We start from the raw sequence: 94,544 nt of genomic DNA on the forward strand, positions 1-94,544 counted from the left end.
GTCACAAGCTTGGATGCTCATCTCCTCAATCAGGCGAATGACGAGGCGTATCGCAAAAATGAAATTTTGAGTCGGGCTCTAAGGAAAATAAACCCTGTACAACATATTCATGCAATCTGTTTTACGGTTCTTCTATCAGCGTTGCGTAACAGACCGTCGCAACGCAGTCCCTTGTCATCAAATCGTGTTACCGGTGCGGAAACTTCGCCAGACCGAGCCATCCGAATAGGCCATTTCTGCGCCGGACGACGAATCAGTGATGAAGATGATTGCCCCTGCGCCATGGCTTGAAGCCGAAGGTTTGGTCGCAACCGTATAGCTGGCCGGCCTGATCGGTCCGTTGACATGCAGGCAGGTCTGCGGCCAGATTCCGCCGATCGCCACATTGCCAGTTGCGTGGTCAATCTTGATTGCCTCGCGCCATGTGCCAGAATTGTCGCTCACCTTGATGCTGAAATCATTGCTGCCATTGAGCCCCATTTCCGCAAAACCGACCCAGTTGGTCTGGTAGAGAAAACTGGTGGTGGCGCTTGCTGTCTGTTTGTTGACCTTGATCTGATGGCCACTGCCTGCATGATTGAACAGGCTGGCAGCCGCAGACAGGGCAAAGCGGTTGACCGAATCTGGCGTGGTGTTGACACCCAGCATGTCGGGCGTCAGCGTGCTAGGCAAGGTATAGGCAGTGTCATTCCAGTTCGTGCCATCGAACAGGCGCAGCTTGGCTTCATCTTCGACATAGGCAAGCCATCCACTGGCCGGCGTGATGAACAGCCAGCCGCCATCGATGAAGCAGGCGATGTCGCCAGAATGTCCAACCCAGTCACCCGTAGCCGCGGCAGCAACAATATAGCGGCTGCCTTCGTCCGGCGTGGCAGGCGGTTCTTCCAGCGTGCGCGACAGCACGCGCAACTGGATGACCGCATCCAGAATGCGCAAGGCCTCATTATGCGTGACATGCTTTTGCGCCTGACTTGGCAGGATGAAAGGAAGATTGAGGTTTGGGGTCTGATCCATGCTTGGCTCCTTGCAAATGATGCAAGAAGCCTAACTGCGGCGGCAAGGGCGGGGATAAGTCAGCTGCCGCGATAGGTCGAATAGGACCAGGGACTGACCAAAAGCGGCACATGGTAATTGGCCGCAGCGTCAGCAATCGCAAAACGGATCGGGATCAGATCCAGAAAAGGCGGATCAGCCTGTTCCGCATCGCGCCCGACAAAATATTCCGCAACATGGAAATGCAGCTCATAGGTACCGACCACCATGGCAGCCCCCTCCAGCAATGGCGCATCGGTTCGCCCGTCGAGATTGGTGACGGCGCGTTGCAGCAGATCCAGCGTACCATCAGGCATGACCCGATAAAGCTCAAGCCGCATTGCGGCTGCCGGACAGCCATGCGCGGTATCGAGGACATGTGTTGAAAGCTTGCCCATGTTCAACTCCGGAAATGATCAGGCCTAGTGTGGCAGAGACAAGATACGATAGGTTCGATCGGCGAAAAAATACTCTTCCAGATTATCTTCCCTGCCTGCCCGGTCAACCACCAGAAAATCGGCCGTCTCCTGCAGTGCCAGCAGCGGATGATGCCAGACCTTGTGATGATAATTCACACCCTGATTGCCTTGCGCCAGAAATGCACGCGGTCGTGCCGGCCGGCCCGCCTCATCCTCTGCCACAACCACCAGAAACGGCCGGCCATTCAACGGAACAAAGGCCTGGGAGCCAAAGGGATGGCGTTCCATCATCCTGATGTCGATCGGCAGATGAAATCCCTGTCCGCGGAAAATATTGATGAGCACACGCGCATCCGTGCCCAGAACCTCGACCCATGCCAGATCATGGAAACGCTCGGTCGTGCCATTGTTGATCAGGCGGCGTTCTGCCCCTTCCGTTTCAATGACATCGCCAAAAGAGGCGAAGGCTGTTCTGGTCAAGGGTTCAACCGTCAGGGGTTCGATATGCAATGGCACCTCCCTTCGCATCATGACATAGCCTTGCATGGTCGAGGAAGCAGCGCGGCCAGTCATTTGTCAATCGTGAAGCAGTTTCAAAAATGTCATGACAGTGCCTCTTAACCTTTGCCTGCAATCCCTATATGAGCTGTGCCTGTGACCATTTTACTGCTGGATTGTGCAATGAGCCTTGTTTTCGACAAGACCTTCGTTCCCGAATATGGCCGGCCGGTAAGGCTTGCCAAAGGCGTCGACCGTCTGACGGTCAACAATCCAAGTGCATTCACCTTCCATGGCACCAATTCCTATATTGTCGGCACGGATACGCTGGCGATCATCGATCCCGGCCCCGACGATGATGATCACTTCCATGCGCTGATCCAGGCCATTGCCGGCCGGCCCGTCAGCCATATCTTCATTAGTCACACCCATCGCGATCATTCGCCGCTGGCCAGACGGTTGCAAGAAGCGACGGGTGCCAAAACCGTGGCGGAAGGCCCGCATCGCCCGGCGCGCCCCTATTATGCCGGCGAGATCAATACGCTTGAGGCCAGTTCCGATGTCGATTTCGTCCCCGATATCGCGCTGGCCGATGGTGCAGCGATCGAGGGCGACGGCTGGACGCTGGAAGGCATCCACACCCCCGGCCATGCCGCCAATCACATGGTCTTTGCCCTGAAGGATACCGGCATCCTGTTTTCAGCCGATCATGTCATGGCCTGGGCGACATCGATTGTCGCCCCACCGGATGGCTCGATGAACGATTTCATGACCTCGCTGGACAAGCTGTTGCAGCGCGATGACATTGCCTATCTGCCGGGACATGGCGGTACGATTGCCAAACCGCAGACCTTTGTGCGGGGCTTGCGCGCGCATCGCAAGATGCGCGAACGCGCGATCTTCGAACGCATCCTGTCGGGTGACCGCACCATCCCGGACATTGTCCAGGCCATCTATCGTGACACAGATCCGCGTCTGCATGGAGCCGCTGCCTTGTCCGTCCTGGCACATCTGGAAGATCTGGTCGGCCGCGGCGAAGTCATCACCGAAGGCCATCCCGCACTCGACAATATCTATTATCCGGCCTGATCAATCGGCATTGGCCGGCGCCTTGTTGACCTCGCCCTCAAGGCTTGCCAGAAACCGGGTGATGAAGGCGGCATTCTCGCCCATATCGCGCTTGCCATAGCGCGACAACGAGCGCACATCGACAAAGGTGCTGTCGCCTTCATCTCGCAGCCTGATGACAATGTCGCTTTCCAGCCCCAGATAGAAACTGCGCGCCGAAGCGACATAAATCGTGGCATCGGGCTCGTCTGTCGGCGCGTCGGTGACCTGCGCTGTCCAGCCAAAGCCCTTCAGCACCGCAACAACCCCATTGCCCACCCGATCAGGCGATGCGGCATAGCGTCTGCCCACCACATCCGGATAGGCCGCCAACTGCTGCAACGGATCGCCTTCCGGTCGTGCTGTGACAGGATTCATGCGCGGCGAACGCGCCGGCATGGCAGCGGGAAATTGCGGCGGCGATTGCAGATCGGTCGAGACATCATGAAGCGGCGGCGAACCGAGCCAGAAGGCGCCAACCGTGCAAAGCGGTGCAAGAACAGCAATGGCGGCAAGGCTGCCCCAGAATGATCTGGCGCCGCCCTTGTCACCATTGACCCAAAGCGCACGCAAGCCAAGGCCCGCCAGTATCAGCGCCAGCACGGCAAGGATGCCGCTTGCGACTGCAACCAGAACAAAATCCGGCCATTCCAGTTTCCAGAACCGATAGGGCAAAAAGCCAAGCACCAGCAGCAGAAATGAAAACAGGCCAATGCGCATCGCCCAGATTGCGGAGCGTGACTGTCGGCGATGATAGCGTTGCTTGCGCATCGAGGATCCCAAAATCGAAACAGCAGAGGCCACAATATCGGCAGACAGGACGGAATTGAAGCCCGCAGGCCCATATTCGGCATGCGCGTGCACGTTGCAACACCAGAACAATCCAGATTTTCACGAAAACGCCGAGTGCTCAAACATGTCGTTTTCCGCAGTTCCGGACCGAAAACCGGTATCCACTTTTCCTGGAACTGCTTTATCCCCATACGCAGTTCCGGACGGAAAACCGGTGCCCACTTTTCCTGGAACTGCTTGGGGCCCGAAAGCCCCGGATTTTCAGGCAGAATAGGGCATAAATGGTCACTATTTCAGCGAAAGATAATATTCCACATACATCCCGGCCGCCGCAATTTTTAAAAAAATCAAGCAATAACAATCAATTAATATTGCACTGAAGATTCATACAGTACATACTGCCAAATGGATGGGGGATGATTCAGGTTCGTCGAATCTGAAATTAAAGATCATAAGACGGAACTGTACCATGCCATCTAAGAGTGAACACGCAGCAGAAATGACTCTTGAGGCCGTTGAGTTGGAGCTTGCACTGGGTACGATTGATGTGCTCAATGAAGGCTTCGATACGGTGCTTTCCAAGGCAGCTGAGCGCGTGGGCGGAGAGGTTCTGTTCAACATGCCTGCCCTTGACCGGAACGAGGCGCAGCGTATCGGCGCAATCACAATCAGTGATTATCCCGAAGATCAGGTGATCTTTGTCACGCTGTGCAAGGATGGCACGCGGCTGTCGCTTGCGCCGCTGACCGGGGCCAATGTCCTGTTTGAAAGCCTTGGGCGCAATTATGCCATTGTGGTGAAAAGCCTGTTTCAGAAGAACAGGACGGCAGGCCCCATGCAGCTGGTGCGTTCTGCCTGATCAATGCCGTGGCGGTTCGCCCGGTGCCTGTTTCTCAGGATGGACTGATCTGTCTGCACTGCCAGCGACCTGATCAAGCGTCAGCGATGTTTCGACATCCTGAAGGCGGACAAATTTCATGCCCTTTTTCTTCAGTGCTTCGATGCCTTTCACTACTCCCGCACCAGCCGGTCGACCCGGCTGATTGATATGGGCGATGATGACGTCGCCGTCCCCGGCCGCGGCAATCCGCCGTGCGACAGCCTCTGCTGGCAACGATGCACCCATATCGCCATTGAGCGAATAGCCTGCAATCCTGTAGCCCATGTTTTCTGCCAGCCTGACCGCATCGGTGGAATAACGCGCTGTGGCATCACGATACCAGACCGGTCTTGCCGCCCCCGTGGCGACAATGGCCGCAGCCCCGCCTTCGATTTCCGCACGCACCCTGTCAAGCGAGCCTGCGGTCGGAATACCATACATGCTGGCAAGACTGGTGATGGCTGGCACATGCATGGCGCCGTGATTTTCGATCTCGAACAGATCGGGATTGGCCTTCAGGATCGCCACCGCATCCGGATTCTGTTTCAGCCAGCGCGCTGTGACAAAAAGCGTGGCCGGAATGCGGTTTTGCACCAGAGCATCAAGAATGCGCCGGTCGGTCTTGCCCATGCAGGCATCCAGTGTCAAAGCCACCTGCGGCGCCCCTGCCCCACCTTTGGCAATATGCAATTGCGGCTCAACGAGACGGATTTTTTCCGGCACGACCGCTTGCCCTGCCTGCGGTTCTACCGGAGCCGCTTGGGCCTGAATCATAAAAAGGCAGGCTGCTCCAGCCAGCAATGAAAAACGAAACATGGTCTTACTTCTGAAACAAATGTGCTGCCGATGTATAACATCGGCAGCATTGGAATTTAATACGGGTGCAGGCTATGCTCAGCCCTTGCGAATGGCAGCCTGTGCTGCTGCCAGACGCGCAATCGGCACACGGAATGGTGAGCAGGAAACATAATCAAGGCCGGTCTTTTCGCAGAAGGCGATCGAGGCCGGATCGCCACCATGCTCGCCGCAAATGCCAAGCTTGAGTGCAGCGCGTGTCTTGCGGCCGCGTTCAGCCGCAATCTGCACCAGTTCGCCAACGCCATCGACATCAAGCGAAACAAACGGATCCTGTTCCAAAATGCCCCGGCTTTGATAGGCGCCAAGGAAGCCCGCCGCATCGTCACGCGAAATGCCGAAGGTCGTCTGCGTCAGATCATTGGTGCCGAAGGAGAAGAATTCTGCCGATTCTGCGATTTCACCCGCACGCAGGGCAGCACGCGGCAGTTCGATCATCGTGCCAACCATATAATCGATGGCAAGACCTGCTTCCCTCATGACTTCAGCTGCAACCGCATCAATGCGCGCCTTGACGAAATCCAGTTCCGCCTTGAGGCCGACCAGCGGCACCATGATTTCCGGCACGACAGGTTCGCCGGTCTTCTTGCCTGCTTCAACGGCAGCTTCAAAGATAGCGCGCGCCTGCATTTCAGCAATTTCAGGATAGGAAATCGCCAGACGGCAGCCGCGATGGCCAAGCATCGGGTTGAATTCATGCAAGGCGTCAGCGCGCTCACGCAGCTTGGCCGCATCGACCCCCATGGCTTCGGCCACTTCCGCCACTTCCTGGTCGGTATGCGGCAGGAATTCATGCAGCGGCGGGTCAAGCAGGCGGATGGTGACCGGCAGTCCCTTCATGATGTCGAACAGTTCGACAAAGTCGGAACGCTGCATCGGCAGAAGCTTGGCGAGTGCTGCACGACGACCTTCCTCCGTGTCCGACAGGATCATTTCGCGCATGGCAATGATGCGCTCTCCGTCAAAGAACATGTGTTCGGTGCGGCAAAGACCAATGCCTTCCGCGCCAAATGCACGCGCGGTGCGGGCATCAGCCGGGGTTTCGGCATTGGCGCGCACCTTCATGCGGCGGGCGCGGTCGGCCCATTCCATCAGCCTGCCGAAATCGCCGGAAAGCTCTGGCTGCAACATGGCAACGACACCTTTCAGCACCTGTCCGGTTGCGCCATCAATGGTGATGATGTCACCCTTCCTGAACACTTCACCGGCAGCCAGCATGGTTTCGTTGCGATAATCGACACGCAGCGCCCCCGCCCCGGACACGCAAGGCTTGCCCATGCCGCGGGCAACCACCGCCGCATGGCTGGTCATGCCGCCGCGCGTGGTCAGAATGCCTTCCGCCGCATGCATGCCGTGAATGTCTTCAGGGCTGGTTTCAATGCGCACCAGAATGACCTTGCGGCCTTCGCTCTTGGCCTGTTCTGCCTCTTCCGAGGAAAAGACGATCTCACCCGTGGCCGCCCCCGGCGAGGCAGGCAGACCCACGCCGATCACATGGCGTTCGGCACGCGGATCGATGGTTGGATGCAGCAACTGGTCCAGCGAAGCCGGCTCCACGCGCAGCACAGCTTCTTCTTCAGAAATTAGACCTTCGGCGGCCATTTCGACTGCCATTTTCAAGGCTGCCCTGGCCGTGCGCTTGCCCGAACGGGTCTGCAACATCCATAGCTTGCCGCGTTCGATGGTGAATTCCAGATCCTGCATGTCGCGATAATGCTGTTCCAGCCGTTCCGCGACCTTCATGAATTCGGCAAAAGCTTCCGGCATCAGCTTTTCCAGTGACGGCTTGTCGGAGCCGGCAGCAATCCTTGCTTCTTCGGTAATGTTCTGCGGCGTGCGGATACCGGCAACCACGTCTTCGCCCTGCGCATTGACGAGGAATTCGCCATAGAGCTTCTTTTCACCCGTCGATGGGTTGCGCGTGAAGGCAACACCTGTTGCCGAGGTTTCACCCATATTGCCAAACACCATGGCCTGAACATTGACCGCCGTGCCCCATGAGGCCGGAATATTGTGCAGGCGGCGATAGGTGATGGCACGCGCATTCATCCAGCTTGAAAAGACCGCGCCTATCGCACCCCAAAGCTGCTCGGTTGGATCCTGCGGGAAAGGCTGGCCCAGCTCTTCCTCAACCTTGGCCTTGTACAGGACGATGACATCCTTCCAGTCATCGGCGGTCAGCGCCGTATCAACATCAACACCAAGTTCCGATTTCTTGTCTTCCAGAATTTCTTCAAAAAAGCCGTGATCAACGCCAAGCACGACATCCGAATACATCTGGATGAAGCGGCGATAGCTATCATAGGCAAAACGCTCGTCATTGGCCTCACGCGCAATGGCCTGCACGGTCTCATCATTCAGGCCAAGGTTCAGGACGGTGTCCATCATGCCCGGCATGGAAGCGCGCGCACCAGAGCGCACGGATACCAGCAACGGATTGTTGGCATCGCCAAAGGAACGGCCGGTCAGTTTTGCCATTTCCGCCAAAGCGGCCTGAACCTGAGCCTCCAGTTCGGCCGGATAGGTGCGATCATGATCATAATAATAGGTGCACACTTCGGTGGTGATTGTAAAACCTGGCGGCACAGGCAGGCCGAGACTGCACATTTCAGCCAGATTTGCCCCCTTGCCACCGAGCAGATTACGATCGCTTGCCGCGCCCTCTGCCTTGCCATCGCCGAACGTGTATACCCACTTTGTCATTATGGCCTCCCTGCAGCCTGACCACCTTGCATAAAGTCCGCGCAACCCGTGTCCGGACTCAGTCAAGGGATGAAAAGTGCTTATGCGATCAGCTTCTCCCTGCCAAATAAAAAAGTCGGCCAAAACCAATAGAATCGATTAGAGCAGCCAGAATTTCCCCGCGCTTTTAGTCGCATCATCATGCGTGCCAGAAAAACCTGTTTCCACCATGACTGTCTTCCGTATTGCGGGACCAAACACGATTTCCAGAACCAGAAAACACGCCGGAAGCCGGCCTGCCGACAGGCATTCAACACCATCTTTGATCAAAAATGAGACAAGCGCCCCGACCAGCGGGCACAGCACAGCCACACTCTGTTTTACGGCCATTATTTCTATCAGCTTGAATATATTATTCAAGTGATCAATGATTTTTGATACGAAATACAAATAAACGCACAAATGATAGAACTTATTGAATATTTTATTCTTTTTTCATTGAAATTTAAACCGATACGGGAACGAATAAAATGGAAAATAATTTGCAAATACCAAAACTTTGGAACGCCGATGGCATTTCTGGTGATATTTATATAGATATTGATAGCGGATATTATTTCAAACTACTTGTTTCTGGCAATCCGTCCAAGAACAACTGGACATTTCCTCCGGGACCGCAGACCACTTTATACTGGCAATATATCTCCAATTATGCAGATAGCAGCGAAGGAACCCTCAAGGATCCAAAGGTCTGGACCGATGACGGACAGACAGGTGACATTTATATTTGTACGGAATCCGGATTATATTTTCAGTTACAGGAAAGTGGCAATCCAAGCGAGAATGGATGGCAGTTTCCAGCCTCCGCTCAAGACAACGACAAATGGAAATTTGTCTATGATATAAGTGTAAAACCACGCGGATCCTATCTGAATCCAAGATCCTGGAATGAATACGGGGATGCTGGCGACATATATTATTACCCATCATATTATTATTATTTCAAACTTAAGATATCCGGCAATCCTGCCATCTATAACAGATATTTCCCGATCAAGCCGGAAAACAATGACTACTGGACCTTTTATGGCGGTCTGGGCACGGGCGTCACCGACTGGATGGCCGCCATTCCGGATAATATGCCCTTAAGCCATCTTTCGATCCCAGGCACGCACGACAGCAGCACCTATACATATGATGACGCCTTGCTGAAGGGATGGGTCAGGACACAAAACTGGAGCATTGCCGAGCAATTAAACAATGGAATCCGTTTTCTGGATCTCCGCTTTGGCAAATATTCCAACAATCGTCTGGGAATGTTTCATGGCTCAATAAATCTGAACCTGCCGTTCAGTGACGTCCTGTCAACATGTATTGATTTCCTGGACAACCATCCGCGCGAAACCATAATCATGAGAGTAAAAAGAGAAAACTCGAATATCAGCGATTCAGAACTCATCCAGTTTTTCAATAATGAAATCAGCGGCAAGGAGAAATATATCTGGCAGGGAATCGATACACCAAAACTTGGCGAGGTCAGAAATAAAATAGTTATATTTTCACAGGTTGCAGGAATGAGGGGGATACCATGGGAATATCTGGATATTGAGGACGATTATGAAGGCGGTTTGGGAGAAAACTATATCTCCAAAAAGAAAGCACTTATAAATGACCATCTGGTCAAATCGACAACCACACACAAAATAAATAAGAAAACTATTTTTGTTACATTTATAAGCATGAATCCAGAGACAGATATCACCGAAACAAATTACAAAATATCTACAACACTTAATTCTTACACTTGCGATCTTGTTCGGAGGGGAATCGAACTCAATTCAACCCTTACCAGCAATGACATGCCATATCTGGGCATAATCTCGATGGACTTTCCCGACAATTGCATTGACGTGATCCATGCCATAATAAAATACAATACGAATAACGTCGTCAACAAATCAAACCTTGTAAGAATTGCCTGCAAGCATAATGGAAGCAGTATTTTCACTTCACCAAAATTAAAAGACAATGACACCAGAATGATTTATTCATGGTACAAAAACAGCACAACAAATCAAAATGAATGGAAACTAGTACACGCTTACGAAAATTGTAACTATCTGTTCAACACTTACTATAAGGAATTTTTGTATTCTGTCGAAACAATAAACGAAGAATCAAACCCAGTATACACATGCATATCTGGATTACTGGCAGATATTGATGATTCATTTCTCTGGTATTTCAATGAAAATGGAGGTTTTTATACGATAAAAAACAAACTCGTTAATGCATATTTATATGTCACATCGGAATATGGCAGCTGTAATGGATTAATTGTCGATTGCAGATACGCTGAATCAGATGACAGCAACGTACTTTTTGCCGTAAATTATTAGGGCAATCCAGAGTTTCACGAAAACGCCGATTACTCCAACCTATTGTCTTGACACGTTCCGGACGGAAACCGGGCTCCACATTTGAGCCGCATGGCAGGACATCTGCACTGTATATCAGCTAGCCTCGCGCATGCGCTCTGCCGTCTGCAGATCAACGGAGACAAGCTGGCTTACGCCCTGCTCTGCCATGGTCACGCCAAACAGGCGATCCATGCGCGCCATGGTGATCGGATTGTGTGTGATGACGATAAAACGCGTTTCCGTTGAAGCGGCCATTTCGTCCATCAGATTGCAATAGCGCTCGACATTGTGGTCATCGAGCGGCGCGTCCACTTCATCCAGCACGCAGATCGGCGCCGGATTGGTAAGGAACACGGCAAAGATCAGTGCCATGGCGGTCAGGGCCTGTTCGCCGCCTGAAAGCAGCGTCATGGTCTGCGGCTTCTTGCCCGGAGGACGCGCCAGAATTTCCAGCCCTGCATCTAGCGGATCATCGCTTTCGATCAGTTGCAGTTCAGCCGTGCCACCGCCAAACAGATGGGTGAACAGGCGCTGGAACTGCGCATTGACCACATCAAAGGCCGCCAGCAGACGCTCGCGCCCCTCGCGATTGAGGCTCTGGATGGCCTGGCGCAGCTTCTTGATCGCTTCGATCACATCCTCACGCTCGCCAAGCAGTGCCTCAAGACGAGCGCTCAGCTCCTGGCTTTCTTCCTCGGCGCGCAGATTGACCGCCCCCAGACGTTCGCGCTCAATGCGCAAACGGTCAAGCTGGCGTTCAAGCTGGTCTGCTTCCGGCATCGGCTCATCCGGTTTCAGCCCGGCATGGCGCATGGCCTCATGCGGCGCGCAATTGAGTGTTTCAGCAATGCGGGCCTCGGCATCCTTGCGCCGTTCTTCCGCAGCGGTCAGGCGCTCTTCGGCGCGAGCGCGCTGTTCACGACTTGCTGCAAGCTGCTGGATGGCCAGCGTTGCGATCTTGTCCAGCTCCGCCTGTTCGGCTTCCGCTTCGGCCAGGATGTCAGCTGCCTGTTTGCGGCGTTCTTCCGCCTCGGCCAATTCCTTCAAAAGCGCGCGACGGCGTTCCGCGATTTCATCGGGCGCCTCGGCAAGGGCTTCCGCCTCTTCCAGCGTCTCGGCGCGGCGATCATTGAGGGCGGCAATCTGACGCTCGGCATTTTCCGCCCGCGACTGCCAGTTGCGTCGCTCGAGCGCGATCATTGCCAGACGGCGCTGGCGCGAATCCGCCTCGCGGCGCTGGCCTTCATAGGTCGCGCGGATTTCGGCCAAACTGGCGCGCTCGCGCAACACATCATTGTTAAGTGCCACCATCCTGGCAGAAATCGCTTCAATATCCGGCAGATCTTTGAGACGGTCTTCTGCTTCGGCCGCACTGATCTGCGCTTCCTCAAGGCTTTCCTCAAAGCGTGCCTTTGCCTCTTCGAGCGCGGAACGGCGGGTGGCGAGTTCACCGGCAGCACGTTCCGCCACAAGCAATGCCTCGCGCGCCTCATCAAGCCTGCGCTGGCATGAGCGCCAATGGTCGCGCGCGGCACGTTCGCGCTCAACCGCCTCGCGCGCATCGCTTTCTGCCTTCTGTACCACCTGCTCGGCTTTCGCGACCACGGCGCGGGCGGCAATTGCCTCCTGCTCCAGCTCATTCAGACGGTTTTTCTGCGCCAGACGCTGGGCTGCCGGGGTTGGCGCATCAGCCCGTGCCGTATAGCCATCCCAGCGCCAGAGCGCGCCGCTCTGGCTGACCAGCCTCTGGCCGGGCTGCAACCGAGCCTGCAGACGATCTCCATCTTCTTCCGCAACAAGCCCAACCTGCGCCAGCCTGCGGCGCAACTGGCTCGGCGCCTCGACAAAACGGTCAAGCGCAATGGCGCCTTCTGGCAAGGCCGGATCGCTGCCGATCGGCGCATTGTCACGCCAGAAGACCGGCGCATTCTCATCGCTTGCCGCATCAAGATCATCGCCAAGGGCAGCACCAAGGGCGATTTCATAGCCCTTTTCGACCCGCAACGCCTCAACGATCGGTGCATAAAGCCCGGCTTCGTCCGTATTGAGAATGCGCGCAAGCGTCTGCGCTTCCGTCTCAATGCGGCTTAATTCTGCCTTGGCTTCCTGCAGCGGGATACGGCTTTCGGCCTCGGCCTCACGCATTGCAGCGACAAGCTCTTCCGCGGCCACGACAGCCTCTTCTGCTTCAGCCAAAGCCTCTGCCTGCGCCTCGACTGCAGCGCGTTTTTCTGCCGGGTCAAACAGCCCGCCGATTTCATCTGAAACGGCGACAATATCACGCTCGACCTTTTCCAATTGCGTCAAAAGCCGGTCGCGGCGATCCTGCGTCTCTTTCAACTGGCGTTCGACCTGCACCCGTTCGGCCGCAGCTTCCGCCCGTTCTGCCGTCACCCGTGCCAGCGCATCCTCGCAGTCCTTCAGGCGGATTTCTGCCTCCTGCAACAGGCTGCGCAGTTCCTCATCGCGCTCACCTGAGGCTTCGCTTGCCGCGATCAGCTCTTCTTCTTCCTCTGCCAGACGCGCCAGAATATCAGCATTCTCACTGACCATCTGCTCTTCGCGGGCAATATCGGCCGTCAGCTGCTCCAGCCGCTTCATCAGTTCGGCATGGCGCTTGCGAATGCGTTCGCCTTCCTCATCAAGCTGGGAGGCGGCTATCGTCAGGCGCTGCAAGGCGGCAGCAGCCTTTGCCTCAGCCTCGCGCAGTTCGGGCAGTCTTTGCGCGCCGACCGCCTGATTGCGCGCCGCATTCATCTGCGCCTGCGCCATATCGCCGACGACTGAAGTCGCCTCGGCCAAGGCGCTTTGTGCTTCGGCTTCCTGCGATTTGGCCTGCGCCCAGCGCAGATGCAGAAGTGCTGCCTCGATGCGGCGAATATCGGCGGAAAGCGATTTGAAACGATTGGCCTGACGCGCCTGACGTTTCAGGCTTTCAATCTGGCTGCCCAGTTCACCGACCACATCTTCCAGTCGTTCCAGATTGGTTTCCGCGGCACGCAGACGCAGTTCCGCCTCATGACGGCGGGTATGCAGGCCGGAAATGCCGGCCGCCTCTTCCAGAAGCGCACGGCGCGCCTGTGGCTTTGCCTGAATGAGTTCGCCAATGCGCCCCTGCCCGACCATGGAGGGCGAGCGAGCGCCAGTTGACTGGTCGGCAAACAGAAGCTGCACGTCCTTGGCACGGACTTCCTTGCCATTGATGCGATAGACAGATCCCTGCTCACGCTCAATGCGACGCGAGACCTGCAATTCATCCGTATCATTATAGGCGGCAGGCGCCGAGCGGTCGGAATTGTCGAGGAACAGGGTTACTTCCGCGCTGTTACGCGCTGGCCTTGTTGCCGAGCCGGAAAAGATCACGTCATCCATGCCGGAGGCACGCATGTTCTTGTAGGAGTTTTCCCCCATCACCCAGCGCAGCGCTTCGACAAGATTGGATTTGCCGCAGCCATTGGGCCCGACAACCCCGGTCAGTCCGCTTTCAATCACGAACTCCATGGGTTCAACGAAGGACTTGAAGCCAACAAGGCGCAGCTTGGTAAAGCGCATCAGCACAGCCCCCCTGTGCCGGTCTTAAAAACACAAAAAGCGGGCGCGTTTTCGCACCCGCCTTTCGTCAGGAAATACGGATCAAAGCAGCTTGTCGATGATTGCCGAAAGTTCGTCAATCGAAAGTGCTCCTGCGTATTTTTTACCATTGATGAAGAAGGTTGGCGTTGCGTTGACGCCAAATTCCTTCGAGCCGCGTTCCACTGTTTCCTTCACATCATCGAGAAGCTGCTGGTTCGTCAAGCAAGCCTCGAATGACTCCTGTGTAAAACCGGCAAGTTTGGCAATTTGCAACAGTGCTTCCTTGCCGTCCTCGGCCAGGGCCCAATCGCGTTGCTGTTTGAAGAACACGTCAATCATCGGGAAATAGCGTTCTTCCGGAGCACAGCGTGCCAGCATGAAAGCCGCCATGGCGCGCGGATCAAACGGAAATTCACGGAAGATCAGACGAACCTTGCCGGTATCAATATATTTCTCTTTCAGCTTTGGGAAAGTATTCAGCGTAAAATCAGCGCAATGTGGGCAGGTCAGCGATGCATATTCAACAATGGTCACCGGCGCATTTGCCTCGCCATAGACCATGTCTTTCAGCTTGCCTGGCTCTGCGAGCTTGACCGGATCAACGGAACCACTCGGAGCCGGTTCCGCAGCATGGGCCAGATTCGCAAATGCCGTGCCTGCAACCGCAGCCCCGGCCAGTGAAATTACGTGTCTGCGGTTCAATTCTACAGCCATCCGAATCATCCAATTCTGTTTCAAACGATCATTCCGATATAAAATTATTCACGCAATGCGCCAATTGCCAGCGGGCAATTCTGGCGTAAACGTCAAATGCCATTCACACTGCGCATGACTTGATCAAATTTATGGCGAGATAGCAGAATTGCTGAAGAAATAGAAATCAATCGTTTTTCTTCACATTCTTCATGGCTTGCTGCTTGCGCGCCAAGATGCTCTTGCCAAGGCGGGCAAGGGCTGCGCGCAATGCGTCATCCTCGATTGTTTCGGTGGCTTTTTCAATCCGGCGCTCATCCGCCGCCCCCAGCGCAACCGGACGCTGTCTGTCCCGCCTTGGCGACAGCACCGGGGGCTTTTGCTCTATGCGGATGCGGTCAATCGCGGCAAAGCCCAGAAAACCGTTGACACGGCTGATGATCTCGCTGGTCTCGTGCTGGATCTTCAATGCCGCAAAACCTTCACAGGCAATGACAAGGGTTGCCGGCCTGAACGGATCATCTTCATGGGCGCGGCGTGGCCAGACAATCCGTAATGGCCGTGAAGCCGTACCGATTACCGGCCCGACAATATCTTCCCAGGATTGCAGCAGGGAAAGGCTGATACCGGCGCGCTTCTGCAGCACCGGATCGATCAGACCAGATGCGCTGTCAGCCAGCGGACGAAAACCGCTTCTGGAATCCGGTTCGCTCATCGCGCTCCATTATAGCCGCGAAACCATTCGACAAACAAAGGAATCCCCGTGTCCAGCGTCGTTTTCGGATCAAAGCCGAGATCGCGGGCGGCAAGCCTGATATCCGCATAGGTGCGCGGAACATCGGCGGCCGGCATTGGCTCATTCTTCCGAATGGCCGTCCTGCCGGTCGCCCGCTCGATCGCGGCAATGAAATCATTGAGCATGACCGGTCTGTTATTGCCAAGATTATAGATCGGCTCAATGTCATTTGGCGTTGCAAGAATGCGGTTTGCCGCAGCAACCACCCCGCTGACAATATCGCCAACAAAGGTGAAATCGCGCTGCATTGCGCCATTGTTGAAGACGCGAATAGGCTCGCCCTTCAGAATTGCATCGGTAAACAGCCATGGCGCCATGTCGGGGCGGCCATAGGGACCATAGACGGTGAAAAAGCGCAGCCCCGTCGAGGCAAGCCCATGCACATGCCGGTATGAATAGGCCAGCAATTCGCCCGCCCTCTTGGTGGCCGCATAGATGGACACCGGCTGATTGACCGGGTCGCTTTCCGAAAAGGGGATCTTTTCATTCGCGCCATAGACCGAGGAGGAGCTGGCATAAACTATGGGCGGACGTTTCTTGAGCTGCAGGGCGGTCTCAAAGACGCTGACCTGCCCCATGACATTGGACGACACATAGGCTGCCGGATTTTCAATGGAATAGCGCACCCCGGCCTGGGCTGCGAGATGGATGACGATATCGGCATCGTCATCCGCACCAATGGCCGCGCGCAAGGCCGATTGATCGGCTATGTCCACCTTTGCAAAACGAAACCCTTCACGCGCCAGCAATTGTGCAAGACGCGCTTCCTTCAGGGCAGCCGAATAATAGGCACTGAGATTATCAATGCCTACCACCTGCCATCCGGCATCAAGCAGGCGCCGGGCCGTATGGTAACCGATAAAGCCAGCAGCGCCTGTCAGTATAGCTTTCATTTCATTTACTCTCTGACGAATTCAGACATCACCATCCGACGCCTTGCCATGATGTGACGCGAGGCCGTTGCATACATGACCGCCAGATAGAACATGACCGCAGCAATCGTCCCCTCATGTAGCAGCGGTGTATGCAACATGCCATAGCTGAAACAGACCAAGGTGAAATAGATCAATGCCCGCCGCAGCGACCAGTCGCTGAAATTCCGCCACAGGAAAACCACCAGTGCAACAAAGGCGCCAACCTGCAGGATGAGGCCAATCATGCCATCATTGAGCAATTCGTCCAGCACGGAATTATGCACATGCCGGAAACCATCTATAAGGTTGCCCTGTTCACCTGCGGCCGCACGCACCACGCTCATCTTGGAATAGCCACCGACGCCCGTCAGGGGATGTTCGGCAATGACCCTGGCTGCACTCGTCCACATGACTGCGCGTATATCGGCAGACTGTTTGTCAACCCATTGCCTGCTGTCGCCGCTGCTGTAATAATCGATCATGCCGGCAAAGCGCCTGTCCAATATGTCGCTGACCGGGCCGATCATGACCATACCGGTGATGATGGTGGCCAGTGCCATGTAACAGGCCACCTGCTGTCGAATATTGAAACGCTTGAAAAAACAGTAAAACTCGACCGCCAGAAAGAACGGAAACACGATAATGACCGCGCGTGTTCCGCTCAACAGCACGCCGGCCATCCCCATGAGCAGCCATTGCGGCCCGTTTGGCAGATAGGCCGGGGCATTGTGAATGCGGATGCCTGCGCCAATGGCGGAAATGCCAACCATCAGGGCAAACACGGCCTCATTGCCGCCAATGCCGAAGCGCTCCGTATCGAAGAGAGAAAAGGCGGCCGAAATCAATGCGGCAAACATCACCCCTATACGGGAGCCAAGCACATACCAGCGCAAGGGATTCTGAACCAGAACCATGCCAATACCGGCAAAGGCAAAGACGGCAATCAATGCCGTGTAGCCAATCTGCCGGTTGTTTAGAAGCGGCTCGTCGCGAAACAGGACAAGCCCCAGCGACCAGGCTGCATAAAGCAGGATCAGCACAAAAAAGCTACGCGCAAAGCCACGCACCGTTCCATGCCGTCCACAGAACAGGTAAATGCCGATACAGGAATAAAGAAACAGAAGAACAGGACCAATGCCGATGCGAAAAGGCATGGCGGTGGCTGCAATCCCCAGGACACGATTGTCGATCCGGCGACGTAAGAGGAAGGATTTATGCAAAAAGCTCAATCGCCAACCTCGCGCAATTGTCCTGGTTTCATCGCATAGGCAAAGCGCCTGACATAATCGATCGCCCGGAAACACAGAGTTGACAGACGCTTATACCAGACGAGCCGCATTCTAGCATAGGCGCTGCGTCCATGGGCGATTGTAGAAACCATATCCTTTGAAAAAGTTACTGCCGGCCTGTCGGTTGTAAAAATTTCATAAGCGCCGGCCCAGCCGCGCTCCAGCGCCACATCATAAGGCAGTTCCATCACCCGGATGGCAGACAACAGGCGTTGTGCCCCTTCGCGCGTCACGACATAGGCTGCGGCACTGCCGAGCGGTCCATGAATGCAGCGGCCGATTGCAAAATGCTCATTGACCCGGCGAAAGGTGCGAAAACCGCTCCAGCGATGATTGACCAGTTTCACCACATCCCAGCCACGCAATCTGGTCAGCGCTTCCAGCAACGGTTTGAATTCTGGTGTAAAGACAACATCGTCCTCAACAATGACCGCATGGGGCTCCGGCGCGGCAATGATAGCCTCCAATGCCCTGACATGGCTGAAATAGCAGCCGATCTCGCTTGGCAAGGCAATCTTGCCATGGTTGCGCCGAAAGGCAGCATCATCAAACTGCTTCAATTCGTCATCTGAAAGCTTGCTGCCTTCCACGGCATTGATCCGCCGCAGATCAATGGCAAATTGCCGGGCGCTTGCCTGCGCCTTTTCCCAGCGATCGAGCGAACGCTCAAGATTGATGATATAGACAGGAATCCGACTGTTCACCTGGTTACTTTCAACACTGACTTGTTGGTTTCCTCATGAGGCTTGCGGGCCGCCTTGCATCAGATGCGCGATCGCACGAGCCTGATCGATAGGCATGAACCGGTAATGATTGCATTCGGGCTCATGCGTCTGTAGCAAATGAATTATGCATCACCTCATAGCGAATGAAATCAGCTCCAGACTGCTTGACTGGTATGGCGTCCACCACAGGATCCTACCGTGGCGCCTATCACCCAGTGACCAGCTTGCGGGTAAAAAACCCGACCCATATGCTGTCTGGTTATCGGAGATAATGCTGCAACAGACAACCGTTGAAGCGGTAAAATCCTATTACTACACATTTATTCAACGCTGGCCAAATATCCGAGCCATGGCTGCGGCAAGCGAGGATGAGATCTTGCGGGCCTGGGCGGGGCTTGGCTATTATTCGCGCGCAAGGAATCTCAAGAAAGCGGCGGATGCCATCATGGCAAAACATGGGGGCCGGTTCCCTGAAACGGCAGCCGCGCTGAAAACCCTGCCGGGCATTGGTGATTATACCTCAGCCGCCATTGCCGCCATTGCCTTTGGCGAACCGATTGCCGTGGTGGATGGCAATATTGAGCGCGTCATTGCGCGGCTTTATGCCATTGCGACGCCGCTTCCAGCCGCAAAGGCCGAGATCCGCCAGCGCATGGGCGCATTGACGCCAGAACAACGTCCAGGCGATTTTGCGCAGGCCATGATGGATCTTGGCGCCATGATCTGCACGCCGCGCCGTCCAGCCTGCAGCCTGTGCCCGCTCAACCGCGACTGCGCCGCGCTTGCCGGACATGACCCTGAACTTTTCCCCGTCAAGGCGCCCAAGGCCGAGCGGCCCGTGCGGACGGGGGCTGCCTTTGTCGCCATTGCCGATGATGGCGCAATCCTTTTGCAAAAGCGCCAGGACAAGGGGCTGCTTGCCAATATGAGCGAAGTGCCGGGCAGCCGGTGGAGCGCACGTCTTGATGGAGACACATCGGTTGCGGCCGCGCCCTTTCCAGCGCAATGGGAACATGTCGGAGTGATTTCACACATATTCACCCATTTTGAACTGCGTCTGAGTGTCTATCGCGCCAGAAATGTTGCAAGATCCACCCCAGCGCATGGCTGGTGGGTCAAGCAGGCGCAACTTGGAGAAGAAGCGCTGCCAACCGTCATGAAAAAGGCGATTGCAGCAGCCTTACCAGAGGCTTTCAAACAAGGGAAAAGACAGCATTGACCATCAAACACATCGTCTTTGATATCGGCAAGGTTCTGATCCATTATGATCCGGAGCTTGGCTATCATGACATCATTCCCGATCCGGCAGAACGGCGCTGGTTTCTGGACAATGTCTGCACCCACGCATGGAATATGGAACAGGATCGCGGACGAAGCTGGAGCGATGCCGAAGCAGTCCTGATCGCACAGCATCCGACGCGTGAGCGCGAAATTCGCGCCTTCCGCCAGAACTGGCACCGGATGGTGTCACATGCCTATGAGGACAGCGTGCAGATCCTGCGCGCACTCATTGCCTCGGGCATCGATGTGACCATGCTTACCAATTTTGCCTCCGACACGTTCCGCGAGGCACAGAAACGTTACCCATTCCTGTGCGAAAGCCGTGGCGTGACGGTTTCAGGCGATGTCTGCATGATCAAGCCGGATGTGGACATCTATCATCATCATGCGGCGCGCTTTGCGCTGGAGCCGGCAGCAACGCTTTTCATCGATGATACGACGGCCAATGTGGAAGGCGCGCGCGCTGCCGGATGGCAGGCGGTGCAATTCATCGACGCACCAAGGCTTGTTTCTGACCTGCGCCAGCACGGCATTGTGTTTTAACATGCCCGGATGCGACAAGGCACCTGAAACGGGCGTTTCAGGTGCCTTGTCATCAGAGTCATAAGACAGTCTGAAGCTCGGTCCATTATCCCGCCGCGGCCATCTGGTCGCGGATGATCCGGCGCAATTCATCAATCGGCTTCAAGACGCCGTCATCCTCATAATGCCAGAAGGTCCAGCCATTGCAGGCATCAAAGCCCTGCACTTTCGCGCCGATGCGATGGATGGAACCGGCCTCGCCATTGGCCGCCAGGGTGCCGTCTGCCCGCACGATGGCGGCAAAGCGGCGGCGTGCATCGCACAGAACCGTACCCGGACGCAGCAGGCCGGCCTCGATCACGCTGGTGAAGGCAACGCGCGGCTCGGCGCGCTTGCCGGTCATCACCGCGAGTTCCGCCTTGCCCAGCGGCTCGACAGCGGCAATGCGGGCGGTTGCGGCATCAATATAGGCCTGTTCGCGTTCAATGCCGACGAAATGACGGCCAAGGCGGCGGGCAACTGCACCCGTCGTGCCCGAACCAAAGAATGGATCGAGAATGATATCGCCGGGCTTGGACGAGGCCATCAGAATGCGGGCAAGCAGGGCTTCCGGCTTCTGGGTCGGATGAACCTTGTTACCATTTCCGTCTTTCAGGCGTTCCGAACCGGTGCAGATGGGAAACAGCCAGTCCGAGCGCATCTGCACATCGTCATTGGCCGCCTTCATCGCTTCATAATTGAAGGTGTAGGACTTGCTCTTCTGATCGCGCGAAGCCCAGATCAGCGTCTCATGCGCATTCTGGAAGCGGCGACCGCGGAAATTCGGCATCGGATTGGTCTTGCGCCAGATGATGTCATTGAGCAGCCAGAAACCAAGATCCTGCATCTGCGTGCCGACGCGGAAAATATTGTGATAAGAGCCGATGACCCAGATCGTGCCATTGGGCTTCAGCACACGGCGGCATGCCAGAAGCCAGGCCCGGGTGAAGGCATCATATGCCTGAAAACTTTCAAACTGATCCCAATGATCGTCAACGGCATCAACCTTGCTCTGATCAGGACGATGCAAGGTGCCTTCAAGCTGGAGATTATAAGGGGGATCCGCAAAAATGACGTCCACCGAATGGTCCGGCAGGCGCTCCAATGCGGAAACACAATCACCTTTGATGATGGAATCGATCCAGGCCGTACGTGGGGCCTCTAATGGCAGATCATGCGCAAGACGGACTAGTGACATAGGATACTCGATTACCTTGGGACGCGAAAACCTGTCCTTATGGTTACCGAGCAGGGTAAATATGCGGTTAACGACAACTCATTGAATTTGTAAACTTTTTCTTAACCATGAAGTCATTGCCGGAGGGATGGCATCAGAAGCTGGAACTATCACTCCCCTCACCACTCCTTCCGTCAGCGCATCCCGTGTCGCGCCCGAACCACGCGCCAGCCCGTCCCGCCCACATTTCAGGCAAATTTGACTGGCATGATTTTAGCGTGTAGCTAACCTGCAACGATGGGTCAGGGCCGCGCTTTGGCCATGGAATTCCTCCCCTTTTCCAGCTAATCAAGAGGTTACGTCATGACGGCTCCGTCCCTCATTATCTTCGACTGCGATGGTGTATTGGTGGATTCGGAAATCATTGCAGCCGAAGTCGAGGCCAAGCTGCTGACCGAGGCGGGCTATGCAATCGATGCGGAGGAAATCGCCGAACGATTTGCGGGGCTGACCTGGCAGGACATCCTGATGACCATTGAGCGCGAAATCGACATTCCGCTTTCGGCTTCCCTGATCGATGCCAACAAGGCCATTCTCGATGAACGCCTGAAAAATGAAGTGCAGCTGATTGATGATGTAGCCGAGGCCATTCCGGCAATCAGACTGCCCAAATGCGTCTGCTCCAACTCCACCACGGAACGGCTGGAAATGATGCTGAAACGCACGGAGCTTTACGATCTGTTCGCGCCCAATATCTTTTCTGCGCGTGAAGTCGGTAATGGCAAGACCAAACCTGACGCGAATGTTTTTCTCCATGCCGCCAGACATTTCAATGTCGATCCGGCCCAAGTGATCGTGATCGAGGATTCAGTCCATGGCGTGCAGGGGGCGCGTGCGGCCGGCATGCGTGTCGTCGGCTTTACCGGGGCCGCGCACAGCTATCGCGGCCATGCCGACAGGCTGACCGATGCCGGAGCCGAAACGGTCATTCACCGTCACAAGGATCTGCCAGGTGTCATCGAGGCGCTTGCGCTTTGGGCTGACATCTGATCCGTCTGCAAAAATCCTGTCTTCAAAGCCGCCATCTCCATCGGCTGCTGGCGGCCTTGCCCATGCGCATTGGGCCTGTTTGCTACAGATTGAGCGGGCCAGGGAATTTTGATTTCGACGGTGCTGCAAGGCTTCGCGCATGGACTGCGCTCATGGGCATGCCGAGGTACCAGCCCTGCCCGACAATATCAATGCCGAGCTTCCTGAAATATTCGGCCTGTTCTTCGGTCTCCACGCCCTCGACTATGATGTCCAGGCCAAATTCATGCGCCATGGAAATGATCTGCGGGACAATGGAGATGGCATTTTCGCTCAGGCTGACCGTGCGGGTGAAGGACTTGTCGATCTTGATCGCATCAATATCCAGCGTGCCCAGATAGGCCAGGCTGGAATAGCCAATGCCAAAGTCATCAATATAGATGCGGTGGCCGCGGGCATGAAGTTTCACGATGGCATCCCCGGCCTTTTCAAAATCAACCGGCGTGCGTTCTGTCAGCTCAAGACCGATCTGCTGCGGCTGGATGTTGGCCCGTTCCAGCAAATAGGACAGGGCAGACAGAAATTTCTCGTTCTGCAGGTCGTCAGCGACAATATTGATGTTGACGTGCAGATCACGACGCCGGCGCAATATGCTGCCCATATCTTCCACGACCTGCTCCAGCACATAGATGGCCACGCGCCAGGCCTGTCCATTGTTTTCGGCCAGCGGAATGAAGACATCCGGCGGAATGACGTCTCCCTCATTCGTCTGCCACCTGATCAGCGCTTCAAAACCAACCAGCTTGCCACTCTGGAAATTGATCAGGGGCTGATACACAACATTCAGACGGTGTTCCGCCAGGGCCGTCATGAGCCGTACGCCCAATGGACGCTGGCGGTTGCTGTAATAGAGCCACCCCAGTCCGAAGCCGCCGCCTGCCAACAGGCCCAAGGTCGTCGCGAAGAAATCCTCAAGCTGCACCATCCAGTTGTCGGGAATGCGCGTTCCGCCGATGCTCACGCAGATGCGGGTTTGCTGATTGCACACACCCTTGAGGATCGTGCCTTCTTCCGACCAGAGTGTTTCACTCGTTCCGTTACCAGGCGGTCGCAGGGTATCAGTATTGGGATGACTGTGAATGCGCGCATATTGGCCGGATTCATGATCCATCAGAAAGATGGCAAAGGCATAATCCGGCGTGTGCATCAGATCAAATGCAGCCGGGGTCAGAACCACACTTGCATTGCCCTGCCCCATGACCGAGCCAAACATGGCTGAATCGCTGAGCGGTCCTTCGCTATAGAAATAAGTGCCATCGGCGCGCTCAACATTGGCCATCGGGCGCGGCATCTGCCGCGGCAACACATCCAGATAGGTCGAACAGACCATGCGATCGCCGGAAAGGCGGGCTATGTCCTTGATGTGATAGCCGTGATAAACGAGCTGCCGCAGATAGGCGATGTCCTCAGCCGAACAGACCGGGTAAGGGGAGTTGTTGGCAGCGGCAAGGGTTTCCCTGGCTGAAGCAATGAGCTTGGCCGCATAGCTTGACAACGCTGTAATGTAGGAATTGGCCTGCCTTTCAGTTTCTATGCGCTGGAACTTGATCCCGCTCCACTTTCCAACTGCCGCACCGGCAAACAGAAAGACAAGCATGATGAACGGAACCAGATATTTCGCAGTTATGTGATCTAACCGCATTCGTACACCGATGGAACGCTGTACCTAGAGCCCACGAAACCTATGCAACTCCCTCTCCCGAAGATTGGACGCATACGTCCCAGAATTCTAATTAGGCAAGCCAAACAATGAGATACCACTACCCGCCCAGAGCTGCGGGAATGGGACGATTATATAAATCTTATCGAAACCGACAACAAAAAATAAACATGGACCCAACACTCTGCAAACGGGATACAGCCAGATCTGCAAGCATTTTCAAAATATATCCTGATTCATCAAAACATATTATTACCATCTTGGCGATGGATATATTGGTACGGGAATTATTATTGCAACAAATCAATCCAACATCAGAACAATCGCCATTCCTGGACAATATTGGCAATAATTCATTGCCAGGGCAGCACCATGACAGGTTCCTGTTTTACAGGTGCCACACTATGTAAAACATCAGACGGCGCACATAAGGTATAAGCTGCCTTAGTGCGCGCCATCTGCCGGTTTCAAAAAAGCTGAACAGGCTATTTCTGCGCCTTTACCGGACCTTCATCAAAGCCGACAAAGATCTGGATGGTCTGCTTTTCCGGTATCGGAATGGAAATGCCCTTATCATTCATGACGAACTGGGTTGCGACATCACCATTGGAAATGTTCACCATCTGCTTGTGCAGCTGTGAATAGACCACCCGGTCGCCATCAAGGACCGCAACGCGGATCGGCATGGTGATCGTGCCATTGCGGTATTTCGGGCCAGGAACCACCTTGCCGGCGACGGCAACCTCAATATTCATCATGCCATCGCCATATTTGCAGGCACGGGTAATATCCGTAATGGCGGCCTGATAGACCACGCGATTCGGATCCTGCTCGCCGCCCTTTTCATAGGTGTTGAAGAAGGCTGTTCCTTCCCGCAGCGTGGCCTGTGGGCAATATGCGCGCAATTCCGATTCCTTGATTCGCGCTTCTCCATTGGAGGCGACCGTCGGACGACCCGTACCAGCCGTATTGCAGCCTGCCAGGGCGACAAGCAATGCTGCCGCGAACACCGAATACAATGGCGAATGATTCTTGGATGCTTTCTGCATATGCCGGGCTTCCCTGTGTTGTTCTGCTGTCCGAGACGATAGGCTATAGGCGAAGTCGCCTTCGTTTTCACGTTTTTTACACCGAAGGGCAAGCCTATCCCGCTTCACATGCTTTAAAAACTTGCGGCTTTTTTGGGGACGCTCTATTGCAATTGTCCGACTGAACGCCGTCCTTTGTCGAGATAAAGGCCCGAAATATGAAATATGTCAGCACACGAGGAAACGCACCGGTTCTGGGCTTCAGCGATGCACTGCTTGCAGGCCTCGCACGCGACGGCGGCCTTTACCTGCCGCAGGAATACCCACAATTCAGCCCCGATCAGATCCGGGCGCTGCGCGGCAAGTCCTATGCCGATATTGCCATTGCCGTGCTGACGCCGTTCACCGGCGGCGAGATTCCGGCCGATGATTTCGCGCGCATGGTACGCGAGGCCTATGCCACATTCCGCCATGATGCCGTCTGCCCGCTGGTGCAGACAGGAGCCAATGAATTCGTGCTGGAACTGTTCCACGGCCCGACGCTTGCCTTCAAGGATGTCGCCATGCAATTGCTGGCGCGCCTGATGGATTATGTTCTGGCCAAGCGCGGCGAGCGTGCAACCATTGTGGGCGCCACATCGGGCGATACGGGCGGCGCTGCCATCGAAGCCTTTGGCGGCCGCGACAATACGGATATCTTCATCCTTTTCCCCAATGGCCGTGTTTCTCCGGTGCAGCAACGCCAGATGACCACATCCGGCTTTTCCAATGTGCACGCGCTGTCCATCGAGGGCAATTTCGACGATTGCCAGGCGTTGGTCAAAGGCATGTTCAATGACCTTGCCTTCCGTGATGCGCTGTCGCTGTCTGGTGTCAACTCGATCAACTGGGCGCGCATCATGCCGCAGGTGGTCTATTATTTCACCGCCGCCTTGAGCCTCGGCGCACCAGACCGCGCCGTGTCCTTCACGGTTCCAACCGGCAATTTCGGCGATATTTTTGCAGGTTATGTCGCCAAGCGCATGGGCCTGCCGATCGAGCGGCTGGTCATTGCCACCAATGACAATGACATTCTCACCCGCACGCTTGAAACCGGTGCCTATGAAATGCGCGGCGTTGCCCAGACCACCTCGCCTTCAATGGACATCCAGATTTCATCCAATTTCGAGCGGCTCCTGTTTGAAGTGCATGGCCGCGATGCAGGCGCCATTCGTGGCCTGATGGACAGTCTGAAACAGTCGGGTGGCTTTACCATTGCAGATCAGCCGCTGGCTGCGATTCGCGCCGGATTTTCCGCCGGCCGTTCCACTGTCGCCGAGACGGCCGACATGATCAGGAACGTGCTGGAAAGCGACGGCTATCTGCTGGATCCGCATTCGGCAATCGGGGTAAAGGTTGCGCGTGCCAATGCAGATGCCACTACGCCAATGGTCGTTCTTGCGACCGCCCATCCGGCCAAATTCCCCGATGCGGTCAAGGCTGCCTGCGGAGTGGAACCACAGCTGCCAAACTGGCTTTCCGACCTTCACGGGCGAAAAGAAAAATTCACAGTCCTTCACAACGACCTGAAAATGGTAGAAGATTACGTAAAACAGCATTCCCGCGCATAAAAATTTCCATAAGCACGGGAACTGAGAGCGGTCTGAATGGGAGCTTTTCATGGGTGTTAAAGTAACGCGCCTTGCAAATGGTTTGACGATCGCAACGGATCCAATGCCGCATATTGAAAGTGTTGCATTGGGCATCTGGGTCAAGGCAGGCGCACGCAACGAAGCTCCAAACCAGCATGGCATCGCGCATCTCCTGGAACATATGGCCTTCAAGGGCACTGAAAACCGCACAGCCTGGCAGATTGCTTCTGACATTGAAAATGTGGGCGGCGAAATCAACGCCGCAACCAGCATCGAGACGACCTCCTATTATGCCCGTGTACTGCGCGATGATGTGCCGCTGGCCATCGACATCCTTGCCGATATCCTGACCGCATCCAAATTCGATGAGGATGAACTTGAACGCGAGAAGCATGTCATCATGCAGGAAATCGGCGCGGCCCATGACACGCCCGACGACATCGTGTTCGACCGTTTCACCGAGACGGCCTATCGCCATCAGCCCATTGGCCGTGCCGTTCTGGGCACGCCGGAAACGGTGCAGTCCTTCACGTCAACCGATCTGCGCAACTATATCGATGAACAATACAGCGCCGATCGCATGGTGGTGACGGCAGCCGGCGGTGTGGAGCATGATGCCTTTGTCCGCGAGGTTGAAAAGCGGCTTGGCAGTTTCCGTCCCCATAATACCGCGCCGACGCTCGATCTTGCCACCTATGTCGGCGGCGATTTTCGCGAAGACCGCGATCTGATGGACGCACAGGTACTGATTGGTTTTGAAGGTCGCGCCTATCATGTGCGCGACTTTTATGCATCCCAGCTCCTTTCCATGATTCTGGGTGGCGGCATGTCGTCCCGCCTGTTCCAGGAAGTGCGTGAAAAGCGCGGCCTGTGCTATTCGGTCTATGCCTTCCATTGGGGCTTTTCCGACACCGGCCTGTTCGGCATTCATGCCGCAACCGGCGGCAATGAACTGGTCGAGCTGGTTCCGGTCATCATCAACGAATTGCATCGCGCTGCCGAAAACATCCAGCCTGAAGAGGTTGACCGCGCCCGTGCGCAATACCGCGCAAGCCTGCTCATGGGGCAGGAAAGCCCGGCAAGCCGCGCCGGCCTGCTTGCGCGCCAGCTTCTGCTTTATGGCCGACCGATCAGCAACAGCGAATTGATGGACCGCCTGTCGCTGATCACGCCGACACGCCTGACGGATCTTGCCGGACGACTGTTCATTGACCGCAAGCCAACCATTGCCGCCGTCGGCCCGATTGGCAAGCTGATGAGCTTCGATCGCCTGTCCAATGCCCTGTCGAGCCGTGCCCTGCCGCACCGGATCGCGGTCTGACATCCAGGAGCCTGTCGCTCTGTCCTCATGGAACGTGAATTGGCCATGAATGCGCCAGCAACTGAAACGGGGCCTTTCGCAGCGGGCCGGAGAAATGCACAGGGAAAATGTCGGCCCCTCTCTTGCCGCTATTGTCAGTTATGTTCCTTGGCTTACAGTGGTAATCGTAACCGGGCAACATTTCTGTCATTGGCGTGAGGATCGCATGCTCTCTTCGGCAAAGATCAGGTTTGGCTGATGATCAGCTTACCGTTCCGCCAGCGTAATCAGGTCGCAACGCTTCATGGCGAGCGCGTCTATCTGCGTGAGCCACAAATGGCGGACTATGTGAGTTGGGCACGACTGCGCGAAAAAAGCCGCGCCTTCCTCACGCCATGGGAGCCGACATGGCCGGATGATGATCTGACCAGGAGTGCTTTCAAATACCGGATCAAACGGGTGCGGGAAGAAATCGAGGCCGGCTCAGGCTATCCGTTTTTCATTTTCCGGAACTCGGATGATCAACTGGTTGGCGGCATCACGCTTGGGCACATCAGGCGAGGAGTCGGACAAAGCGGCATGATCGGATACTGGAGCGGCGCTCCCTATGCCGGTCAGGGCTACATGACCGAAGCATTGGCGCAGATTATCCCCTTTGCTTTCGACCAGCTGCGGTTGCACCGGATTGAGGCAGCCTGTATTCCTGGCAATACAAGGTCAATACGGCTTCTTGAAAAAGCCGGATTTCAAAGAGAAGGACTTCTCCGCTCCTATCTCAAAATCAACGGGTTCTGGCAGGATCACCTGCTCTATGCCCTGATAGAGAGCGACAAAAGATTACTGGATAGCCATATGACACATGGCAAGGTTGGTCGCTGGTGAATTGCTTTTTTACATGGCTGCGTAAAGCAAGGCCACGTCTTCTTGTGGCGCTTGTTCTGCTGATATTTACTGCAACCAGTACGTCCGCAATCGAACCTATCAAGATATCCAAGGGCGATACGGCTCTTGACCTGTCACGCGCTGTCGAGATCCTGCGCGGCAAGGGCAGGAGCGTACAGGTTTCAACTGCACCCGGACCGGATGGCATTGTCCGGCGCATAGAGGTGCAGGCCGATGAGGGCAGCAAGACGTCCGGCGACTGGGCAGCCTTCACCATCGCCAATCCGACCGACCAGCAGCTTGACCGGCTGATCGTTGCGCCGCATTACCGTCTGGCCGGATCAGGCTTCATCTGGCCGGATCTCGGCTCACAGCGCATCGTCTCCATCACTCCCAGCGAGGGCTTTGCCCTCGACCGCCAGCCAAGCGCTGATGCGGATGTCTTCCGCATCACGCTCAATCCCGGTACGGTCATAACATTCGTCGCGGCCCTGTCCTCGAACAATCTGCCACAGCTTTATCTGTGGGAGCCGGAAGCCTACAAGGACACGGTCAATTCCTATACGCTTTATCGCGGCATTCTGCTGGGCATTTCGGGCCTGCTTGCCCTGTTCCTGACCATCCTGTTCGTGGTCAAGGGAACCTCGCTGTTTCCGGCCACGGCAGCACTGGCATGGGCCGTGCTGGCCTATATCTGCGTCGATTTCGGCTTCTGGAACAAGCTGATCGAAATATCGCCCGGCAATGAGCAGATCTGGCGGGCAGGCACGGAAGTCGCACTTGCCGCATCACTGGTGATTTTCCTTTTCGCCTATCTCAACCTGAACCGCTGGCATAATCATTTCAGCTATGGCGCGCTCACCTGGATTCTGGGTCTTGTCGCCCTTGCCGGTGTAGCCGTCTTCAATCCGCCCATTGCGTCCGGCATTGCCCGTTTTTCCTTTGCGCTGACCGTGATTGCCGGCGTGGCGATCATCGGCTTTCTTGCCGCCAAGGGCTATGACCGCGCAGTCATGCTGATCCCTGCCTGGCTTCTGACCGTGATCTGGCTCATCGGCGCCTGGATGGCGGTGTCGGGCCGGCTTGACAATGACATCGTGCAGCCGGCCCTTGGCGGCGGTCTGGTTCTGATCGTGCTGCTGATCGGCTTTACGGTCATGCAGCACGCCTTTTCCGGCGGCGCACTGCAACAGGGGCTCTTGTCCGACATGGAGCGTCAGGCGCTGGCAGTCATCGGTTCTGGCGACATCGTCTGGGACTGGGATGTCTTGCGTGACCGCGTGGTGACGGTGCCGGACATTGCCGTATTCCTCGGCAGTTCTGCCAATGCACTGCAGGGGCCGGTGCGCAACTGGCTGCCGCTGCTGCATCTCGATGACCGCGATCGCTTCCGCACATCGCTTGATGCCATTCTGGAAAATCGTCGCGGTCGTATCAATCAGGTATTCCGGCTGCGCGCCAATGACGGCCATTATCACTGGTACCGGCTACGCGCACGCCCCGTCATCGGTTCGGATGGCGAGGTCATGCGCTGCGTCGGCACCATGGTCAATGTCACCGAACAGAAGAAGGCCGAAGAACGCCTGCTCTATGATCCGGTGCATGACAATCTGACCGGCCTGCCCAATCGTGAACTGTTCACCGACCGTCTCACCAATGTGATGAACATGGCACGCGGCGAAAGCAATCTGCGTCCGACCGTGTTCATGATCGATATTGACCGTTTCAAGCAGGTCAATGACAGTCTGGGCATGTCTGCGGGTGATACGATCCTGCTCACCATATCGCGCCGCATTGCGCGGCTGATGAAACCGCAGGACACCCTGTCCCGTCTGGCCTCCGACCGTTTTGGTCTGTTGCTTGCCTCTGAAGGCGACGCCGGCCGCATCGCCGCCTTTGCCGAATCGCTCCGGCAGGCTGTCCGTGCCCCGATTGCCTATGGCAAGCGTGAGATTATACTCACTGCCTCGATCGGTCTCATCACCTGGACACGTACAGCCACCACAGCCGAGGACTTCATCAAGGATGCGGAACTTGCCATGTATCAGGCAAAGCGCTATGGCGGCGACCGCATCGAACCGTTCCGTCCGGCCTTCCGCGCCACGGGCAGCGACAAATTGCAACTTGAGGCAGACCTGCGCCGCGCGCTGGAGCGGCATGAAATCAATCTGGTCTATCAGCCAATCGTTCGTCTGAGCGACAACAGGATTGCCGGTTTCGAAGCCTTGATGCGTTGGGAACATCCGCGCCGTGGCCTGATTTCTCCCTCGGAATTCATCCCGATTGCCGAAGAAACCGGACTTATTCTCCAGCTTGGCCAGTTTGCTTTCCAGCGTGCCGCAGAAGACCTTGCCGCATGGCAGGAACAGTTCCAGAAACTGGACATGTTTGTCTCGGTCAACCTGTCCAGCACGCAATTGATCGGACAGGATCTGGTCAATGATATCCGCACGACACTGACGCGCTGCCATGTCCAGCCGGGAAGCCTGAAGCTGGAACTGACCGAATCCGTGCTTATGGAAAATCCGGAACATTCCGCGCATGTGCTGAACCGCATCAAGAGCATGGGCGTTGGCCTGTCGCTCGATGATTTTGGTACGGGTTATTCGTCGCTTGCCTATCTCACGCGCTTCCCGTTCGACCTGATCAAGATCGACCGCTCCTTCGTGCGCAATGACCTGCCGCTCAAGCTCACCCTGCTGCGCTCCATCATCGGCATGGCGCATGACCTTGGCCTTGGCGTTGTTGCGGAAGGTGTCGAGAACGAAAATGACGCAACGCAATTGCGTGAAATGGGCTGCGAATATGTGCAGAGCTTCCTGTTCGGCCAGCCATCCAGCCTGGATGAGGCAACCCAGATGATCAAGGATCAGCTTGCGGCCGCTCCGTCCAGTGCATGATGGATGACATGTGCACGCCCCCAGGCTTTCCTGATGCGTAGGGCATTCCGATGCAGGAGGCCGTCCTGATGCGTGGCCTGTCCGGATGCATGCCTTGCCCACAAACCGGGGCAAGACATGCCAGACACAGGCCAGCGCCCGAAAACAGGCCGTCAGGCGTGACCTGCGTCTGAAACGAGCCGCGACAGGTCAATACCCATCCGCTTCATCAGACGGTCATATTTGCCTTCAATGTCGCTGTCGAACAGCAGGTCGAGCGAAGCATCGCAATTGATCCAGCCATTGGCCGCCATTTCCGCTTCAAGCTGACCGGGCGCCCATCCCGAATAGCGAAGCGCCATGAGCGCGCGCTTTGGCCCTGCACCGCCATAGATGGCGCGCAGAATGTCAACCGTTGCTGTCAGGCACACATCCTCTGCCACAGGCATGGTCGATTCAACCATATAGTCATCCGTGTGCAGGACAAAACCGCGTGTCTGATCCACCGGCCCGCCATTGCGTATAATGATCTGCTGGGCGCGATTGGGCAGGGAAATCAGATCTTCATCCTTGACCAGACCGATCTGGTGCAACAGATCGGGGAATTGCACCGGCTGAACCTGGTTGATGATAAAGCCCATTGCGCCTTCATCGGAATGCGCGCAAATATAGACCACTGACCGAGCGAAACGCTCGTCACTCATTCCGGGCATGGCGAGCAGGAATTGCCCATTCAGAAAGCCCTGCATCGATTGGGTCCGAGCTCCTTTGAACATCGCATCAAGGGTAGCAATTCCTGTAAAAATGACAATGATGATTCGCAATTTGTAGCAAATTTAGTGCACGGAAATGCCAAATTCTTACATTTCAATGCTGATAATGGCGAAGAACTTGCCAGGATCATATTTTCAATACATCCTGAACACATGAAACATACTTGGCTTCTGATCTCGGCTTACGCATTTCTGGCATGCAATACTGTGGCCGAAGCCATGACTTCGGACTGGATGGAGACACCCGGCGGGCGGGTGCGCATCGTGATCGAGGATCAGCCTGTCGAGGCTGGTGCCGAGAAGGAAATCCGCGGCGCATTGCAGATCGACCTTCTGCCCGGCTGGAAGACCTATTGGCGCAATCCGGGCGATTCCGGCGTGCCGCCGCAGGTCAATCTTGAAAAGGGCAATGTCGAGATCGCATTTCCTGCCCCGACCCGTTTCGGCGATGCGCATGAAAGCGGCATTGGCTATAAGCAGCCGGTTTCCCTGCCACTCACATTCAAGCTGCAACCGGGCGACACACGGCTGAAGGGCAATGTGTTCCTCGGCGTCTGCGCCAATATCTGCATTCCGGTTCAGGCCGAATTCGACCTGCCCCTGACGGAGTCTGACGCACAATCGGCTTCCGCCATCGCCACGCGCATATTGGTCGATACTGCCTTTTCCCGCCTACCGGAGGCTGCAACGGAAACATTTGGCGTCAAACGCGTCACGCGCAATGCTGATGAGGCCCTGTTTGAGCTTGCCTTGCCGGACAAGTCTGCACCAGCAGAACTGTTTGTCGCCAGTGACACTGTTTCGCTTTCCCTGCCAAGCCCGACACTCACCGCCGACGGCAAGCAGGCGTTCACCACCAGAATCAGCGGCAAGGCAGACAATGCCATTGTCGACTATACGCTGATCCAGAATGGCAGGGCCGTATCCGGCAGGGTCAGTCTCGACTGAATTTTTACAAACAAGCGCGTTTTGAAATTGTCCGCAGCCGCGATATGGGGTTAACTGCAGGGGCTAGCCATCCGGCATGGCAATCCATGAATAACAGGCGGGCGGCTGAGACGGCGGCCGCCGCCATCAGGAGAGACAGATGACGATCAAAGTTGGCGACAGACTGCCTGCAGCGACTTTCAAGACCAAGACTGCGGATGGTGTCAAGGACATCACCACCGACGAAATCTTCAAGGGCAAGAAAGTTGTTCTTTTCGCAGTGCCAGGTGCATTCACCCCTACCTGCACCATGAACCATCTTCCGGGCTATCTGGAAAACCATGACGCCATTCTCGCCAAGGGCGTTGATCAGATCGCAGTGGTTGCAGTGAATGATCCGTTCGTCATGGGCGCTTGGGCACAGAGCACTGGCGCTGAAGGCAAGATCCTCTTCCTCGCAGACGGAAGCGCAAGCTTTACCAAGGCGATCGGGCTTGAACTCGACCTGACAGATGCTGGTCTTGGCACGCGCTCCAAGCGCTATGCGGCCATCGTCGAGGATGGCGTGGTCAAGGCGCTCAATGTCGAGGAAGTTTCGGGACAGGCCGTTGTCTCCGCCGCCTCGGCAATCCTTGAACAGCTATAATCCACCATTTCGCTGTGACCGCTCCCAAATGTGGCAACCACTTTTGGGAGCTGTTTCATGTGCCCTGGAGCCGTTCCGGACGGAAACCGGCACCACCTTTCCTGGAACTGCTTTATTCGTTTTTACCGTCAAACACGATGGAGCGATTGCGCCCTTGTGATTTGGCGCGATAGAGCGCCTCATCGGCAGCCTGGATCAACTGCTGGAAATCCGGGTGCCCGTCATGGGCCGCAACACCGATCGAGATCGTCAGGCCGATCTCACGGCCATCCTCCACGACAAATGGCGTGCTTTCGAAGTCGCTGCGGATACGCTCTGCAATATGCATGGCCTCGCTGGCAGTCGTTTCGATCAGGACAACGATGAATTCCTCACCGCCATAGCGAATGACATAATCGGTCGGACGAACGCTGCTGGAAATCGCTTCCGCCATCTGGCGCAGCACACGGTCCCCCGCAGCATGACCATAGGTGTCATTGATCGACTTGAAATGATCCACGTCAATCATCAACAGTGACAACGGGATATTTCTCTGGTTCGCCACCGCAACTTCACGCCCCAGAATCGCAGGCAGGAAGCGGCGGGTCAGCGCGGAAGTCAGAGGATCACGCGCATTGGAGGCGGCGATCAGGCCCTGAAACAGGTCGCTCAGAAGATATTTGATTTCTCCTATCAGCTCGTTGAAGCGGGAGAGCAGCGCTGACTGGTTTTCCGTCGTATGCAGCGCCGGCAGGATATCGTTATCGATGCTCGCGATTGCCTTTTCGATGCGAGCAAGCGCGGATGAATTCGGAAACACCACGGCAGCGCGATGGCGCACCCACAGGCCAAAGGACGAACTGCCAAGCGAGGCAATCTTGAAGCCCTGCCGATCATTCAGAAGATCGAACAGAAGCTTCTGGCTCCATTCCATCAACGAGGCACGCTGGGTTTCGCGCTCCAGCTCGACATCCTGGCCGAGCGAGAACAGGCGATAAGCCTCATCAACGCGTACACGCTCGACCGAACGCCGCACATAGGCCTTGCTCATGAACAGCATTGCATAATCGATCATCTCATTGATGATCACGATCTTTGCTGCAATGTCCCCCTCACCCACCGCGACGATTTTCGCGGTGATCGCTCCTTTCAGGATGGCTGCCCCATCCAGCACCAGATGAATGGGAATCTTGATGCGCGCATGGACATCGCCAATGATTTCCTGTCGTTTCTTGAACGCGGTCAGATCGCTCGCCAGATCAATGTTCACAAGATCCTTCAGCCATTTGGCAAGTGCAGAGCTTAACCGCTCCTGCACAATCGAGCGACTTAAATAGATACTCGCATTATCATCGCGCAGCAGGACATCATAAAATTGCGCGATCATTTCATCAGCGTTTTCTGATAAAATCCGCCGCAGCCCACTGACACATTCAGCCCGTTTTTGTTCATCCAGGCTACGGAAAAAAGCCAGGTCGTGGGTACGCATGATACATCCTGCAAACTAAGGCCAAAAAGGCTCGGTATTGTCACTGTCTAGCTAGTATATTTCATGTATACACTCAACTGGCAATCAACCGACAATTCGGTCGCGTAATGGTCCCGATGGCACATTGATGCCTGGGAGCCAGTGGTCACAACTCAAAATGCACACGAAATACAACGTTGCTGAGGATTGCTATGCCGCTTTTGCGCGAACAGCTTTCTTGCGCGATGCAATCACGATGCCAAATATGATCGCACTGATTCCGATCACATGATAAAGATGGATCGTCTCATCCAGAAAGATGATCGCCAGCACCACACCAAACATAGGCATGAGATGGATGGAGAGGCCAGCCTGTGCTGCACCAAGCCGTGCAACGGCGAAATTGTACAACAGGTAGGCAATCACCGACGGAAACAGGCCGATATAGGCAAGGGCCGCCAGCGAATGGGCATTGATGATCGTTTCCGCACCGGATGCACGTTCCCAGAGATAAAGCGGTACAAGCAGAAAGAGTGCCACGATGATCTGAACGATCAACAGGCCGACACGGTTGATGTCAGCCGGAATCCCGCGCAGCCACAGCGTATAAAAGGCCCATGAAATCATCGCGCAGAAGATGATCAGATCGCCGGTTGAAAAGGTCAGGGCGATCAGGCGCGTCCAGTCGCCATGCATGATGATGGTCAGGACACCGGCAAAGGAAAGCGCCAGACCACAGGCCTGGCCTGCGCTGATGCGCTGGCCATAAAACAGCGCGGCAAACAGCACGACCAGAATCGGAATGAACGAATTCAGCAACAGGCCATTGGAAGCGGTGGTTGTCTGCAGCCCGGCATAGACGAGAGAATTGAAGGCAAAGACGCCGGTGATCGATATGGCAATGATGCGCCATCTATATGCCCAGTATTTTGCCAGATCGCGCCGCATGGCAGCCAGGCCAAAGGGCAGCAATACGATCAATGCAATCACCCAGCGCCAGAATGACAGGGCCATTGGCGGAACCGTGCCCTGCATGGCCCGGCCGGCAATGAAATTGCCTGCCCAGAACAGCGGCGGCAGCGCCAGAAGCAACAGCCCGATCAGATCAATCGAACGCAAGCGTGCTTCAGTTTGTGTCGGCTTGTCTGATGACATGATTTCGTCGCTGCGTCCAATGTGAATGACCGGAGCTGTTCTATTGCGCAGAAAGACCCGCCTTGCAAGGCAGGTCCTGCCATTCCCTGTCGTGATGGCCCAAAAGTGCAGCCACGCCTGAAAGCAGCGATTATTCAACCGTCACCGATTTTGCCAGATTGCGCGGCTGGTCAACGTCGGTGCCCATGGTGACTGCCGTGTGATAGGCAAGCATCTGGATCGGCAGGGCATAGACCAGCGGCGTGATCAGTTCCGGCACATCCGGCAGGACGATGGTCGCCATCGTATCGATGCGTGCCCCTTCCGCCCCCTTCCTGTCGGTAATCAGGATGACGCGGCCGCCACGTGCTGCCACTTCCTGCATGTTGGAGACGGTCTTGTCATAGAGGCGATCCGACGGAGCAATGACAATCACCGGCATGGTCTCGTCAATCAGCGCAATCGGGCCATGTTTCAGCTCACCTGCCGCATAGCCTTCAGCATGGATATAGGAGATTTCCTTCAGCTTCAGCGCGCCTTCCATGGCGAGCGGATAGGACGTGCCACGGCCGAGATAAAGCACATGCTTGACCTTGGCGAGATGCTGGCAGATGGCCTCAATCTGGTTTTCAAGCTTGAGCACCTGATTGATATAGCGCGGCGCTTCGGAAAGCGCGCGCACCAGCTGCTGTTCCTGTCTGGCGTCGATGGTGCCGCGCGCCTTGCCGGCAGCAATCGCCAGAGCGGCCATGGCCGAAAGCTGGCAGGTAAAGGCCTTGGTCGAGGCAACCCCGATTTCCGGGCCAGCCAGCGTCGGGAAGATGGCATCGGACTCACGCGCAATTGTCGATCCGGTCACATTGACAACCGAAGCGATCTTCAACCCTTGCGCCTTGCAATAGCGCAGCGAAGCCAGCGTATCGGCGGTTTCGCCCGACTGGGATACAAACAGCGCCAGCGAATTTTTCGACAGCGGCATTTCGCGATAGCGGAATTCGGACGCAATATCGATATCGACCGGCAGGCGGGCGATCTGCTCGAACCAGTAACGCGCAACCGATGCCGCATAGAAGGCTGTGCCGCAGGCAGTGATGGTCAGGCGGTCAATCGTGCTGAAATCAACACCAATGGCTTCTTCGCGCACCGTGCCCATGGTGAAATCGAGATAGTTCGACAGCGTATGGGAAATTACTTCCGGCTGTTCGAACATTTCCTTTTGCATGAAATGGCGGTGATTGCCCTTGGAAACCAGGAAATTGGCGCTCTGCGATTTCTGCACCGGGCGTTCAACACGATTATTGTTTTCGTCATAGATCGTAGCGCCCTTGCGGGTCAGCACCACCCAGTCGCCGTCCTCAAGATAGACAATCTGATCGGTGAAGGGAGCAAGCGCAATCGCGTCCGATCCAAGGAACATTTCGCCATTGCCATAGCCAATGGCGAGCGGCGGGCCCTGACGGGCGCCAATCAGCAGTTCCTCATCGCCGTCAAACAGGAAAGCCAGCGCAAAGGCACCCTTCAGAAGGGGCAGGCTGTCGCGCACAGCCTCAACCGGCGTCTTGCCCTTTTCCAGCGCGCGTGTCACCAGATGGGCGACGGCCTCGGTATCGGTTTCCGTCTCGAACCGGCAGCCTTCCGCTTCAAGCATGGCGCGCAGTTCGGCAAAATTCTCGATGATGCCGTTATGAACAACCGCCAGACGGTTGGTGATGTGTGGATGGGCATTGCGCTCGACCGGACGGCCATGCGTTGCCCAACGCGTATGGCCAATGCCGATCACGCCGGGAAGCGGCTCCCTTGCAAGGCGGTTCTCCAGATTGACGAGCTTGCCTTCGGCGCGGCGGCGATCAAGCTTTCCGTCCTGAAGTGTGGCAATGCCTGCCGAGTCATAGCCGCGATATTCGAGACGCTTCAGCGCATCGACCAATCGTGGCGCGACCTGATCATTGCCGATAATACCGATAATTCCACACATGAAATATTGCTCCGCACGCCCTGCAATTCCAGCTTTGCGCCAGTGGTTTAAGGTCCAAAATCCGATCCGGCAATGCTTGCCCCGCCGGATCGGGAAATTCTTCCAACTATTTCGATTGCGCCCTGGCTGCCTTCAAGGCAGCATATCTTGCCCGCAATTCTGTTGCCCGGCCTTCCTTCATCACCTGACGGGCGCGCCCCAGCGCCAGCGCATCGGCCGGAACATCATCGGTGATGACACTGCCCGAACCGATATAGACATTGTCACCGATTGTCACCGGCGCCACCAATGAGGAATTGGAGCCGACAAAGACATTCTCGCCAATAATGGTCTTGAACTTGTTGTAACCATCATAATTGCAGGTGATCGTGCCAGCCCCGATATTGCTGGAGGCACCAATCATCGCATCGCCAATATAGGTGAGGTGGTTGACTTTTGCGCCTTTGCCGACATCGGCATTCTTGACTTCGCAGAAATTGCCAACCTTGACGGATTCGGCCAGTCTTGCCCCCGGGCGCAGCCGCGCAAAGGGGCCGACTTCCGCCCTTGGACCGATATGTGCCCCTTCAATATGGGAAAAGGCATGGATCACCGCACCCGAGGCGACATGCACGCCTGGGCCAAAGAACACATTCGGCTCGACAACAACGTCTGCCTCAATCAGCGTGTCATGCGAGAAGAATACGGTTTCCGGCGCAATCAGCGTGACACCGGCCAGCATCATTTCCTGCCGCTTGCGATCCTGCCAGATCGCTTCAGCCTCGGCCAGTTCCGCGCGGTTGTTGATGCCGAGGACATTATCAAACGGCACTTCAATGGCGGTGACATTCAGCCCCTTTTCATGCGCCAGCGCGACAATGTCGGTCAGATAATATTCACCCTTGGCATTGTCGTTGCGCACCGCATCAAGAAGCGGCAGGGCATGGGCACCACGCACCGCCATCAGGCCGCCATTGCAGAAGCCGATCTTTTTCTGCTCTTCGGTTGCTTCCTTTTCCTCGACAATGGCGATGAGACGTCCACCTTCCTCGATCAGGCGGCCATAGCCGGATGGTGACGGCGGGCGGAAGCCTATGACGACCAGATCTGCCCCTTCGGCCAATGTCTGCCGCGCCTTTTGCAGCGATTGCGCCTCAACCAGCGGCGTGTCGCCAAAAACGATGAGCAGGTCATCATAGCCGCGCTCCAGCGCTTCGCGGGCAGCCAGAACGGCATGCGCCGTGCCAAGACGATCCTTCTGCTCATAGGCCGAAACGGGACCGGCAAATCTTTCGACCGCAGCACGCACTTCATCGGCGCCACGGCCAACGACCAGCGCAATGTCGCTCTCGCCCGTCCCCTGCACGGCTTTCACCACGTGGCAGACAAGCGGCAGACCCGCAATACGGTGCAGAACCTTCGGCAGGCTGGATTTCATACGGGTGCCTTCACCGGCAGCCAGTATCACAGAAAGGCAGGAGCAATCAGTCATGACAAAGCAATCCAGAGTTCATGATCTTCAAAAATCATAGGAGAAATTTGTTGATGCAGCGTTACTGCTATTTTCCCAGAAAAACACCCTCAATTTGGCCCAGTGCAGGAAATGTCTCAAGCAGCCAGAAAGAGAAAGACTGCATTCCACCGGTGAGGAAAAGCACACCCGCAATGATGAGCAATATGCCCATTGCCTTTTCCACCTTGCCAAGGTGAACACGGAATTGTCCAAGAAAACGCATGAATGCGCCGGAAAACAGCGCCGCCACAAGAAAGGGAATGCCAAGGCCAAGCGAATAGGCGGCAAGAAGTGCAGCCCCCTCGCCCACGGTCTCGCGTCCGCCTGCAAGGGTCAGGATCGGTCCCAGAACCGGGCCAATGCATGGCGTCCAGCCAAAGGCAAAGGCAAGGCCCATAATATAGGCACCAGGTGGCGTTGCCGGGGCATTGCGTGCCTGAAAGCGCGCCTCGCGCGACAGGATGGACAGGCGCAAGATGCCCAGGAAATTAAGCCCCATCAGAATGATGACAAGGCCTGCCACAATGGCAATCTCCTGCTGCCAGGCCCGCAGAAACGCGCCAATGGTGGAAGCACCAGCACCCAGTGCGACAAAAACCGTGGTGAAGCCCAGCACAAAGCACAATGCAGCGATGATCAGCGAACGGCGCTGTGGCGAGGCCGCATTTTCTTCGCGGAAATCCTCAACACTGACACCAGCCATATAGCACAGATAGGGGGGCACCAGAGGCAGCACGCAGGGAGAAAGAAAGGACAATGCGCCAGCGATCGCCGCCGTCATGAAGGAAATATCCAGCACCAGAACCTCGCACGCCAGTTGAAACCCCGACCGGATCAGCCCGACCGATATGTCATAAGGTCTATAACCAATATCCTTCGAAATTGTACATTCTTAATGTGATGACCAGCATCATGACAAACACGGTCAAATTGCGGCAGCGAAAGCCGGTTGCAAATGCCTCTGGTCCCGGGCCTTGTCGACGCAAGTTTCTCTCTGTCTTTCTGAAAAGATCAACAATATCAAACAGGTGTCACAGGCGCTGCGCAGTGCAGGTCAAAGCTGCATGCGACAACATGCCTGTCATGCTGTTTCATGACAGGCACGTCGGGTTTCATCAGTCAGCGAACTGTGCAATTCAGTCGCGCACCCATGGCCCGTGGAAATCGCCTTCCCTGTCGATACGCTTGAAACCATGCGCTCCAAAGAAATCACGCTGGCCCTGAATGAGATTTGCTGTGCTGAGCGTCTGGGTGAAGGCATCGAAATAATTGAGCGCCGCGGCAAGAGCAGGTACCGGCAAGCCAACCAGCGCGGCATTGGCCACGACCTGACGCAGGCCGATGACCGCCTTTTCCATGCGCGGAATGAAGGCGGGCGCCAGCAGGAGATTTTCCGCCTCGCCTTCTTCAAAGGCATGGGCAATATCATCGAGGAATTGCGAGCGGATGATGCAGCCTGCCCGCCAGATGCGTGCGGTTGTTGCCAGCGGAATGTTCCAGCCATGCTCTTTTGATGCGGCCGCCAGCACGGCAAAGCCCTGCGCATAGGCGGCAATCTTGCCCGCCAGAAGCCCCTGTTCCAGATGGTTGAGGAAGCCTGCCTGATCAGCAATGTCCAGACGACGCATGCCCACCCCATATGCCTTGGCGGCGGTGATACGCAGATCCTTCCAGGTTGACAGCGAGCGCGCGGCAACGGCGGCCTCAATGCCGGTTGCCGGCACACCCAGCGCTTCCGCCTCAATGGCCGCCCAGCGCCCTGTGCCCTTCTGGCCGGCCTCGTCGCGGATAATGTCAACCAACGCCTTCTTGGTCTCCGGATCGGTTGTCTTCAGAACTTCCGCCGTGATTTCGATCAGATAGGAATTGAGCTGACCCTTGTTCCATTTTTCAAAGATGGCCCCGATTGCCGGGGCCGACAGTCCCAGACCATCACGCAGGACACCATAGATTTCGGCGATCATCTGCATGTCGGCATATTCAATGCCGTTATGAATGGTCTTGACGAAATGGCCGGCACCATCCGGCCCGACCAGCGCGCAGCATGGCTCGCCCTGATATTTGGCTGCCGCATCCAGCAGGATCGGCGCAATGCGATCATAGGCTTCCCTTGTGCCGCCCACCATCATCGATGGGCCATGACGCGCACCTTCCGCACCACCCGAAACACCCATGCCAACAAAGGTCGGATCATTCGGCCCAAGCGCGTTCAGACGACGCACCGTATCGCGGTAATCGGAATTGCCCGCGTCGATCATGATATCGCCTTTTTCCAGAAAGGCCTTGAGACGCGTGGTTTCGACATCAACCGGCGCGCCTGCCTTGATCAGGAAAATGATCGGGCGCGGCTTGCGAATATTGTCTGTCAGCACCTCGAAGGTCGGGCACGCAATCAGCCGGTCGCGCAAGGCACCGGCATTTTCAATGAAGGCCTGCAGCACTGGCTCTTCACGGTCATAAACAGCCACACGGTAGCCCTTTTCGGCAATATTCAGCGCCAGGTTTGACCCCATGACGCCAAGGCCGACCATTCCAATATCCGCTTTTTCCATTTTGACCTCAAACCATCAGCCGAATGACTGAACAACAGGAAATTCATTGCAACGGCTGGATCCGAAAATTCGGCAGACCGCAGCACGGCACGACAGATAATGACAAATGATCCTAATGCACATTCGCGAAAGCAGGAAACGGAATCAGGGCGAATGCGCACGGATCAGTCCAGAAGCCCGCGATAGATCAATCGGCGCTTCAGTGACAATTAGCCTCTTTTTGTGAGCAATTTTGGGCGAGGAATGGCTCCTGGACTGTAGATCAACAGGAAATGACCCCTTGCAACACCATTCCCATCTATTTCACCTTCAATGAGGAATGGCCGGTATATTTGAACGGCTCCATGCCTGCGCGTGCCAGCGCATCGGCGCGCTCATTTTCCGGGTGCCCCGCATGGCCCTTGATCCAGTGCCAGTTCACCTTGTGGGGTTTGCGCGCCTCATCCAGCGCCTGCCACAATTCGGCATTCTTGACCGGCTTTTTGGCTGCTGTTTTCCAGCCATTGCGTTTCCAGCTCTCGATCCAGCCGGAAATGCCGTCACGCACATAGACGGAATCGGTATAGAGATCGACTTCGCATGGCTCCTTCAGCGCGCTCAGGGCTGCTATGGCCGCCATCAGTTCCATACGGTTGTTGGTCGTTTCCGCCTCGCCGCCGCTCAATTCCTTCTCATGGCCATTATAGCGCAGGATCGCGCCCCAGCCGCCAGGGCCGGGATTGCCAGAACAGGCGCCATCGGTGAAGGCTTCGATCCGCTTCACGCTGCCGCTCCTGCCTTGACCTGTTCCGGTTCAAGCCCATATTCGACAGCCGAAGCGATCTGGCGGTGGAAACGCATGCGGCGCACATATTCCATCGGATCCTTCTTGGTGACAAAGCTGCCTTCAGGCGTATTCAGCCAGTCATAAAGCCGGGTCAACATAAAGCGCATGGCCGCCCCGCGCGCAAGCACCGGCAGCGCATCGGCCTCGGCCTGTGACAATGGCCGAATGCGGGTGTAGCCGCGCAAAAGTGCCGCCCCCTTGGTGCGATTATAGGAAAAATCCTTCTCAAAGCACCAGGCATTCAGGCAGATGGCGACATCATAGGCCAGAATATCGGTGCAGGCGAAATAGAAGTCGATGAAACCGGACAGCTTATCGCCGAGAAAGAAGACATTATCCGGGAACAGATCGGCATGAATGACACCCTGCGGCAGGCCCGCTGGCCAGTTCTGTTCGAGATAGGCAAGATCGCTTTCGGCTTCCGCCACCAGATCGGTTTCGACCTCTTCTGCACGATCACGCGACAGGTTCCACAAGGGACGCCAGTCGGCAAGCGACAGACCATTGCGCCGTTGCATGGGAAAATCAGCGCCAGCCAGATGCATCCGCGCCAGCCCCTCGCCCACCGCCTCGCAATGAACAACCGTTGGTCTGCGCATCCACATGCCCTCAAGGAAAGTCACGATCGCCGCCGGGCGGCCGGCAAGTTCGCCGATCATCGTGCCATCACGGCGCACCACCGGCTGCGGGCAATCAAGCCCCCGCTTGGCCAGATGCTGCATCAGCCCAAGGAAGAATGGCAGATCCTCGCGGTTGGTGCGCTTTTCATAAAGGGTCAGAATGAAGGAACCGGTGCTGGTGTGAAGCAGGTAGTTCGAATTTTCGACGCCCTCGGCAATACCCTTGTAGGAAGTCAGCCTGCCGATCTCGTAATTTTCGAGAAAGGCGCTGAGTTCGATTTCATTGATATCTGTATAGACGGCCATGCCGCTTACTGCCCCTGCTTCTTGATGCCGACGACGCGGTGTTCGCCGTTTACAAATGCCATATCGCGCACCGTCAGTTCCACATCGCGCAACTCGCGGTTCACAAGGAAATTTTCCGTTTCAACCGTCGTCTCGGCCAGTTCAATGCGCACATCAAAACGGGCACGGAAGGCATCGATGATCTCATCGACAATGATTTCCGGTGCCGATGCACCGGCCGAAAGGCCAACCACGGAAATATCGGCAAATCGCGCCCAGTCAATGTCTGCGGCACGTTGCACCAGCATGGATTGGCCTGCGCCTGCCTTTTCTGCCACTTCGACAAGGCGCTTGGAATTGGACGAATTGGGCGCGCCGACAATCAAAAACAGATCGCAGCCAGGAGCTGCGGCGCGCACCGCATCCTGGCGATTGGTCGTGGCATAGCAGATCGACTCGGCTGCAGGTGCGGTGAGCTTGGGAAAACGCCGCTGCAATTCGGCGATAATGCCTGCCGTATCATCCACCGACAGCGTGGTCTGGGTGACATAGCCAAGATTATCAGGATCGGCAAATTCGCATTTGCGTGCATCTTCGACTGTCTCTATCAGCGTCACCGCACCTTCCGGCAATTGCCCCATCGTGCCGATGACCTCTGGATGACCGGAATGGCCGATCAGGATGACATGACGGCCAAGGCGCTCATGGCGCATGGCCTGTTTGTGCACCTTGGAGACCAGCGGACAGGTTGCATCAAGATAAAACAGGTTCTTGGCCTTTGCATCGGCCGGCACCGATTTCGGCACGCCATGGGCGGAAAAGACGACCGGCTGATGACGATGCTCTGCCGGGATTTCATCCAGCTCCTCGACAAAGACCGCACCACGCGCCTGCAAGCCTTCGACGACATAGCGATTATGTACGATCTCGTGGCGGACATAGACCGGCGCGCCATATTTCTTCAGCGCCAGCACGACGATCTGGATGGCCCGATCCACGCCGGCGCAAAAGCCACGTGGCCCGCAAAGGCGAATTTCCAATGGTCGGCGCTGTTCACTCATCTGCATACTCATCCTTAGAGGTGGCCCCGAACCATGCCTGAGCAGGGCAGATCATTCAAGGCTTGAAACGGCCTCAGCGCAGACCGCATCTCTGCGCCCTTCCTGCCGCTTTCGTCTAGGCCAGCAGTTGGGCTGCTCAGCCGCGCTTGTCAAGCCCCGGCCTGTTCGCCGGTGCCCTATGATAGCGCCAGAGCCAGACGCCGACCACCGCGGCAAGTGCTGCGGCAAGCCCATACCAGGTCAGCGCATATTGCAGATGATTGTTGGGGAAATCGATGATCGTCACGCCGCCCACCGGCAGGCCGCCGGGATTGGGCGCATCATCAGCATCGATGAAGAAAGGCACCACCTTGTCCGCGTCCGCAAGGCCGGAACTTGCCACCATGGCTGTCCAGTCCTTCCAGTAAAAGACATTGCCGGCCGGATCATTGTCGGGGACGAACATGGACGGTTTCCCAGACAGGCGATCCCGCGCAAGGCCGATGATCACCACCCTGCCATCGACCTGCCCTTCCGCGCGCTTTGCCGGATCCTTTTTCTCATAAGGCACAAAGCCGCGATTGATGAACACGAAGCGCCCGTCATCAAGCTGCAAGGGTGTGTAGACATGATAGCCCGCCCCCCCTGCATGGGTGGCAAGGAAATGGCGCTCGCCTGCATGATCGAACCGGCCGGTTACCGTTACCGGGCGATAATCAACCGTCCCTTCTTTGGCATAGATCTCCTCCATCGCTGCAAGCGGCAATGGCGCATCATTAAGGCGCTGCATGGTCGAGGCGATCAGCGCCTCTTTCCATTCAAGCCGCTCAACCTGCCATGTGCCGAGCGCCAGCAATATGACCAGCGCTATGCCCGAGGCGACAAGAAGCCCGACCGGCAGGCGATGCTTATGTGCGGTTGCGTTCATTGACCATCGTCCAGACGCCCTTGCTGTGCCTTGTTGTGATATTGCGTATTGATGAGAATGCCCTTGATCCAGCGCATTGCGACAAGCCCCAAGAGAATGGCCAGCGGCACCCACAGGATGAAGTGCACCCAGAGCGGCGGGGCGATGTTCACTTCCATCCACAAGGCCAGCCCGACGACGATGAAGCCGATGATCAGGATCACGAAGGCGGCAGGCCCGTCGCCGGAATCGGCAAAGGAATAATCCAGCCCGCAGGCAGTGCAGCGCGGTGCGACCGCAAGAAAGCCATTGAACAGTTTTCCCTCACCGCAGCGCGGGCAGCAGGCCTTGATGCCACTTTTGACCGGATCAACGGGTGGATGAATATTCTGTTCGGACATGAGCCCTCCCCGGCACATGACTTTTGCCAATACTGGGCTTTTACCCATACGGATCGCAAAACAGAAGGCGGCCATGTCGCCAAGGCCGCCTTACACTCATGTCAAACCTGCCTAGCCATGCACCGGTGCGCCCCAGCTGCCCCAGACATAGATGGCAAAGAACAGAAACAGCCATACAACGTCCACGAAATGCCAGTACCAGCTCGCCGCTTCAAAGCCGAAATGCTGTTTCGGCGTAAATGCCCCGGCAAAGGCGCGAAACAGGCAGACCAGCAGGAAGATCGTACCGACGATGACGTGGAAGCCATGGAAACCTGTCGCCATGAAGAAGGTTGCGCCATAGATCGAGTCACGGAACTCAAAGGGCGCATGCGAATATTCGTAAAACTGCACATAGGTGAACAGCAAGCCCAGCGCCACGGTCAGCGACAGGCCAGCCAGCATGCCCTTACGGTCATTGTGCAGCAGCGAATGGTGCGCCCAGGTCAGCGTTGCACCCGACAACAGCAACGTGACCGTATTGTAGAGCGGCAAATGCAGCGGATCAATGACTTCCGTGCCCTTTGGCGGCCAGACGCCACCCGTATGAGTGGTGCGGGCAACCTGCTCCACTTCCGCCGGGAAAAGGCTTGCATCGAAGAAGGCCCAGAACCATGCCACAAAGAACATGACTTCCGAGGCAATGAACATGATCATGCCATAGCGCAGATGCAGCGACACGACGCGCGTGTGGTGACCTTCATTGCCTTCCTTGATCGTGTCGGCCCACCAGCCATACATGCAATAAAGAACAATGGCGAGACCAATGAAAAACAGCCATGGCGTGGCAAGATTATGCCCGAAAAACGGGAGCTCTCCCGAATTGATGTAGCGCATCCATGCAATGCCGCCAAGCGCAAGGATAAACACCCCGACCGAGCTCAGAAACGGCCACGGGCTTGGATCAATAATATGATAATCGTGGTTCTTGTGCTGGATGTCAGCCATATGTCTCCCCAGGCTCCTCTCTCATGCCCCTCGCATTGACCATTCAGTCAAGCGGTATCTGCATCACTCCACCAGTTGGCTGTTCCTTGCGGGAACCAGCCCAGTCCTGTGCTCCCATACCGCAACATAAAATTGTCTGTGCGGTTTGTCCTTGCGGCATTATGCGCCGCCTGAATCAACTGCCATTGCCCTGCGCCCCTGCACCGGCGACAGGCTGCGGCTTTTCAATCGGAAAGAAGGTGTAAGACAGGGTAATCGTTTTCACATCTTTCAGATCGGGATCATTGACGATTTCCGGATCCACAAAGAACACCACCGGCATTTCCATGCTTTCGCCAGCCTGTAAGGTGGTGTCGGTAAAGCAGAAACATTCAACCTTGTTAAAATAGGCCCCTGCGCGTCCCGGCGAGACATTGAAGCTCGCCCGGCCATAGCTTGGCTGATCGAACGCATTCTTAGCCTGATATTTGACCAGCGTGGTCTCGCCAATACGGATCGTCACCTCGCGCTGCATGGGGCTGAAATCCCATGGCAGACCATTGGCCGTATTGGCGTCAAAGCGCACATTGATGGTGCGATCAAGAATCGTGTCGGAATATTGCTCGGTGCGCTGCGTCGTGCCGGCATAGCCGGTATATTCGCAGAAAATACGGTAGAGCGGCACGGAGGCGTAAGCAACGCCGATCATGCAGACAAAAAACGACAGACAGGCCACAGCTATCGTCCTGTTTGAACGATTTTGCCTCCTCAAGCCGTCGTCATTCTTGTGTTCGGTCGCCATTTCACCCTCCCAGACCAGCGAACCTCACTCAGAAAGTTCGCTGTAATATGTTCGATCCGAGTTTGGCGATTGTTCCGGCATAAACAAGCACCACAAACAGGATCAGCGCAATGGCAAGACCGATGGAACGGTTGCGCTGCGCTTTTTTCTGTTTTTCGGTCAATGTCACCGTTTCGAGCCTGTCGATCTCGGTATCAAATGGCCCGGATTCATGCGGCGCTTTCGTCATGCCATTACTCCATAAGCAACAAGCGCCTTGATAACCAAGGCTTCAACCAAGAGCACCGCGAAGATTGCTGCGAGATAGATCAGCGAGAAGCGGAACAACTTGCGTGCAGCCGCAATCATTGCGGTCGTCCCTTCGGCCTTCCACAGCGCCCAGGCATAGTAGACGAAAGCTACCCCCAGCAAAGTGGAAATCGCGCCAAAGACCGGACCTGCAAAACCAAGCACCCATGGCAGAACACCAACCGGCGCCATGAGCAGCGAATAGAACAATGCCTGTAGACGGGTCGAGCGTTCACCCTTCACATTTGGCATCATCGGAATATGGGCGGCTTCATAATCATTGGTCGTAAACAGTGACAGCGCCCAGAAATGCGGCGGCGTCCACAGGAAGATGATCATGAACAGCACCGTACTGTCCAGCGTGATCTCGCCCGTCGCAGCCGCCCAACCGATCATCGGCGGGAATGCGCCTGCCGCGCCGCCAATCACGATATTCTGCGGCGTCGAGCGCTTCAGCCACATCGTATAGATGACAGCATAGAAGAAGATCGTAAACGCCAGCAGCGCCGCCGACAGCCAGTTGACCAGAAGCCCAAGCGTGATGACGGAAAAGACTGACAATGTCAGCCCAAAGGCCAGAACCTGATTGGGCTCAAGAATGCCTGCCGGGATCGGACGGTTGCGGGTGCGCTTCATCACCGCATCAATATCGGCATCATACCACATATTGAGCGCGCCCGATGCGCCAGCGCCAACCGCGATGCACAGAATGCTGATCGCAGCCAGTACCGGATTCATATGTCCAGGGGCAACAACCAGGCCAACCAGCCCGGTAAATACGACAAGTGACATGACACGCGGCTTGAGAAGAGTCACATAATCGCGCGCCGTCGCCTCGGAAAAGGCAAAGTCGGTTTCAGAATTCGTATTTTTTTCCACCAGAGACATAGAACGTCACAAACCTTGATTTCACAGACCACACCTCCCGCCTTTCCCAGGGGCGGATGAAGAAGCCTATGCCTTCATTTTCATTCCGGTGACTTACCTCTCTCATCGCCGGAATCGCCAAGCCGGAACAGACCATTCCGGCAATGCGCTTTAGGGCCATTTCAGGCCATGAATCAATAGTGCCTGATCTGGCCGTCGCGCATCCACAGCAAATGCGTTGCAGATACGCTGCTCTGCAGCCCTGCCCGAAACCAGCCGTCTGTCCCGAGCCGCCAGACCCTCACATCCCGAAAATTGTTTTACCCTTTTCGGGATGCCGGTTTTGCCGCGCATCCTGTCCGAAAACCGCTTCGCACTTTTCGGGATGCCGGTTTGCCTGCCGCGCATCTTGTCCGAAAACCGCTTCGCACTTTTCGGGATGCGCTTGTAACACAATCAAAGCGGGAAGGCGAAACCCTGAGCGGGTTCCGCCAATCACCATTACTTGATGCGTGGGAGCTGCTCCCACTGATGGTATGGCGGCGGCGAAGGCAGCTGCCATTCCAGCGTTGTTGCTCCCGGGCCCCACGGATTGGCGCCCGCCTCGCGCTTCTTCGCGAATGCCTCGAAGATATTGTACAGGAAGATCAGTACGGCAAAGCCGGAAATATAGGAGCCGTAGGACGAGACCATGTTCCAACCCGCATAGGCATCCGGATAATCGATATAGCGGCGCGGCATACCGGCAAGTCCAAGGAAATGCTGCGGGAAGAAGACCATGTTCACGCCAATGAAGGTGACCCAGAAGTGCAGCTTGGCCGTGAATTCATTGTACATATAACCGCTCATCTTCGGGAACCAGTAATACCAGCCGGCAAAGATCGCAAAGACCGCGCCCAGTGACAAAACGTAGTGGAAATGCGCCACGACGTAATAGGTATCATGCAGCGAACGGTCGAGACCGGCATTGGCAAGCTGAACCCCCGTCACGCCACCGATGGTAAACAGGAAGATGAAGCCAATGGCCCAGACCATGGGCGCGCGGAAGGTGAGCGAACCGCCCCACATGGTGGCAATCCACGAGAAGATCTTGATGCCGGTCGGCACGGCAATCACCATGGTTGCAAAGACGAAATAGCGCTGCGTGTCGAGCGACAGGCCCACCGTATACATGTGGTGCGCCCACACGACAAAGCCGACAACGCCAATGGCAACCATGGCATAGGCCATGCCGAGATAGCCGAAGATCGGCTTGCGCGCGAAGGTCGAAATGATGTGGCTGATGATGCCGAAGCCTGGCAGGATCAGGATATAGACTTCCGGGTGGCCGAAGAACCAGAACAGGTGCTGGTAAAGGATCGGATCACCACCGCCATCCGGTGCGAAGAATGTCGTGCCAAAATTGCGGTCGGTGAGCAGCATGGTGATGCCACCAGCCAGAACCGGCAGCGACAACAGAAGCAGGAATGCCGTCACCAGCACGGCCCAGGCGAAAAGCGGCATCTTGTGCAGCGTCATGCCCGGCGCGCGCATGTTCAGGATCGTGGTGATGAAATTGATCGCACCCAGGATCGACGAAATACCGGCAATATGCAGCGACAGAATGGCAAAATCGATGGCAGGCCCAGGCGACCCCGAAGTTGACAGCGGCGGATAGAGCGTCCAGCCACCGCCGGGCCCCCAGCTACCGGGCGCGGCCGGCATGAACAGCGAGATCAAGAGCAATAGCAGCGCCGGCGGCAGCAGCCAGAAGGAAATATTGTTCATGCGCGGAAAAGCCATGTCCGGCGCGCCGATCATCAGCGGGATCATCCAGTTGGCATAGCCACCGATCATGGCCGGCATGACCATGAAGAAGATCATGACCAGCGCATGCGCCGAGGTGAACACGTTGAACATGTGCTTGCCGGCATCCAGTGCGCTGTCACCATCAACGCCATAAACCATCTGCGCCAGACCCGTGAAGATCTGGATGCCCGGTTCCTGCAATTCGGCGCGCATGGCAATGGAAAGGGCCGCGCCAATAATGCCGGAAATGATTGCAAAGATCAGATACAGCGTACCGATATCTTTATGGTTGGTCGAGTAAACCCAGCGCACCCAGCCATGCGGCTTGTGGTCGTCATGGGCACCATACTCGTGAGCTGCAGTGCCAGCCATGAAATTTGCTCCCGTCTTTCAACAGTTCTGCTACGCATTTGCCTTGCCACTTTATGGATCACAACAGGCAATGCGCGCGGAGAATAATCAGAGCACGGTTTTCCCATAGTACCGGTCAAACAGTGCGGTATTCCTATTGCGCGAAGACCCGGAAATGACTGCCGGGTCAGGCTCCGCCGCTAGAAGCCGGCGGAGGCCACCTTGTCTTTCGCGCCGCCATAGACGGCAGCCTGCAGCGCCTTGTTCGCGCCCGGCAGATCGGTTGCAGCCGCAGCCAGCCACGTATCATACAGATCCCGTGACACAACGCGAACCGCAATCGGCATGAACGCATGATCCTTGCCGCACAGTTCGGAACATTGGCCGAAATAGAGACCTTCCCGGTCAGCCTTGAACCAGGTTTCGTTGATACGGCCGGGGATCGCATCCATTTTCACGCCAAAGGCAGGGATCGTCCAGGAATGGATCACGTCTGCCGCCGTCACCAGCAGGCGGACAGTCTCCCCAACCGGAACGACCACTTCATTATCAACCGCCAGCAGGCGCGGATAGATCGCACGGTCTTCCTTGCCGAGTGCGGCACGGTCAGCGTCACTCAGAATGACGGAATCAAAGCTGACCGGATTATCAACCTGATATTCATAGCCCCAATACCATTGATAGCCCGTGGCCTTGACCGTCAGCTTCGGCTCTTCCGGCGAATATTGCGCGGTCAGAAGCTGGAATGAAGGCACAGCCAGAAACAGAAGCACAATGACCGGGCCAATGGTCCAGATCACTTCGATCATGGTATTGTGGCTGGTCTTGGATGGTTCCGGATTGGCGCTTGCGCGAAAGCGCAGGATACACCAGATCAAAAGAACCAGAACCAGCAGCGTAATCGGTATGATAAACCACAGCGTATAACGCTCGAACCAGTGAATCTGTTCGGCGATGCCGGTTGCCGCTGGCTGAAAACCCATTTCCCATGGACGCGGCTGTTCCGCCACGGCGACGCCTGATGTCCACAAAACTGCGAGAACGCCCGCAACGGCGCCCCACGTCGAGGTTGCAATTTTTTCCACCAGTATTCTCTCCCTTTTCGCCCTTGCAGGCTGGACGCCGGATACTCCTTTCGGGCCGCATCCCCCCTTCGGCGTTCATCCCACATTAACGCACATCCTCCAGAAGGCGAATATGTTCCTGTGCGGCATTTTTGCGCGCAGGCAATCGCAGGACAGGCTGTGCCAAGGCCAAACTTTATGATGCCAGTTCCGGCAGGACATGACAAAATGGTACGAAATGGCATCATTCTCATAATGAAGCCACGATTTGGACTGACGTTCCTGTCGGCTCATGATCCGGAAAATGAAATCCCGTTTCGGGATGAAGGACATGCGCCGCAAGGAATTTGGTGCCCCCGAAGGCATAAAAAGCCTTATGGGGGGCATTCATGCAAACGAAATTCGAACGCATCCTGGATATTTCAGGTTTAATGAGAAATGCCCCATGAGTTGCGTGACAATCGGCTGAACTGGCGCTATCACCGTTGCCGGACGAGAAAGGTTCAACAAGGCTCTGACACAGTGATGATCGCTTTTCTTGGCTGCTGCAGCGCGTTAACGTCCCGGTGATTCGATCTGGAGATTTCATGATTTTCGACATGCTTTCCTGCCGTCCGACCATCAAGCATCTTGCGATGCTCGCTGCTGGTGCATGCCTGTCCTTCGGACTGACCATTGCGCCAGTTTCAGCACAGAACAATTCCGCTGAAGACAAGCCTGCGACCGCACCGGCAAGCGATGCCGCGCAAGCGCAGACCAGCCAGCCGCGCCAGAGCGGCACGCTAAGGTCGCAGCACGGCGCCTGGTCGATCCTGTGCGACACCCCTGCCGGCGCCAAGACGGAACAATGCGCACTGATCCAGAATGTGGTTGCCGCAAAGCGCCCGGAACTGGGCCTTTCGGTCGTCATCCTCAAGACGGCAGACAACAAGGCACGAATCCTGCGTGTTCTGGCGCCACTTGGCGTTCTCCTGCCGAACGGTCTCGGCCTCAATGTCGATGGCAAGGATATTGGCCGGGCCTATTTCGTGCGCTGCTTTGAAGACGGCTGCTATGCCGAGGTCATTCTGGAAGATGACCTGTTGAAGACGCTGCGCGAGGGCAAGGCGGCAACCTTCATCGTGTTCCAGACGCCGGAAGAAGGCGTCGGCATTCCGGTTGATCTCAACGGCTTTGGCGAAGGTTTTGATGCCCTGCCATAAAGTCTTGTGATCAACAGTTGTTATCCAGGAAATTAGCGCTTACATCCTGCAGCAGAATATTTGCTGCAGGATTTGTTTTATGAAAAGCCTGATCGACAGTTTCGACATAAGCCGTGATGAAATCGAGCGCATCGTTGCCGACAGCCTCAAGGGCAGCGACGATGGCGAGCTTTATCTGGAATATCGCGAGGCCGAATCCCTGCTTTTCGACAATGGCCGTCTCAAGACGGGATCCTTCAATCAGGATCAGGGTTTTGGCCTGCGCTCGGTTGCCGGCGAGACCATCGGCTATGCCCATGCAGGCGAGCTGTCAGCGTCTGCACTCAAACGCGCTTGTGATGCGGTCTCGGCGACACTGAAGGGCTATGGCGGCAGCTATTCGGCGGCGCCTGCCGGCACAAACCGTCGTCTTTACGGTGATGAAAATCCGATTGGCAGCCCAGGCTTTGATGCCAAAGTGACCTTGCTGCAGGAAATCGACGCCTATCTGCGTGCGAAAGAGCCGAAGGTGCGGCAGGTTTCCGTTTCGCTTGCCGGCTCATGGCAGCGGGTGGAAATTTTGCGCGCGGACGGCCACCTCATGCAGGATATCCGTCCAATGGCGCGGCTCAGCATTTCGGTCGTCGTCGGCAATGGCGACCGGCAGGAATCAGGTTCGCATACGGTTGGCGGCCGCAAGGGTTTTGGCGATTTCATCACCACCGAAAGCTGGCAAAGTGCCGCCAACGAGGCCCTGCGTCAGGCGCTGGTCAATCTTGAGGCCATCCCTGCCCCAGCTGGCACCTTCGACATCGTGCTTGCCAATGGCTGGCCGGGCGTCATGCTGCATGAAGCGGTTGGCCACGGGCTTGAAGGCGATTTCAACCGCAAGAAGACATCGGCCTTTGCCGGGCTGATGGGCGAGCAGGTCGCGGCCAAGGGTGTTACCGTTGTTGACGACGGTACAATTACCGAACGGCGCGGGTCACTCACCATTGATGATGAAGGCACGCCCACCAATTGCACCGTTCTGATCGAGGATGGCAAGCTGGTCAATTATATGCAGGATCGCCAGAATGCCCGCCTGATGGGCATGCAGCCGACCGGCAATGGTCGTCGCGAATCCTATGCCCATGCGCCCATGCCGCGCATGACCAATACCTATATGCTGTCGGGCGACAAGACGCCGGAAGAAATCATCGCCTCGATGAAGAAGGGCATCTATGCCGTCTCCTTTGGCGGCGGACAGGTGGATATCACCTCCGGCAAGTTCGTTTTCGGCTGTACCGAAGCCTATATGATCGAAGACGGCAAGATCGGCGCGCCGATCAAGGGCGCAATGCTGATTGGCAATGGCCCGGACGCCATGCACCGGATCTCGATGATCGGCAATGACATGAAACTGGATACCGGCAGCGGCAATTGCGGCAAGGGCGGGCAATGGGTACCAGTCGGCGTCGGCCAGCCGCATCTGCGCATGGATCAGGTAACCGTCGGCGGCACGGCGGTATAATCAGCTACCGACATGACATGTCTCCCAAACGGGCTTTGGGAGATATCCATGAAACAATGAACAGGGCATTGCGCATGATCCCGATGGGAGATGCCCTGGGCCGCATTTGCTTTAAAGATCTGGTTCTTCTTCCAGCAGACCCTGAACGAAATCAAACAGGCCGGGGCGGCGGTCACGCCGCAGGCGTTCTGCCGTGATAATGCCCTTGATGCCGGCATAGGAGCGTTCAAGGTCTTCGTTGATGACGATATAGTCGTATTTGACCCATTTCTGGATTTCCAGACGTGCATTCTTCAGGCGGGTCTGAATGACTTCCGGCGTGTCTTCCGCACGGCGGTGCAGACGGTTCTGCAATTCATGCATCGTCGGCGGCAGGATGAAGATGGACACCACATCGGCCGGCATCTTGGCCTGCAATTGCTCGGCCCCCTGCCAGTCAATGTCGAACAGCATGTCCTGACCATCGGCAAGGGCCGCTTCTGCGGTTTCGCGCAGCGTGCCATAGAAATTGCCATGCACTTCCGCCCATTCGATCAGCTCGTCATTGTCGCGCAGGCGTTCAAATTCACGCCTGGAAATGAAATGATAATGGACGCCATTGATTTCACTCGGACGGCGTTCGCGTGTCGTCACGCTGATCGAAAGCGACAGTTTCATCGCCGGATCATTCAAAAGCTGACGTGCAATGGTCGATTTTCCTGCGCCTGACGGCGAGGAAATCACCACCATCAGGCCCCGACGCGCAACGCCATTTTCAACCGACGTGATGGCCATATTCCCTTACTCCAGATTCTGTACCTGCTCGCGGAACTGATCGACGACAGCCTTCAGTTCAAGGCCTATGGCTGTGATCGAGGCCGCATTGGACTTGGAGCACAGCGTATTCGCTTCACGATTAAACTCTTGTGAAAGGAAGTCGAGCTTGCGCCCGATTGGCCCACCTTCCGACAACAGTTTCCGCGCGGATGCCACATGTGTATCCAGCCGGTCAAGCTCTTCCTGAATATCCGCCTTGGTGGCAAGGAAGGCTGCCTCCTGATAAAGCCGTGCCTCGTCCAGCTCGCGCGCGGCGTTCATCAATAACGAAACCTGCGCCTGCAGCCGTGCCCTGATCGCCTCGATACTGCGCGCAGGATCATTTCGCGCCTGTTGCGTCAGGCGTTCAATCATATCAATATGGCCATCCAGAATTGCATGAAGCGCCTTGCCTTCCTGTCTGCGCGCCTCGGCGATCGCCTGCAGGGCCTGTTCGAACCCCTTGAGAACGGCTGCTTCAAGCGCCGCCTGTTCTTCCGGCTCATCCTGCAACTGGGTCTGGTCCATGATGCCGCGCAGCGACAGGATCCCGTCAACGCTTGCAGGCGCCAGACCATGCTGGCTCTGCAATTGCTGCGCCAGTTTCAAGACCTCATCCAGCATGGCGTGGTTAATGGTAAAACCGGCCTGGACCTCGTTTTTCTCAACGCTGAGGGAAGCCTGAAAATTGCCGCGCGCAAAGGTGCGGGCAAGCAGGGAACGGATGGGATGTTCCACCGATTCCATCCCCTGCGGCAGGCGTAGACGCAGATCCAGCCCCTTGCCATTGACTGAACGCACCTCCCAGACGATGCGCGTCTCCATGCCCAGACCGTCCCTGCTCTGTGCGCGATGCTGCATCGTGTGACGCGCGAAGCCGGTCATGCTCTGTAGCGCCATGATCAAATCCTTTGCTGCACTCCTGCAAAAGCCTATTTGCCTGGAGATTTGAAAAATCAAACCCGGAGCGTGATGCTCCGGGCAGAACAGAGCCCCTGAAGAAGGTTACTGGCTGGTGGTTGCAGCATTATCCTTCGACGCCTTTTGCTCAATCGCACGCCATTTGCGTACATTTTCATTGTGCTCTTTAAGCGTCGAGGCAAAAACATGCCCCCCCGAACCATCCGCCACGAAGTACAGATCATCCGTTTCCAATGGATTGGCCACGGCCTCCAGCGCAGCCCTGCCCGGATTGGCTATCGGCGTTGGCGGCAGTCCATTGATCACATAGGTGTTGTAAGGCGTCGGCTTTTCAATATCCGACTTGAAGATCGGACGGTCTGACGGCTTTCCTGCACCACCGAACAGGCCATAGATGATGGTCGGATCGGATTGCAGGCGCATGTTCTTTTTCAGGCGGTTGATGAAGACCGAAGCCACATGCGGACGTTCAGAGGCAATGCCGGTCTCCTTTTCAACAATCGAGGCCAGGGTCACGAACTCATTGATGTCCTTGAGCGGCAAATCCGGCCGACGCTTGGCCCAGATTTCCTCAACCAGCTTTTTCTGTGAGGCAATCATGCGTTCAATGATTTCCGTGCGCGTCGTGCCGCGGGTGAAATTCAGCGTGTCCGTAAACAGCGAGCCTTCCGGCGGCAGGGTCTTTGGCATATCGCCAACCAGAATATTGTTGTTCTGGATACGGTTGAAGATCTGCTGTACCGTCAGCCCTTCCGGAATGGTCAGAGAATACATGATCGACTTGCCGCTGGTCAGGATATTCATGACATCGCGCATGCTTGCTCCAGCCGGGATGGCATATTCGCCGGCCTTCAGATCATTCTCATGACCATAGGCGCGCACGCCATAGCGGAACACGCTGGCGTCGCTGACAATATTGCGACTCTCAAGGCTGTTCGAGATTTCCAGAATGCCGGAACCGCGCTTGACCACAAATGTCGTGTCAGCGGTCAGCGGGCCCCTTTCGTCAAACTGCACCTTGCCGATATAAAACAGCACCGATGCACCAACCAGCACCAGCACCACAAGCGACAGCATGAAATTGAGGAAGATGACGACCTGGCTGCGCGCAAGGCGCGAACGCCGGCGCTGCTTGGCCGGCTTCCCGCCAGCCTTGTCACTCCGGGTATTGGTAGCCTGCGCGTCCGATTGGCCTTCGCCCATGTCGAGAGAAGCGGCCATAGGCGCGGCCTGATCTGACGCTATATGACCGGACTGTTCGGCACTCGGCGTAGTTTCGGGCTGCGCGTCTGAATTCACTTTCTTACCTCTGCACCAGGTGCAACCTGTAGGTTGGCCATCAGGTTGCCCATATTCAATAGGTCACCATTCCTGCAGTGATTCTAGCGGCGACATCTGTCCTTATTTTGGCGCGAAACCAAAAAAATGCACTTCAAATATGCCGCCAGACCACAGGCAATCATACCCAGTCCAGACAAGCCCTTTCAATGCATGCAGCCACGCCCTGTTCAGGCGCGGCTCTGTGTTCAGCCAGCGTAACGGCGCAATATCAACGAGGCATTGGTGCCTCCAAATCCAAAGGAATTGGACAGCGCCACATCGATCTTGCGTTCACGCGCCTTATGCGGCACGAGATCGATTTTCGTTTCAACCGCAGGCTTGTCGAGGTTCAATGTCGGAGGAGCGACATTATCGCGAATGGCCAGCGTCGAGAAGATGGCCTCAGCCGCGCCCGCAGCCCCCAGAAGATGACCGATCGACGACTTGGTCGAGGACATGGAAACCTTCGATGCCGCATCGCCGACAACGCGCTCGACAGCGGCAAGCTCGATCGTATCGGCCATGGTCGAGGTGCCATGTGCGTTGATATAGTCGATCTGGTCAGGCGTGATGCCGGCGCGCTTGATCGCGGCGACCATGCAGCGTTCCGCACCTTCACCATCTTCCGTCGGAGCGGTGATGTGGTACGCGTCACCCGACAGACCATAGCCGATCACTTCGGCATAGATTTTGGCGCCGCGGGCCAGCGCGTGTTCCAGTTCTTCCAGAACCACAATGCCCGCGCCCTCGCCCATGACGAAACCGTCACGGTCTTCATCATAAGGACGCGATGCTGCGGTCGGATCATCATTGCGCTTGGTGGATAGTGCCTTGCAGGCGGCAAAGCCTGCCAGCGAAATGCGGCTGATCGGCGATTCCGTACCGCCGGCCACCATCACATCCGCATCGCCAAAGGCAATCAGTCGGGCCGCATCGCCAATGGCATGCGTGCCGGTTGCACAGGCGGTGACCACCGAATGATTCGGCCCGCGCAGCCTGTGCTTGATGGAAACATGACCCGAAGCAAGGTTGATCAGACGACCAGGAATGAAAAACGGCGAAATACGGCGCGGCCCCTTGTCGCGCAGCGTATAGCCGGCTTCGACAATGCCCTCGATTCCGCCAATGCCCGAACCGATCAGAACACCTGTGCGCACCTGATCCTCGTCGCTTTCCGGATGCCAATTGGCATCTGCCAGCGCCTGATCGGCCGCACCGACAGCATAGATGATGAAAGGATCGACCTTACGCTGTTCCTTGGGGTCCATGTAAAGGTCTGGATTGAACGTACCATTGGTGCCGTCGCCAACAGGAATACGGCAGGCGATCTGGCAGGCCAGATCATCCACCTCGAATTCCGTGATGCGCCGAGCGCCGCTTTCACCAGCCAGAAGCCTCTTCCAAGTCTCATCGACGCCGCTTGCCAGCGGCGAGACCAGACCAAGCCCGGTGATAACGACACGCCTCATAGTCATTCCTTAAACTTCGCTCTTGCCCGTGCCTTCAACCCGGAGGGGCGTCACAAGCACCCGGCATTTCATGATTGTTCAAGCGCCCTTGTAAACTTACCCGGCCAGTCAACGGCGCCAGCTTACAACGCGCACGGGATATCAGATCATCAACATTACCGAATGGCGGCGCAAATGCGCAACCCGCCTTTCCGCCTTTTCAGGACAGTATCAGATTGTCGATGGGATATTGCAGCGCATATGCAATGGACAGCACTCGCCCACCTGATCAGGGCCTGGCTGGCAGCACAGTCCACCAACGCACAATCTGAAGGACAGACAGGCTGAAAACGAACAGGGCCGGATTCTCAAGGAATCACGGCCCCATTTGTACAGAATTAGGCCGAAGCCTTTTCGATGAACTTAACCGCGTCGCCAACGGTCAGGATCGTTTCAGCAGCGTCGTCAGGAATTTCAACGCCGAATTCTTCTTCGAAAGCCATGACCAGCTCGACGGTGTCCAGGCTGTCTGCGCCGAGATCATCGATGAAGCTTGCACCTTCGGTGACCTTGTCGGCATCTACGCCCAGATGTTCAACAACGATTTTCTTGACGCGTTCTGCGGTATCGCTCATGTCGGAACCTCGACCTGTGTGTTTGTTTGCTCTGCCTTGGTTAGCGGCATGCAGGATTGTAATCAAGTTGTAAGATGCCCGCCACCTATAGGCGCTGACGCCCAGACAGTCATCCTGTGGATATTCCTTGCGGAATGAAATGCGACAGGACACACCCTGCCACAATTCTCACTCGGCGCATTACCACGCTTCTTGAGCGAGGCAAAGCGTATTTTCCTTTTGATACCCCAACGGAATGGTCATTTCTAACAAAAATACCAGCCCATTATATCAAAAGTAAATATCTGACCGGCAGTCGCTGCCATCAGATCATCGCCATGCCGCCATTCACATGCAGCGTCTGACCGGTAACATAGGCAGCTTCATCGCTGGCAAGATAGACGACAGCGGCCGCAATATCCTTGCCCGCCCCCATACGCTTCATGGGAATATTGCCCATGATCGCTTCTTTCTGCTTCTCGTTGAGCTTGTCGGTCATGGCCGATTCGATGAAGCCCGGCGCAATGCAGTTGACGGTTACATTGCGGCTGGCGATTTCCTGCGCCAGAGACTTGGTAAAGCCGATCAGGCCAGCCTTGGAGGCACAGTAATTGGCCTGCCCCGGATTGCCCGTCACACCAACGATCGACGTGATATTGATGATGCGACCAAAACGGCGGCGCATCATCGGATGGGTCAGCTCGCGGGTGAGATTGAATACGGATGTCAGATTGATGTTGAGCACCGTATCCCAGTCCTCATCGCTCATGCGCACGAACAGACCATCGCGGGTAATGCCGGCATTGTTGACCAGAATGTCAATGCCGCCCATTTCCTCCTCGGCCTTCTGGCCCAGTGCCTTGACGGCTTCGCGATCAGAAAGATTGGCGGGAAAGACAAAAACGCGCTCGCCGAGCTCGGCGGCCAGCTCCTTCAGCTTTTCTTCCCGCGTGCCATGCAGGCCGACGATTGCGCCCTGCGCATGCAGAGCGCGGGCAATCGCCTCGCCCAGACCGCCGGTTGCGCCAGTAACAAGTGCCTTGCGGCCTGACAGATCAAACATGGTCATTCCCCTTTTTCAGGAATTCAGATTACGAATTGAGAGCATTGAGCGCGGCTTCGATTTCCTCGGCCGTACCGATCACAGCCCCCGCCACATCCTTGGAGATGCGGCGCGCAAGACCGGTCAGAACCTTGCCCGAACCCACTTCATACAGCGAGGTTACGCCATTTTGCGCAAACCACTCAACAGTCTCGCGCCAGCGCACCTGGCCGGTGACCTGCTCGACCAGAAGATCGGCAATTTCATTGGCATCCGTCACGGGCGCCGCACGCACATTGGCAATGAGGGGGACAACCGGATTGTGCTTCTCAACCCTGGCCAGGGCTTCGCGCATGGCTTCTGCGGCAGGCGCCATCAAGGTTGAATGGAAAGGCGCGGAGACCGGCAGCATGATGGCACGCTTGGCCCCCTTTTCAGAAGCAAGCCTTGCAGCAAGCTCGACGGCTGCCTTCGCGCCGGAGATCACCAGCTGGCCGCCGCCATTGTCATTGGCGACCTGAACCGAACCGGATGCACTGGCTTCGGCACAGACGGCTTCAACATCGCCATGTTCCAGACCGATGATGGCAGCCATGGCGCCTTCGCCGACCGGGACAGCCTTCTGCATGGCATTACCGCGAATGCGCAACAGGCGCGCCGTATCAGCAAGCGAGAAGGTGCCGGCTGCGCACAGCGCCGAATATTCGCCCAGCGAATGGCCGGCAACATAGGACACCTTATCCTTCAGTGAAAAGCCACGCGCTTCCATGACGCGCAGAACCGCGATCGAGACCGCCATCAGGGCTGGCTGTGCATTGGCCGTCAGCGTGAGCACATCTTCAGGGCCTTCAAACATGATGGCTGAGAGTTTTTCGCCCAGAGCCTCGTCCACCTCATCAAAAACGGCACGCGCTTCCGCGAACTGTTCGGCCAGAGCCTTGCCCATTCCAACTGCCTGGCTGCCCTGTCCGGGAAATGTAAATGCTACCGTCATGGATGTCTCCCTGATGATCAATTTCGCGGGATGTGCCCCAGACAAGGTGAAAAAGTCAAGTATTTGTCGGAAAACTGGCCTTTTGCGGCTTGCAAACAAGGGGAAAAACCCGTATTGACCCCCCGTTCATTGCTCGGCGCCAGCTGGGGGCTGAACGGAGTGGCGTCTGGAAAGGACGGTTATGTCTGATCCGGACGTGGAAGTCATAAGCACTTCTGCCTCCCGTGTCTCCGCTCTCGATCGTCTCATTGAGCGTCCTTTCTTCCGCCGGTTTACCCGGAAAAAGAGAAGTCGCAGAGGCTTGGCCGTTGGAACCGGGCACGATAGACTGAAGAAAGGCAAAGCCAATGGCTCTTTATGAACATGTGCTTCTTGCCCGCCAGGACATCACCCAGCAGCAGGTCGACGCGCTCGTCGAACAGTTCAAGGGTGTCATCGAAGCCAATGGCGGCAAGGTTGGTAAGGTTGAAAACTGGGGTCTGCGTCCCCTGACCTACCGTATCAAGAAGAACCGCAAGGCGTATTACACGCTGATGAACATTGACGCTCCGGCCGCTGCCGTTGCGGAAATGGAACGTCAGATGCGCATCAACGAAGACGTTCTGCGCTTCCTTACGGTTCGTGTTGACGAACTCGAAGAAGGCCAGTCGGCCATGCTCACCCGCCGCGACGACCGTCGTGAACGCGATGGTGAAGACCGTCCGCGCCGTGCACGTGAGGGTGGCTCACGCCGCTCGCGTGACAATGAAGCAGGTGAATGAGGTTAGACATGGTTGACATCAATCAGATCCCGACCCGCCGTCCTTTCCATCGTCGCCGCAAGACCTGCCCGTTCTCGGGTCCGAATGCGCCGAAGATCGATTACAAGGACATCAAGCTCCTGCAGCGTTACATTTCCGAACGCGGCAAGATCGTTCCTTCCCGTATCACGGCTGTCAGCCAGAAGAAGCAGCGCGAACTCGCCAAGGCGATCAAGCGCGCCCGTTTCCTCGGCCTGCTGCCATACGTTGTGAAGTAAGATTTGCGGGAGGCGTTCGCGCCTCCCTTTCCTCCTGCCGCAATGGGGCGGCTGGAAGCGAATCACGAAATCCCAAGTTGGGGCTGAAGAGCCGTTCAGGCCGCCTCTAACTGCAAGACCGGAATGACCGGAGCAGGACAGCGCATTCATGAAGTTCAACGGAACCATCATCGCAGTTGGCATTCTGGCGGGGCTCGCCTCGGCCCTGATGTCGTCTGGCGTCATTGCCCAGAGCGGCATGGCGATGGTTCTCTATTTCCTGACACCACTGCCCATTTTCATCGCTGCACTCGGCTGGGGCTCAGGTGCCGGCATTGTTGCCGCACTTGCCGCAACTGCTGCCGTTGGCGTGGTGGCCGTGCCGATGGCAGCCCTCCTGATGGCACTGACCAGCTATATTCCGGCCGCAACCGGTGCCTATCTCATCGGCCTTGCCCGTCCGGCATCGGAACTGGGCGGCCCGAAGGATGTGCTGGTCTGGTATCCGTTGTCCGACATCCTGTTCCGCCTTGCCCTGATGGTCGCGGCAAGTTTCATCATTATCGGCGTCATTATGGGCTTTGGCCCGGATATGGCGCGTGAACTTGCAAACACGGTGATCGAACGCATCAGCGAAGCCAATCCGGACTTTGTCGTCAATGATGAATTCCGCGACAGCCTTGCGCAATTGCTGATGGTGGCACTGCCTGCCATGCAGCCGGCGACCTGCCTTGCCACACTGGTCGGCAATCTTTATCTGGCTCTGCGCCTGACGGCCTTTTCCGGTCGCCTGCGCCGTCCACGTGATGACTGGCCGGCAACGCTGCGCCTGCCACGCCCTGCCCTCATCGTCTTCGGCGTGGCACTGGCCGCATCTTTCCTGTCCGGCGCGATCGGGCTGATGGCAACCGTGATTGCCGGCTCCCTTGGACTTGGCTTTGCCCTGTCTGGTCTTGCCATTTTTCACGATCGCACGCGCGGCAAGACATGGCGTCCGATTGCACTCTGGTTCGTCTATGTCGCAGTTCTGCTATTTGCATTTCTGCTGTTCATCTTCCTGGTTCTCGGCCTTTTCGACACATCGCGTGCCGCGCCTGTATCGAAACTGCCGGGAGCCGGTAAACCGTAATCTGTAAAACCCGAAAGGAAACTCCAATGGAAGTCATTCTTCTGGAACGCATTGGCCGCCTCGGCCAGATGGGCGACGTTGTAAAGGTCAAGGACGGCTATGCCCGTAACTTCCTGCTGCCACAGGGCAAGGCCCTGCGCGCCAATGAAGCCAACAAGAAGAAGTTCGAAAGCCAGCGCGCCCAGCTTGAGGCCCAGAATCTCGAACGCAAGAATGAAGCCCTGGCCGTTGCCGAAAAGCTTGATGGCGAAAGCTTCGTCGTCGTCCGTTCGGCTGGTGAAACCGGTCAGCTCTACGGTTCGGTTTCGACCCGCGACATTGCTGAAATCATCACCGCCAACGGCTTCACCCTGCACCGCAACCAGGTTGAACTGAACCATCCGATCAAGACCATCGGTCTGCACCAGATCGTCATCTCGCTGCATCCGGAAGTTCAGGTCACCGTAACGGTCAATGTTGCCCGTACGGCTGAAGAAGCTGAACGTCAGGCCAAGGGTGAAGACCTGACCTCGGTTGAAGCCATCTATGGCATCGAAGAACAGCCTCTGTCTGAAGAATTCTTCGATGATGAAGTCGTTGAGGCTGACGAAGAACAGGCCTGATCTGCCTGACTTCATGACTGCACCTGCCTGATTGTGCAGGTATCAGACAAAAGCGCCGTACGTTTGTGCAAACGTACGGCGTTTGTTTGCAAGACATTTGCCGCTGCCCGCATATTGGCGGCCTGCAGCATCAGATGTTTCAACTCCGGCATGTAATTCTGCGGCACAATGCCGGGCGTTATGGGGCAAGATCTGCACGCCAGCGCCAAGGATACGCACTCTATCCAGACTGGCAACAGCAATCGAAAACTGACGCCGCGCAGCTCGCAGCGAGGTTCGGGATCAGCGGAAAGCCAATCCTGAATAGTGCAAGAGAATGTCGTACGTGAGGCCGATGGGAAAGGTCCTGTTGTAGCACTGCTGCTTCAGGCTCGACTACAACTCGATGCTGTTTATATCATGCCCGGGGATGTGAGCCTGCATCTGCCCTTCTTCGCCGCATCACTGCCTGCAACGCATGAGGGAAAGGGTAAAACCCTCCTCTTTATCGCGTCGATCCAACCAGCAGGCTTGTGTTGCACGAATTTGCTGCAAGGCAACAGAACTGGTTGCAGCCGGGCACCTCAGATCATTAATAAACCGTGCCTTACAGGATCCGTACGATCCTGACGGACAATAACCCCGGCTCATTCAGCAGAAGCAAGGCAGGGTAGCAACCTTCCCGTGCATCTTTGGTCGAGTGGCACATGAAAACCACATCGAACATTGCCTGACAAAACCATATCATCTGTGAACTGATGCCAGGCCGAGCGCATGGTGAGAACGATAAGCGGCCATCAAACCGCGTCATTACAGTTCCATCAACAAATCATGCCGACATGTCCGCAAATCGGCATTGCATACGGCTTTTCAAGCAGATCAAGGCGTTAGTTTCAAAACACCTTATGAAGCCCATTCAGGAAATCCGCAAGCCAACCGGAACTCTTTATCTAATTGCAAATCAAACCATTACAGATGTGGAACCAGCCTGACTGGCTTCATGAAAGGCCGGGCTTCAACCGAATATGCAAGACATACTTGCCGGGCAGCCTGCATATTGCGCAATCATATAAGCCACCCGGCTAAAGATGTACCTTCAGAACAGATCACCCTGCAGCAAAAGGCCATCAGCATAGAGAATATCAGAAGGAACGCTTGACACGGAGCAATCCCTGTACAGCATTGCGCTCTTCATAGGTATAGTGACCATTATCTGCAAAGCGCGTCCAGGTTACTTCCGGTGTTACCTGCAGATTCTTGACTGGCTCATAAACAAGGTTGGCCGTGACTGATACCATGCCCCATTCTTCGGTTGCGGCCTGAATATTGAATGAGGTTGTCTCGACAAACTGATAGGCTGCACCGCCCCAGACTGCCCAGTTTCCGCCCCACGAACCATAGGCCTGATTACTGGTTTCCTTGTTGGCATAGCCCCCAACAACCCAGACAGAAAACTTGTCTGTCACATTGATAATCGCATTGAGCTGCCCAGCCCAGCCCTCAATGACTGAATCATAGGCAACACTTGTGGCTACAGAACCCCAATCCTGAGAATACTGAGCAGAGCCCACGACAAAAGGCACATAACCATCAATGACGTAGTCACCACTGCCCTGTTCAAGGGCAATAACACCGGTAAACCCATTCGGATTGGTATAAGTATAGGAGATCTGCCCTGTCTGGGAGAAAGCGCCCTGCGAGACAACATCGTCCATCACGACATTGCCGAGGTCGATATAATTGGTAAAGGCAGTGGGCGCATAACCAACAAGAAAACCACCAAGAGTGATATAGGCATATTCCTCATCATTCTTGTGTTCTTTGTAATTGAAGTGGATTTCAGTCTGTACTTTTAATGGCCCAAGCTCGGTTTCGCTTGCAGTCTCGATCTTGAGTGCAAAACGGTTGGAAAACTGCCAGCTGCCATATGGCACACCGGAATAGGCGTTCGTGCCGCCCTGTATTGTCGTTCTGACATAACCCGACAGCTTCATGCAGGTTTCAGTGCCTGGAATATAGAAGAAACCACTACCATAGGCGTCACAAACGCGCACGTAGTTTTCTGCATGGTCCGGGACCAAAACAGCATCCGACGCAAATGCATTGGACGCGACAAGAAGGGATGCTCCCAAGCCAAGAAAAGCTGTATATTTTTTCATAATACGCCCAATGCATATTGTCAGATTATATTTATTTAATAGCTGTATATTAAGATTATTCTTGATTTCAATCGGAATTTAAATTTTTATCATTTATTCCAAAGCTCATGCGCAGCCACGAGGCTTGTGCGGCAACAGTGCGGCGATGATCAACCATTCCCGGTCGCTCAGATCATACGGTGATGTTCCATCAAAGACCTCCTCGCCTGAAGCCTTCAATCAGCAGAGCCGGAAACCGACAGGCCAACACATGAGTGTCCGCGCCCCAAGCCTGTTTAAACCGGAAATGATCAAACTTATCAGGCTTTTCCAGTATTCCCTCTTTTCAGATTGCGAAAACATCCTATTCTTGCAGCCGGAACTGGAATGAAGAAATGCTGACACGAATCCACGCCTCGCGCAGAGGCCAACAAGATCACCATCCGTTGCCGGCACATGGCAGCGGGAACGCATAGCAAGGCCAGCTGACCTGCAAGCGTGGAAAGGCATGTCTTCATCACATCCGCGAGGGATGGCTCAAAAAGGGGATGAGCTGATGAATACAATGCTACGGGCGGTTCTGACACGCATGATCAAGGCCGGTGACCTGACCGTCACCGATGCGGACGGCAACCGTCATCAATTCGGCGACAAAACCGGGGTGCCGGTACATATCAGATTCAATAACAGGCAGGCCGAACGCGCCGTCGTTCTCGACCCGGAACTGAAGGTCGGCGAATGTTTCATGGATGGTGACATCGATTTTGTCGAAGGCGATGTCTATTCATTCTTGCAGCTCGTCTTTGAAAATACCGGGCCGACGGCGGCAACTGAACCATGGATGAAGATGATCGGCAGGATGCGGGTACTGCTGCGCCGCTTCCAGCAGATGAACACCATCGCGCGCTCGTCCAGGAACATCAAAAGCCATTACGACCTGTCCGGCGAGCTGTATGACCTGTTTCTTGATCCGGACAAGCAATATTCCTGCGCCTATTTTGATCCGCCCAATGCCACACTTGCAGAAGCACAACTGGCCAAGAAACGCCATATTGCAGCCAAGCTTCTGGTGCGCGAGGGTGACAAGGTGCTCGATATTGGCTGCGGCTGGGGCGGCATGGGGCTTTATCTGGCACGTCACCTCAAGGCCAATGTCACCGGCGTGACGCTTTCGGAAGAACAATATGGCATTGCCAACAAACGTGCGGAGGAAGAAGGATTGGCCGACCGGGCCAAGTTCCTGCTGACGGACTACCGCAGCATTCATGACAGGTTTGACCGCCTTGTCTCCGTCGGCATGTTTGAGCATGTCGGTGTTGGCCATTTTGGCGAATATTTCCAGCATGTGGCCCGGCTTCTGAAGCCAGATGGCATTTTTCTTCTGCATTCGATTGGCCGCGCCGACGGTCCCGGAGCAACCAATCCATTCATCCGCAAATATATTTTCCCCGGCGGCTATATTCCGGCCCTGTCGGAAGTGCTGCCTCATATTGAAAAGGCCGGCCTTTACGTCACCGATATCGAAATCCTGCGCCTGCATTATGCCGAAACACTGAAAGCCTGGCGCGAGGCCTTCATCGCACGGCGCGATGAGGCCAAGGCGCTTTATGATGAGCGCTTCTGCCGCATGTGGGAATTCTATCTGGCCGCATCCGAAAGCGCCTTCCGCTGGCAGAACATGATGGTTTTCCACATCCAGATTGCCCATCGTCAGGATGCAGTACCATTGACGCGCAGCTATATCGAGGCGGAGGAAAAACGCCTGAAACGGCTCGACAGCGCGCTGCGCATTGCCAATAGCGAGGAGACGGCCGGCAAATGCAGCATGCAGGCCTGACACGGTCAGGCCGCATGTCAACAAGCTATCATTAAAACACTAGTGTGAACTGTGAATTGGTGTGAATCATGGTATAGCTTCGTTCTTCCGGCCGCATTTTTCTCATGTTGCGTTGCGTTTGGCCGCAATTGACGGTTAGCTGGAAACATCAGGAAAAGGGTGTGGAATCATGGCGGAAGCGGCAATACGCAAACTCGACGAAATGCGTGATCAGCAGGATCCGCTTTACCGGGTGGCGCCGCACAATATTGAAGCAGAGCAGGCTCTGCTCGGTGCCATCATGATCAACAATGATGCCTTTTACCGGGTATCGGACTTCCTGAAGCCCACGCATTTCTTTGATCCCCTGCATCGGCGCATTTTTGAAATCGCCAGCGATCTGATCCGCATTGGCAAGATGGCCAATCCGGTGACGATGAAGACCTTCCTGCCGGCGGAAGGCAAGGTCGGGGATCTCACTATTTTCCAATATGTAACGCGCCTTGCAACCGAGGCCGTCACCGTCATCAATGCGGAAGATTATGGTCGCGCGATCTATGATCTGGCAATACGCCGCGCGCTGATCGGCATAGGTGAGGACCTGGTCAACACCGCTTATGATGCGCCGGTCGACATGGCGCCGCAGGAGCAGATAGAGGAAGCAGAACGGCGCCTGTTCGAACTGGCCGAAACCGGCCGTTATGATGGCGGCTTCCTGCCGTTCAAGGACGCGGTCACCACCGCCGTCGACATGGCCAATGCCGCCTTCATGCGCGACGGGCATCTCTCAGGCATTTCGACCGGTATTCACTCGCTAGATGCCAAGATGGGTGGCCTGCAGCCTTCCGACTTGATCATCCTTGCAGGCCGTCCGGGCATGGGCAAGACCTCGCTTGCCACCAATATCGCCTTCAACATTGCCAATGCCTATGTCGGCGAGCAGCAGGCGGACGGCACAGTCAAGGCCGTCAATGGCGGCGTTGTCGGTTTCTTCTCGCTCGAAATGTCGGCAGAACAGCTCGCCACCCGTATCATTTCCGAGCAGACGGAAGTCTCTTCTGCGAAAATCCGCCGCGGCGACATTACCGAAACGGATTTCGAGAAACTCGTTGCCTGTTCGCAGGTGATGCAGAAAATCCCGCTCTATATTGACCAGACGGGTGGCATTTCAATTGCCCAACTTGCCGCCCGCGCGCGCCGCCTGAAGCGCCAGCGCGGTCTTGATGTACTGGTCATCGACTATGTCCAGCTCATGACCGGAACGTCGAAGGCCGCATCTGCCAACCGTGTGCAGGAAATCACTGAAATCACCACCGGCCTCAAGGCATTGGCCAAGGAGCTGAATATTCCCATCATCGCCCTGTCGCAGCTGTCGCGTCAGGTGGAAAGCCGCGATGACAAGCGGCCACAGCTTTCGGATCTGCGTGAATCGGGCTCGATCGAACAAGATGCCGACGTGGTGCTGTTCGTGTTCCGCGAGGAATATTACGTCAAGAATCTTGAACCGCGCGACGAATTCGACCCGAAATATGAAGAATGGCGCCAGCATTATGAAAAAGTACGTGGCACGGCCGATGTGATCATTGCCAAGCAGCGCCACGGGCCGACCGGCACGGTCAAGCTTGCCTTCCAGGCCGAATTCACCCGCTTTGCCGATCTGGCCGATGCATCCTACCTGCCGGATCGTTTTGAATAATTTCCCTAAGGGCATTTCTCAGGTAAACAGCCCATGAGAAATGCCCTCAACTTTTGTTTTGACGCATGTCCCGGCCGTGCTTACCGGGAAGCTGTCCGGTGATCCTTGTCATGGCCAAACCACGCGTTCAGTTCATCTGCCAGAATTGCGGTTCAGTGCATTCGCGCTGGGCGGGGAAATGCGATTCGTGTGGCGAATGGAATACGCTGGTGGAGGAAGGCACCAACAGCGGCATTGGTTCCGGGCCGAATGCCTTGTTGTCAAAGCGCAAGGGGCGCGCAGTTGCCCTCACCTCGCTTGCGGGCGACATTGAAGATGCGCCGCGCATCATTTCCGGCATCAGCGAGCTTGATCGCGTAACGGGCGGTGGTTTTGTGCGTGGCTCGGCACTGTTGATCGGCGGCGATCCCGGGATTGGCAAGTCCACGCTTCTGACCCAGGCAGCTGCGGCCCTTGCCGGCCGGGGCCACCGCATCATCTATGTTTCGGGCGAAGAAGCCGTGGCGCAGATCAGGCTGCGGGCGCAGCGCCTTGGTGTTTCGGGTTCCGCCGTCGAGCTTGCCGCCGAAACCAATGTCGAAGACATTCTGGCAACCATTTCCGAAGGCAAGCGCCCCGATCTGGTGATCATTGATTCGATCCAGACGCTGTGGACGGATATGGCCGATTCCGCCCCCGGCACCGTGACACAGGTACGCACCGCCGCGCAGGCGATGATCCGCTACGCCAAGCAGACTGGTGCAGCCGTGGTGCTGGTCGGCCATGTCACCAAGGACGGCCAGATTGCTGGCCCGCGCGTGGTCGAACATATGGTTGATGGCGTGCTTTATTTCGAAGGCGAAGGCGGGCACCGCTACCGCATCCTGCGCACGGTGAAGAACCGTTTCGGCCCGACCGACGAGATCGGCGTGTTTGAAATGTCGGATGGAGGCTTGCGTGAGGTCGCCAATCCGTCCGAGCTGTTTCTGGGCGAGCGCAATGAAAAGGCCCCGGGGGCTGCGGTTTTTGCCGGCATGGAGGGCACCCGTCCGGTTCTGGTGGAAATCCAGGCACTCGTTGCCCCCTCCTCGCTCGGCACGCCGCGCCGCGCCGTGGTCGGCTGGGATGGTGGCCGCCTTGCCATGATCCTGGCCGTGCTCGAATCACATTGCGGCGTGCGCTTTGGCCAGCACGATGTCTATCTCAATGTCGCAGGCGGCTATCGCATCAGCGAGCCTGCTGCCGATATTGCCGTGGCTGCTGCCCTGGTTTCATCACTTGCCGGTATTGCCCTTCCCCCGGATTGCGTTTATTTCGGCGAAATCAGCCTCTCTGGTGCTGTGCGTGCGGTAACCCATGCCGTGCAACGCTTGAAGGAAGCGGAAAAACTCGGCTTCAAACAGGCAGTGGTTCCAGCCGGCAGTGGTGACTTGTGGAAAGATCGCAGCTTCCCGCTGACGGAAACATCGGCCTTGCCGGATCTCGTTGCACGCATTGCCGCCTCCGGCGCCGGAAGGAAATAATTGCGTGCAGGAAGGAAGTAGCAACTTTCCCGCGCTAGACTAACTGGATTAAAATGTCTTTGCTGCGCCGAAGTCGCGCCAAGTTACTGAGGACATGCCTGAATGCCGATAACCATGCTTGATGGAATTCTGTTGGGAATAACGCTGGTATCAGCCGTTCTTGCGATGGTGCGCGGTTTCTCCCGCGAAATCCTGTCGCTGGCATCCTGGGCGGCTGCCGCTGTCGCAGCCTATCTGTTCTACAAGCCTGTCCTGCCCTATGTGCAGCCCTATATCAGCAATGAGACGATCGCACAGATTGCCGCCGCTGCTGCAGTCTTTCTGGGCGTGCTGATCGTGGTGTCGCTTATCACCATGAAAATTGCCGATTTCATCATCGACAGCCGTATTGGTGCACTCGACCGCACACTTGGCTTCCTGTTCGGCGCCGCACGCGGTGTTCTGCTCGTGGTCGTGGCCATGCTGTTCTTCAACTGGCTTGTGCCGTCCAATCAGCCGGTCTGGATCACCAATGCCAAGTCCAAGCCGATGCTCGATTCACTCGGCCAGCAACTGATGTCCCTGCTGCCATCCGACCCGGACGAAGCCACCCGGAAACTGCACGAACTGCGCAAGGCCATCCCGTCGGAACAGAATGACGCGCCTGTTCCGGATGACGCACCGGCACAACAGTAAACAGATTCGAAACCGGCACATGCCGGTTTCCTCTGTTTTTGGCCCCAATTATCGCTTATATGCGGGGCCGAAACGACATCGATAAGGCTCTGCTTTCAAAAAGCCGCCCTTTCGTGTAAGTATTGCCTTTAACAACCGCAACTGAAAGGCTTTGCGGACAATGTTCCAAAATTCGCATGACGAAACTTCCTTTGTGCTGGATGAAGACACCCTGCATGAAGAGTGTGGCGTTTTCGGCATTCTCGGTCATGAGGATGCTGCGGCGCTGACGGCGCTGGGCCTGCACGCCCTCCAGCATCGTGGTCAGGAAGCTGCCGGTATTGTGTCCTATCACAATCGCCGTTTTCACTCCGAACGCCATATGGGCCTTGTTGGTGATCATTTCACCGACACCTCGACCCTGAGCCGCCTGCCGGGTGACCGCGCCATCGGCCATGTGCGTTATTCCACCACCGGCGAAACGATCCTGCGCAATGTGCAGCCGCTTTTCGCCGAGCTGGAAGTCGGTGGCATTGCGATTGCGCATAATGGCAATTTCACCAATGGTCTTACGCTGCGCAAGCAGCTGATTGCCTCGGGCGCCATCTTTCAGGCCACGTCTGATACGGAAGTTGTCCTGCATCTGATTGCCCGTTCGCGGCAGACCTCCTCGACCGACCGTTTCATCGAAGCCATCCGTCAGGTCGAAGGCGGCTATGCGATGCTGGCCCTCACCCGTACCAAACTGATTGCCGCGCGTGACCCGATTGGCATTCGCCCGCTTGTCATGGGTGAACTGGACGGCAAGCCGATCTTCTGCTCGGAGACCTGCGCGCTCGATATTATTGGCGCGACCTATGTGCGCGACATTGAAAATGGCGAAATCGTCGTCTGTGAAATTCAGCCGGACGGCTCGATCACGACCAACAGCTTCAAGCCGGAAGTCAAGCAACCGGAACGGCTCTGCCTGTTTGAATATGTCTATTTCGCCCGTCCGGACTCGGTTGTCGGCGGCCGCAGCGTCTATGTCGCACGCAAGAACATGGGCATCAATCTGGCCGAAGAAGCCGGTGTCGAAGCCGATGTTGTCGTGCCCGTGCCGGATGGCGGAACCCCCGCCGCACTTGGCTTTGCCCAGAGAAGCGGCATTCCGTTTGAATATGGCATCATCCGCAACCATTATGTCGGCCGCACATTCATCGAGCCGACGCAGCAGATCCGCGCCTTTGGCGTAAAGCTGAAACATTCGGCCAATCGCGCCATGATCGAAGGCAAGCGTGTGGTTCTGGTCGATGACTCGATCGTGCGCGGCACCACTTCGGTCAAGATCGTGCAGATGATCCGCGATGCAGGCGCCAAGGAAGTCCATATGCGCGTGGCAAGCCCGATGATCTACCATCCGGACTTCTACGGCATCGACACGCCACATGCCGACAAGCTGCTGGCCAATCAGTACAAGGATCTCGATGCGATGTGCCGTTATATCGGCGCAGATTCGCTGGCCTTTCTCTCGATTGATGGCCTGTACAAGGCCGTGGGCGGCAGCCCGCGTGATCCGAAGGCGCCCGCCTTTACCGATCACTATTTCACCGGCGACTATCCAACCCGCCTGCTGGATCAGGAAGGCGAAAGCAATATTCACACGCTTTCGCTGCTTGCCAGCAACGGTTGATCCGCTTCGCATTGAGCGGCCGTGCGGCCGCTCATCTCCTTAAGGCAGCTCCAGGAAAAGCGGGCACAGCCTTTCCGTCCGGAACTGCGCAAACTATTTGTCAGGGCAATTCGGACTTTCCATAAAGTCTGAATTTTCTGACGCACAACAAATCGGGGACACCATGACTTTCGACCTTTCGGGCCGTCTGGCACTGGTAACGGGTGCGTCGCGCGGCATCGGTTATTTTCTTTCGCTTGAACTGGCCAAGCGTGGTGCGCATGTGATTGCGGTCGCACGCACGGTTGGTGGCCTTGAAGAACTGGACGATGAAATTCGCAAGTTCGGCAGCTCGGCAACGCTGGTGCCGCTTGATCTGACTGATATGGAAGCCATAGACCGCCTTGGCGGCTCCATCTATGAACGCTGGGGCAAGCTCGACATCCTGGTCGCCAATGCGGCCGTTTTGGGCACGATTTCGCCGATTGGCCATGTCGAGGCCAAGACCTTTGAAAAGGTGGTCAATCTCAATCTGACCAGCGTCTGGCGTCTGATCCGCTCCACCGATCCGCTGCTACGCCTGTCGGATGCGGGCCGCGCAATCCTGCTGTCGTCAGGCGTTGCCCATTCGGCACGTGCCTTCTGGGCGCCCTATGCAGCAACCAAGGCGGCCGTTGAAGTGCTTGGTCGCAGCTGGGCAGAAGAAACCAAGCGCATGAAGCTGAGGGTCAATTCAGTCAATCCAGGTGCGACGCGCACTGCCATGCGCGCTCAGGCCATGCCGGGCGAAGACCCGGAAACCCTGCCGACGCCGCAATCCGTGGCAGAAAAGATCGTGGCACTTGCCGATCCGGCACTGGAGGTGACTGGCAAGCTGTTTGACGTGCGCCAGAACCGTTTCCTTGATTACCACATGCCATCCTGACCATGCCTGCCGGTCCGGCTGTTGGCCGGCCAGGCGGGAAATGCGATGAACACCCCGTCAGCCTTGCTCTGGCGGGGTGCTGTTTTCTGAGGTGTTTTCTTCCTGCCTGTTGTCTTCGTCTGCTGTTTGCCTTGCCAGACGATCTGCCGCCTCACGGCGGTTCCACGCGGCAAGGCTGAATGGCAGGAAGATCAGATAGGCTATGGCCGTGATACTTAACGTGTACCAGGTGTAGCTCATCAGAAAGGCGGCATAGAGCACGACAAACAGAATCAGCGGCATGACCATGTCGCGGTGCACGAGATTGCCCGCTGTCTTGCCATTATAGACCGGAAGACGACTGACCAGCAGCAGCGCAATCACCACCGTATAAGCAGCAACGCCAAAAGCCAGCGGGCGCGACGGGATGAGCCCCAGAAAGCCCAGATAGACCGGCAGAAGCACCAGCATGGCACCGGCGGGCGCCGGTACGCCGACAAAATAATCGTTCTGCCATGCCGAGCGATTCTGATCTTCCAGCATGACATTGAAACGCGCCAGCCTGAGGCAGCAGGCAATGGCATAAAGCAGAGCCGCGATCCAGCCAAAGGCGCGTGCCTGATCCAGCACATAGGCATAGAGCACAAGCGCTGGCGCGACGCCGAAATTGACGATATCGGCCAGCGAATCCATCTGCGCGCCGAATTTTGATGAACCCTTCATCATGCGGGCAATGCGGCCATCGATGCCATCAAGAAAGGCTGCGACCAGCACCATGATGACGGCAAGCTCGAAGCGATTTTCAAATGCCAGCCGAATACCCGTCAGGCCTGCGCAAATGGCAAGCACGGTGATGAGATTCGGAATGACAAGACGCAACGGGATCTGCGTGAGTTTGGGCCCGCGCGAAATGTCAGCCGAACCGTTCGGGTCGAAAGGCGGGAATGGTGTTTCCATTTTATCAAAATACCACAAGCCTAGAGCAATTCAGTGTTTTCATGAACGCTCTGAACCGCTCTAACATATTATTTTCGCCGTTTCGGACGAAAACCGGTTCTTACTTTCCCGGAACTGCAATTTACCGTTTCACGCTGTTCCGGACAAAAACCGGCTCTCACTTTTCCTGGAGCCGCTCTAGCTGATGCGAACGACTGGTTCGCCGCGGTCGCTGCCAAAGTCTGCAAGCACGGTTTCGCCAGCTATTGCCGTCTGCCCGACAGCCACGCGCACGGTAGCATCGGCCGGCAGATAGACATCGACACGCGAACCGAAACGGATGAGGCCGAAGCGTTCACCGGCCGCGATTTCATCGCCCTGCTTAGCCCAGCAAAGAATACGCCGCGCCACCAGTCCGGCGATCTGCACCACGCCTACCTTGCCATGTGGGCTTTCGATCAGCACACTGTTGCGTTCATTATCGGTGCTGGCCTTGTCGAGTTCGGCATTCAAAAACTGTCCCGGACGATGGACAATTTTCTCGATCCTGCCGCGCACCGGCGAACGGTTCACATGAACCGAAAAGACATTCATGAACACCGACACGCGGGTCAGCGGCTCGTCGCCCAGATCAAGCTCTGCCGGTGGAACGGCCGCGCCAACAAAGGACACCTTGCCGTCAGCCGGGCTGATGACGAGATCATCATGCAGGGGGGTGACCCGTTCGGGATCGCGGTAGAAATAAATGCACCAAACCGTCAGCACCATGCCGATCCAGAACAGCGGATCCCATAGCCAGCCAAGCAGCAGCGACCCAACAAAGAATGCGGCGATGAATGGATAGCCTTCCCGATGGATCGGCACGAATGTCTTGCGGATAGTCTCAATCAGGCTCATGCAGCTTTTCCTCGCGTTTAGGCTGTATTTAGCCTATCCCGGCCAAAACCGAAATCCATTTTGCAGGTTTTGCACGCATGTCGAAAAGCCGGGATGCAAATCCCGCCAAGATTGTTGAAAATACACAAGTATTCCATCAACCGATCATGGGCCTGCACGCATGATGACAGCAGCCCTAGCCACTGACTGCCCTCACTCCGCAGCTGGAATGCCGCGCACAACAACGCCCATATCGTCTTCCTCGCGCATCTGGCGCAGGCGTTCTTCGGCCTCGCTTGCCTCGCGCTGACGGTTCCACATCGAGGCATAAAGCCCATTCTGTTCCAGAAGCTTTCGGTGCGTGCCGCGCTCGACAATCTGCCCGTCCTTCAGCACGATGATCTCATCCGCGCCGATCACCGTCGACAGCCGGTGTGCAATCACCAAAGTGGTGCGTCCCTTGCTGACAATATCAAGTGCCGACTGGATTTCCTGTTCCGTGGCCGTGTCGAGTGCCGATGTGGCCTCATCCAGAATGAGAATGGTTGGCGATTTCAGGATGGTGCGTGCGATCGCCACACGCTGCTTTTCGCCGCCTGACAATTTCAGTCCGCGTTCGCCCACCATGGATTTATAGCCCTGTGGCAGGCGCTCGATGAAATCGGCAATCTGCGCCATTCTGGCGGCCTGTTCGACTTCCGAATCGGTCGCATCCGGGCGGCCATAGCGGATATTATAGGCAATCGTATCGTTGAACAGTACCGTATCCTGCGGCACCATGCCGATAGCCCGGCGCAGGCTTTTCTGCGTGACATCGCGCAGATCCTGCCCGTCAATGGTGATCGAACCCTGCTGAATGTCGTAAAAGCGGAAGAGAAGCCGCGAGATGGTCGATTTGCCAGCGCCCGACGGGCCGACAATGGCAACGGTCTTTCCGGCCGGCACGTCGAAGCTGATACCTTTCAGGATCGGGCGTTGCGGATCATAGGCAAAATGCACATCCCGGAATGCAATCGCGCCCTTGTCGATCACAAGCTCAGGCGCACCCGGCTTGTCGGTCACTTCCTGCTTGACGTCCAGCAGATCAAACATCTGCTCAATATCGGTCAGGCCCTGACGGATTTCGCGATAGATGAAGCCGATGAAGTTGAGCGGAATGGAAAGCTGCATCAACAACGCATTGATGAAGACAAAATCACCCAGCGTCTGCGTGCCCTTCTGCACCGCAAGCGCCGACATGACCATCACAACCGCCATGCCCGCCCCGAAAATCACCGCCTGACCAAAGTTCAGCCAGCCAAGCGACGTCCAGGTCTGGATGGCTGCCTTTTCATAGCGCGCCATGGAGGCATCGAAACGCCTGGCTTCCATCGCCTCATTTCCGAAATATTTGACTGTCTCGAAATTGAGCAATGAGTCGATCGCCTTGGTATTGGCGTCGGTATCGGAATCATTCATCTCGCGGCGAATGCTGATGCGCCAGTCACTCGCGCGGATGGTAAACCATGTATAGAGCCAGACCGTGACCGCCACGACCAGAAGATAGGAAAAGCCATAGGCATAGGCGAAGATGACCGCCGTCAGTGCAAATTCCAGAATGGTCGGCAGCGTGTTGAGGATGGTAAAGCGGACAATGGTCTCGATACCCTTGGTGCCGCGCTCAATGATGCGCGAGAGACCGCCCGTGCGCCGCTCCAGATGAAAGCGCAGCGAAAGCTGGTGCATATGCACAAAGGTCTTGTAGGCAAGCTGGCGCACCGCATGCTGGCCGACGCTTGCAAACAGCGCGTCGCGCAGCTGGTTAAGCCCCGCCTGAATGATTTTCGCCGCATTATAGGCAACGACCAGCATGACCGCGCCAACAAGAATATGCGGAATGTAATCAGGCGGGTTGAACTGGCCATTCAGCGCATTGGTGACCCATTTGAAAAAATAGGGCACGAGAATGAGTACGATCTTGGCAAGCACCAGATAGAAGCTTGCCCAGACAACGCGCATTCTGAGATCGCGGCGATCGGCAGGCCACATATAGGGCCACAGATTGCGCAGTGTTTTCAGCGTCTGGCCGGATTCAGCCGAAACGGTTTTGCCGGAAGCAATTTTGGAAGCACTCATTATGCGCTCTTTCGGATCATTTGTCTGCGCAGCATCCGGCAGCCAATATGCCAAGATGCGCGTGGATTATAGTAAGACAGCCGCGATTGACGCTGTAACGCGATGCCTGCCGCTCTGGCCGATAGTCAATCAGCCCGGCTTCGACCAGAACCTTCAGATGCTGCGAGACGGTGGACTGGGCAAGATCAAGCCGCCCGACAATATCCTTGCAGCAGCAGGCATCCTCGATGATCAGCTGGCGCAGGATCGCAAGCCGCACCGGATGACCAAGTGCCGCATAAATGCGCGCAGCCTTCGCATCATCCAGCGCAGCACCGGAATCGCCATGCGGAAACGAACCTGTCATTGCAAATGACCCCACACTGGTCACAGACATATTTTATCGTTTATCGGCGATAAACGATTATCCTCTCCATTTCAAGGTAGACGGAACAATTTTCCGCAAAAGCTCACAATGATGAAATCACTGTTTCGCGCCTTCCTGCGACTGCTCGTTGAGCAGTTTCTTCACTTCTTCGTCGTCAAGTGGCTCTTTCGGCATGGTAAAGACCTGGCCCGGCAGGATCAGGTCGGGATTGCGGATCTGGTCGCGATTGGCCAGATAGATCGTCGTATAGCGGGCACCGCGGCCATAGGTGCGCTTGGAAATCGTCCAGAGATTGTCCCCCCGGCGGATGATGACCGAGCCTTCCACCTTCTGCAAGGCAGCTGCCTCCGTCTCATTCGCATTGGTTTCATTGGCCGCATCGGCCGTATTGGCCGCACTCTCATTCTGCGTTTCCTCTGGCTTGGGTACCACGGCGGCAAGTGCTGCGCCCGCTTCACGGTGGAATGGAACACGTGCGGTTGCAAGAATCCGGTTCATGGAATCCAGCAATTCGGCGCGGATGACGTAGTCGCCAACGGCAAGCGCCTGTTTGCTCTGGATCAGGAAACGGCCCTCAGCGGTCACCGGCCCGGCCCCCAGAACAATATCATTGGCGTGTACGATCACGCGGTTGCCGTCCCTTGCGCGGCCAGCGACGAAAACCATATCGCCATCGATTTCCACCGCTTCAATGGCAATTGGCGCATTCTGTGCAATGGCAGGCAGTTGCGCCGGCGCATTGGCATCGCCCGCCTCCGCCTTTTGTGGCGCTGCAGGTCGGGTAATCAGACGGCTTGCCTGCCCCGGCGCCTCAACCAATGCCAGAACCTGACCATCCGGCGTCGCCGGAACGGATACAATGGCCGTCTGCGCAGATGTCGCGGCCTTGCCATCGGCACCCGTTGCCCGCAACACAAGCTGGTGATCACCAGGCTTCAATGGCTTGTCGAGGATCACGACAAAATCACCTGTCGGCCCGGCCGTGGCCTTGCCAAGCACGGCGGAACCCGCCACGACTTCCACCTCGGCATCTGGCGCAGCCTTGCCGGCAATCACGACAGAACCATCCGGCTCAACCCGCAAAATATCGAAGACCGGCATGACATCTGCCGCCTGCTCCTTTGCTTCAGGAGCGACATCGGCAGGCTTCTCATTGACCGTCTGGGCAGGCTCTGGCGGCGTTTCCACTTGACTTGAGGCGCCAGATTCCAGCTTTGGCGATGGACTATCGTGTTCCGGCGCCTGCGACGACCAGTAAAGTGCCAGAGCGCCCACAATGATTGCCAGTGCAAAACCGATTAAGCCGAACCTGTAATTCTGCATACTTACCGCAACCTACATCAAGAGAACACGCATCAGGGCATTTCGCCTTGCATGAAGCGGCCAATGCCCCAGTCTTGTTTCCGCCTGTTCCTACCCCGAATGCCCCTTCCAGTGGCCAACATGCGCCAGCCTGTCATCACCACGAAGCTCTCAAGGCCGAATAACCAACCCCAGCCGGACAGTCTCGTCTGCTGGTTTATCGTGTTTGCTCACCGACAACAAGAATAGTCTATGTTCCTGCGCCGATTCACCGAAGTGTTCAGCAAAAAATTATTGTTGTTTGCAACTGACCGGCTTCGACTGATCTGGATCTTCCATAAGATTGTAAAGATCAGCCGCATCCCCCTTTGTCCACCAGATGTAAATTGATCCGGCATAACGGGCACCGGAACCGGACAGAACATTGGAGGCGACGACAGTCTGGTCTTCCATTTCCAGCTTGGCGAGCGAAATATCACCCGCATTATAATAAGTGACGGCAATATCCTTGTCGCCGCACTTGTAAAGCTGCTGATCGGTGGCGACTTCCTGATTTTCGGGAAGCTCTATGATGATATTTTCTGCTGCAGCGGTCGAGACGGCGCCGGACAAGGCAAACAGGACTGTCATCCACTTTAACATCAAACGCACCCTTTTTTGAATTCGTTGAGAATGAGCATCCACCTTCTCGATCACGATGTAAAGATAGCAGTCACTGATCGCTTGACGCTCGCCCATCAAAGGCCCACAAAGCAACCATGTCCCAGATTCGATCCATTTGTGTTTATTGCGGCTCTTCCACGGGCCATAATCCCATCTATCGTGAGGCCGGCCTGGCGCTCGGCCGTTCCATAGCCGAACATGGCATACGGCTTGTCTATGGCGGCGGCACGCGCGGCATCATGGGCGCGGTTGCCGAAGGCGTGATGAAGGCGGGCGGCGAAGTCACCGGCATCATCCCGACCTTCCTGCTAGACAAGGAAGCAAGCCCTGAGCGCGCCACGGAGTTGAGCGAACTTATCGTTGTCGGCGACATGCATGAGCGCAAGCATCTGATGTTCCAGAAGTCGGACGCCTTTGTCACGCTTCCGGGCGGCATTGGCACGGTGGAAGAAATCGTGGAAATGATGACCTGGGCGCAGCTTGGCAAACATCGCAAGCCGATGGTGTTTGCCAATATCAACCAGTACTGGGATCCGATCCTGAAACTGCTGGATCACATGCAGGCAGAAGGTTTTCTGCATACGTCCCATCAGGTACAGCCGCTGGTGATCGAGAAGGTCCAAGACATCGTCCCCGCCATCCTCGCAGCCAATGGCAGACCGCGCGAGGGGGATGAGGAGATTATCAGCAAGATGTAAGTAAAAGGCGGGGCAACCCGCCTTTTGGCTAAGTCTTATTTCTTCACCAGCATCGCCACAGCTTCCACATGTGGCGACCACAGGAACTGGTCAATAGGCGTGACGCGGGTGATGCGATAGCCGCCCTTGACCAGAATGGAGAGGTCGCGCGCGAAGGTTACCGGATTGCACGAGATGGCGACGACCTTCTCGACCTTGGATTTTGCAAGCTCCTGTGCCTGCTCTTCTGCACCGGCTCGCGGCGGGTCGAAGACGACCGCATCAAAGCCAAGCAGTTCCTTCGGCATGAACGGACGGCGGAAAAGATCGCGCCGTTCGATCGTCACCGGCTTCAGGCCCTGAACATGGCGCACGCCGCGGTCAAGGGCGGCAAGGGCTGCGGCATCGTTTTCAACCGCATGCACTGCGCTTTTTTCGGCAATGCGCAGCGCAAATGTGCCGACACCACAAAAGAGATCTGCCACTTTCTTGGCTTTTCCGAGATGAGAGAGAACCAGCGAGACCATGGTTTCTTCCGCATCAACCGTTGCCTGCAGGAAACAGCCGGGCGGAATGGGCACGGGCACCTTGCCGAAATTGATGATCGGCTTTTTCGGCTCGACGATGATTTCGCCCTCATGCGAAAGCCGGGCAAAGCCCTTTTTCATCACCAGCGCAGTCAGGGCGCGTTTCTGCACATCCGTGAGAACACCGCAGCCGCTGGCCGCCAGATCAAGGCCGGAAGCAGTGAGCGTTGCTGCCAGTTTGAACGGCTTTGTGCCGGTGGCCAGCAACGCGCCCACTTCGCGCAGATCATCAAGCCGCGCAATGATTTCCGGTACCGTGACGGCGCATTCACTGATGTCTATGATTTCATGGCTCTGATGGCGGTTGAAGCCAAGCAGCACGCCCTTTTCCGTCTTGCGCATGGCAAAAACCGCGCGGCGACGCGTTTGCGGTGCGCAGGCAACAAGCGGATCAACCGCAACATCAATGCCCCTGCCCTTCAGTGACGCAACAACCATATCACGCTTCCACTGCCGATATGGCTCGTCCTGCCAATGCTGCAAGGCGCACCCACCGCAATCCTCAAAATGCCTGCAGGCGGGCTGCTGGCGTTCTGGCGAGGCACCAAGAAGCGCAATCATTGTCGCGCGGTGCTTTTCGCGCGCCACATTGACCACTTCGCCCGGCAGCGTGAATGGCACATAGATCTGACCATCCGGCATATTGGCGACACCATCGCCGCCAGCACCAACCGAGCGGATCGTTACTTGCCCCATGGACGGTGTTGTCATTGGTCTTTCTTTCCTGCCAGGAGATATTCACGATTGCCATCGCCGCCTTCGATGGGCGACGGGCAAAGGCCAAGCGCGCGCCAGCCGGGCTGCGTCTCAAGCCAGTTTTTCAGTTCTTCTGCCATGCGTTCACCATCGGCGGGATCACGCAAAATGCCGCCCTTGCCGATGGCCTCGCGTCCGACCTCGAATTGCGGCTTGACGAGAAGCGCGCAGATAGCACCTTTTTGCGCCAGCGCCAATGCAGGCGGCAAGGCAAGTTTCAGCGAAATGAAGCTCACATCCGAGACAACGCAGTCAATATCGCGCCCATCAAGATGCGAAAATTCCAGCGCGCGGGCATTGATGCCTTCCTTGTTGGTGACCTGCGGATGATTGCGCAAAGTCTCATGCAGCTGGTCATGACCGACATCAATGGCAATGACATGAGCCGCGCCGCGTTCAAGCAGCACCTGCGTAAAGCCACCGGTTGATGCGCCAATATCCAGCGCCATGCGGCCTTTGACATCAAGCCCGAAATGATCGAGTGCCGCAATCAGCTTGAGGGCTGCGCGCGAGACATAGGCGCTTGCCGGATCATCGACCGTCACATTCACGTTGCGCGCAACAGTCTGGCCCGGTTTTGTCACAGGCTTGCCATCGACCTGCACCGTGCCGCGCTGGATTGCATCACGCGCGCGCGAACGCGTGGCAAAAAGCCCAAGCTCGACCAGCAACTGGTCAAGTCGTGGGCGGTTATCGGCGGCATTCTCGCTCATGCGGTCAGGCACTGAATGGTGCTGCGATTGCGTCACGGCCAAGTGCGGCAAAAACCGTGCGCACAATGCCCGCCCGGTCAAGACCGGCATTGGCATACATGACTTCCGGCTTGTTGTGATCCTGATAGATATCCGGCAGCGTCAGGGTGCGCACCTTGAGGCCGTTATCAAGCAGGCCATCCATGGCCAGAAATTGCAGCACATGCGAGGCAAAGCCGCCAATCGCGCCTTCCTCAATGGTGACCAGGACCTCGTGCTCGCGCGCAAGGCGGCGGATCAGATCCTGATCAAGCGGCTTGGCAAAGCGCGCATCGGCAACGGTCGTTGAAAGACCTGCGGCACCCAGTTCCTCCGCCGCGGCAAGACATTCCTGCAGCCGCGTACCGAATGAAAGAAGCGCCACCTTCGTGCCTTCGCGGATGATGCGGCCCTTGCCGATTTCGAGCACCGAGCCACGCTCCGGCAGTTCCACGCCGACACCATCGCCGCGCGGATAGCGGAAGGAAATCGGGCCTTCATCATATTCGGCCGCCGTGCGCACCATATGGCGCAGTTCAGCCTCGTCAGACGCGGCCATGACGACAAAGCCCGGCAAAGCGGCCAGAAAACCGGTATCGAAAGAACCGGCATGGGTTGGCCCATCAGCACCCACCAGACCAGCGCGGTCGATCGGGAAACGCACCGGCAATTGCTGGATCGACACATCATGCACGACCTGATCATAGCCACGCTGCAGGAAGGTCGAATAGATGGCGCAGAACGGCTTCAAGCCTTCGCTTGCAAGGCCGGCCGAGAATGTCACCGCATGCTGTTCGGCGATGCCGACATCAAACATGCGTTCCGGAAAGACCTCGCCAAACAGATCAAGCCCGGTTCCGCTCGGCATGGCGGCAGTGACGGCGACAATTTTGTTGTCGTGGCGGGCTTCCTCGATCAGGCTGGTGGCGAAAATCTTGGTATAGCTTGGCGCATTTGCCGGGGGCTTGGCCTGTTTGCCGGTGATCACGTCAAACTTGTTGACGCCATGATATTTGTCGGCCGCCGCTTCAGCAGGGGGATAGCCCTTGCCCTTCTGCGTCACCACATGCACCAGAACCGGGCCTTCCTGCGTGTCACGGACATTCTTCAGGATCGGCAGCAGGTGATCGAGATTATGGCCATCGATCGGGCCGACATAGTAAAAGCCAAGCTCCTCGAACAGCGTGCCGCCGGTAAAAAAGGCGCGGGCATATTCTTCCGACTTGCGCGCCTTGTCCTGCAGGAATTTGGGCAGTTTCTGTGCCAGCTGCTTGGCAGCCTCGCGCATGGTGCGATAGGCGCGTCCCGACACAAGACGCGCCAGATAGGCGCTCATCGCCCCCGTTGGCGGGGCAATCGACATGTCATTGTCGTTGAGAATGACAATGAGGCGCGCATCCAGCGCACCGGCATTGTTCATTGCCTCATAGGCCATGCCTGCCGACATGGAGCCATCGCCGATGACGGCAATCACATTGCGCTTCTCGCCCTTCAGTTCACTCGCCACCGCCATGCCAAGGCCAGCCGAGATGGAGGTGGAGGAATGCGCCGCGCCAAAGGGATCATATTCGCTTTCGGCGCGCTTGGTGAAACCGGACAGACCATTGGGCTGGCGCAGCGTACGGATGCGGTCGCGCCGTCCAGTCAGGATCTTGTGCGGATAGGCCTGATGCCCGACATCCCAGATGATCCGGTCATGCGGCGTATTGAAGACATGATGCAGCGCAACCGTGAGCTCGACAACGCCAAGACCAGCGCCAAGATGGCCCCCCGTCACCGAGACCGCATCGATCAGTTCGGCGCGCAATTCTTCCGCAAGCTTCGGCAGATCGGATTCAGGCAGCTTGCGCAGCGCATCCGGGGTTGGCGCCTGATCAAGCAATGGAGTTTTGGGTCGCGACATCATTTTCCTCCGGCCAGACCGCTAATCAAGGAAACATGGCCAAACTGTTAACGACTGCCTACAGCAGAGCGAGGCATAAGATCAAGCGAAGGCTGAAATGTTTTAACCTTTGCCGTCAATGCTGCCCTTCAAACCGGTCAAACTTGCGCCTGACGCAAAGGTCTTCATTCCGGCAGGGGAATGAACTCCTCTTCATCGCCCGGAACAATATCAAAACGTCCCATGCGCCATTCTTCCTTGGCCTGTTCAATGCGCTCTTTCGACGATGAGACAAAATTCCACCAGACATAGCGCCGCGACCCCAGAGCCGCGCCGCCAAACAGCATGAAATGCGCGCCTTCAGGCCCTGCCTCAATGAGGATTTCATCGCCAGTGCGAAAAGCCAGCAGGCGATCTGGCGGGAACACATCGCCGCTGATGCGCACATTGCCGCTTAACGTATAAATGGCGCGCTCTTCTGCCGTGACCGGCAGCGGAAAACGACCGTTGGGCTTCACACGAATATCAGCATAAAGCGTTTCGACATGCCGGATGACCGGCGAGGACAGCCCAAACATGTCACCAATAATGAGACAACCAGAAAAATCTGCCGTATCAAATCGGGGCAAAGCCGGTGCATTTGTGTGATAAAAATGTGGCGCGATTTCTTCCTTGCCATCGGGAAGCGCAAGCCATGTCTGCACGCCTGAAAGCGGCATGGGGGCATTGCGCTCCTCTTCCGGCGAACGCTCGGAATGCACGATACCGCGCCCTGCCGTCATCAGGTTCACATCGCCCGGGCGGATCACCATTTCTGTGCCAAGACTGTCACGATGGCGGATATGGCCGTCAAACAGATAGGTGACGGTGGAAAGCCCGATATGCGGATGCGGGCGGACATCGAGTGCCCTGCCATCACGCAAGACCGCAGGCCCCATACGGTCAAAGAAGATGAAGGGGCCAACCAGACGCCGCCTTGCCGTTGGCAAGGCGCGGCGCACCTCCAGCCCGTCAATGTCGCTGGTGCGTGGAATGATCAGCGTCTCAATGGAATCGACGCTTGTCTTGTCGCCCAAAACTGGATCAGGGCATGGGAAAAAACTCAAACCGCACCCTCCGACTTGTGCAGCGGGCATGCCCCCCGGCAACCCCGCCACGGCAAAAAGCCTGCCTGAGGCAGGATCTGCAACAGCACACATACATCATATAGCGAAACCGCACCGGCGAACCGGTGCGGTCGTCAAACCCAGTATGAGCCTGTTTCAGCGTCCTTGCAACATACGCGCAATCTCGCTTGCGTCCGGCACCTGACCATTGGCCGTCAGCTGATCAACCAGACCGGGCAGCACCTGCGACAGATGGCCCAACTCCTGCGGATCGATGCCGGCATGTGCGGCAATATCATTCAACGTCTGTTGTCCCAGTGCATTGCCAAGCTGTTCCGGCTCAATCGGATGATTTTCCCCCTGCCCCAGCCAGGAATCGACCTTGTCGCCAAGGCCAGCCTGTTTCAACTGGTCAAGAAGACCGCCACCAAGCGCACCCGGTGCCGTGGCGGCATTGCTGGCAGCCGCTCCACCCAGAAGCCCACCAAGACCACCCAGAATGCTGCCCAGCAAACCGCCGCCCGCAGTGGATTGTTGCTGGTCGGGCGCTGGCTGATCCTCATGCTTGCCGGACAGCATCTTGCCGATCAGCAGCGCACCCAGCGCGATCATCACCGGCTTGGCCAGGCTGCCGCCAGGTATTGGAGAATTTGAACCATCATAGTTTGTCATACCGCTTCTCCCTGCAAAACGATACTTCCTAATTATAAAATTCAATAATATACAATAATTACCAATCCTTTTTGAAGTATGGTACTATATCTAACGTGCATATTTGTAGAAATTATTCAATATCCATGTTAAAATCACATTATTTTAGGAGTTACATAAATGTCCATTCTCAGCTGGATCATTCTTGGCCTGATTGCCGGCTTTGTCGGCAGCAAGATCGTCAACAAGAGTGGTGAGGGCTTTTTTCTGGATATTGCCCTCGGCATCATTGGCGCGATCGTCGGTGGCACCATATCGGCCTTCCTGTTCGGGCGGGGCATTACCAGCGCCTTTGATCCGATCAGCCTGATCATTGCGATCATCGGCTCGGTCATCGTGCTTCTGGTTTATCATGCCGTCACCGGCAAGCGCAGCATTGGCTGATGTGATGCAAGGCCCCGGCTTATACCGGGGCCTTGCAAGCCAATTTCTTGCACTTTCCTCCCATGCCAGATTGGCTACAATTAAGAGGGTGAGCCAGAACCTGTCTGGCAATACAGCCGCCGGATTTTGGAATATTTCATCAAAAGAACAGATTCCTGTTCCAATCAGGCGCAGCTTTCTGATGACTAGACTGTCCATCTCATGAGTTATATCGAGCCCTATATCATGGCCTATGGCGCGCTTGCGCTGTTTGTCATCGTCTATCTGGAATCGTTTGGCATGCCATTGCCCGGCGAAAGCGCCCTGGTTGCAAGTTCCCTCATGGCGCTGCATGGGCTGATGCAAATTGATGCCGTGCTGATTGCCGTCGTCACCGGTGCCATACTGGGCGACTCGACAGGCTATGTCATCGGACGCTTCGGCGGGCGCAAACTGCTGGAAAAGCATGGGCACCGGGTCAAGCTGACGCCGTCGCGTCTGGCAGGATTTGAACGACAGTTCGAGAAAAACGGTTTTCTGGTGGTCGCCAGTGCGCGTTTCTTCGTCCTGCTGCGCCAATTGAACGGCATTATTGCCGGTTCAATGAAAATGCGCCCGACCCGTTTCATGGCCGCCAATATCATTGGCGCCATCGGCTGGGCGCTGGTGTGGGGTCTGGGGCCATATTTGCTGAGCGGCGCGCTTGCCCCTTATGTCGCACCAGTCAAAAACTGGTTTGGCTAAACCATCATCATTCAAAAGGGCAGTTTCCTGCCCTTTATCTGCTAAGCAGCCGGTTCTTGAGCTTTACTCGCTGTCAAGCGGCTCAGTGCCAACTGGCTTGCCGTCGCGGCCGAGGCGGATCTTCTCAACCTTGTCTTCAGCAGATTTCAGCAGCGCATCACAATGCTGCTTCAGCGCCTCGCCACGTTCATAGATACGGATCGATTCTTCAAGCAGAACATCGCCACGTTCGAGGGCATCAACGATCGTTTCGAGCTGCTTCAGCGCTTCTTCAAAGCTCATGACGGCGATATCAGCGTTGGACGGTTCGTTTACCATGATTCATCCTTTCAACAGCCGCGTAATATGCGCAGATGCGGACTGCGACAAGCCCTCAAGATCATATCCGCCTTCCAGTACGCTGATCAGACGATGATCACAATATTGTTCTGCCCGTTCCATCAGCTTGCCCGTGGCCCAGTCGAAATCGGCTTCCTCCAGATTGATCTGTGCCAAGGGATCGCGAAAATGCGCATCAAAACCGGCAGATATCAGGATCAGGTCAGGACGGAAATTGTCTATGGCAGGCAGGATCCGGCTGGTAAAGGCCTCGCGGAATTCGCGGCTGCCCGTATCGGGCGACAAAGGTGCATTGAAAATATTGCCGACACCTGTTTCATCCTTGCCGCCCGTGCCGGGATAAAGCGGCATCTGATGCGTGGAACAGAACAGCACGGATGGATCCTGCGCAAAGATGTCCTGCGTGCCATTGCCGTGGTGCACATCCCAGTCAACAATGGCAATGCGCTCGGCGCCATGGCAGCGCTGCGCATGGCGGGCAGCAATGGCAACCGTATTGAACAGGCAGAACCCCATGGCCCTGTTGCGCTCGGCATGATGTCCCGGCGGTCTGGCAGCGACAAAACCATTATGCGCCACACCTGAAAACACATCATCGACCGCACCAAGCGCTGCACCAATGGCGGTGAGTGCGGCTTGCAGGCTTTTGGGGCTGAGATAAGTATCGCTTTCAAGCTGGATGATCGGCTGTGGCGCCTCCTCATCGTCGGGTGCTGCAGGCAGTCTTGCCCTGATTGCGCTCAGATGTTCTTCCGGATGCGCAAGCAGGACTGCTTCCTCATCCGCAGCCTTGGCCTCGATCTGATCCAGCCGATAGAAATCCTCTCCTTCCAGCACGCTCAACAGCGCCCGCAGCCGATCCGGCCGTTCCGGGTGACCATGCGGTGTGAGATGTTCCAGATAGATCGGATGCGTATAAAGCCGTGTCGTCATGCCTTCATTATAGCAAGAGTACGCCTTGTTGCCATGGCGACAACGGCTCCTCGTTGCACCGGTCAGATGATGTCGGTGCGGGTGATGTGGATGCCAAAACCTTCCAGACCAATATAATGGCGTTCACGCGAGGCCAGAAGCACGATCGAGGTGATGCCGAGATCCTTCAGGATCTGGGCGCCAAGACCGATCTGACGCCATTCTTCCTCACGCGCCTTTGCTTCGGCATGGGTTTCATGCGCGCCCGGAATTTCATCGCGCACCCGCGCGTCCCGCTTGTCGGAACGCACGCCCACAGACCCCTCACGCAGATAAACCAGCACGCCACGGCCATCCTTGGCCATGCGCTGCATGATGGAATCAATATTGGTGCCGCCCTGACCAAAGACGTCTTCCAGCACATCCTCACGATGCAGGCGCACCGGCACATCCTCGCCGTCGCGGATATCGCCAAAGACAATGGCCACATGCTGCATCGGCTCCCACGGCAATTCATAGGTATAGGCGCGCGCGACACCTGCCGGCGTCGTGATGTTGACCTCGTTCACGCGCTTGACCAGCGTTTCCTTGCGCTGGCGATAGGCGATCAGGTCTGCGACCGTAATGCGGTGCAGATTGTGTTTTTCCGCGAAAGCCGTCACATCCGGCCCGCGCATGACCGTACCATCATCATTGACCAGCTCGCAGATCACACCGACCGGCGGCAGATTGGCAAGCTTGCACAGGTCAACGGCCGCTTCCGTATGGCCAGAGCGCATCAGCACGCCGCCCTCGCGCGCAATCAGCGGGAAAATATGGCCCGGGCGGACAAAATCCGACGGACCAGCATTTGGATTGGCCAGATTGCGCACGGTGAGCGTGCGATCTTCGGCCGAAATGCCGGTGGTCGTGCCATGGCGATAGTCAACAGTCACAGTGAAGGCGGTCGAATGCGGCGCATCATTGTCGGCCACCATCGGCGTCAGGTTCAGTCGCTTTGCTTCCTCGCGCGGCATTGGCGTGCAGACGATGCCGGAGGTGTGACGCACGATGAAAGCCATCTTTTCCGGCGTACAATGAACGGCAGCAACGATCAGATCGCCTTCGTTTTCACGTCCGTCATCGTCCATGACGACGACGATTTCACCACGTTCGAAAGCGCGCAGCGCATCGACGACCTTTTTCTGATTATATGCCATTTCACACCCTCGATTGTTTAGCCGCGTCCGGTCTGACCGCGATGACGCAAATAATGATCCGCAATGGCGCAGGCCACCATTGCCTCGCCGATCGGCACGGCGCGAATTCCCACACAAGGATCGTGACGGCCCTTGGTCACGACATCCACTTCCCGCCCCTCTGCATCAATGGAACGGCGCGGTGTCAGAATGGATGATGTCGGCTTGACGGCAAAACGCGCCACCACCGGCGCGCCCGTGGCAATGCCTCCAAGAATGCCGCCGGCATGGTTCGACAGGAAGACGGGCTTGCCGTCAGCGCCCATGCGCATTTCATCGGCATTTTCCTCTCCCGTCAGACGCGCTGCGGCAAAGCCCTCACCGATTTCCACGCCCTTGACGGCATTGATCGACATGAGATAGCTGGCAATATCCTGATCAAGCTTGCCATAGATCGGCGCGCCAATACCGGCCGGAACACCTTCGGCCACGATCTCGATCACGGCGCCAACGGAGGAGCCGGACTTGCGAATGCCGTCGAGATAATTGGCAAAGATTTCAACCGACCCGGCATCCGGCGTGAAGAACGGGTTGTTGTCGACCTCGTCCCAGTTCCAGCGGCTGCGGTCAATGTCATGCACGCCGATCGAGACCAGCGCGCCGCGCACCTTCAGCCCCGGCACGACCTTGCGGGCAATGGCGCCGGCAGCAACACGCGCTGCCGTCTCGCGCGCCGATGATCGTCCACCGCCACGATAGTCACGGATGCCATATTTGACATCATAGGTGTAATCGGCATGGCCCGGGCGGTACTGCCGGGCGATCTCGCCATAATCCTTGGAGCGCTGATCCGTATTTTCGATCATCATCGAGATCGGCGTTCCGGTCGTGGTCATGGTCACGCCATCATCGTCCAGCAGTACACCGGACAGAACCCTGACCTGATCCGGCTCGCGGCGCTGGGTGGTATATTTGGACTGGCCAGGCTTGCGCTTGTCGAGATAGGACTGGATTTCGGCTTCGGTAAAGGTGATGCCGGGAGGGCAGCCATCAATGACACAACCAAGCGCCAGTCCATGGCTTTCACCCCATGTGGTGACGCGAAACAGATGACCGAAACTGTTATGAGACATGCGTTAGGCCTGACGTCAGATATGCCCGATGAAGGCATGAATTTAGCAGATTTTCGGGGGTGGTTTTATTGAGCTTTTCCGCGCGGGTCAAATAACACTGTCGCCTTGCAACAAAATTCCATTCCCTGCTCACTTTCTGGCATTGTTTTTGTCATATTTACCACGATAAATTGCGCATTCAGAGGGGACAGGTCCTGAACGCTTCACAGGATGATCGAATCGGCCAGGGATGGCGAGCGCCATCCAGCCGTTGCGAAACAGATGGAGGGATTTATGCGCCATATCGTCGGACTGATACTGGTCATTGCATCGCTGTTGACAACCGCAGCACGGGCGGATGATGCAGAGGGCAGGATCACCAGCATCAACCCGGACAATGAAACCATCACGCTTGATGACGGCAAGACCTACAAACTGCCGCATGACTTTGATTATAATGTCATCAGCAAGGGCATGAAGGTTTTTATTGTCTATGACCTTGCGAACGATACACGCTATGTCACCGACATTGAGGAAGCGCCATAAGAACAAGCAAAAGCGCTCGAACGGAAAAGGTACAGATATCCAAGCTCATCAAGCAGGCGCCAATCCCAGATTGCACAGCAATTCAACGGCTCTCACGAGACGACCATTATCGTTTTTTGTCCCTTTGCGCCGCCTGATTTCACCCTCCCAATCTTTTATGCGCTCATAAGTCACCAGCCAATGAACGGTCGCAGCCAATTCAAGTACAGTTACATTTTCATTTGCAAGTCTTTTTACCACTTCTTGTAATTTTTTATTCCGCAGTACTTTATAATCTTCGATTTTTTCATTGTTTTAAAGCAACCATATCGAGCACCATCACTCTCTCGCCAGAGATCTTCTTCAACTATTAGAGCAACTCACATTTTGATGGAATCGAAAGGGATTCCCCTTTCGATTAAAATATGATTCAAACTACTGGCTAGTTGGGA

85 protein-coding genes and 1 pseudogene are annotated in these 94,544 nt (G+C 56.2%); 28 read left to right on the top strand and 58 right to left on the bottom strand.

The genetic code is table 11. From position 1 onward, the window contains the following. Positions 1–177: 177 nt before the first annotated feature. The 3 genes from ACFO1V_RS07525 to ACFO1V_RS07535 are packed head-to-tail and all read right to left on the bottom strand — an operon-like array spanning position 178 to position 1,961. Complete coding sequence (locus ACFO1V_RS07525; protein WP_374831793.1) at positions 178–1,014, bottom strand: DUF2793 domain-containing protein; 837 nt, start codon at positions 1,012–1,014, stop codon at positions 178–180. Positions 1,015–1,073: 59 nt separating this feature from the next. Then, entirely contained in the window at positions 1,074–1,430 is a 357-nt protein-coding gene (gene uraH / locus ACFO1V_RS07530; RefSeq protein ID WP_374831791.1) for a hydroxyisourate hydrolase, read from the bottom strand. Positions 1,431–1,454: 24 nt separating this feature from the next. After that, positions 1,455–1,961, bottom strand: coding sequence for an ureidoglycolate lyase (locus ACFO1V_RS07535; RefSeq protein WP_374831789.1), 507 nt, complete (start codon positions 1,959–1,961; stop codon positions 1,455–1,457). Between the two features lie 171 nt (positions 1,962–2,132). On the opposite strand from ACFO1V_RS07535, the gene ACFO1V_RS07540 reads away from it, so the two are divergent. Beyond that, complete coding sequence (locus ACFO1V_RS07540; RefSeq protein WP_374831787.1) at positions 2,133–3,038, top strand: MBL fold metallo-hydrolase; 906 nt, start codon at positions 2,133–2,135, stop codon at positions 3,036–3,038. Here ACFO1V_RS07540 and ACFO1V_RS07545 read toward each other — a convergent pair whose 3' ends face one another. Further along, positions 3,039–3,827 carry a DUF1499 domain-containing protein gene (locus ACFO1V_RS07545; protein ID WP_374831785.1) on the bottom strand — a complete coding sequence of 263 codons (789 nt, stop codon included), beginning with the start codon at positions 3,825–3,827 and terminating at the stop codon, positions 3,039–3,041. Between the two features lie 490 nt (positions 3,828–4,317). Here ACFO1V_RS07545 and ACFO1V_RS07550 point away from each other — a divergent pair, with 490 nt between their 5' ends. Next, entirely contained in the window at positions 4,318–4,707 is a 390-nt protein-coding gene (locus ACFO1V_RS07550) for a hypothetical protein (RefSeq protein ID WP_374831783.1), read from the top strand. On the opposite strand, the gene ACFO1V_RS07555 is transcribed toward ACFO1V_RS07550, so the two are convergent. The 3 genes from ACFO1V_RS07555 to ACFO1V_RS07565 form a co-directional block, all read right to left on the bottom strand. After that, positions 4,708–5,544, bottom strand: a complete 837-nt coding sequence (locus ACFO1V_RS07555; protein ID WP_374831781.1) for a polysaccharide deacetylase family protein — start codon at positions 5,542–5,544, stop codon at positions 4,708–4,710. Positions 5,545–5,622: 78 nt separating this feature from the next. Further along, positions 5,623–8,286, bottom strand: a complete 2,664-nt coding sequence (gene ppdK, locus ACFO1V_RS07560; protein ID WP_374831779.1) for a pyruvate, phosphate dikinase — start codon at positions 8,284–8,286, stop codon at positions 5,623–5,625. A gap of 138 nt (positions 8,287–8,424) precedes the next feature. Next, the gene (locus tag ACFO1V_RS07565; protein ID WP_374831777.1) at positions 8,425–8,715 is read right to left on the bottom strand and encodes a hypothetical protein; all 291 of its coding nucleotides are present in this window, start codon (positions 8,713–8,715) and stop codon (positions 8,425–8,427) included. A gap of 80 nt (positions 8,716–8,795) precedes the next feature. Here ACFO1V_RS07565 and ACFO1V_RS07570 point away from each other — a divergent pair, with 80 nt between their 5' ends. Beyond that, on the top strand, positions 8,796–10,664 hold the full coding sequence (locus tag ACFO1V_RS07570; protein ID WP_374831775.1) for a phosphatidylinositol-specific phospholipase C domain-containing protein: 1,869 nt from the start codon (positions 8,796–8,798) through the stop codon (positions 10,662–10,664). A gap of 114 nt (positions 10,665–10,778) precedes the next feature. Here the strand turns inward: ACFO1V_RS07570 and ACFO1V_RS07575 are convergent, their stop codons facing one another. The 6 genes from ACFO1V_RS07575 to ACFO1V_RS07600 form a co-directional block, all read right to left on the bottom strand. Next, a complete protein-coding gene (locus ACFO1V_RS07575) occupies positions 10,779–14,237 on the bottom strand; it encodes a chromosome segregation SMC family protein (RefSeq protein ID WP_374831773.1) in 3,459 nt (1,152 codons plus the stop codon). Positions 14,238–14,318: 81 nt separating this feature from the next. After that, entirely contained in the window at positions 14,319–14,972 is a 654-nt protein-coding gene (locus ACFO1V_RS07580; RefSeq protein ID WP_374831771.1) for a DsbA family protein, read from the bottom strand. 166 nt (positions 14,973–15,138) lie between these two features. Next, on the bottom strand, positions 15,139–15,666 hold the full coding sequence (locus tag ACFO1V_RS07585) for a DUF721 domain-containing protein (RefSeq protein WP_374831769.1): 528 nt from the start codon (positions 15,664–15,666) through the stop codon (positions 15,139–15,141). Continuing rightward, entirely contained in the window at positions 15,663–16,640 is a 978-nt protein-coding gene (locus tag ACFO1V_RS07590) for an SDR family NAD(P)-dependent oxidoreductase (RefSeq protein ID WP_374831767.1), read from the bottom strand. Before ACFO1V_RS07590 ends, ACFO1V_RS07585 begins: the two co-directional genes overlap by 4 nt. Before the next feature lie 5 nt (positions 16,641–16,645). Further along, positions 16,646–17,815, bottom strand: coding sequence for an O-antigen ligase family protein (locus tag ACFO1V_RS07595; protein WP_374831765.1), 1,170 nt, complete (start codon positions 17,813–17,815; stop codon positions 16,646–16,648). Positions 17,816–17,886: 71 nt separating this feature from the next. Next, on the bottom strand, positions 17,887–18,654 hold the full coding sequence (locus tag ACFO1V_RS07600; protein ID WP_374831763.1) for a glycosyltransferase family 25 protein: 768 nt from the start codon (positions 18,652–18,654) through the stop codon (positions 17,887–17,889). A gap of 145 nt (positions 18,655–18,799) precedes the next feature. Here ACFO1V_RS07600 and mutY point away from each other — a divergent pair, with 145 nt between their 5' ends. Both mutY and ACFO1V_RS07610 read left to right on the top strand, forming a co-directional pair. Continuing rightward, positions 18,800–19,894 carry an A/G-specific adenine glycosylase gene (mutY, locus tag ACFO1V_RS07605; RefSeq protein WP_374831761.1) on the top strand — a complete coding sequence of 365 codons (1,095 nt, stop codon included), beginning with the start codon at positions 18,800–18,802 and terminating at the stop codon, positions 19,892–19,894. Then, complete coding sequence (locus tag ACFO1V_RS07610) at positions 19,891–20,499, top strand: HAD family hydrolase (protein WP_374831759.1); 609 nt, start codon at positions 19,891–19,893, stop codon at positions 20,497–20,499. Before mutY ends, ACFO1V_RS07610 begins: the two co-directional genes overlap by 4 nt. Before the next feature lie 85 nt (positions 20,500–20,584). Here ACFO1V_RS07610 and ACFO1V_RS07615 read toward each other — a convergent pair whose 3' ends face one another. Continuing rightward, positions 20,585–21,715: a site-specific DNA-methyltransferase gene (locus ACFO1V_RS07615; protein WP_374831757.1), complete on the bottom strand. Its 1,131-nt coding sequence runs from the start codon at positions 21,713–21,715 to the stop codon at positions 20,585–20,587. A gap of 342 nt (positions 21,716–22,057) precedes the next feature. Between ACFO1V_RS07615 and ACFO1V_RS07620 the strand changes: the two genes are divergently transcribed. Then, positions 22,058–22,744: an HAD family hydrolase gene (locus ACFO1V_RS07620; RefSeq protein WP_374831756.1), complete on the top strand. Its 687-nt coding sequence runs from the start codon at positions 22,058–22,060 to the stop codon at positions 22,742–22,744. Positions 22,745–22,826: 82 nt separating this feature from the next. On the opposite strand, the gene ACFO1V_RS07625 is transcribed toward ACFO1V_RS07620, so the two are convergent. After that, entirely contained in the window at positions 22,827–24,425 is a 1,599-nt protein-coding gene (locus ACFO1V_RS07625; protein WP_374831754.1) for an EAL domain-containing protein, read from the bottom strand. A gap of 503 nt (positions 24,426–24,928) precedes the next feature. Further along, positions 24,929–25,492 (bottom strand): hypothetical protein, encoded by a 564-nt coding sequence (locus ACFO1V_RS07630; RefSeq protein WP_374831752.1) that lies wholly within the window; start codon positions 25,490–25,492, stop codon positions 24,929–24,931. A gap of 197 nt (positions 25,493–25,689) precedes the next feature. Here ACFO1V_RS07630 and thrC point away from each other — a divergent pair, with 197 nt between their 5' ends. The 4 genes from thrC (at position 25,690) to ACFO1V_RS07650 (ending at position 32,184) form a co-directional block, all read left to right on the top strand. Continuing rightward, entirely contained in the window at positions 25,690–27,081 is a 1,392-nt protein-coding gene (gene thrC / locus ACFO1V_RS07635; RefSeq protein WP_374831750.1) for a threonine synthase, read from the top strand. A 49-nt stretch (positions 27,082–27,130) separates the two neighbouring features. Beyond that, entirely contained in the window at positions 27,131–28,423 is a 1,293-nt protein-coding gene (locus ACFO1V_RS07640) for a M16 family metallopeptidase (RefSeq protein ID WP_374831748.1), read from the top strand. 237 nt (positions 28,424–28,660) lie between these two features. After that, complete coding sequence (locus tag ACFO1V_RS07645; RefSeq protein ID WP_374831746.1) at positions 28,661–29,284, top strand: GNAT family N-acetyltransferase; 624 nt, start codon at positions 28,661–28,663, stop codon at positions 29,282–29,284. After that, entirely contained in the window at positions 29,281–32,184 is a 2,904-nt protein-coding gene (locus tag ACFO1V_RS07650) for an EAL domain-containing protein (RefSeq protein WP_374831744.1), read from the top strand. The genes ACFO1V_RS07645 and ACFO1V_RS07650 overlap by 4 nt, the downstream gene beginning before the upstream one ends. Positions 32,185–32,336: 152 nt before the next feature. Here the strand turns inward: ACFO1V_RS07650 and ACFO1V_RS07655 are convergent, their stop codons facing one another. Continuing rightward, complete coding sequence (locus ACFO1V_RS07655; protein WP_374831742.1) at positions 32,337–32,939, bottom strand: YqgE/AlgH family protein; 603 nt, start codon at positions 32,937–32,939, stop codon at positions 32,337–32,339. A 150-nt stretch (positions 32,940–33,089) separates the two neighbouring features. Between ACFO1V_RS07655 and ACFO1V_RS07660 the strand changes: the two genes are divergently transcribed. Together ACFO1V_RS07660 and ACFO1V_RS07665 are read left to right on the top strand one after the other, a co-directional pair. Then, on the top strand, positions 33,090–33,884 hold the full coding sequence (locus tag ACFO1V_RS07660; RefSeq protein WP_374831740.1) for a protein-disulfide reductase DsbD domain-containing protein: 795 nt from the start codon (positions 33,090–33,092) through the stop codon (positions 33,882–33,884). Positions 33,885–34,023: 139 nt separating this feature from the next. Beyond that, positions 34,024–34,509: a peroxiredoxin gene (locus ACFO1V_RS07665; protein ID WP_374831738.1), complete on the top strand. Its 486-nt coding sequence runs from the start codon at positions 34,024–34,026 to the stop codon at positions 34,507–34,509. Positions 34,510–34,621: 112 nt separating this feature from the next. Here ACFO1V_RS07665 and ACFO1V_RS07670 read toward each other — a convergent pair whose 3' ends face one another. From ACFO1V_RS07670 to ACFO1V_RS07755, 18 genes are all read right to left on the bottom strand, one after another. Beyond that, on the bottom strand, positions 34,622–35,977 hold the full coding sequence (locus tag ACFO1V_RS07670; RefSeq protein ID WP_374831736.1) for a GGDEF domain-containing protein: 1,356 nt from the start codon (positions 35,975–35,977) through the stop codon (positions 34,622–34,624). A 189-nt stretch (positions 35,978–36,166) separates the two neighbouring features. Further along, positions 36,167–37,111, bottom strand: a complete 945-nt coding sequence (locus ACFO1V_RS07675; RefSeq protein ID WP_374831734.1) for a DMT family transporter — start codon at positions 37,109–37,111, stop codon at positions 36,167–36,169. A gap of 130 nt (positions 37,112–37,241) precedes the next feature. Beyond that, positions 37,242–39,065: a glutamine--fructose-6-phosphate transaminase (isomerizing) gene (gene glmS / locus ACFO1V_RS07680; protein WP_374831732.1), complete on the bottom strand. Its 1,824-nt coding sequence runs from the start codon at positions 39,063–39,065 to the stop codon at positions 37,242–37,244. Positions 39,066–39,171: 106 nt separating this feature from the next. After that, complete coding sequence (gene glmU, locus ACFO1V_RS07685; protein WP_374831730.1) at positions 39,172–40,536, bottom strand: bifunctional UDP-N-acetylglucosamine diphosphorylase/glucosamine-1-phosphate N-acetyltransferase GlmU; 1,365 nt, start codon at positions 40,534–40,536, stop codon at positions 39,172–39,174. Between the two features lie 67 nt (positions 40,537–40,603). After that, positions 40,604–41,356, bottom strand: a complete 753-nt coding sequence (locus ACFO1V_RS07690) for a cytochrome c biogenesis CcdA family protein (RefSeq protein WP_374831728.1) — start codon at positions 41,354–41,356, stop codon at positions 40,604–40,606. 337 nt (positions 41,357–41,693) lie between these two features. Further along, complete coding sequence (gene gndA, locus ACFO1V_RS07695) at positions 41,694–43,109, bottom strand: NADP-dependent phosphogluconate dehydrogenase (RefSeq protein ID WP_374831726.1); 1,416 nt, start codon at positions 43,107–43,109, stop codon at positions 41,694–41,696. Between the two features lie 298 nt (positions 43,110–43,407). Next, a complete protein-coding gene (gene rnhA, locus ACFO1V_RS07700) occupies positions 43,408–43,872 on the bottom strand; it encodes a ribonuclease HI (protein ID WP_374831724.1) in 465 nt (154 codons plus the stop codon). Then, positions 43,869–44,861 carry a homoserine kinase gene (locus tag ACFO1V_RS07705; protein ID WP_374831722.1) on the bottom strand — a complete coding sequence of 331 codons (993 nt, stop codon included), beginning with the start codon at positions 44,859–44,861 and terminating at the stop codon, positions 43,869–43,871. Before ACFO1V_RS07705 ends, rnhA begins: the two co-directional genes overlap by 4 nt. A gap of 5 nt (positions 44,862–44,866) precedes the next feature. After that, a complete protein-coding gene (gene ispH, locus ACFO1V_RS07710) occupies positions 44,867–45,901 on the bottom strand; it encodes a 4-hydroxy-3-methylbut-2-enyl diphosphate reductase (protein WP_374831720.1) in 1,035 nt (344 codons plus the stop codon). A 136-nt stretch (positions 45,902–46,037) separates the two neighbouring features. Continuing rightward, positions 46,038–46,808 (bottom strand): SURF1 family protein, encoded by a 771-nt coding sequence (locus ACFO1V_RS07715; RefSeq protein ID WP_374831718.1) that lies wholly within the window; start codon positions 46,806–46,808, stop codon positions 46,038–46,040. Continuing rightward, the gene (locus ACFO1V_RS07720; RefSeq protein ID WP_374831716.1) at positions 46,805–47,188 is read right to left on the bottom strand and encodes a DUF983 domain-containing protein; all 384 of its coding nucleotides are present in this window, start codon (positions 47,186–47,188) and stop codon (positions 46,805–46,807) included. Before ACFO1V_RS07720 ends, ACFO1V_RS07715 begins: the two co-directional genes overlap by 4 nt. Positions 47,189–47,299: 111 nt before the next feature. Continuing rightward, positions 47,300–48,175 (bottom strand): cytochrome c oxidase subunit 3, encoded by an 876-nt coding sequence (locus ACFO1V_RS07725; protein WP_374831714.1) that lies wholly within the window; start codon positions 48,173–48,175, stop codon positions 47,300–47,302. 175 nt (positions 48,176–48,350) lie between these two features. Then, the gene (locus ACFO1V_RS07730) at positions 48,351–48,956 is read right to left on the bottom strand and encodes a cytochrome c oxidase assembly protein (protein ID WP_374831712.1); all 606 of its coding nucleotides are present in this window, start codon (positions 48,954–48,956) and stop codon (positions 48,351–48,353) included. A 28-nt stretch (positions 48,957–48,984) separates the two neighbouring features. After that, positions 48,985–49,185 carry a hypothetical protein gene (locus tag ACFO1V_RS07735; RefSeq protein ID WP_374831710.1) on the bottom strand — a complete coding sequence of 67 codons (201 nt, stop codon included), beginning with the start codon at positions 49,183–49,185 and terminating at the stop codon, positions 48,985–48,987. Then, complete coding sequence (gene cyoE / locus ACFO1V_RS07740; RefSeq protein ID WP_374831708.1) at positions 49,182–50,132, bottom strand: heme o synthase; 951 nt, start codon at positions 50,130–50,132, stop codon at positions 49,182–49,184. Before cyoE ends, ACFO1V_RS07735 begins: the two co-directional genes overlap by 4 nt. Positions 50,133–50,612: 480 nt before the next feature. After that, positions 50,613–52,271, bottom strand: a complete 1,659-nt coding sequence (gene ctaD / locus ACFO1V_RS07745) for a cytochrome c oxidase subunit I (protein ID WP_374831706.1) — start codon at positions 52,269–52,271, stop codon at positions 50,613–50,615. Positions 52,272–52,450: 179 nt separating this feature from the next. Beyond that, positions 52,451–53,335, bottom strand: a complete 885-nt coding sequence (coxB, locus tag ACFO1V_RS07750) for a cytochrome c oxidase subunit II (protein ID WP_374831704.1) — start codon at positions 53,333–53,335, stop codon at positions 52,451–52,453. A 229-nt stretch (positions 53,336–53,564) separates the two neighbouring features. Then, positions 53,565–53,915 carry a hypothetical protein gene (locus ACFO1V_RS07755; RefSeq protein ID WP_374831702.1) on the bottom strand — a complete coding sequence of 117 codons (351 nt, stop codon included), beginning with the start codon at positions 53,913–53,915 and terminating at the stop codon, positions 53,565–53,567. Positions 53,916–53,949: 34 nt separating this feature from the next. Between ACFO1V_RS07755 and ACFO1V_RS07760 the strand changes: the two genes are divergently transcribed. After that, positions 53,950–54,516, top strand: a complete 567-nt coding sequence (locus tag ACFO1V_RS07760; protein WP_374831801.1) for an invasion associated locus B family protein — start codon at positions 53,950–53,952, stop codon at positions 54,514–54,516. Between the two features lie 79 nt (positions 54,517–54,595). Next, on the top strand, positions 54,596–56,008 hold the full coding sequence (gene tldD, locus ACFO1V_RS07765) for a metalloprotease TldD (protein ID WP_374831700.1): 1,413 nt from the start codon (positions 54,596–54,598) through the stop codon (positions 56,006–56,008). Positions 56,009–56,119: 111 nt separating this feature from the next. Here the strand turns inward: tldD and gmk are convergent, their stop codons facing one another. The 7 genes from gmk to fabD form a co-directional block, all read right to left on the bottom strand. Then, a complete protein-coding gene (gene gmk, locus ACFO1V_RS07770; RefSeq protein ID WP_374831698.1) occupies positions 56,120–56,782 on the bottom strand; it encodes a guanylate kinase in 663 nt (220 codons plus the stop codon). A 6-nt stretch (positions 56,783–56,788) separates the two neighbouring features. Further along, positions 56,789–57,703 (bottom strand): YicC/YloC family endoribonuclease, encoded by a 915-nt coding sequence (locus ACFO1V_RS07775; protein WP_374831696.1) that lies wholly within the window; start codon positions 57,701–57,703, stop codon positions 56,789–56,791. Between the two features lie 105 nt (positions 57,704–57,808). Beyond that, positions 57,809–58,927 carry an endolytic transglycosylase MltG gene (mltG, locus tag ACFO1V_RS07780; RefSeq protein WP_374831799.1) on the bottom strand — a complete coding sequence of 373 codons (1,119 nt, stop codon included), beginning with the start codon at positions 58,925–58,927 and terminating at the stop codon, positions 57,809–57,811. 323 nt (positions 58,928–59,250) lie between these two features. Then, positions 59,251–60,513: a beta-ketoacyl-ACP synthase II gene (fabF, locus tag ACFO1V_RS07785; RefSeq protein WP_374831694.1), complete on the bottom strand. Its 1,263-nt coding sequence runs from the start codon at positions 60,511–60,513 to the stop codon at positions 59,251–59,253. Between the two features lie 377 nt (positions 60,514–60,890). Further along, a complete protein-coding gene (locus tag ACFO1V_RS07790) occupies positions 60,891–61,127 on the bottom strand; it encodes an acyl carrier protein (RefSeq protein ID WP_024848545.1) in 237 nt (78 codons plus the stop codon). Between the two features lie 304 nt (positions 61,128–61,431). Further along, positions 61,432–62,169, bottom strand: coding sequence for a 3-oxoacyl-[acyl-carrier-protein] reductase (fabG, locus tag ACFO1V_RS07795; RefSeq protein WP_374831691.1), 738 nt, complete (start codon positions 62,167–62,169; stop codon positions 61,432–61,434). 28 nt (positions 62,170–62,197) lie between these two features. Continuing rightward, on the bottom strand, positions 62,198–63,142 hold the full coding sequence (gene fabD, locus ACFO1V_RS07800) for an ACP S-malonyltransferase (RefSeq protein WP_374831689.1): 945 nt from the start codon (positions 63,140–63,142) through the stop codon (positions 62,198–62,200). A gap of 347 nt (positions 63,143–63,489) precedes the next feature. Here fabD and rpsF point away from each other — a divergent pair, with 347 nt between their 5' ends. The 4 genes from rpsF (at position 63,490) to rplI (ending at position 65,870) form a co-directional block, all read left to right on the top strand. Beyond that, positions 63,490–63,903, top strand: coding sequence for a 30S ribosomal protein S6 (gene rpsF, locus ACFO1V_RS07805; RefSeq protein WP_374831687.1), 414 nt, complete (start codon positions 63,490–63,492; stop codon positions 63,901–63,903). A gap of 8 nt (positions 63,904–63,911) precedes the next feature. Further along, positions 63,912–64,160 carry a 30S ribosomal protein S18 gene (gene rpsR / locus ACFO1V_RS07810; protein ID WP_094506475.1) on the top strand — a complete coding sequence of 83 codons (249 nt, stop codon included), beginning with the start codon at positions 63,912–63,914 and terminating at the stop codon, positions 64,158–64,160. A gap of 148 nt (positions 64,161–64,308) precedes the next feature. Further along, positions 64,309–65,268 carry a DUF2232 domain-containing protein gene (locus tag ACFO1V_RS07815; protein WP_374831685.1) on the top strand — a complete coding sequence of 320 codons (960 nt, stop codon included), beginning with the start codon at positions 64,309–64,311 and terminating at the stop codon, positions 65,266–65,268. A gap of 26 nt (positions 65,269–65,294) precedes the next feature. Then, on the top strand, positions 65,295–65,870 hold the full coding sequence (gene rplI, locus ACFO1V_RS07820) for a 50S ribosomal protein L9 (protein WP_374831683.1): 576 nt from the start codon (positions 65,295–65,297) through the stop codon (positions 65,868–65,870). Positions 65,871–66,991: 1,121 nt separating this feature from the next. On the opposite strand, the gene ACFO1V_RS07825 is transcribed toward rplI, so the two are convergent. Further along, the gene (locus tag ACFO1V_RS07825) at positions 66,992–68,008 is read right to left on the bottom strand and encodes a porin (protein ID WP_374831681.1); all 1,017 of its coding nucleotides are present in this window, start codon (positions 68,006–68,008) and stop codon (positions 66,992–66,994) included. Positions 68,009–68,543: 535 nt separating this feature from the next. Between ACFO1V_RS07825 and ACFO1V_RS07830 the strand changes: the two genes are divergently transcribed. From ACFO1V_RS07830 to ACFO1V_RS07855, 6 genes are all read left to right on the top strand, one after another. Continuing rightward, positions 68,544–69,824 carry a class I SAM-dependent methyltransferase gene (locus tag ACFO1V_RS07830; protein ID WP_374831679.1) on the top strand — a complete coding sequence of 427 codons (1,281 nt, stop codon included), beginning with the start codon at positions 68,544–68,546 and terminating at the stop codon, positions 69,822–69,824. Positions 69,825–69,993: 169 nt separating this feature from the next. Beyond that, entirely contained in the window at positions 69,994–71,499 is a 1,506-nt protein-coding gene (locus tag ACFO1V_RS07835) for a replicative DNA helicase (protein WP_374831677.1), read from the top strand. A 110-nt stretch (positions 71,500–71,609) separates the two neighbouring features. Further along, entirely contained in the window at positions 71,610–73,001 is a 1,392-nt protein-coding gene (gene radA / locus ACFO1V_RS07840) for a DNA repair protein RadA (protein WP_374831675.1), read from the top strand. A 102-nt stretch (positions 73,002–73,103) separates the two neighbouring features. Continuing rightward, positions 73,104–73,676: a CvpA family protein gene (locus ACFO1V_RS07845; protein ID WP_374831673.1), complete on the top strand. Its 573-nt coding sequence runs from the start codon at positions 73,104–73,106 to the stop codon at positions 73,674–73,676. 160 nt (positions 73,677–73,836) lie between these two features. Continuing rightward, positions 73,837–75,327, top strand: coding sequence for an amidophosphoribosyltransferase (gene purF / locus ACFO1V_RS07850; protein ID WP_374831671.1), 1,491 nt, complete (start codon positions 73,837–73,839; stop codon positions 75,325–75,327). Positions 75,328–75,490: 163 nt separating this feature from the next. Beyond that, positions 75,491–76,231, top strand: coding sequence for an SDR family NAD(P)-dependent oxidoreductase (locus tag ACFO1V_RS07855; protein WP_374831669.1), 741 nt, complete (start codon positions 75,491–75,493; stop codon positions 76,229–76,231). Between the two features lie 57 nt (positions 76,232–76,288). On the opposite strand, the gene pssA is transcribed toward ACFO1V_RS07855, so the two are convergent. The 6 genes and pseudogenes from pssA to ACFO1V_RS07885 form a co-directional block, all read right to left on the bottom strand. Beyond that, complete coding sequence (gene pssA, locus ACFO1V_RS07860; protein ID WP_374831667.1) at positions 76,289–77,167, bottom strand: CDP-diacylglycerol--serine O-phosphatidyltransferase; 879 nt, start codon at positions 77,165–77,167, stop codon at positions 76,289–76,291. Between the two features lie 177 nt (positions 77,168–77,344). Continuing rightward, a pseudogene (locus ACFO1V_RS07865) lies at positions 77,345–78,046 on the bottom strand (phosphatidylserine decarboxylase); the annotation flags it as partial. A 189-nt stretch (positions 78,047–78,235) separates the two neighbouring features. Then, on the bottom strand, positions 78,236–80,122 hold the full coding sequence (locus ACFO1V_RS07870) for an ABCB family ABC transporter ATP-binding protein/permease (protein WP_374831797.1): 1,887 nt from the start codon (positions 80,120–80,122) through the stop codon (positions 78,236–78,238). A gap of 31 nt (positions 80,123–80,153) precedes the next feature. Continuing rightward, positions 80,154–80,483 (bottom strand): ArsR/SmtB family transcription factor, encoded by a 330-nt coding sequence (locus ACFO1V_RS07875; protein ID WP_374831665.1) that lies wholly within the window; start codon positions 80,481–80,483, stop codon positions 80,154–80,156. 117 nt (positions 80,484–80,600) lie between these two features. After that, positions 80,601–81,827, bottom strand: a complete 1,227-nt coding sequence (locus ACFO1V_RS07880; RefSeq protein WP_374831663.1) for an Ig-like domain-containing protein — start codon at positions 81,825–81,827, stop codon at positions 80,601–80,603. 270 nt (positions 81,828–82,097) lie between these two features. Beyond that, entirely contained in the window at positions 82,098–82,448 is a 351-nt protein-coding gene (locus ACFO1V_RS07885) for an MliC family protein (protein ID WP_374831795.1), read from the bottom strand. Positions 82,449–82,564: 116 nt separating this feature from the next. On the opposite strand from ACFO1V_RS07885, the gene ACFO1V_RS07890 reads away from it, so the two are divergent. Then, entirely contained in the window at positions 82,565–83,167 is a 603-nt protein-coding gene (locus ACFO1V_RS07890) for an LOG family protein (protein ID WP_374831661.1), read from the top strand. Positions 83,168–83,202: 35 nt separating this feature from the next. Here the strand turns inward: ACFO1V_RS07890 and ACFO1V_RS07895 are convergent, their stop codons facing one another. The 5 genes from ACFO1V_RS07895 to ACFO1V_RS07915 form a co-directional block, all read right to left on the bottom strand. Continuing rightward, the gene (locus ACFO1V_RS07895; protein ID WP_374831659.1) at positions 83,203–84,444 is read right to left on the bottom strand and encodes a class I SAM-dependent RNA methyltransferase; all 1,242 of its coding nucleotides are present in this window, start codon (positions 84,442–84,444) and stop codon (positions 83,203–83,205) included. After that, the gene (locus ACFO1V_RS07900; RefSeq protein ID WP_374831657.1) at positions 84,441–85,202 is read right to left on the bottom strand and encodes a TlyA family RNA methyltransferase; all 762 of its coding nucleotides are present in this window, start codon (positions 85,200–85,202) and stop codon (positions 84,441–84,443) included. The genes ACFO1V_RS07895 and ACFO1V_RS07900 overlap by 4 nt, the downstream gene beginning before the upstream one ends. Positions 85,203–85,206: 4 nt before the next feature. Then, positions 85,207–87,123: a 1-deoxy-D-xylulose-5-phosphate synthase gene (gene dxs, locus ACFO1V_RS07905; protein WP_374831655.1), complete on the bottom strand. Its 1,917-nt coding sequence runs from the start codon at positions 87,121–87,123 to the stop codon at positions 85,207–85,209. Positions 87,124–87,287: 164 nt separating this feature from the next. Next, a complete protein-coding gene (locus ACFO1V_RS07910) occupies positions 87,288–88,208 on the bottom strand; it encodes a pirin family protein (protein ID WP_374831653.1) in 921 nt (306 codons plus the stop codon). A 156-nt stretch (positions 88,209–88,364) separates the two neighbouring features. After that, positions 88,365–88,880 carry a YidB family protein gene (locus tag ACFO1V_RS07915; RefSeq protein ID WP_374831651.1) on the bottom strand — a complete coding sequence of 172 codons (516 nt, stop codon included), beginning with the start codon at positions 88,878–88,880 and terminating at the stop codon, positions 88,365–88,367. Positions 88,881–89,039: 159 nt separating this feature from the next. On the opposite strand from ACFO1V_RS07915, the gene ACFO1V_RS07920 reads away from it, so the two are divergent. Both ACFO1V_RS07920 and ACFO1V_RS07925 read left to right on the top strand, forming a co-directional pair. Continuing rightward, positions 89,040–89,303: a GlsB/YeaQ/YmgE family stress response membrane protein gene (locus ACFO1V_RS07920; RefSeq protein WP_374831649.1), complete on the top strand. Its 264-nt coding sequence runs from the start codon at positions 89,040–89,042 to the stop codon at positions 89,301–89,303. A gap of 201 nt (positions 89,304–89,504) precedes the next feature. Beyond that, positions 89,505–90,026, top strand: a complete 522-nt coding sequence (locus ACFO1V_RS07925; protein ID WP_374831647.1) for a DedA family protein — start codon at positions 89,505–89,507, stop codon at positions 90,024–90,026. A gap of 63 nt (positions 90,027–90,089) precedes the next feature. On the opposite strand, the gene ACFO1V_RS07930 is transcribed toward ACFO1V_RS07925, so the two are convergent. The 4 genes from ACFO1V_RS07930 to aroC all read right to left on the bottom strand — a co-directional run bounded on the left by ACFO1V_RS07930 (position 90,090) and on the right by aroC (position 93,588). Continuing rightward, positions 90,090–90,344 (bottom strand): exodeoxyribonuclease VII small subunit, encoded by a 255-nt coding sequence (locus ACFO1V_RS07930; protein ID WP_374831645.1) that lies wholly within the window; start codon positions 90,342–90,344, stop codon positions 90,090–90,092. A 3-nt stretch (positions 90,345–90,347) separates the two neighbouring features. Further along, the gene (locus tag ACFO1V_RS07935) at positions 90,348–91,298 is read right to left on the bottom strand and encodes a histone deacetylase family protein (protein ID WP_374831643.1); all 951 of its coding nucleotides are present in this window, start codon (positions 91,296–91,298) and stop codon (positions 90,348–90,350) included. A gap of 62 nt (positions 91,299–91,360) precedes the next feature. Continuing rightward, positions 91,361–92,476 carry a 3,4-dihydroxy-2-butanone-4-phosphate synthase gene (gene ribB / locus ACFO1V_RS07940; RefSeq protein WP_374831641.1) on the bottom strand — a complete coding sequence of 372 codons (1,116 nt, stop codon included), beginning with the start codon at positions 92,474–92,476 and terminating at the stop codon, positions 91,361–91,363. A gap of 17 nt (positions 92,477–92,493) precedes the next feature. Further along, positions 92,494–93,588 carry a chorismate synthase gene (gene aroC, locus ACFO1V_RS07945; protein WP_374831639.1) on the bottom strand — a complete coding sequence of 365 codons (1,095 nt, stop codon included), beginning with the start codon at positions 93,586–93,588 and terminating at the stop codon, positions 92,494–92,496. A gap of 273 nt (positions 93,589–93,861) precedes the next feature. Here aroC and ACFO1V_RS07950 point away from each other — a divergent pair, with 273 nt between their 5' ends. After that, positions 93,862–94,113 (top strand): DUF1344 domain-containing protein, encoded by a 252-nt coding sequence (locus ACFO1V_RS07950; protein ID WP_374831637.1) that lies wholly within the window; start codon positions 93,862–93,864, stop codon positions 94,111–94,113. Positions 94,114–94,544 lie beyond the last annotated feature (431 nt).

The sequence above is a fragment of the Daeguia caeni genome (assembly GCF_042653845.1).
In the GTDB taxonomy this organism is placed as follows: domain Bacteria; phylum Pseudomonadota; class Alphaproteobacteria; order Rhizobiales; family Rhizobiaceae; genus Brucella; species Brucella caeni.

Excerpts from the sequence above, each read along its gene's own strand:
- ACFO1V_RS07525 (WP_374831793.1), bottom strand. The coding sequence starts at position 1,014 with ATGGATCAGACCCCAAACCTCAATCTTCCTTTCATCCTGCCAAGTCAG.
- uraH (WP_374831791.1), bottom strand. The coding sequence starts at position 1,430 with ATGGGCAAGCTTTCAACACATGTCCTCGATACCGCGCATGGCTGTCCG.
- ACFO1V_RS07540 (WP_374831787.1), top strand. The coding sequence starts at position 2,133 with ATGAGCCTTGTTTTCGACAAGACCTTCGTTCCCGAATATGGCCGGCCG.
- ACFO1V_RS07545 (WP_374831785.1), bottom strand. The coding sequence starts at position 3,827 with ATGCGCAAGCAACGCTATCATCGCCGACAGTCACGCTCCGCAATCTGG.
- ACFO1V_RS07550 (WP_374831783.1), top strand. The coding sequence starts at position 4,318 with ATGCCATCTAAGAGTGAACACGCAGCAGAAATGACTCTTGAGGCCGTT.
- ACFO1V_RS07555 (WP_374831781.1), bottom strand. The coding sequence starts at position 5,544 with ATGTTTCGTTTTTCATTGCTGGCTGGAGCAGCCTGCCTTTTTATGATT.
- ppdK (WP_374831779.1), bottom strand. The coding sequence starts at position 8,286 with ATGACAAAGTGGGTATACACGTTCGGCGATGGCAAGGCAGAGGGCGCG.
- ACFO1V_RS07570 (WP_374831775.1), top strand. The coding sequence starts at position 8,796 with ATGGAAAATAATTTGCAAATACCAAAACTTTGGAACGCCGATGGCATT.
- ACFO1V_RS07575 (WP_374831773.1), bottom strand. The coding sequence starts at position 14,237 with ATGCGCTTTACCAAGCTGCGCCTTGTTGGCTTCAAGTCCTTCGTTGAA.
- ACFO1V_RS07580 (WP_374831771.1), bottom strand. The coding sequence starts at position 14,972 with ATGGCTGTAGAATTGAACCGCAGACACGTAATTTCACTGGCCGGGGCT.
- ACFO1V_RS07585 (WP_374831769.1), bottom strand. The coding sequence starts at position 15,666 with ATGAGCGAACCGGATTCCAGAAGCGGTTTTCGTCCGCTGGCTGACAGC.
- ACFO1V_RS07590 (WP_374831767.1), bottom strand. The coding sequence starts at position 16,640 with ATGAAAGCTATACTGACAGGCGCTGCTGGCTTTATCGGTTACCATACG.
- ACFO1V_RS07595 (WP_374831765.1), bottom strand. The coding sequence starts at position 17,815 with ATGCCTTTTCGCATCGGCATTGGTCCTGTTCTTCTGTTTCTTTATTCC.
- mutY (WP_374831761.1), top strand. The coding sequence starts at position 18,800 with ATGCATCACCTCATAGCGAATGAAATCAGCTCCAGACTGCTTGACTGG.
- ACFO1V_RS07615 (WP_374831757.1), bottom strand. The coding sequence starts at position 21,715 with ATGTCACTAGTCCGTCTTGCGCATGATCTGCCATTAGAGGCCCCACGT.
- ACFO1V_RS07620 (WP_374831756.1), top strand. The coding sequence starts at position 22,058 with ATGACGGCTCCGTCCCTCATTATCTTCGACTGCGATGGTGTATTGGTG.
- ACFO1V_RS07625 (WP_374831754.1), bottom strand. The coding sequence starts at position 24,425 with ATGCGGTTAGATCACATAACTGCGAAATATCTGGTTCCGTTCATCATG.
- ACFO1V_RS07630 (WP_374831752.1), bottom strand. The coding sequence starts at position 25,492 with ATGCAGAAAGCATCCAAGAATCATTCGCCATTGTATTCGGTGTTCGCG.
- thrC (WP_374831750.1), top strand. The coding sequence starts at position 25,690 with ATGAAATATGTCAGCACACGAGGAAACGCACCGGTTCTGGGCTTCAGC.
- ACFO1V_RS07640 (WP_374831748.1), top strand. The coding sequence starts at position 27,131 with ATGGGTGTTAAAGTAACGCGCCTTGCAAATGGTTTGACGATCGCAACG.
- ACFO1V_RS07645 (WP_374831746.1), top strand. The coding sequence starts at position 28,661 with ATGATCAGCTTACCGTTCCGCCAGCGTAATCAGGTCGCAACGCTTCAT.
- ACFO1V_RS07655 (WP_374831742.1), bottom strand. The coding sequence starts at position 32,939 with ATGTTCAAAGGAGCTCGGACCCAATCGATGCAGGGCTTTCTGAATGGG.
- ACFO1V_RS07660 (WP_374831740.1), top strand. The coding sequence starts at position 33,090 with ATGAAACATACTTGGCTTCTGATCTCGGCTTACGCATTTCTGGCATGC.
- ACFO1V_RS07665 (WP_374831738.1), top strand. The coding sequence starts at position 34,024 with ATGACGATCAAAGTTGGCGACAGACTGCCTGCAGCGACTTTCAAGACC.
- ACFO1V_RS07670 (WP_374831736.1), bottom strand. The coding sequence starts at position 35,977 with ATGCGTACCCACGACCTGGCTTTTTTCCGTAGCCTGGATGAACAAAAA.
- ACFO1V_RS07675 (WP_374831734.1), bottom strand. The coding sequence starts at position 37,111 with ATGTCATCAGACAAGCCGACACAAACTGAAGCACGCTTGCGTTCGATT.
- glmS (WP_374831732.1), bottom strand. The coding sequence starts at position 39,065 with ATGTGTGGAATTATCGGTATTATCGGCAATGATCAGGTCGCGCCACGA.
- glmU (WP_374831730.1), bottom strand. The coding sequence starts at position 40,536 with ATGACTGATTGCTCCTGCCTTTCTGTGATACTGGCTGCCGGTGAAGGC.
- gndA (WP_374831726.1), bottom strand. The coding sequence starts at position 43,109 with ATGGAAAAAGCGGATATTGGAATGGTCGGCCTTGGCGTCATGGGGTCA.
- ACFO1V_RS07705 (WP_374831722.1), bottom strand. The coding sequence starts at position 44,861 with ATGGCCGTCTATACAGATATCAATGAAATCGAACTCAGCGCCTTTCTC.
- ispH (WP_374831720.1), bottom strand. The coding sequence starts at position 45,901 with ATGAGTGAACAGCGCCGACCATTGGAAATTCGCCTTTGCGGGCCACGT.
- ACFO1V_RS07715 (WP_374831718.1), bottom strand. The coding sequence starts at position 46,808 with ATGAACGCAACCGCACATAAGCATCGCCTGCCGGTCGGGCTTCTTGTC.
- ACFO1V_RS07720 (WP_374831716.1), bottom strand. The coding sequence starts at position 47,188 with ATGTCCGAACAGAATATTCATCCACCCGTTGATCCGGTCAAAAGTGGC.
- ACFO1V_RS07725 (WP_374831714.1), bottom strand. The coding sequence starts at position 48,175 with ATGGCTGACATCCAGCACAAGAACCACGATTATCATATTATTGATCCA.
- ACFO1V_RS07730 (WP_374831712.1), bottom strand. The coding sequence starts at position 48,956 with ATGGCGACCGAACACAAGAATGACGACGGCTTGAGGAGGCAAAATCGT.
- ACFO1V_RS07735 (WP_374831710.1), bottom strand. The coding sequence starts at position 49,185 with ATGACGAAAGCGCCGCATGAATCCGGGCCATTTGATACCGAGATCGAC.
- cyoE (WP_374831708.1), bottom strand. The coding sequence starts at position 50,132 with ATGTCTCTGGTGGAAAAAAATACGAATTCTGAAACCGACTTTGCCTTT.
- ctaD (WP_374831706.1), bottom strand. The coding sequence starts at position 52,271 with ATGGCTGGCACTGCAGCTCACGAGTATGGTGCCCATGACGACCACAAG.
- ACFO1V_RS07755 (WP_374831702.1), bottom strand. The coding sequence starts at position 53,915 with ATGTCGAAAATCATGAAATCTCCAGATCGAATCACCGGGACGTTAACG.
- ACFO1V_RS07760 (WP_374831801.1), top strand. The coding sequence starts at position 53,950 with ATGCTCGCTGCTGGTGCATGCCTGTCCTTCGGACTGACCATTGCGCCA.
- tldD (WP_374831700.1), top strand. The coding sequence starts at position 54,596 with ATGAAAAGCCTGATCGACAGTTTCGACATAAGCCGTGATGAAATCGAG.
- gmk (WP_374831698.1), bottom strand. The coding sequence starts at position 56,782 with ATGGCCATCACGTCGGTTGAAAATGGCGTTGCGCGTCGGGGCCTGATG.
- ACFO1V_RS07775 (WP_374831696.1), bottom strand. The coding sequence starts at position 57,703 with ATGGCGCTACAGAGCATGACCGGCTTCGCGCGTCACACGATGCAGCAT.
- mltG (WP_374831799.1), bottom strand. The coding sequence starts at position 58,927 with ATGGGCGAAGGCCAATCGGACGCGCAGGCTACCAATACCCGGAGTGAC.
- fabF (WP_374831694.1), bottom strand. The coding sequence starts at position 60,513 with ATGAGGCGTGTCGTTATCACCGGGCTTGGTCTGGTCTCGCCGCTGGCA.
- ACFO1V_RS07790 (WP_024848545.1), bottom strand. The coding sequence starts at position 61,127 with ATGAGCGATACCGCAGAACGCGTCAAGAAAATCGTTGTTGAACATCTG.
- fabG (WP_374831691.1), bottom strand. The coding sequence starts at position 62,169 with ATGTTTGATCTGTCAGGCCGCAAGGCACTTGTTACTGGCGCAACCGGC.
- fabD (WP_374831689.1), bottom strand. The coding sequence starts at position 63,142 with ATGACGGTAGCATTTACATTTCCCGGACAGGGCAGCCAGGCAGTTGGA.
- rpsF (WP_374831687.1), top strand. The coding sequence starts at position 63,490 with ATGGCTCTTTATGAACATGTGCTTCTTGCCCGCCAGGACATCACCCAG.
- rpsR (WP_094506475.1), top strand. The coding sequence starts at position 63,912 with ATGGTTGACATCAATCAGATCCCGACCCGCCGTCCTTTCCATCGTCGC.
- ACFO1V_RS07815 (WP_374831685.1), top strand. The coding sequence starts at position 64,309 with ATGAAGTTCAACGGAACCATCATCGCAGTTGGCATTCTGGCGGGGCTC.
- rplI (WP_374831683.1), top strand. The coding sequence starts at position 65,295 with ATGGAAGTCATTCTTCTGGAACGCATTGGCCGCCTCGGCCAGATGGGC.
- ACFO1V_RS07825 (WP_374831681.1), bottom strand. The coding sequence starts at position 68,008 with ATGAAAAAATATACAGCTTTTCTTGGCTTGGGAGCATCCCTTCTTGTC.
- ACFO1V_RS07830 (WP_374831679.1), top strand. The coding sequence starts at position 68,544 with ATGAATACAATGCTACGGGCGGTTCTGACACGCATGATCAAGGCCGGT.
- ACFO1V_RS07835 (WP_374831677.1), top strand. The coding sequence starts at position 69,994 with ATGGCGGAAGCGGCAATACGCAAACTCGACGAAATGCGTGATCAGCAG.
- radA (WP_374831675.1), top strand. The coding sequence starts at position 71,610 with ATGGCCAAACCACGCGTTCAGTTCATCTGCCAGAATTGCGGTTCAGTG.
- ACFO1V_RS07845 (WP_374831673.1), top strand. The coding sequence starts at position 73,104 with ATGCCGATAACCATGCTTGATGGAATTCTGTTGGGAATAACGCTGGTA.
- purF (WP_374831671.1), top strand. The coding sequence starts at position 73,837 with ATGTTCCAAAATTCGCATGACGAAACTTCCTTTGTGCTGGATGAAGAC.
- ACFO1V_RS07855 (WP_374831669.1), top strand. The coding sequence starts at position 75,491 with ATGACTTTCGACCTTTCGGGCCGTCTGGCACTGGTAACGGGTGCGTCG.
- pssA (WP_374831667.1), bottom strand. The coding sequence starts at position 77,167 with ATGGAAACACCATTCCCGCCTTTCGACCCGAACGGTTCGGCTGACATT.
- ACFO1V_RS07875 (WP_374831665.1), bottom strand. The coding sequence starts at position 80,483 with ATGACAGGTTCGTTTCCGCATGGCGATTCCGGTGCTGCGCTGGATGAT.
- ACFO1V_RS07880 (WP_374831663.1), bottom strand. The coding sequence starts at position 81,827 with ATGCAGAATTACAGGTTCGGCTTAATCGGTTTTGCACTGGCAATCATT.
- ACFO1V_RS07885 (WP_374831795.1), bottom strand. The coding sequence starts at position 82,448 with ATGTTAAAGTGGATGACAGTCCTGTTTGCCTTGTCCGGCGCCGTCTCG.
- ACFO1V_RS07890 (WP_374831661.1), top strand. The coding sequence starts at position 82,565 with ATGTCCCAGATTCGATCCATTTGTGTTTATTGCGGCTCTTCCACGGGC.
- ACFO1V_RS07895 (WP_374831659.1), bottom strand. The coding sequence starts at position 84,444 with ATGACAACACCGTCCATGGGGCAAGTAACGATCCGCTCGGTTGGTGCT.
- ACFO1V_RS07900 (WP_374831657.1), bottom strand. The coding sequence starts at position 85,202 with ATGAGCGAGAATGCCGCCGATAACCGCCCACGACTTGACCAGTTGCTG.
- dxs (WP_374831655.1), bottom strand. The coding sequence starts at position 87,123 with ATGTCGCGACCCAAAACTCCATTGCTTGATCAGGCGCCAACCCCGGAT.
- ACFO1V_RS07915 (WP_374831651.1), bottom strand. The coding sequence starts at position 88,880 with ATGACAAACTATGATGGTTCAAATTCTCCAATACCTGGCGGCAGCCTG.
- ACFO1V_RS07920 (WP_374831649.1), top strand. The coding sequence starts at position 89,040 with ATGTCCATTCTCAGCTGGATCATTCTTGGCCTGATTGCCGGCTTTGTC.
- ACFO1V_RS07925 (WP_374831647.1), top strand. The coding sequence starts at position 89,505 with ATGAGTTATATCGAGCCCTATATCATGGCCTATGGCGCGCTTGCGCTG.
- ACFO1V_RS07930 (WP_374831645.1), bottom strand. The coding sequence starts at position 90,344 with ATGGTAAACGAACCGTCCAACGCTGATATCGCCGTCATGAGCTTTGAA.
- ACFO1V_RS07935 (WP_374831643.1), bottom strand. The coding sequence starts at position 91,298 with ATGACGACACGGCTTTATACGCATCCGATCTATCTGGAACATCTCACA.
- ribB (WP_374831641.1), bottom strand. The coding sequence starts at position 92,476 with ATGGCATATAATCAGAAAAAGGTCGTCGATGCGCTGCGCGCTTTCGAA.
- aroC (WP_374831639.1), bottom strand. The coding sequence starts at position 93,588 with ATGTCTCATAACAGTTTCGGTCATCTGTTTCGCGTCACCACATGGGGT.
- ACFO1V_RS07950 (WP_374831637.1), top strand. The coding sequence starts at position 93,862 with ATGCGCCATATCGTCGGACTGATACTGGTCATTGCATCGCTGTTGACA.